The organism is Methylobacterium isbiliense (assembly GCF_022179325.1).
Taxonomy (GTDB): Bacteria; Pseudomonadota; Alphaproteobacteria; order Rhizobiales; family Beijerinckiaceae; genus Methylobacterium; species Methylobacterium isbiliense.
Genome location: NZ_BPQQ01000018.1, coordinates 112177 through 224063 on the forward strand (window position 1 = coordinate 112177; position 111887 = coordinate 224063).

A 111887-nucleotide genomic window follows, 5' to 3' on the forward strand; every position below is an offset into this window, starting at 1 on the left:
GCGGCCGCGAGCTGGACGTAGATGCCGCACAATTCGGCCGGCTGGCCCGGCCGCCCGAGCGGGGTCTGGCCGCCGAAGCGCTCCAGCTTCTCCGGTGCGGCGCCGCCCGTCACCTGCAGCGGGGTCCAGATCGGCCCCGGCGCCACGCCGTTCACCCGGATGCCTTTCGGCCCCAGCTGCTTGGCGAGCGAGCGCACGAAGTTGGTCGTCGCCGCCTTGGTCTGGGCGTAGTCGTACAGGTCCGGCGTCGGGTCGGTGGCCTGCTCGGAGGTCGTGGCGATGATGGTCGCGCCGGGCTTCAGGTGGGGCAGGGCCGCCTTGATGAGCCAGAACGGCGCGTAGATGTTCGTCTTCATCGTCCAGTCGAACTGCTCGCTGGAGATGTCGAGGATCGACGCGTGCGCCTGCTGGCGCGCCGCGTTGCTCACCAGGATGTCGAGCCCGGAAAGGCCCTGCACCGCGCGGGCGACGAGATCCGTGCAGAAGCGCTCCTCGCGCAGGTCGCCCGGGATCGCGAGGCCCATCCGGCCCGCCTCCCTGATCAGCGCCATCACCTCGCGCGCATCCTCCTCCTCGTCCGGCAGGTAGGTGATGGCGACGTCGGCGCCTTCCCGCGCGAACGCGATGGCGGCGGCCCGCCCCATGCCGGAATCACCCCCGGTGATCAGCGCCTTGCGGCCCGCGAGCCGTCCGGAACCGCGATAGCTCTGCTCGCCGTGGTCCGGCCGGGGCTCCATCCGGCCCGCGAGGCCGGGCCAGGGCTGCGATTGCCGCCGGAACGGCGGCTTGGGGTACTTGGTCGTCGGGTCGGTGAGGGGCTGCGCCGTCGGGCCGGCGGCCGCGGCCGGGCCGGCCGCGGCCGCCGCCAGCCCGCCGCCCACGCCGGCGACGATCTGGCGGCGGGAGAGGGCGCTCTGCTCGTGCGAGTCCATGCGATGGTCTTTCCTGCGTCGTGGTCGCGTGCCGCGGGCGGCGTCCTCAGGCCGTCTCGGCGCCGCCCCGGGGCCGTGCCGGAGCAGCCTCCGTCCGGTCCCCGGCCTGCGGGTCGGCCGCGACGCCGCTGCCGTGGCGGCTGCGGGCGATCGGCTCGGCCGAGGGGTCGGTGCCGTCGGCGATGCCGCTCCGCTCCTGGCGTTCGAGCGGGTTGATGGGTTTCTTGTCCTCGGCCGAATCTGGCTTCTGGGCCATGGGCGTCTCCTGCGGGTCGGTCGCCCAGGCGACGCCCCGGCGCCCGGAATGTTTCAGGCTGCGGTCATTCGGACGCAGGCGGCGCCCGCCGGGCGGCATCCCGCTGCAGCTCCTCCGGCAGGAACGTCGCGGCCTTCTGGCGCGCCACGATGTCGGGAAGGCCGACCGGCCTGTCGTCCCAGGCGTCCACGCCGACGTCGCAGGAGCGGCGCGTGTCCGGCAGCGTGCCGTGGGTGTGCCCGTAGAGGTGGCGCGTGCCCCGCCACAGGCCGGGCCACGCGCGGTGGGCGTAGTGGGCGAGGAAGAGGCGGCATTCCCCGCCCGCCCCGTCCGCCACCCGGATCCCGGCGCTCTCGACGGGCGGATCGGCCCAGGGCAGGCCGAGCACGCGGTTGGTGTCGTGGTTGCCGCGCACCAGCCGCTTGATGCCGTTGAGCCGCGAGAAGATCTCTCGGCAGCGCCCCCGGCTCGCCCCGGCGGCGAAGTCGCCGAGATGCCAGACCTCGTCGGCCCCCGACACCGTCTCGTTCCAGAGCCGGATCAGCGTCTCGTCGTGCTCCTCCAGGCTGCCGAAGCGCGCGGCCCGCTGGCGCAGGACGTGGGCATCGCCGAAATGGGTGTCGGCGGTGAAGAAGGTCGCCATGCCGATCGCGACGGGGTGGGGCGCGAACGGCTAGCGGCCGGCTCCACCCTCGTCGAGGAAGGCCTGCACGGCCCGGAACAGGTCGAGGCGGTTGCGCTCCATGACGATGGTGTGGGTGCCCTCGCCGAGTTCCACCATGCGCTTCGTCGGCGCGTTGACGAGGAGCGGGAACAGGGTCTGGCGCATGGAGGCGGGCGTGTCGCGGTCCCATTCCGCCGCGACGAGCAGCACCGGCACGGTGATCCTGGCCGGATCGTAGACGGGCTTGCCCGCGTTCCAGAACTCGGCCGTGTCGGCCACGGTGCCGTTCGGCGCGCGCAGGAGCGGCGGATCGGACTTGGCGCTCTCCGGATCGCTCGCCCAGGTGGCGTCGGCCCATTGCTCGAACCAGCCGGCCGGAATCAGGCCCGCCTTCTTGTCCTCCGGCACGCCGTTGAGCCAGCGCTCGCGCGCCTGGTCCTTGCGCACCGTGCGGTAGGCCGGGATCGGCCCCGGACCGGTCTGGACGAGGCTCGGCGTGGTGCGGAGCCATTGCGGCGCGTAGAGGACGAGGCGCTCCACCTTGCCCGGGTTCTGCGTCGTGTAGGTCGCCATGATGGTCGTGCCCCACGACCATCCGATCAGGCTCAGCCGCTCGATGTTGCGGCGTTTGAGGATCGCCTCGACCGCGCTGCCGACATCCTTCGCGGCGGTTTCCGTGCGGGCGATCGGCGGGTTCGCCTCCGGCCGCTCGGCCATCGCGGGCGGCCGGGTCGAGCGCCCGTAGCCGCGCACGTCCACGAGGTAGACGTCGTAGCCGCGCGCCGCGATGTACTCCATCCACGACTGGCCGCCGAGCGGCAGGTCGAAGGCGGTCTCGGCCGGGTAGGTCGAGCCGTGCACGAACAGCACCGTGCGCTCGGGCCGGAAGCTCGTCATGTCGGCCGGGCGCTTGTTGCGCACGTAGAGCGAGAGGCCCGGCTCGCCGGCCGGCACCATCATCTCCTCAGTCACGAGCCGCGGCCCGGCCTCCTGCGCCGCGGCGGCCCCTGCGAGGAGAGCCGCGCCGAATGCGGCGCCGAATGCGGCGCCGAGTGTGGCGCCGAGTGCGCGTGGCCGCGTCCGGCCCGATCGTGTCCAGCCCATGCGTTCCTCCCTGTCGTCGTTGCGGGAGAATGTCGGGCTGCGGCGCGCCCCGGCAAGCGGCCGGGGCCGCCATTCGTGTTGGACAGCCGCGGCCCGCGCCACCATGATCCGCCCCGCGCCGCCGAGGACCCGTGCCCGAGGACCTTCCTCCCATGACCCCCTTCACGTTCCAGACCTGCCCCAACATCCTGTTCGAGGCCGGGGCCTCGGCGAAGCTGCCGGAGATCGTCGCGGCGCTCGGAGCCCGGCGGGTGCTGCTCGTGACCGACCGCGGCGTGCGCGGGGCGGGGCTGACCGAGCGGGCGGAGGCGGCCCTGGCCCAGGCGGGCCTCCATCTCGGCGTGTTCGACGAGGTGGAGGCCGACCCGCCCGCCGCGGTGATCGAGGCCGCCACCGCGCAGGCGCGGGCCGGGGAATGCGACCTCGTCCTGTCGATCGGCGGCGGCTCGGCCCTCGATACGGCGAAGCTCGTCGCCTACCTCGCGCGCAGCCACGACCGGCTCGACGACATCTACGGCGTCGGCCTCGCCAGGGGGCAGCGCCTGCCCCTCGTCCTCGTGCCGACCACCGCCGGCACCGGCTCCGAGGTGACGCCGATCTCGATCGTGACGACGCCCACGAGCGAAAAGAGGGGCGTGGTGTCGCCCCGCCTCCTGCCCGACTGGGCGGTGCTCGACCCCGACCTGACCCTCGGCCTGCCGCCCGCCGTCACGGCGGCGACGGGCATCGACGCGATGGTGCACGCCATCGAGGCCTATACCAGCCGCCACCGCAAGAACCCGATCTCGGACCAGCTCGCCCGGCAGGCGCTGGCGCTGCTCGCCGGCCACATCCGCACCGCCTGCCGGGACGGAGGCAACGGCGAGGCCCGCGCCGGGATGCTGCTCGGCGCGATGCTCGCCGGCATGGCCTTCGCCAACGCCCCCGTGGCGGCGGTGCACGCGCTCGCCTATCCGATCGGCGCGCTCTTCCACGTGCCCCACGGGCTCTCCAACGCCCTCGTGCTGATGGGCGTGATGCGCTTCAACCTGCCGGAGGCCGCGGGCCTCTACGCCGAGCTGGCGCCGATCCTCGATCCCGCGGCGGCCGGGCTGCCGCCGGCGGAGGCCGCCGGCCGCTTCGTGGCGGCGCTCGACGCGCTCTGCCGCGACTGCGCGGTGCCTGCCTCCCTGGCCGCGGTCGGGATCGGCGAGGCGGACCTGCCGCGGCTCGCCGCCGACGCGATGAAGCAGACGCGCCTCCTCGTGAACAACCCGCGCGAGGTCACCTTCGCGGACGCCTTCGCGATCTACTCTGAGGCCCTCGACGGCCGCGCCCGGCCGGTGCCCGCCGCCGGGTGAGGCGGCGGCCGCTCTGCCGGCGGCCTCTCGGCCGGCGTGCGCATAACCCGCGCTTAGGGCTTTGCGGCTAGGCCTGTCCGCAGTGCCGCGGCGAGCGCCTCCGAGTGACCATCGTCCTCACCTTCATCTGCAATGCGGGCCTCAACCTGCTGCTCGGCCTGATGGTGGCGGGCCTGCTCGGGCCGGCGGAGTACGGGCGCTTCGCGGTCGCCTCGATGGCCGCCATCCTGGTGAGCACGGCCCTGTTCGACTGGCTGCGCCTGTCCACCACCCGCTTCGCGGGGGGCGGTGCGGCGCCGGGGGCCTCGCTCAAGGCGAGCCTGGAGGCCGGGTACGGCGGCCTCGCGCTCCTCGTCGTCGGCCTGAGCCTGCTGGCGCACGCCGTCGGCCTCGGGGTCGCGGGCGTGCCGGTGGTGGTGGTCGCCATCATGGCGGTCGCGAACGCGCGGTTCGAGTTCCGGGCCGCGGAGGCGCGGGCGCTGTTCCGCAACCGGACCTATCTCGGGCTCGTCGTGTCGAAGAACGTGCTCGCGCTGGTGCTCGCGGTGGCGGCGGCCCACCTGCTCGCCAGCGCGGCCTGGGTCATCGCCGTCCTGGCGCTGAGCGCCGTCGCGGCGGCCCTGACCGCCCGTGCCTCCCTCGACCGCGAGCCGGCCCCGCTTTCGGCGGCGCGGCGCTCCGCCATCGCGGCCTTCGCCCGCTACGGCCTGCCCATCGTCGGGGCGAACCTCGTCTATCAGGTGATCATCCTGGTCAATCGCGGCGTCGGGGCGGAGGCCCTGGGGCTGGCCGCCGCGGGGCAGCTCTCGCTCGCCACCGATCTGACGGTCCGGCTGCTCCTCTCGGTGGGGGCGGCGCTCGACGCGTTCCTGTTCCAGCTCGCGGTCCGGCGCCGCGCCGAGGACGGGGAGGCGGCGGGCCACCGGCAGGTCGCCAGCAACATGCTGATCGTCGGCGCCGTGCTGTGCTTCCTCGGCACCGCCTACGTGGTCGCCCTGCCGGCCCTGCAGGCGCTCTTCATCCCGGCGGCCTATCGCGGCGCCTTCGGCGAGCTCAGCACCATCCTGGTGCCCGGCATGGTCGCGTTCTGCTTCGGGCAGTTCGGCCTCAACCCGATCTTCCAGCTCTCGGGCCGCACCGGGATCCTGATGGGCAGCGCCCTCGCGGCGCTGGCGGCGGACCTCGCCCTCGTCTGGCTCCTGTCCCCCTGGGCGGGGGCGGCGGGGCTCGCCCTCGCGCATACCGGCGGGCTGCTCGCCGGGGCGCTCGCCGCCGCATGGCCGGCCGCGCGGGCCCGGGCCTGCTGGCCCTCCGGGCGCGACATGCTCGCGGTGGGGCTCGCCGCCGGCGCGATGGCGGGTGTGGCGTGGCCGCTGAGGAGCCTCGACGCGCCCTGGCTGGCGCTGGCCGGCGCCGGCCTCCTCGGCACCCTGGCGTATGGCGGCGTCCTCATCGGGCTCGACGCGGGCGGGCTGCGCGGCTGGCTCGGGCGGCGGCTGACCGGGACCGGAGCCGTCCTGCGGGCGGGCGACGCCGAGATGGAGGCGCGGTGAGCATGGACAGGTTGGCGGTCATCATCGCGACGCGGGGCCGCCCGGCCCTGGTGCGCGCAATCGTGGACTGGCTCGGGGCCCAGACGCGTCCGGCCGAGCGGATCATCGTGGTCGGCACGCAGCCCGCCGACATCGCGGCGCTGCCCGAGGACCGGCCCGGCCTCACCGTGCGGATCGGCCCCGCGGGCCTGCCGCGCCAGCGCAACGACGGGCTGCGGCTCGCCGGGGACGCCTACGACGGCATCGTCTTCTTCGACGACGATTTCGTGCCCTCGCGCTTCTGGCTGGAGAAGGCCGTCGACACCTTCCGCGCCCACCCGGACCTCGCCGCCCTCACCGGAACGCTGATCGCCGACGGGATCAAGTCCCCCGGCATCGCCCTCGACGACGCGCTGGCGCGGGTGGCCGCGCACGATGCGGCCCTGCCCCGGCCCGGTGCCGGCCTCGACGGCCGCTTCGGCCCCTACGGCTGCAACATGGCGTTCCGCACCGCGGCGATCCGGGGCCTGAGCTTCGACGAACGGCTTCCGCTCTACGCGTGGCTGGAGGATTCGGATTTCGGCGGGCAGATCCTGCGCCGCGGCGGGCGCACGGCCCGCGCCGAGGCGCTCCGGGGCATCCATCTCGGCCACAAGGCGGGCCGGGAGCAGGGCCTGCGGCTCGGCTATTCGCAGATCGCCAACCCCCTCTACCTCGCCGGCAAGGGCACGCTGCCGCTTCCGGTCGCGGCCAACCTGATGCTCCGGAACGTGACGGCGAACATGGTGCGCGCGCTCGCCTCCGAGCCCTACGTCGACCGGCCGGGCCGCCTGAAGGGCAACGTCGTCGCGCTCCGCGACATCCTGCGCGGCCGGCTCGCGCCGGAACGCGTGACGCAGCTCTGAGCGCCGCCGTCAGCCGGCCTCCGGCGGGTGCAGGCGCGGCGCCGGCCGGGTGAAGGTGCGCCGTCCCCGCTTCAGGCCGAACAGGACCGGACTGACGGCGCAGACCGCCTCGGCGGCGTCGGCGGCGTCGAGCACCACGAGATCGGCCGGCCGGCCCGGCGCGATGCCGTAATCGGCCAGGCGCATCAGCCGCGCGGAGGATTCCGTCACGAGGTCGAGGCAGCGGGCGAGGTCTTCGGGCGCCGCCACCTGCGCCACGTTGGCGTAGAGGTTCGCCATCCGCACGAGCGAGCAGTCGCCGTAGGGCGTGAACGGGTTGAGCACGTTGTTCGTCGAGATCGAGCAGGTGACGCCGAGCGCCGCGAGGCGGTGGGCCGGCGTCACCCCGCGCGGCACGGAATGGTCGTGCTCGCGCCCGAGCAGGAACAGGTCGGTGGCGGGCAGCACCGTGACGGCGACGCCCGCATCCGCGAGGCGCCGGGCCGCCGCCGCGAACGCCTCCGGCGGCAGCGCCGAGAGCTTGGTGACGTGGCCGATCGCCACCCGCCCGCCATAGCCGTGCGCCACCGTCTGGCGGCAGACCTCGTCGAGGCGCATCCACGACGGGTCGAGGTCGAAATCGAGGTGGAAGTCGATGTCGACGCCGTAGGCCTGCGCCAGCGCGAAGATGCGCGCCACGTGCCCGTCGGCGTCGCGGTCGGTGTAGGGCACGCCGCCGATCAGGTCGGCCCCCTCGTCGAGGGCGGCCACCAGCACCTCCTCGCAGCCGGGATCGTCGAGCAGCCCCTCCTGCGGGAAGGCGCAGAGTTCGAGGTCCACCGCCCAGGCGTAGTCGGCCTTGAGGCGCTTGAGCGCCCGGAGGCTGGTGAGCCCGATGCGGGGATCGACCTCCACGTGGGTGCGGATGCGCGTGGTGCCGTGGGTGATCGCCCGCTCCAGCGCCGTGCGGGCGCGGGCATAGACGTCCTCCTCGGTGAAGTCGCGCTTGGCCCGCGCCACCGCGGCGAGCGCCTCCTTCAGCGTGCCGCCGCCGCAATCGCAGCGGCCGAGCAGGCAGGCCTTGTCGAGGTGGAGATGCGTCTCGACGAAGCCCGGCACGACGAGGCGCCCGCCGAGATCCTCGGCCGGCACGTCCGCCCGCAGGCCCGGCTCCACGGCGACGAAGCGCCCGGCGCGCACCGCGATGTCCACGCGCTCGTGCGGCCGCCCGGGCAGGCGGGCATTGGTGAACAGGTGGTCCAGGCTCATCGGCGTCAGGCGCCGGAGGCGGCGCGCGAGAGGATGCGCTCGGCGCTGTCGTTCCAGACCTCCTGCGATACGATCAGGCCGTCGCGGATCACGAAGCGGTCGACGTAGCGGTTGCCTTCGAAGGGCGTGCCGTCCGGCCATTCGCCGTAGAGCGTGCCCAGATTGTAGACGACCGTTTCCTCGGGGCCCGGCACGACGTCGTTGCGCAGGATGCGCTTCTTGACCCAGCGGTAGCGCGCGGCGTTGAAGGCCGTGGCCTCGCCCGGATGCCCGAACAGCCGGCCGCCCGTGAACACGATGCGCACGTCCGGCGCCATGAAGGCCGCGGCGGCGACCGGATCGGGGCGCATCGAGGCCTCCAGGAAGGCATCGACGATCCGGGCCGCGTCGGCGGAGGCCTGCGCGGGATCGGTGGGTGTCGGGCTGGCGAGCGGCTGGGTCATCGGCGCCTCCTGGCGCGAGGATACCGCGGGCCGTCCGCAGATTGTATACCGTTTTGTGTGCAGATCGTGCCCGAAGCTTGGGCAGCCGCCGGGCGGGTGGACGCGGGTTGGCGACGCGGGGCCGGGTGGGCGGAACCTGCCGTGCCGGACCGGCTGGCGGACAGGCCGATCGCCACGGGCGCCGCCCGCGAAGGTGAAGCGCGGAACTGCTCTCTCCCGCACGGGAGAAGGGGTCTGCCCGCCTCTCGCGGCGCGCCCCGCGCGCCCATCGCACACCCGAATCGTATATGCTTGGCACGAAACCTGCTGCGCGGCCCGCATGACCGCGATCGCCTCGCTCCCCCGTGCCCCCGACGCGCCGGCCGACCGCCTCGGCGCCAAGGCGATCGAGCTGGAGGACGCCGCCGTCACCTTCGGGCGCGGGCCCGCGGCGGTGGCGGCGCTGGCGCCGACGACGCTCGACATCCGCGCGGGCGAGTTCCTGGCCCTCGTCGGCCCCTCCGGCTGCGGCAAATCCACGATCCTGAAGCTCGCCGCCGGGCTGATCCAGCCCAGCCGCGGGGCGGTGATCGTCGGCGGGCGCGAGGCGGGCGCCAAGGCGCTGCGCATCGGCATGGCGTTCCAGAACCCGACCATGCTCCCGTGGCTCACCATCGAGCGCAACGTGATGCTGCCGCTGCGGATCGTCGAGCCGTTCCGCTCGCAGTTCCGGGCCAAGCGGCGCACGGCCTTCCGCGACCGCGCCCACGCGCTGCTCGATCAGGTCGGGCTCAGGGCCTTCGCCGGCCACTATCCCTGGCAATTGTCCGGCGGCATGCTCCAGCGCGCCAACCTGTGCCGGGCGCTGATCCACGAGCCGCAATTGCTGCTGCTCGACGAGCCGTTCGGGGCGCTCGACCAGTTCACCCGCGAGGAATTGTGGGGGGTACTGCAGGACCTCTGGATCGACCGGCGGCCCACCGTGCTGCTCGTGACGCACGACCTGCGCGAGGCGGGCTACCTCGCCGGCCGCATCTGCGTGATGAGCGCGCGGCCCGGCCGCATCCTCGACGATTCGCCCGTCGCCTTCGCGCGTCCGCGCACCGTGGCGATGACCTACGAGCCGGATTTCGTCTCCCTCAACCACCGCCTGCGCGACCTCATCGTGAGCGCGCGCGCCGGGAGCGCCTGACATGGAGCGCGTGCGCCAGCGCCTGTTCGCGGTCCTGCTGATCGTCGGCTTCTTCGCCGCCTGGGAGGTGCTGTGCGTCGCGCTCGGCGTCTCGGACCTGATCCTGCCGCGCCCGAGCCAGATCCTCGCCACGCTGATCGCCCGCGCGCCCGTGCTGTGGCCGCACATGCTCCAGACGCTCGGGACCACGATGCTCGGCTTCGCGCTCGGCGTCCTGACCGGGCTGGTGATCGGGGCGGTCATCGGCGTGTCGCGGCTCGCCTACGACACCGCCTACCCGCTGCTGATCGGCTTCTCGTCGATCCCGAAGGTGGCGGTGGTGCCGATCTTCGTCCTGTGGTTCGGCTCCGGCACGGTGCCGGCGGTGCTCACCTCGCTCGTCATCTGCTTCTTCCCGATCGTCGTGAACATCGCCACCGGGCTCGCCACCACCGAGCCGGAGCTGGAGGACGTGCTCAAGGCGCTCGGCGCCTCGAAGCTCGACATCCTCTGGAATGTCGGCCTGCCGCGCACAATGCCGTTCTTCTTCGCCTCGCTGAAGGTCGCGGTGACCTACGCCTTCGTCGGCACCGTCCTGGCCGAGACCGTGGCGTCGAACCGCGGCATCGGCAACGTGATGATGGCCGCCTCCTCCAATTTCGACGTGCCCCTCGCCTTCGCGGGGCTGTTCATCCTCGCGGGGCTCGGCATCGCGCTCTACGCCGCCTTCTCGCTCGTCGAGGCACGGGTGACCGGCTGGGCCACGCGCAAGCGCGAGATCGCTGTCTAATGCCGGCGGTCATTGAAAATGACCGCCGGTTCGATTCTCGATCATTCGTCAAATCTCTGATTTGGCGACGAAACATCGAGACGTCTCAACGGCCCTGTCGATCCCGGTCTTGCCCGGGATCGAGATCGATGCGTCAGCATCTTGGGCCGTTGGTATAACCACGGGAAAGCGCCCGCGGGCGCGGATCACGGGAGTTCCGACGATGTTCCTCCGCCTCGCCGCCACGCTGGCGCTGTGCCTTGCCGCGGGCACGGCCTTCGCGCAGACGAACGTCAAGTTCACGCTGGGCTGGAAGACCCAGGGGAGCGACGCCGCCTTCTTCCTCGCCCGCGACAAGGGCTACTTCAAGGAGGAGGGCCTGAACGTCGTGATCGACCAGGGCGAGGGCTCGGGCGCGACCGTGACCCGGATCATGGGCGGGGCCTACGACGCGGGCTTCGGCGACATCAACGCCATCATCCAGAACGCCGCGACGCGCCCCGCCGACGCGCCGGTGATGGTCTACATGCTCTGGAACCAGCCGCCCTTCGCGATCGTCTCCAAGGCGGCCAGCGGCATCAGGACCCCGAAGGATCTCGAGGGCCGGACCGTGGGCGGCGCGCAGGGCACCCCCACCACCCGCATGCTGCCGGTCTTCGCCAAGACCAACACTCTCGACCTCGCCAAGATCAAGGTCAGCAACATGGCCCCGAACCTGCAGGAGCCGATGCTCCTTCAGGGCCAGATCGACGCCGCGCTGGTCTTCAACATCACCAGCTACTTCAACCTCGTGCTGAACCGGCAGGATCCCGACAAGGACTTTTCCTGGATCAAGTTCGGCGATTACGGCCTCGATCTGTACTCGAACGGCGTGATGGTGTCGCAGAAGCTCATCAAGGAGAACCCGAAGGCCGTGGCCGGCCTCGTGCGGGCGATCAACCGGGCGGTGATCGAGATCGGCCGCGACCAGGATCTCGGCATGGAGGCCGTCGTCAAGTTCGACAACCTCGTCAACGCCGGCGTGGAGAAGCGCCGGCTGCAATATTCCTACGACACGCTGATCGTCTCGCCCGAGATGAAGGAGATCGGCGTCGGCGACCTGAAGGACGACCGCCTCAAGCGGGCTATCGGCCTCGTCGCGGCGGGCTACGATCTGCCGCGCCAGCCGGAGCCGGGCGAGGTCTTCTCCCGCCAGTTCCTGCCGCCGAAGGCCGAGCGGGAGCTAGTCTACGTGAAGAAGTAGGACGGGGGAGGGAGCCATGATCGTCGCCGGCGAGGCGCTCCTCGGCCCCGACCTCGCCCACGCGCCCGGCGCCGCCCTGCGGCTCGACGGCGACGCGATCGCGGCGATCGCTTCGATCGCGGCCATCGACACCGGCGCGTCAGGTACGGCGGGACCGCGCCGCCTCGTGATGCCGGCGCTGGCCAACGCGCACGACCACGCCCGCCCGCTCTCGCTGACCTCGTTCGGGGCAGCGTTCCTGCCGCTGGAGACGTGGCTGCCGCGCTCGATCCTGGCGACGCCGCCCGAGCCCTACCTCGCCGCGGCGGCGCCGCTGGCGCGGGCGGCGCGGGCGGGCTGCGCCGCCGTGATGGTGCACTACACCCGACCGAGCGGCGCGATGCCGCTCCTCGACGAGGCGGGCGAGGTGGCCCGGGCCGCCCGCGACGTCGGGGTGCGGCTCGCCTTCGCGCTCGCCGTGCGGGACATCCACCCGCTGGTCTACGGCCCGGAGGAGGAGGTGCTCGCTGGCCTGCCGGCCGCGCTGCGCCGCGAGATCGAGGCCGCCTTCCTGCGCCCGGGGATGCCGCCCCACGCGTACATCGCCCTCACGGAGGCCATCGCCGCGGCGATCGAGGGACCGACCGTGTCGGTCCAGTTCGGGCCGGCGGGCGTGCAATGGTGCAGCCGCCCGCTCCTGGAGGCCATCGCCGAGCGCTCGGCCGCGACGGGCCGGCGCGTGCACATGCACCTCCTGGAGACGCGCTACCAGCGCGACTGGGCGCGGCGGGAATTCCCGCAGGGGATCGTGACCTACCTGCGCGAGATCGGCCTGCTCTCGCCGCGGCTGACGCTGGCGCACGCCACCTACGCGGACGAGGCCGAGCGGGCGATGATCGCGGAGGCCGGCGCGACGATCGTCACCAATTTCAGCTCGAACCTGCACCTGCGCTCCGGCCTCGGCCCCATTCGGGAGGCCCGCGCGCAAGGGTGCCGGGTCTGCGTCGGCCTCGACGGCCTCGCCTTCGACGAGGACGACGACATGCTGCGGGAGATGCGGCTGGTCCAGGCGGTGCACGGCCCCTGGGGCTTCGACGGCCCGGACGACCGCCGCCGCTTCCTCGTGGAGATAGTGGCCGCGGGCCGCGCCGCGCTCGGCGCGCCGGGCGACGGCGCGCTGGCGCCCGGCGCCCCCGCCGACCTCCTCGTCCTCGACCTCGACGCCCTCGACCGCGACGCGATCCTGCCCGTCGCGCCCCTCGACCTCGTCTTCGCGCGCGCCACGGCGGCGCATGTGCGCGAGGTGGTGGTGGCAGGCCGGCGCATCGTCGCGGAGGGCCGCGTCACCGGCCTGGATCTGCCCGCCGCCGAGGCCGAGCTGCGGGCGCGCTACCGCGCCAGCGTCCCGCACCACCCGCTCCTGCGCGCGTGGCCGCGCTACGAGGCCGCTTTGCGGGACTGGTACGCGCGGCGGATCGGCTGCGGGTGAGGCTCACGCCTGCGTCATCGTTCGTGCCGGACCGATCACGATTGAGGTCTGAACGCAACGAGCTTGCCCGGACATCGTGGGCGATCCTCAAGCGCCGGATCATCGGCATCCGCCACTGGGCTTCGCCGAAGCATCTGAGCCGCTACGCTGCCGAGAGCACCATGATGACGATCCCGGCCGATCACGCTGGCTCCTACTCCTCCGTATAGCGCCGCAGAATATCGGACAGGTCCGTGGTCTTGGGCGAAGGCGCGATCAGCGCGCGGGCGACGACGCCCGAGAGGTGGGCGTCCATCACCGCCACCGCGCGGGCGGCGTCGCCCGCCTCCAGGGCCGCGATGATCTCCCGGTGCTCGTTCACGCCGCATTCCGAGGAATGGGGGCGGCTGTAGAGGGTGAGCGTCAGGCCGCAGCGCCACACCACCTCGCCGACGTAGCGCGCCAGCACCTCGCTGCCGGTCATCTCGGCGAGCAGCACGTGGAACTCGGTGGCGAGGCGCACGGATTGCGGCTCGTTCACCCCTCGCGCCCCGTCCTCGCGCGCGGCGTGCTCCTTGAGGCGCGCGACTTGGTCGGGGCCGAGGCGCCCGGCGAGGCGCTCGACGACGAGGCGTTCGAGGGCGAGGCGGATGGCGAAGATGTCGCCCGCCTCCTCCCAGCTCGGGCGCGCGACGCTCGCGCCCCGGTTGCGCCGGATCTCGACCAGCCCCTCCGCCGCGAGCTGCCGCAGGGCGGTGCGCACGATGGTGCGGCTGACGCCGAAATTCGCCCCGATCGCGTCCTCGGGCAGCTTCGCGCCGGGCTTGAGCGCCTGCTCGATGATCGCCCGGCGCAGGGCCGCGTAGATGGCCGTGCCCCGGTCGGCGGGAGCCGGGACGCGCGGCCCCGTCAGGCGGACGATCTTGGCCGACGGTGTCGTCTTGGCCGTGGGTGTGGTCTTGGCGGAGCGCGGGGCGCGGGTCATGCGGAGGGCCGGGGAGGGGCGGGGTGCGTCCCTCCAGGCTCGGGCATTCCGGGCCGTCTGTACAGCCCGGCCCCTAGTCCTGGCCCTACTCCTTGACGGCGCCCGTCATGGCCGAGACGTAGTGCTCGACGAAGAACGAGTAGAGGATCACCAGCGGCAGCGAGCCCACCAGCGCGCCCGCCATCAGCGAGCCCCAGCGGTAGATGTCGCCGTCCACGAACTCGCTCACCACCGCCACCGGCACGGTCTTGTTCGGGGTCGAGGACAGGAAGGTGAGCGCGTAGATGAACTCGTTCCAGCACAGCGTCAGCGAGAAGATGCCGGCCGAGATCAGGCCCGGGACCGCCAGCGGCAGGATGATCTTGGTCAGGATCTGCCAGCGCCCGGCCCCGTCGATGAGCGCACACTCCTCCAGCTCGTACGGGATGGTCTTGAAGTAGCCCATCAGCAGCCAGGTGGAGAACGGGATCAGGATGGTCGGGTAGACGAGGATCAGCGCGAGCGGCGAGTCGAACAGCCCGTAGGCCTGGATGATGGTGGCGAGCGGGATGAACAGGATCGAGGGCGGCACGAGGTAGGCGAGGAAGATCGCGCCGCCGACCAGCGCCGCGCCCTTGTAGCGGATGCGCACGATGGCGTAGGCGGCCAGCACGCTGGCGAACAGCGACAGGATGGTCGCCGCCACCGAGACGAACATCGTGTTCCAGAGCCAGACCGGGTACTGCGTCTCGAACAGCAGCTTCGAGATGTGCTTGAGCGTGGGCGACACCACCCAGAACGGGTTGTAGGTGTCCATGTCGATGAGCTGTTCGTCCGGTTTGATGGCGGTCAGTGCCATCCAGTAGAACGGGAAGAGCAGCACCACCAGGATGATGATGAGGGGTATGTAGACCGTCACGATGCGCCGCGGCAGCGTGTCGAGATAGGCCATGCCCTCGGAATGGTCGGCGGTCGTCTCGGCCATCTGCGCGCTCCTCAGCCCGATTGCCACTTGCGGTTCTGCAGGCCGAACCACGAGATCATGATCGCCAGCATCAGGAAGGGCACCATGGCGGTGGCGATCGCCGCGCCCTCGCCGAGGCTGCCCGAGAGGATGCCGCGCTGGTAGGACAGCGTCGCCATCAGGTGCGTCGCGTTCACCGGCCCGCCGCGGGTCATGGCCCAGATCAGCTGGAAGTCCGTGAAGGTGAACAGCACCGAGAAGGTCATCACCACCGCGATGATGGGGGTGAGCAGCGGGAAGGTGATGTGGCGGAAGTTCTGCCAGGGTGTGGCGCCGTCGATGGTCGCGGCCTCGTAGAGCGAGGGCGAGACGGTCTGCAGCCCGGCCAGCAGCGTGATCGCGATGAAGGGCACCCCGCGCCAGATGTTGGCGAAGATCACGCAGGTGCGCGCCCAGGTGGGATCGCCCAGGAAGTCGATGTTGTGGTCGAGCAGGCCGAGATGGCGCAGCGACCACGAGATGATCGAGAACTGGCTGTCGAAGATCCACCAGAAGGCGAGCGCCGAGAGCACGGTCGGGACGACGAAGGGGATCAGCACGATCGAGCGGATCAGCGCCTTGAACGGCAGCCGCTTGTTGAGCAGCAGCGCGAGGTAGAGGCCGATGCCGAACTTCGCCACCGAGGCGATGGCGGTGTAGAGCAGCGTGTTGAACACCGAGAGCCAGAAGACGCTGTCGTCCCACAGCCACTCGTAGTTCTCCAGGCCCACGAAGGCGCCGCCCCGGCCGATGCGGGTGTCCGTGAAGGACAGCCAGATGCCCTTCACCAGCGGGAAGGCCAGGAAGAGGAGCAGGATCAGGGCCGCCGGCGCCATGAACCACAGGCCGAGCCAGCCGCGGCTGGTGCGCAGGCGGCTCCAGGCGGAGGCGCCCTCGCGGCTGGCAGCCGCCGGGCGGTCGAGGGCGATGTCGGCCATGAGGGCCTCCTTCAGCGGGCAGGACGGCGCGATGCATCCGGCGCAAGGCCCCTCTCCCGGGCGGGAGAGGGGCCTTGCGCGGCGGCGTGGCTTACGACGAGCGGAAGATGCGCTGGGCCTGCCGCTCCGCGGTGCGGATGGCGCCCTTCGCGTCGTCGCGCCCGGTGCAGTAGGCCGCGAACATGTCGATGACGACGAAGTCGGCCAGGACCGCCGCCACCTTCTCGCTCACCGGCGCGAGGCCGCCCGCCGCCAGCGTGCGGGTCGAGGCCTCGCGGAAGACCTTGTTCTTGGGATCGGCCGTCCAGATCGGGTTGTTGGCGTAGGCGTTGAGCGGGTGGCAGAGGTAGCCCTGCGAGGCCTCCAGCCACGCGTTGTAGTTCTGCGCCTCCAGCGCGAAGGCCATGAAGGCTTTGCAGGCGTTCGGGGCCTTCGTGTAGGTGTAGGCCAGGATCGGGAAGGCGAGCTGGAACTCGGTCGGCTTGCCGGACTTGCCGACCGGATAGACCGCGTGGTCCATGTCCTCGGCGATGTCCTTCCGCTCGGTCTTCGCCGTGGCGTAGATCGAGATGCCGTTGTTGGTCAGGTGCAGGTCGCCGGACAGGAACGCCTTGTTGTTCGACGAGTCGTTCCACGAGACCGTGCCGGGAATGAACGTCTGGTAGAGGTTCTTGACGTATTCCAGCGCCTTGGCGGTCTCGGGCGAGTTGATGACGATCTTCTCGTTGGCGTCGACGAGGTAGGCGTCGTGGGCCCACAGCGCCCAGTGCGCCCAGGAATTGCCGTCGCCGGTGGCGTGGCCGAGCGCGAAGCCGCACGGCGTGTTGTTCTTCTTCATCGCCCGGCACAGTTCGAGGAAGCCATCGAGGTCCTCCGGCACCTTGTCGAACCCGGCCTTCTTCACCGAGGAGATGCGGTAGTTGATGTAGCCGCCGTTGAAGGCCATCGGGATCGCGATCCACTTGCCCTTCACCTTGCCGTAGGCCTCCGCCGCCGGCACCCAGCCGCCGTACTTCTTGCCGAGGTAGTCGGCCACGTCGCCCACTTCGAGGCACTTCGAGGGGAAGAGCGCCGGGAAGGAGTAGAGGCCCCAGACCATGTCCGGCCCCTGGCCGGTATTGGCGGCCACCGACGCCTTGGGCTGGATGTCGTCGAAGGATTCGCTGGTGACGCTCACCGGCACGCCGGTCGCCTTGGTGAAGGCGTCCACGAGGCGCATGAAGGCCTCGTCCTCGGAGGGGATGAAGCGCTTCCAGCGCAGCAGCTTGAGCGAGGCGCCGGCCTCCGGCTTCCACTGGTTCTCCTGCGCCCAGGCGCGGGCGAAGCCGTCGAGGCCGGCGGCGGAGGCGAGGCCGAGCGCGGCGCCCCCCTTCAGGATCGAACGGCGGTCGAACGAGGTCATCTGGCGTGTCTCCCGGATCGTGGGTCGGTGTCGGCGGGGGCTTCTCTCGCCCCTCTGCGCGTCTCGGCAGGGGCGGCTCGCCCCTGCATGGGAACGGGTGGACGGGCCGGGTCGTCCGGCCCGGCGCTCAACTCAGGCGGCGGCCGCTCTCGGGATCGAAGAGATGCACGAGGTTCGGGTCCGCGGTGATCGCGATGCGCTCGCCGGGCCTTGCCGCGATGCGCTCGCGGAAGACGCAGGCCATGTCGCGCCCGAGATCCTTGACGAGGTCGGTCCCGGCGGCCTCGCCGGGCGGGCGCACCAGCACCAGCGTCTCGGAGCCGGTGGGCTCCACCACCGCCACCTCCACCGGCACGCCGCCCTCCGCGAGGCGCACGTGCTCGGGCCGCAGGCCGTAGACGGCGCGCTGCCCCTCCGCCGGGCGCGCCCCGCGGGTCGGCAGCGGCAGGGTGAGGCCGCCGTCGGTGCGGAAGCTGTTCCCCGTCACCTGGCCCTTCAGGAAGTTCATGGCCGGCGAGCCGATGAAGCCCGCCACGAACATGTTGTCGGGCCGGTCGTAGAGCTCGAGCGGCGCGCCGATCTGCTCGACGTTGCCGTCGTGCATCACCACGATCTTGTCGGCCATGGTCATGGCCTCGATCTGGTCGTGGGTGACGTAGACGGTGGTGGTGCGCAGGCGCTGGTGCAGTTCCTTGATCTCGGCCCGCATGGCCACGCGCAGCTTGGCGTCGAGGTTGGAGAGCGGCTCGTCGAACAGGAAGACCTGCGGGTCGCGCACGATGGCCCGCCCCATGGCGACGCGCTGGCGCTGGCCGCCCGAGAGCTGGCGCGGGTAGCGGTCGAGGAGCTTTTCCAGACCGAGGATCGCGGCGGCGCGGTTCACCCGGGTGGCCGTCTCGTCCTTCGGCGCCTTCCTGAGCTTGAGCGAGAAGGCCATGTTGTCCCGCACCGTCATGTGCGGGTAGAGCGCGTAGTTCTGGAACACCATCGCGATGTCGCGCTCCTTGGGCGGCACCGCGTTGACGACGCGCGATCCGATCCGGATCTCGCCCGCCGTGATGTTCTCCAGCCCGGCGATCATGCGCAGCAGCGTCGACTTTCCGCAGCCCGACGGGCCGACGAGGATGACGAACTCCCCGTCCTGGATGTCGATCGAGACGCCGTGCAGGATCGGCGTCGTGCCGAAGGATTTCTGGACGTTCCTGATCTCGAGTCCGGCCATCGCCTCACCCCGCTGCCGTCGCGGCCGCACCGGGGCGGCGGGACGCCCGGACGAGGTCGCAGGGGGATTGTGGCAGCGCTGCCATCGGCAGGCGGCCGTGAATGCGGCGTCGGCTGCTGTCGCCGGGCGTCATCGCGTTTCCTTCCCTCGGGCCGGGCGGCTTGCCGCCTCTCCTCGTTCGGGGCCATCATCGGTTGACGCGGGCGCGAGATCAAGCGCCCCTGGCGTGCGCACATCGTCGGATGCGCACGGACGGATTGTCGGGAGAGGCGCTTGAAATCCACAGACGTCATCATGCTGCGGCCGATGATGCCGCTCGTCACCGAGGCGCTCGACCGGCACTTCACCCTGCACCGGGCCGATCCGGCCGGCGATGCGGACCGCTTCCTCGCCGAGCACGGGCCGCGGGCGCGGGGCATGGCGGTGAGCGGCGTGCGGGTGGACGGGGCGCTCCTCGACCGGCTGCCGAAGCTGGAGATCATCGCGAATTTCGGCGTGGGCTACGACACGATCGACGCGGCCGAGGCCGGCCGCCGGGGCATCGTCGTCACCAACACCCCGGACGTGCTCACCGACGAGGTGGCTGATCTGGCGGTGGGGCTGCTGCTGGCCACGCTGCGGCAGATCCCGCAGGTCGACCGCTACCTGCGGGCGGGCAAGTGGCTGGAAAAACCCTATCCGCTCACCGGTACCCTGCGGGGCCGGCGCATCGGCATCCTGGGGCTCGGGCGGATCGGGCGGGCCATCGCCCACCGGCTGGAGGCGTTCGGGGTCGAGATCGCCTATCACGGCCGCTCGCGGCAGGCGGACGTTCCCTACGCCTACCACGCCTCGCTCCTCGATCTCGCTCGCGCAGTCGACGTGCTGATGGTGGTGGCCCCGGGCGGTCCCGAGACGAGGGGCATCGTCAACCGCGAGGTGCTGCAGGCGCTCGGCCCCGAGGGCGTGCTCATCAACGTGGCGCGCGGCACCCTGGTGGACGAGGAGGCGCTGATCGCGGCGCTCTCGGACGGCACGATCCAGAGCGCCGGCCTCGACGTCTTCGCCGACGAGCCGCGGGTGCCGGCGGGGCTGATTGCGCAGGAGCACGCCGTGCTGCTGCCCCATGTCGGCTCGGCCTCGGTCCATACCCGCACCGCCATGGGGCAGCTCGTCGTGGACAACCTCGTGTCGTGGTTCTCCGGCAAGGGACCCGTCACGCCGGTCGTGGAGACGCCCTGGCCGCGGACGGCTCCGTGACCCGGGGGCTGCGGGCCCTGGGACTCGCCGCGTGCCTCGCGCTTTGGCTCGCGGCGCCCGGCGCCGCGGCGCCTGCCGCGGCGGCGCCCGATCCCGCCCGGCCGCGCAACGCGGCCGAGGCCGCGGGCGCCTGGAGCCTCTCCCTCGACGGGACGCCCCGGCGCTGCGTCGTCACGCTGGCGGGCGACGCCGCGGCCGGCCAGACCGTGCGCTTCCCGGCGGGCTGCCGCCGGGCGCTGCCGATCGTCGGCCGGCTCGCCCGGTGGCGGCTGGAGGACGGCGCCCTGCGCCTCCTCGACGAGGCGAACGCGCCGGTGCTGGACTTCGCCCTGCCGGAGACGCCCGGCCCGCTGAGCGCGGCGGCGGCCTCCGGCGAGCGGTACGGGATCGCCCCGGAGGGTCCGCGCGCCGCACCTCCCGAGCCGCCGCCGGTCATCCGGGCGGCCCTGCCGAAGCCCGATCCCCGCCCGCCCGCGACGCCGCCGGAGGGGGTGTCGGGCACCTACGCCCTCGACCGCTTCAGCGAGAAGGACACCTGCCGCCTCGCCCTCGACGTCGGCGCCCTGCGGGTGCTCGACGGCTGCCGCGACCTCGGCCTCACGGTGTTCGACCCGGTGTCGTGGCGCTACGACGAGGGCCGCATCACGCTGTTCGCCCGGCGCGGCCACAGTGTCGGGCTGGTGCCGTTCGGGGACGGGCGCTGGCGGCGCGACCCGGAAACGGGCACCACCTTCGTGCTGCGCCGGGTCGCGCCCTGAGGCTCAGAGCGCGACAGGGTCCCCGCGGTCGAGCCGGTCGTCGTCCGCCTCGTCGCGCGGGCGGCGGGCGCGGCGGCTGCCGCGCTCGACGAGCGAGCGGCCGAGCGCCCGGAACGGCGCAGTGAGGCGGCGCAGGTCCTCGGCCCGCTCCATGAGGCGCTCGCCGTTGCGGATCTCGCGGTCGAGCCGAGCCATGGTGCGGGCGAGGGACGGGTCGTCGTCCTCGAACCACGTCTCCAGGGTGCGCGCGAAGGCGATCACCACGCCCTGCAGCTTCAGCCGCCCGAGCGGTCCCTCGGTGCTGATGCCCGCCGCCGCCAGCATGAAGCGCTGGGAGTTGAGGGCGACACCGTTCAGCGCCGCGAGCGAGAGCGGATCGGTGCGCAGCGCGAAGGCGATCCGGCGCAGGGCCGCCTTGTAGGGCGTCATGGCGTCGAGGCGGCGCATCAGCACGTCGAACAGCCGCTCGCGCGGCGGCTCGTCGGCCAGATCATCGGTGGTGCCGGCGAGCACCGCCTTGTCCATCATGCGCGAGAAGCCGCCGAGCACCGCCCCCTTCGACGGGAAGTGGTCGCGGAACTCCGACAGGCTCACCCTCGCCTCGCGGGCGATGTCGGTGATCTCGATGTCGTGCCAGGGCTGCTCGGCGGCGAGCCGCATCAGCGCCTCGACGATCGCCTCCCGCGGCGGGCGGGCGCCCGGGCTCTGCCGATCCTCGGTCCCGGGATCCTCGGTTCTGGGCTTGCGGGCCATGGGGTGCTCCGGTGCGGGCTCGTCCTGCGGTTCCATGCCCCCGATGTAGGCACTCCGCCCCGTTCCGGCAGGGCGGTGCGGCGGGCTGTCCGAGGCCGGCCGCGTCAGCCCGACAGTTCCGCCGACCGGCGCCGGGCCGCCTCCACCGCCTCGCGCAGGAGGTCCGGCAGGCCGCCCTCGGCCATCAGCACGCCGAGCGCCGCCGCGGTGGTGCCGCCCGGCGAGGTCACGTTGCGCCGCAGGGTCTCGGCGTCGAGCGGGCTCTCGGCCAGGAGCGCGCCGGCCCCCGCCACGGTCTGCCGGGCCAGGCGCGCGGCGACCTCTGGCGGCAGCCCGGCGGCGGCGCCCGCGGCGGCCAGCGCCTCGGCGAGCAGGAAGACGTAGGCCGGCCCCGAGCCCGAGACCGCCGTCACGGCGTCGATCAGCCCCTCGTCGTCGATCCATTCCACGAGGCCGATGCCGGAGAGGAGCGCGTCGGCCATGCGGCGCTGGCGCGCGTCGGTCTCGGGGCTCGCCGCCGCCCCGGTGGCGCCCCGGCCGATGCTGGCGGGAAGGTTGGGCATCGCCCGCACCACGGCGCGGGCCCGCGGCAGGCGCGCCTTGAGGTTCTGGATGGTCTTGCCGGCCAGAACCGAGACCAGGAGGGTGTCGGGGCCGGCGAGCGCCGCCGCCGTCTCAGCCGCGGCGTCGAGCCCCTGCGGCTTGATGGCGAGGACGAGCGCCTCGGGCGGATCGACCCGGCTCGGGTTGAGGGCGATGCCGCGCGCCGCGCAGACAGCGGCGAGGTCGGGCGAGGCTCCGGGATCGACGACCGCGATGCGCGCGCCCTCGAGCCCGCTGGCGAGCCAGCCCTCCAGCATGGCGCCGCCCATCTTGCCGGCGCCGACGAGAACCAGGGAGGCGGGAAGCTCTGTGGCGGTCATCGGAGCACCGGATCGTCCTTACGCCTCACCCTCGGTCTCGAACAGCACGGCGTCGAGCGCCTCGCGGGCGGACTTGCCGGCCCAGATCACGAATTGGAAGGCCTGGAAGTAGCGCTCGCAGGCGTCGATGGCCGATTTCAGCATCATCTCGCACTGCCGGTGCGTCGGCTCGGCGCCGCCGGTGAGCAGCAGGGAGTGGCGGAACATCACCACGTCCTCGCCGCTCCACAGGTCGAAATGCCCGACCCAGAGCTGCTCGTTCACGAGCGAGACGAGCTGCAGCACCTCGGTGCGGCGGCGGGCCGGGACCTTCAGGTCGAAGGCCGAGGCGACGTGCAGGGCCTCGACGTCCTCGATCCACGTGTAGGCGACGTGGTACTCGGTCCACTTGCCCGCGACCGCCACGGACATCTCGTCGGTCTCCGCCCGGTCGAAGATCCAGTCGCGCAGGGAGGCGAGACGTTCGACGACATCGAGCGGATGCTCGGCGCGCTCAAGGTCGTCGATGTGCAGTTGGGTCATGTCGATCCGGTTCTTGGCTCGTCCGAGCGGGGGAGGATGCGTCACGGGACGCGGGAACGGCGTCGTGGTCAAAGCAGATCGCAACACCGGGACGTATTGGCCCGCAGGCGATGAGCTTAGGCGTTCGACTTGTCTCCCCAATGCGGCAGCGAATCAGTGCTCGGGTCACTATAGCCCGGGCGACTCGCGGGACTCAAAGCGAAAACCCCGGGAGAGGCGGGGCGCCGGGGCGCCATCCACCGAAGCTTCCTGTGAATAAGCCGCGCCGGCCCCAGGGTCAGGCCGTGGACGCCGCGCCGCGGCCGCGCGTGCCGCCGGATTTGGGCTCGGCGAGCTTGGCTTCCAGCGCGTCGACCCGCGCGACGAGCGCGTCGTTCTGGCTGCGCAGAGCGGTCACGAGGTCGCGCAGCACCTCGACCTCCTCGCGCGAGGCGAGGTCCATGTCGCGCAGGAAGCGCTCGGCCTGTGCGCGCATCAGGGTCTCGGCTTCGCGGCGCACGCCCTGGGCGGCCCCGGCCGCGTCGGTCATCAGGCGGGCGAAGTCGTCGAGCAAGCGGTTCTGGGTCTGCACGGTCGTCTCCTCGTCTCGAAGGATCGCCCGCACATGGGAGGCGCGCGCGATGCCTGCAATCCGGCCGTCCCGAATCGCCCGGACCGCACCCGAACATTGCGGTTCTTTTTCGGCCGCGGCCTGCGGAAACACTCGGACGCAAATCCCCGGCTTCAAGGCGGGCGGCACCTCGGGCATAAGGTCAGCCGTGACCGGCACGCCCCACATCCTGCTCGTCGAGGACGACCGCGAGATCAGCCAGCTCGTCGCCCGCTATCTGCGCGGCAACGACTTGCGCGTCTCGCTCGCGGGCGACGGCCGCGAGATGGACCGGCTGCTGGCCGATTCCCGCATCGACCTGATCATCCTCGACCTGATGTTGCCCGGCGAGGACGGCCTGAGCATCTGCCGGCGGCTGCGCGCGCAATCGGGCGTGCCGATCCTGATGCTCACCGCCAAGGGCGAGGAGATCGACCGCATCGTCGGCCTGGAGATCGGGGCGGACGACTATCTCGCCAAGCCCTTCAACCCGCGCGAGCTGCTGGCGCGGATCCGGGCCGTGCTGCGCCGCGGCGCCGGGACGGAGCGGGAGGAGGACGGGGCGCGCCGCCTCGCCTTCGCGGGCTTCGTGCTCGACCCCGACCTGCGCCAGCTCGTCAACCCGGACGGCGCCCAGGTGGCGCTGACGGCCGCCGAGTTCGACCTCCTGCACGCGATGGGCCTGCGCCCGGGCCGGGTGCTGTCGCGCGACCAGCTCCTCGACCTGACGCAGGGACGCGCGCCGGGGCCCTTCGAGCGCAGCATCGACGTCCTGATCAGCCGCATCCGGCAGAAGATCGAGCGCGACCCGCGCAATCCGGAGATGATCAAGACCATCCGCTCGGGCGGCTACGTCTTCACGCCCGCCGTCACCCGGGCGTGAGGAGCCGCGCATGATCCGGCGCGGCCCCATCCGCCTGCCCCGGCGCATCGCCGGCCAGATCGCCGTCCTGGTGGTCGCCGCGATCGCAGCCACCCACGTCGCGCTCACCCTCGCCTTCCTGCTGCTGCGCCCCGACATCCGGCGGGTGGAGGACCGGCCCGGCGCGCTCGCCAACCGCCTCGCCACGGTGATCCGGATGGTGGCGGCCGCGAGCCCGGGCGAGCGCCCGGCCCTGGTGGCGGCGGCCGGGCAGGGGGCCTCCGGTCCACGCTTCGCCCTGCTCGCGGCCGCGCCGGCCCAAGCGGCCCCGCCGCAGGCCGGGCAGGAGGTGGAGGAGCTGCGCCGGGTGCTGGGGCCGGACTGGACGGTCGAGGCGTCCGGGCGCGCGGGCGAGGGCGACGACCGGCCGGCGCGCCTCGTGGTCCGGGGCGGGAGCCTCGTGCTGGCCGCCGACCTGCCGCCCCGGCCGGACCGGCCGCCGCCGCTGACCGGCCCCATCCTCGGCACGCTGTTCTTCCTCGCCGTGTCGCTCACCCTGCTGTCGGTCTGGGCCGCCCGGGCGCTGACGGCGCCGCTCGCGCGCATGGCCGGCGCCGCGGAAGCCTTCGGCACCGGCATGGACCTCGCGCCGCTGCCCGAGCGGGGGCCCGAGGAGGTGCTGGCGGTAAGCCGCGCCCTCGACCGGATGCGCCAGCGGGTCAAGGGCCTGATCGACGACCGCACCCACATGCTGGCGGCGATCAGCCACGACCTGCGCACGCCGATCACCCGCCTGCGCCTGCGCGCCGAGTTCCTGGAGGAGGAGGGGCTCCGGGCGCAGTTCCTGCGCGACCTCGACCAGATGAACGCCCTGGTGGAGGCCGCCCTGTCCTTCGTGCGCGACGGGCGCACCCGCGAGGGGATGGGGCTCATCGACCTCGCCTCCCTGGTCCAGACCGTCTGCGACGGCTTCTCGGATGTCGGCGAGGAGGTGCGGGCCGCGGATCTGCGCCCGGCCCTGGTGCGGGGCGCGCCCGAGGAGCTGCAGCGCGCCCTCACCAACCTGATCGAGAACGCCGTCAAGTATGGCGGCGGCGCCACGGTGCGGCTCCTCCCGCTCGGTCCCGGGGAGGTCGCCGTCGAGGTGCTGGACGAGGGGCCGGGCATCCCGGAGGCCGAGCAGGCCGCGATGCTGGAGCCCTTCGTGCGCGGCGACCGCGCCCGCACGGAGGCCGGCGGCTTCGGCCTCGGCCTGTCGATCGCGAGCGCGATCGCGCAGGGCCATGGCGGGCGCCTCACCCTGGCCAACCGCCGCCCGCACGGGCTGGCGGCCCGCCTCGCGCTGCCCCGCGCCGCCGCCCCGCCGGTGCAGGCGGCGTGATCGGGCGCACGCGCCGCACAAAGCGGTTCGTCCCCGGGCCGCAGGTGCGCTAGAGAGGGCCGATGCTGGCCGAGAGACGTGCCGAGACCCCCCCGTTGAGCGCGGCGCCCGCCGAGCGGCCCGCGCGCTCCCGCCGTGCGTCGCCCCTGCGGCGGGTCCGGGCGGTCGTCCCGTGGCGCGCGGGCAACGTCCTGCTCGTGCTCTACGCGCTCGCCCTCGGCGCCGGGCTCGGGCTCGCCAGCGCCAACTGGGCCACGCTCGGCCGCTCGCCGTTCGGCGGCGTGACGCTCAGCGCCTGGACCGCGTGGCCGCGGCTCGGATCGCGCGAGGCCGACCCCTACGCCAGGGCGATCCATGCCCGCACCGGCGAGATTCCGATCGCCCTCGGCGAGGGGCTGCTGCTCACCGCCGCCACGGACGATGCTGGCCGGCCGCTCTCGCTCGCCTGCGCCTACCGGATCGCAGGGGCGACCCCGCCCGCCCGCGCCTGGACGCTCACCGCCGAGCGCCGCCGCCCGGCGCCGGCCGCCGCGGAAGCCGCGGGACCGCCGCCGCGCCTCGGCTTCACCTCCACGGAGGTGCTGCGCGACGCCAACGGCCGCTTCGCCATCACCCTGGCGCCGCGCGTGCAGCCGGGCAACTGGCTGCCGATGCCGGACGGGGAGGGAGCCCTGCGGCTGGCGCTGCGCCTCTACGACACTCCGGTCGCGGCGAGCACCGGCGCCCTCGAACGCGAGGGCGTGCCCTCGATCACCCGCCTGGACTGCGAATCGTGACGAGCACGGGCCGTTTCCTCCTCGCCACCCTGTGCGGCTTCGTGCTGGCCGGAATCGTGCACATCACGGTCGTGCTGGCGATCCCCTACCTGTCGGACCACGACGCCCTCGCCCGGGCGCGCGCCACCCTGAGCAACGACACCTCGGTGCTGATCCACTCCGCCCGCACCGGCGCCCCGCCGGAGGCGGCCGAGAGCTGGCTGCCGCCGCAGGACCCGGCCACCGCGATCGGCATCTGCGCCTACGACCTCGACGACGGGCCGGTGCGGATCTCGGCCGAGACCGGGCCGCTGTTCCAGTCCCTCTCGGTGCACGGGCGCGGCGGCGCCTTCTACGCCATCACCGATCAGGCGGCGGTGCGCGGCAACATCGAACTCGTGATCATGACACGGCGCCAGTTCGACGAGGCCCTGGCCAACGCGGACGAGGACGAGCGCAACCGCGACGTGCGGATCGTGGCGCCGGGCCGCGAGGGCTACGTCGTGGTGCGCGTCCTCTCCGCCCTGCCGAGCCAGCAGGCGATGGCCAACCAGGCTGCCCGCTCGGTGTCCTGCACCATCGAGAGCGAGGAGGAGTGAGACCGGGACCGTCCGAACCCGGCCTCACCCCTTGGTGACGAGACCCGCCTGCGGCCCCTCCTCGGGCGCGGGCGCCAGCCCGCAGCGGCTCTCCGCGTCGGCGGGCAGGAGCGGGTCGAGCAGCCGGCGGCGGGACTCCAGGAAGGCGAGCGCCCGCTCGGCCCCCACCGCCTCCTCGCTCGGCACCGCCACCAGCAGGTGCTCCAGCGCGGTGCGGTAGGAATCGGAGCGCGCGGCGGTCTCGCGGCGCACCCAGGCGATCAGGCACCGGTTCTCGGCCACCCGCATCGCCGCGCTGCGCACGTCGCGGTCGTCGAGGGTGCGGATGAAGGGCAGGCTGCGCAGCCGCGTCAGGTCCGCCCGCACCACCCGGGCGGCGGTCTCGGCGAAGGCCGGGATCAGCCGCCCGTCCGCCGTGAGATCGTCCGACAGGCGCCGGTAGCGCGAGACGGGCGAGCGGAACGGCTCGGCCAGGATCGCGTCGAGATAGGCCCGCGGGTCGGAGAGCCGCCACTCGGCGGGCAGCACCCGGGCGCGGGTGAGGTTGTCGAGGGCGTTGTCGAACAGGCTGCGGTCGCGCGCCGGCATCAGGTAGCGCCACGACCGGTCGCGCAGGATCCGCTCGTCGTCCGTGTAGGGGAAGAACGAGGACGGCTCGCCGCGCTCGCGCGCTGCCAGCGTGCCGGCCGCGTCGATGAGGCTGTTCCAGGCGGTGGGCGCCGGGCGGCCGAGATCGCCCTGCTGCACGCAGGAGGCGACGACCGGCAGGGCCAGCAGGAGCGCGGGGCGGCGCAGCAGCCCGCGGGCGCGCGCCTCAGCCGCGCTGGCGACGGGCACCGGTCCGGCCGGGGGGCGGCGCGACGGGGGCCGGAGCCGGATCGGGACACCTCTCATAGCGCACTCCCGTGAACAGCAGGATGGTGCCGCGGGGCTCCGTCTCCGCGTCGTCCCGGCGCGGGCGGCGGACCGCCGCCGAGAGCGGAACGATGTCTGCCGTGGTGCGATGCTGTGGGCCGATCATCTCCCGCCTCCAAGCTCCAATGACCCTCCGGGATCCGCGCCCGCCGCGGCGGCGCGTGCGTGACCAGAAACCACGACGTGGTTAACGAGCCCTTTCCAGGCCGGCGCGTCCGGCGCCCGGCCGTCAACCATCCGTCACCGGGCCGCGCGGTCATCCCCGCTCTCCCCAGGAGACGGGCGGGACCCTGGCAACAGGCTTAAGCGTCGCTTTACGCGGTCGCTCCTAGTCTCGCGGTCCGTGCAGTGTTGCGTACCCGACCCACATGGCCCGCTCCGCCGATGCCGCTCCGCCGGACCTGTCCGGCCTCCTCGAACTCGCCCGCGACCGCCGGCTGGACATCAAGCCGGTGCTGCTGCGGGTCCAGAGCGACCTGTTCTGCGCCGCGCCGGCGCGGGATCCCGCGACCGTGCGGGCGTTCGAATCGCTCGCCTGCGGGCTGATCCCCACGGTGGATGCCGACACCGCCGCGATCGTGGCCGAGAAGCTCGCGCCGCTGGCCGACACGCCGCAGAGCGTGCTCGCCCTCCTGGCGGCCCATGGCGGCCGGGCGCGGGACGCGGTGGTGCGGCTCAGCCCCGCCCTCTCGACGGGCGTGCTGGACGCGGCCGGCAACGGCCCGGGGCTCGACGCGGTGATCGCCCAGCGCGACGACCTCGGCCGGGCGCTGGTGGATGACCTGACCCGCCGCGACGATCCGGAGATCGACCTCGCCCTGGCCGGGAACCCGCATATCCGCCTCGACGGCCCGGCCCTGGAGCGGCTGGTGGCGCGGGCGCGGGAGCGGCGGGACCTCGCCGCGCGGCTCGTCGCCCGCGAGGACGCCCCGGCGGTCGACCTCGCGCCGCTCTACCTCGACGCCGACCCGGAGCGGCGGGCGGCCATCCGGGCCGGGATCGCCGCCCGCGCCGCCCTGCGCCCGCTGGCGCGGCCGGCCGCCCGCGGCGCCGGCGCGGCGCTCACCGCCCTGGCGCAAAGCCGCGACACCGCGCGCTTCGGCGAGGCCCTGTGCGAGGCGCTCGGCCTCGGGCCGGTGGAATGGGACGTCGCCGATCCCGCCCGGCACGACCTCCTCGCCCTGGGCTTGCGCGCCGCCGGCCTCACCGACGAGGAGGCGATCTACGTCTTCCTGCGGCTCGATCCGGAGATCGGCCGCTCGGTCGAGGCGGTGTTCCGGCTCGCCCGGCTGTTTCGCGAGACCGAGGCCGCCACGGCCCGCGACCTGCTCGCGGCGATCCTCGGCAGCACCCCGGCCGAGCGGGTGGCCACGCCCGACCAGCACCGGCCGGCCCACGGCCCCGCCTCGCCGAAGCTGCGCCCTCAGGCCGCTCCCCTGCGTCCGGCCCTGCCGGAGCGCACCCGCCGGACGCAGGCCTCAACCTGATCCCCGCCTGTCACCGCGCGGCCACGCCGGACGCCGGCCGTCGCGGCGGCGGCTGGCGGGGACGGCGCGCCCGGAGTATCGCCGCTCCACCGCCCGTTGCCGGGGCGGGCCGGTCCACGGCATGATCGGCGCGACGCGTGAAAGGACCCGACAGGCGATGACCCATCCGGTCCGCATCCTCGGCATCGATCCGGGCCTCCGCCGCACGGGCTGGGGCTTGATCACCGTCACGGGCACCCGTCTCGCCTATGTCGGGTCCGGGACCATCGTGTCGGGGAACGACGATGCCCTGGCCACGCGCCTGCGCGCCCTGCACGACGGCCTCCAGCGGGTCGTGGCCGCGATGGAGCCGGACGAGGTCGCGGTGGAGGAGACCTTCGTCAACAAGGACGGGCAGGCGACGCTCAAGCTCGGCCACGCCCGCGGGGTGGCACTGCTGGTTCCGGCGCTCGCCGGCCTGCCGGTGGCCGAGTACGCCGCCAACCTCGTCAAGAAGACCGTGGTCGGCACCGGTCACGCCGAGAAGGATCAGGTCGGCGCGATGGTGCGCTTCCTGCTGCCCAAGGCCGATCCGGGCACGGCCGACGCCGCCGACGCGCTGGCGATCGCCATCACGCATGCCCAGCACCGGGCCGCCCGCGCCCGCCTCGCGGCGCTCGCGCCCCAGGCGGGGCGCAAGGCCGGGGCGCTCGCCGGAGGAATCTGACCGCCTCGCGGTCCGTCGCGGCGTCACACGGCCGGGACGGTCATGCCCTTCTGCACCGCGGGCCGGGCGCCCACCGCGCCGAGCCAGCGGTCGAGGGACGGCTTGCCGGCGAGACTGTCGGCGAGCGGCTCCTTGAGGAAGCTCGTGGCCGCCACCGCCCACGGATAGCAGGCGATGTCGGCGATCGAGTAGGCCTCGCCTGCGAGATAGGGCGTCTGGGCGAGGCGCCGCTCCATCACCCCGAGCAGCCGGTCGGCCTCCGCGGTGAAGCGTGCGATGGCGAGCGGGGCCTTCTCGGGAGAGCGCACCGCGAAGAAGCCGAGTTGCCCGAGCATCGGACCGAGGCCCCCGACCTGCCAGTGCAGCCATTCGAGCGCCTTGAACCGCGCCGGGCCGGACGGGGCGAGGAAGCGTCCCGAGGTCTCGGCCAGATAGGTGAGGATCGCCCCGCTCTCGAACACCGCGAGCGGCCCCTCGGGCGCGGCGTCATCGACGAGTGCCGGGATCTTGTTGTTGGGGGAGATCGCCAGGAAGTCGGGCGCGAACTGCTCGTCCTTGCCGATGTTCACGGGATGCACGGTGTAGGGCAGCCCGAGTTCCTCCAGCATGATCGCCGGCTTGCGGCCGTTCGGCGTGGTCCAGGTGTAGAGATGGAGCATCGTGACCTCCGGCATGTCCCGCCGGTTGTAGGGCGGAGCGGCCGGCCGGCGACGGTTCGGGCCGCGGGGCGTGCCGGATCGCCGTCTCAGCAGAGATCGTCGCTGCCCGCGCCGCCCCGGCCGAGTTCCAGGAACACAGCCCAGCCCGCCTCGATCAGCGCGCGCACGGCGGGCCGCTGTGCCATCTCGGGCCCGACCAGCCGCGGCAGGTCGACGGCCGCGGCGGCGACGCGCAGGATGCGCAGCTCCGCCTTCGCCTCGTCGGAGAGATCAGGTTCGTCGGTACCACGCTCGACCATGTCACCATCATTCCAGCGATCTGACCGGCGTCGGCCAGCAGGGTCCTTCAGACGTTCCGGCCGCTGACCCGTCGGGCCGGCCCGATCGACAGGGCGCGCATGGCCGTGGTCCCCGGGCGTGAGACGGGAGCCCGTCGTCGACGGGAGCCCCGACGCCCGAGGCGGGGGCGATGCGCGGGGGATCAGGCGGAATCCCGGTCGAGCGTGATCGGGCGCTGGCCCGGCGCTCCGGCGAGGCGCGCGGTGAGATCCGGATGCGGGGCATGCCGGGGCCGCGCCGCCCGCTCCGCCTGCGGCCGATGCAGGCTGCTCCCCTCCACGCCGTAGACGGCCCGGGTGGTGGACAGGGCCGCCTGCGTCATCTCCACCGTGAAGGCGCAGATCGACAGGCCGTCATGCGCGAGCGGCAGACCGAGCGGCCGCGGGCGCCAGCCGAGTTCCGACACCTTCGGCACCCAATAGGTCTCGCCGACCGCGTTGAGGCGCGGGATGCCGCGGGCGAGGCAATGCTCGATCATTCCCGTGGCCACGATGCCGGCCAGGCGGGAGAGGCGCCCATCCTCGCGGAAGCGGGGCGCCACGAAGAAGCGCGTCCATTCCCAGATCTCCGGGGCGCGGGTGAAGCCGCGCGCGTCGGCGAGATGCGGGAAGACGTCGCTCAGCAGCGTCGGTCCCTGCGAGGGCAGCAGGCGCGTCCCGCCCGCCACCTGCCCGTGCGGGTCGAGGGCCAGCAGATACACGCTGTCCTCCGTGTCGAACTGGTCGCGCTCGCGGCCGTCGACCGCCCGCAGCGCCCGCCAGCCCTGCTCGTCCATGTAGATCTGCTTGCGCAGCACGAAATGCTGATCGAGCGCGTCCGTATAGGCGCCGCGATTGCCGCGGTCGATGACGTGGAGCCGGATCATCGTCTGTCCCTGAGACTGGCAAAGCCATTGGGACAGCACGGACGGGCAGCCGGTATCCCCGAAAACAGGGAGCCGCGTCGTCTTTCCGATGCTGTTGTCGCGTCGTCTTTGCGCTGTTCCCCCGCACGGTCAACGCGAAACCGAAGGAGATCCGGACCACGAGGCTGACATCCGCGAGGCGTCGATGCGCCTGCAGCGCCGCAGAAGCGGAACGCCTTCGCGGCAGATCTTCGCGCGGGTCCTGGTTCCCCTCCCGCGGAGGCTCAGGTCGTCCCGAAAAAGGGTTGAGAAGCGTTGAGTGCTGATGATCTGCTGCGTCGATCGCACGATGCTGGCTGGCGCATCATCTGGTCCGGCTGGACCGGAACCTGTGCGGATTCTCGATTGTGCTGAGTCTTCTCAGATGAGCCGGGCGTCACGTCGCCTGACGATGCATCGGCCTGCGGACGCGACGACCGGGTGCCGCGGCACCCGCGGTCGTCGCGGTCAGAGCGTGATCTCGCGGCGGCGCAGCGCCTCGACCACCGTCTGGGTGGTGTTGCGCGTGCCGATCTTCAGGCGGGCGCTCTTGAGATGGGTCGCCACGGTCTCGTGCGAGACGCCGAGGATCGCGGCGATCTCCTGGCGGGTGCGGCCCATCGCGGCCCAGCACAGCACGTCGCGCTCGCGCGGGCTGAGCAGGCGTCCGGGCTGGGGGCTGCGGTGCTTGGTCGTGCGCGCCGCCGCGCCCCAGGCGTAGAGCCCGAGCATGTGCACCCCGCGGCGGACCTTCGGCGGCAGGTCGGCCCGCTCCCCCGCGAAGGACGCCACGGCCTGGAAGCCGTAGGCGTCGTGGATCGGGACGCAGAAGCCGGACGCCATGCCGAACTCCGCGGCCTCATCCATCACCCGGTGCGCCCGCGGCGCGCAGTCCGGATCGTAGTCGATCTCGGACCACGCGAAGGGTTCGAGGGTGCGGTGGCAGTAGCGGGCCACGGGATCGAAGCGGTAATGGCCGATCCGGTCGTAATGGGCGAGCCAGCCCTTGGGCCAGACGCTGAGCAGCATGCTCGGCCCCAGACGCTCGCTCGGCTGCGGCAGCCGCGTGATCGCGAAGTAGCGGAAGCCGCATTGCTGGATGACGTCGAAGATCCGGGTCTGCGCTTCGAGCGGATGCTCGACTTGGTCGAGCGCATCGATCAGCTCGAAGGTGTTGCGGAGAAAACCCTCCTCCGTGTCCGCCATGCCGACCTCTGGAGCCCAGCTGCGCCCGGGGGACGGATCGGGCGCCGGCCCCACGCGGCACTGCCGCCAGAGTGCACGAAACCGGTGCGGCTTCCTAGCGGACTTTGCGTCCGGGCGGTCGGCGCCCCCGGGCGGACCGGCGCGGGCGGCGTCACCCGCGCCAGAACGGCTTGTCTGCCTCGCGCACCGCGTCGGCGCGCGAGAGGCCGAGGTCCTTCAGGACCATATCCGGGGCCTGCATCAGGGCGCGGCGCTCGCGGCGGCGCTGCGCCCACAGCTCCACCCGCTCGACGAGCGACAGCGCGCGCCGGGCGCGGGGCGGGCGCAGGGCGATAGACGGAACGAGGCGCAGGTTTCCTTGGCCGCTGACGAGGGTCGCCATGGCTCTCTCCGGGGTCGGTGAAGGTCGGTTCGCAGAGTGATCTTGCCGTCGCGGATCCTTATGGGCAAACCAGAAGCTCTCGGGCTTCGACTCAGAAAAACTTCGGAATGGATCCGCGCCGCCTGCCCCCGCTCAACGCCGTCCGGGCCTTCGAGGCGGCGGCCCGCCACCCCACCTTCCAGGCCGCCGGCGACGAACTGGGGGTCAGCGCTGGCGCGGTGGCCCAGCAGGTCAAGGCGCTCGAAGCGTGGTTCGGTCTGCGCCTCTTCCGCCGGCTGCCGAGCCGCGGCGTCGTCCTGACGCCGGCGGGGGAGCGCTACGCGCGGGCGGCCGGGCAGATGCTCGACGGCTTGGCGGCGGCCACCGCGGGCCTGAAGCGGCAGAGCGAGGACGACGCGCTCACCGTCAGCACCACGCATTCCTTCGCGGCGCTCTGGCTCATCCCGCGCATCGGCGACTTCCGGGCGCGCCACCCCGACATCGACGTGCGCATCGTCGCCAACAACGCCCTCGCCGACTTCTCCCGCGACGCGGTGGACCTCGCGATCCGGCACGGGAAGGGCGGCTATCCGGGCCTGCGGGCCGACCTGCTGCTGCGCGACGCCGTGTTTCCGGTCTGCAGCCCGGCCTTGCGGGACGGGGAGCCGCCCCTGCGCCGGCCGCAGGATCTCGCCGGCCACACGCTCCTGCACGACGGCGACCCGCTCGACGCCGACATGGTCGGCTGGGCGGAGTGGCTGGCGGCGGCGGGGGTGCCGGGCGTCGCGGGGCGGCGCGGCCCGACCTTCACCCACACCTTCATGGTGCTGCAGGCGGCCACCGCCGGGCAGGGGGTGGCCCTGGCCACGCGGGTGCTCGGCGGCGACCTGCTGGCCCATGGCGGGCTGGTGCGGCCCTTTCCCGAGGAGGTCGCGAGCCCCTACTCGTTCTTCGTCGTGACCCCGGACGAACCGGACCCGCCCAAGGTCGCGCGCTTCCGCGCGTGGCTCGCGGCACAGGCCGGCGCCCCGGTTTCGCCGCTTTGAGGCGGGAGCAATCGCGGCGGGGCGCCGTCGCGCAGTGGCACCTTCGCGGATGGCGCGAGGCGCTCTAGTCTGGCGCCCGTGAGCCTTCACGATCGGTTAACCACGAGAGGCGAGCGTGCCGCGCACGGCCATGATCCATCACCGCTCCCCCCGCCCCGCGGCGCGCCCGCGGCCCGCGGCCCTCCTCGGGGCCGCCCTGATCCTCGGATGCGCCGGGGCCCTGCCGGCGCGCGCCCACCCGCATGTCTGGATCACCACCCGGGCGGAGATCCACTATGCGCCGGACGGCCGCGTCACCGCGGTGCGCCATGCCTGGACCTTCGATCCCTCCTATTCGGCCTTCGCGGTGCAGGGCCTCGGCGAGGGCGCCCCGGCCCCCGAGGCGCTGGCCGCGCTCGCCCGCGACAACACCGAGAACCTCGCCGACCAGGGCTATTTCACCCGCCTGAAGCTCGACGGCCGCAAGCAGGATTTCGGCCCGCCCGCCTCTCCCGCCATGACCTACGCGGACGGGCGGCTCACCCTGCACTTCACCCTGCCCCTGAAGGAGCCGGGCCGCGGCGCGGCCGTGCTCGAAGTGTTCGACCCGACCGTCTTCGTCGACTTCACGCTCGCGGAGGGCCAAGCCGCCACCCTGGTGGGGGCACCGGCCACCTGCAAGCCGGAGGTGCAGCGCAGCAAGGCCGCCCCGGCCCAGGCCATGTCCGAATCCTTCTTCGCGGCGCTGACCGCCGCCTCGTCCTACGGCGCGCAGTTCGCCAACCGGATCGTGGTCTCGTGCTCGTGAGGCTGCGCGCGAGCGCCCTCCCGCCCGCCTCGTCGCCCGGCCTGCAGCCGGGCGGCGCCCTGCTGCGGCTCGCCCTCGCGCTCGCGGCGCTCGCCTGCGCGGCCGGCCTCATCGCCGGGCTCGCGCTCCTCGTGGCGCCCGTGGCCGCGGCTCCGCCCCGCTCGCCCTTCGGCATGGGGCTGCGCGAGGCGGCGCCCTCGGGCGCGGGCGGGTTCGGGGCGTGGCTCCTCGCGCTCCAGGCCGGCTTCTCGCGCAGCCTGCAATCCGCCGTCTCGGCGCTGCGGGCGGGGGAGGGGGGCTACGGGATCCTCGCCGGGCTCGGCTTCGCCTACGGGGTGATCCACGCCGCCGGGCCGGGGCACGGCAAGGCGGTGATCGCCGGCTACATCGTGGCGGGCGAGAAGGCGCTGGCGCGGGGCTTCTCCTTGAGCGTCGCGGCGGCGCTGCTGCAGGCGGGCGTGGCGCTCGCGCTCGTGGGTGTCGGGGCGGCCGTCCTTCGCCTCACCGCCTCGGGGCTGACGGAGGCCGGCCGCTGGATCGAGAGCGCGGGCTTCGCCTGCGTGGCCCTGCTCGGCCTCGCGGTGACGTGGCGCAAGGCCGGCGCCCTGGCAGGCCTCCTCACCGGCGGCGCGCAGGCCGCCTGCGGCCCGGATTGCGGCCACGCCGCCCTCACCGATGCGGAGCGGGTCGCCCGGCTCTCCACGTGGCGCGAGCGGGCGGGCGTGGTGCTCGCCGCCGGCATCCGCCCCTGCGCGGGCGCGGTGCTGGTGCTGGTGTTCGCGCTCTCGCAGGGCGTCGTCTGGGCCGGCGTGCTCGCGACGCTGGCGATGGCGCTCGGCACCGCGCTCACCACCGGCGCGCTCGCCTCCCTGGCGGTGTTCGCCAAGGCGCTGGCGCTGCGGCTGGCCGGCGGGCGGGGCGTCGCCGGCGCGGTCGCGGTGGCCGGCCTCGAACTCGTCGCCGCGGCGTTCGTGCTGGCGCTCGGGCTGGCGCTGCTCGCCGGCTACGCCGCCGGCATCGCCTGAGGCCTGCGCCGGGCGCGCGCCGGATCAGGCCGGTTCGGGAACGCGCGCCCTGGCGGGGAGCACCACCTCCTGCCGCTCGCGGGCCAGGAAGGCGGTCGGCATCGCGGCCTGGAGCTGCTGTTCGAGATCGCGCAGCAGCGCGTCGCTGTGCTGGGGATAGTGGTGGACGATGCCGAGCTGGCGCACATCGGCGGCGCGGCAGAGGTCCACGCCCTTCTGCCACGTCGAGTGGCCCCAGCCGCGGCAGGCCGGATACTCGCCCTCCGTGAACATCCCGTCGAACATCACGAGGTCGGCGCCGCGCACGAAGTGCAGCAGGTCGGGTTCGGGCCAGACCTCCCCGTGCTCGATGTCGCTGATGTAGCAGGCGGTTCGGCCTGCATGGCGGAAGCGGTAGCCGGTGGCGCCCTGCGGGTGGCGCAGCGGCAGCGTGTCCACCGCGACCCCGTCCGAGAAGTGCAGGGTCTCGCCCGAGCGGAAGCCGTGATGAACGAAGCGCGCCGGGATCATGTCGAGGGTGATGGGGAAGAGCGGCGGCGCGAACAGGCGATCCAGCGCCTCCGCGGCGCTCGCCCCGTCGAGGTTGCCGCAATAGGTGTGGATCTCGCGCTCGCGGTCCAGCACCGCCGGCTTGCAGAAAGCGAGTCCGGTAACGTGGTCGAGGTGGAGGTGACTGAAGAGGAGGTCGATCCGCTTGGGCAGGTTCTGGCCGTGATGCGCGCCGAAGGCGTGGATGCCGGTGCCGGCATCGATCACGAACAGTCGCTCGCCGCAGCGCACTTCCACGCACGGCGTATGACCCCCGAACTCCACGAAGTTCGGACCCGAGGTGCAGGTGGACCCGCGGACGCCCCAGAACCTGATCGTCAGGTCGTTTGGCGCAGAGAGACCCTTCATTGTCATGCCGGCACGGTGATCCGGTTTGGCGCGAAAGAATGTGCGGCGGCGCACAGGACGCCCCTGGTTCCGGTCCCGTCTCTGATTTCGGGATTTGCGGGGGGCAAATATGCCACACCCGGGACAGACTGGCGACCCCGCGCGGGGCGCAGCATTCCGGACGCGACTCCTGTCGCAACCGCGATCACGTCCACGCGCTTGCTTCCTCACGAACGACGGGCTCCCCGGCGCGGTTCCCTGCCTCGGCGGGGGGCACCACCTCCACGGTGTTGCGCACCGCCCGCAGCACGGTGTCGAACGGCAGGTCGGGCGGCAGGCTGACCGCGTCGGGCAGGCAGACGACGAGGCCGCGCCCGGCCCTGGCCGCGCGCAGGCGGGCGAGGCCGGCCCGGATCTCGACGGGGCTGCGCTCGTCGAGGGCGAGGCCCGCCACCAGGATGTCGGGCTGGCGCACGAGGCAGCGCGCGACGTCGATGGCGCTGCGCTCGGCCGGCGTGAGCGCCCCCTCCCGCGCGCCGAGCCCGCTCTCGGCCGCCCGGGGATCGACCCGGGCGGCGAGGCCGAAGCGGAAGACCGTGCGCTCCAGGCCCCGCTCCGTGAGCACGCGCTGCATCACCGCCCGTACCCGCGTGCCCGCCCCGGCCTCCGCGCCGGCGATGCGGCCGAACAGCAGGTTCTCCTCCAGGCTCGCCGCCACCGTGACCCGGGACGGGTCGTAGAACTCGACGGCCGCGCGCAGGGAGGCCGGCAGCAGGGCCGCGAAGGTGCGCCGGGCGCCCACGAGGCGGGCCTCGAAGGCCGCGTCGATGAGGCCGAAGCGGTGGCGCGTCTCGCTGTAGCGCAGGGCGAGCCCGATCAGCCGGGCACGGTCGCGCTGGCCGGCCGCGCCCCGGCGCCAGCCCGTCGCCTCGGGCTGGCGGGCGACGAGATCCTCGAAGAAGCCCCGCTCCGCCGCCGGAAACAGCGAGAAGGCGTCGAAGAGCGGGTGATCGTCGGGCAGGTCGGCGAAGATCTCGACGGTGGCGCGCGCGATGGACAGGCCCATCTCGATCATCGGCCGCGTCAGGCCCTCAGCCTCCAGCACCGCGCGGGTGAAGGGATGGCTGGCGAGCCGCGCCTGCGCGAAGGCGCTCCCGACCGGCTCGCCGAACAGGATGTTCTCGCCGACCGTGGCCTGCGCGTTGTAGCGGTGGGGATCGAAGGGCTCGATCAGGTGCGCGGCGCCTTCGGCCGCCAGCGCCGCCCGCAAGGCCTCCCGCGTCGCCACGATCGCCGCCGCGGTGTCGGGGTCGATGGTCGGGGCGACGAGGCTCGCGAGGCCCCGCGCCACCACGAGGCGGTCGAGCCCCGTGACGGTGAGCGCCTCCAGGAGCCGCTCTTCGAGATGGAGCCCCGGGGGTGGGGCGGCGTCCGGATCGGGGCTCGACCCGTCCGCGAAGGCGAGGTCGCCGTAGAGCAGGTTCTGCAAAAGGCTGCCGGCCATCAGCACCGGCTCGTCCCCCGCGAAGGCGATGCGGCGGGCCCGCTCGGAGGGATCGAAGGCGCGCAGGTCGGTGCCGTCGTAGGTCACCCGCCCGGCGGTCGGTTCGAGCTGGCCGGCGAGGAGCGCGGCGAGCACCCGCCCGCCGCTGCCGCGCCCGCCCAGGATCGCCACGTGGCCCGGCATCGTCAGCGCGAGATCGACCCCGGTCAGGCGCTCGCCGGAGGCCGGATCGTAGGCGGCCACGCCCGCGAGCACGATCGGTCCCTGCGCGGGCAGGCGGGCCGTGGCCGCGCCGCGCCCGACCCCGCGGGCCCGCGCGGCCAGGGCCGCGGCGGTGCGGCCGATCTCCCGGAAGGCCGGCAGGGCTGCCTTGCGCCGCTCGTTCTGACGCAGCCAGAGCGCGAGCAGGCTCGCGGCGAGCGCGAGGCTGCCGAAGGCCGAGGCGAGTTCGCCCGCCGTGACCGGCATGCTCCGGTCGTCGTGCCAGAGGGCGGTGGCGAGCACGGTCGCCGGCAGGAGGACGACGAGGGCGAGCGCCGGCGCGCGGGCGCGGGCGAGGGCGGCCTCCGCGGCGGCGAGGCGCCGCCCGGCTGCCGCGGCCGCATGCCCGAGGCGGGCGCGCTCGAACGCGGCCGTGCCGTGCGCCCGCACGGCCGAAAGCCGGCGCACGAGATCGCCGAGCGCCTTCTCGATCGCGGCGCTCTCCTGGCGGCGCTGATCGGTCTGGCGGTTCACCCGGGCGATCAGCAGGGCGCGGGCGAGGGCGGCCGCCACGATGCTCACCGCCACCGCCGGCACGAGCCGCGGGGCCGCGGCGGCGGCCACGAGGAGTGCCAGCATCACCGCTCCGCCGGCCAGCGCCGGCACGAGGAGCCCGGCCGCGAACAGCCCGTCGACCGCCCGCAGGCCCTCGCCCACCTGGGTGGCCATCGCGCGCGCCTCCTCGCGGCCGGCCGGCCCCGAACGCAGGATCGCCTCCGCCGCCACCTGCCGCAGGCGCTCGACGGCGCGCCCCTGCGCGGCGAAGCACAGGCGCGCCACCGCGAAGCCGAGGCCGGCCAGCAGGAGCGCGACGACCGCCAAGCCCCCCACCGCCCACAACGTCATCCCCTCCTCGCTGACGTGCCAGCCCGGCAGCAGCGTCGCGGTCCCGCCGAGCCGCTCGGGCAGCGGCAGGGCGATGTGCAGCAGGCGCAGGCTCGCCCGGCCCGGATCCGCGACGGCCAGGAGTTCGTCCACGAGGTCGCGCACCAGCGCCAGCCCGAGCCCGACCAGGGGGCCGCCGAGGACGAGGGCGGCCGCGATGGCCGCGGCGTGCTGGCGCGGGGCGCTGCGCCACGCGAAGACGATGGGATCGCGCTCCATCCTCGATCCTGTCCTGCCTCGATCCTGTCCTGCCTCTATCCTGTTCCGCCGCCCGGCGTGGTCCACGGCTCGGGGATCGCGCGATGGGGGCGGTCGAGGCGCAGGAACCGCTCTCCCGGCTGGGCGAGGGACCGGGCTGAGGGACAGGTGTGCAGGACGACGCGCGACGTCACGGCAACCGGCACCGCCGTTCGTGCGCGATCGGACGCGTGCCCGCTCTCCGCACGCTGCTCTGCGTCCCAAAGCGGCAGCGTTCCATCCTCACCCCTGCCCCGCTCCCACCCGGGAGAGGGGGGTCTACGTGCCACGCCCCGAGACGCCGGCCTGATCCCGGCCGCAGGCTTAACGGATCGGCGCGCCAGGGAAAAGCCGGGCCGCCTCGGGCTCCCGCGGCGCGCTCAGGCGATGAAGGCGTCGTAATCCTCCCGCACGCGGCGGGCAGCGTCCCGGGCGGCGTCGCGCAGCCACGGGTCGGGCAGCGCCTCGAGGTAGGCGCGCAGCGGCCCCGGGCCCTTGGCCGTGCCGAGATGCACGTTGGCGAGTTCGCGCCCCATCGCGTGCAGGATCTGGCGCTGGCCGGCGAGGTTCTCGATCTCGTCGATCTCGACCTTGCGGGCCTCGGGCGAAAGGCGCCGCACCACCCAGCCCTCGGCGAGGCGGAAGGCCGGGTCCGGCGCCCGGCAGGCCGCGGCGAGAAGCGCCCGCGCCTCGGCGATCGGGTCGAGGCGCCCGGACGCGCCGGCATGCACCGCCGAGGGCAGGGCGGCCTTCGCCTCGCGCGCGACGAGGCCGCCCTGCCACTCGGCCACCGCCGCGAAGCGCGGACGCCCGAGGCTGCCGACTCCCGCCTGGCGGCGGAAGAAGCGGATCTCGCGGGCGCCCTTCGGCAGGCTCTCGCGCAGGAGCGTGAGCGCCGGCTCCGGCACCCGGTCGGGCTCCACCGCCTTCTGCTGCAGCAGCTTGCGCCAGTGCTCGCGCGCCTCGGCGCCGTTGGCCGTCGCGAGGTCGCGCAGCCACGCGTGCCGGTCCTCCAGGATGAACGGCTCGGGGCCGAAGCGCAGATGCGCGGCGTAACCCTCCAGGATCGCGTCCACCGCCTCGTCGGCGCCGAGATGGAATCCCGCGCTCTCGGCTTCGAGCGTGGCGCTCGCGGCGAGCCGCACGAGGTCGCTCGTGAAGGGCAGGACCGCCGCCTCGTCGACGTCGTTGACGCCCCAGACGAGGCGCCCCTCGGCGTCGCGCCAGGTTCCGAAATTCTCCAGGTGGGTGTCGCCGACCACCAGCAGCCCGGGGGCGAAGCGGATTTGGTCGGCCACGGCCGCGAAGTGGTGATGCCAGCGGTAGAACGTGCCGCGCAGGAACGCGAAGGGGCTCTCGCGCATCTTCTCCTGCTTGCGCGCGAGGTCCCGGTCCCGGAGCTTGCAGTAGGTCTGCGCCCAGTCGAGGTAGGCGCTCGTCTCCTCCTCGAAGCTCGCCGCCTCGCCGTGGCGTCCCGCCCCGTGCCGACCCATGCCGTCCTCCTGGCCATCGCCCCTTGCCATCGCCCCGTGCGGGCGCGCCGCCATGAGACACGGGCAGGACGGGATGACGCAAGGGGCGGCGAGTCTCCTCCCACCGCCCGCAGCTGGGGATCAGCCGCCGGCCGGCGCCTGCACGATCACCCCGGACCAGCCGAGGCCCGCATAGGTCTCGTAGCCCGGCGTGCGGTGGAAGGCCGTGACCGTGCCGGTGCGCGGGTCGGTGTCGTAGCCGCCGCTGCGCTGGCGCGGATCGAGGGCCAGCGTCTCGGCGAGCGTGCCGCGCCCGTCCGAGGCGGCGAGCACCCGGCCGGCCGCATCGACGATCAGCACCCGGGTGCGCTCGCGGTCCTCCGGCGCGACCCGCACGCCCGACACGATGGCGCGGGCCTGCGGCTCCCAGTCGAAATGGATCGCCAGCACGCCGAGCGGTCGTCCGTCCGCCCGGCCCCCCTCCCGCACCCCGGCGCAGTAGGTTGCCGCCTGGGCGCCGCCGAGGAGAGGGCGCGCCGCCACCTCGGCGGCCACGTAGGCATCGCCGTTCGGCAGCGCCGCGGCGCGCCGGAACCAGTCCTCGCCCGCGACGCTCGCCCCCACGACCCCCGGGAACCGGTCCGGGCGGCCGTTGGCCACCACCACGCCCGCGGCGTCGCAGAGCCAGAGATCGAGATAGACCGTGTAGGCGGACAGGATCACGCCGAGCCGCTCGCTCGCATAGGCGGCCCGGTCCGCATCCGGCGCCGCCGCGCAGGCGACGATGGCCGGGTCGGTGGCCCACCAGCGCACGTCGCAGGTCCGCTCGTAGAGATTGCGGTCGATGAGTTCGACGGCGTTGAGGGCGAGGTCCACCATCCGCTCGCCCTGGGCCGTCTCGGCGAGGCGGCGCATCATGCCCTGGAGGCCGGTGATGCGTCCGGCGAGTTCGGCTTCGAGGGAGGCGGCGATGCTCTCGACCTGTGCGCCGACCGCCCGGACCTCCTGCGCCACGACCGAGAAGCCGCGGCCCTGCTCCCCGGCCCGCGCCGCCTCGATGAGCGCGTTCAGGGCCAGCATCTTCACCTGCGCGGTGACCGCATGGATCGACCGGGTCTTGTCCGAGACGATCCGGCGCACCGTCTCGGTCTCGCCCGCGACGACGCTCAGGGACGGCCGCTCGCCGCCATCATGGTCAACCTTGTGAGCCCGCACGAGCATCGCCGCCCTCGTTCCGTCAATCGAGGCCGTTAGATTTTGCCCTTTGTTCTTACAAAATCCTGAATTTTCTGACGAGTTGCCGGTAGATATATTCCGTGATGCCGACCGGCTTAGTTCATCCGCGATCTTGCGGATGACCGATAGAAAGCCGATGCGAGCGAGCGTTAGGTTGCCTAATCGCTGCAGGGGTTCGGATCGTTGATGGGTTGTGCCGGACGGTTCTTGGGTACTGGTCGAAAATACATCGAGTATTGTGTACCTGGCGATCTTGGACGTGCGCGCCGATGGCCGTCGTCATCGGTTCCGGCGCGTGGATGCGGCCCCGAACCTCAGGGCGCAGCGCAGGTATAGCTCGCGGCCACCGCCGGATCGCCGCTGCCGTCGTGGCGGGCGACCTGCGGATAGGGGCAGACGGGGCGCGACCACAGCGCGGGTCCGCCGGGGGCGGCGGTCTTGGTGGCGACGAGGCTGTCGGGCGCCTCGCCGCCCTCCACCCAGCGCTCCAGCGCGGTGAGCGGATCGATGCCGGTGTCGCTGATGCCGGGTCCCTCCGTGCCGATGCCGCAATGGTCCATGCCCGGCACCATGAACAGCCTCGCGGTCTCGCGGAGGCGGTCGTAGCCGCCCTCGCGCTCGGCCAGCGCCTCGTAGAAGGCGACGGTGAGGCCCGGGACGACCAGGGGATCGGCCCAGCCGTGATAGAGCAGGAGCTTGCCCCCCGCCTGCCGGAAGGCCGAGAGGTCCCCCGCCAGGGTCAGCTTGCCGGTGCCGGGGTTGAAGGTCGCGGCGTTGTAGACCGGCGCCATCACGGCGGTGCGGGCCGGGTCGGTCTCGAAGTCGAAATCGGCCACCTGGAAGGCGGGGCCGGCCGCGGGCTGGAAGGCCATGTAGCGCAGGAAGTCCCGGGCGAAGAGCGGCAGCAGCGGCGGGGCGTTGCCCGCACCCGTGAGCCAGCGCGGCCAGTGCACCTCCGAGCCCTTGGGAACCCCGCCCGGATAGAGCCGGCGGCCGGCCGCGTCGCTCGGGCCGGCATACCATTTCTCGATCACCCCGATCTCGGCCTCGCTCAGGCACTCGGGCGTCTCGGGCCCCTGGCAGCGCAGGGCGGCGGGCGAGAAGCCGCAGGCGCGCGGATCGGCGACGAGGCCGATGCGGGCGTCCTGCCCGGACGCGCAGGCGGCGGTGACCGCCTCGGCCACCCGCTTGAGCTTGGCCGAGGACAGGATCGGCTGCCCGTTCGGCCCCATATTGGCCTTGGCGACCCAGGCGAAGCTGGTGGCGACGAGGCCCGTATAGTCGAGGGCTGGCGCCCCCGCGACGATGCCGTCGAAATCCTTGGGGAAGCGCAACGCCTCCATGGCGGCCATGCGCCCGCCGGTGGAGCAGCCCGCGAAATAGGCCTTGCGCTGGGGCTCGCCGTAGAACGCCTTCACCAGGACCTTCGCGACCCGCGCGGTCTCGGTGACCGAGCGCGTGCCCCAATCGGCCTGGGCCACCGGGTTGTTCATCGCCCAGCGCCCGTCCACGACGCTCGTGCCCCAGTGGCCGCCATCCATCGTCGCGGCCGCGTAGCCGCGCCGCAGGCCGAAATTCGCCGCGTTGGTGAAGCCCGCCGCGTCGGAGTTGAGCAGTCCGCAGAAGCCGCCGCAGCCGACTTGGTAGAGCTTGCCGTTCCAGCCCCGCAGCGGCAGCCGCACCTCGATGCTGGTGGCCGGGCGCAGCGTCGCCAGCACCCGGCAATAGCCCGGGAGGTCGCCGGCGGCCGGCACCTCGGCGGCGGAGTGGAGGTTGACGGACTCGATCCTGAGGTCCGCGAGGCCCTTGCAGGGGCCGTCCGCCAGGGCGGGACCTGAGGCGAGGGCGAGCGCGACGGCGGCCAGCCAGGGCTTCGAGATCACGCGGCATCCTCCCGGTCTCATGCTTGAGCGTGAGCATAGGAAGGGAAGCCCGCCGAGTCGATGCGCTCCCTCGGGCGCGCGTGTCGCTCTCCTGCGCATCCACGAACGCCACCCTCAAAGGATTCGAAGCGCGATCCGACCGGGCGATGATTCTCGGTCATGAGGGCGTCTCGGCGCGGCACGGCTGTCCTGCCGCCGGGTTTGCGCTACACACCCTCACCAATGAAGGATGCCACGGGAGGAAGCATGGCCGGAGCAGGGATGGCCGGAGCGGGTCACGCGGGCGCGGCGCCCGAGGCGTTCGGGTCCTACGACTACATCGTGGTGGGGGCGGGCTCGGCGGGCTGCGTGCTCGCCAACCGCCTCTCGGCCGATCCGCGCCACAAGGTCCTGGTGCTGGAGGCGGGCGGGCGCGACAACTGGATCTGGTTCCACATCCCGGCCGGCTACCTGTTCGCCATCGGCAACAAGCGCGCGGACTGGCTCTTCACCACGCAACCCGAGGCGGGCCTCAACGGGCGGGCGCTCGCCTATCCGCGCGGCAAGGTCATCGGCGGCTCCTCGGCCATCAACGCCATGATCTACATGCGGGGTCAGGCCGCCGACTACGACGGCTGGCGGCAACTCGGCCTGGAGGGCTGGGGCTGGGACGACGTGCTGCCCTATTTCCTCAAGCACGAGGACCACATTGCGCCCCCGAACGAGTTCCACCGCTCGGGCGGCGAGTGGCGGGTCGAGCCGCCGCGCATCCGCTGGGCGATCCTCGACGCGATCCGCGACGCCGCGGAAGCCGCCGGCATCCGCAAGATCCCGGACTTCAACACCGGCGACAACGAGGGCTCGTCCTACTTCCAGGTCAACCAGCGCCGGGGCCGGCGCTGGAGCGCGGCGCGCGGCTTCCTCAAGCCGGCGCTGACGCGCCAGAACCTGCGGCTCGAGACCGGCGTCCACGTCGAGCGGGTGCTGATCGAGGAGGGCCGCGCGGCGGGCGTGGTATTCGAGCGCGGCGGCCGGCGCTACCTCGCGCGGGCGAACGGCGAGGTGCTGCTCTCGGCCGGCGCCGTCGCCTCGCCGAAGCTCCTCGAACTCTCGGGCATCGGCGACGGGGAGCGCCTGCGGGAACTGGGCCTCGCCGTGGCGCATCACGCGCCCGGGGTCGGCGAGAACCTGCAGGACCATCTGCAGATCCGTCCGGTCTACAAGGTGACCGGGGTGCCGACCCTCAACCTGACCTACGCCAACCTGCTCAAGCGCGGCTGGATGGGGATCGAGTACGCGCTGTTCCGCACCGGGCCGCTCACCATGGCGCCGAGCCAGGTCGGCGTCTTCGCCAAGTCCTCGCCGGACTACGCCACCGCCAACCTCGAATACCACTTCCAGCCCCTCTCGCTGGACAAGTGGGGGGAGGGCCTGCACCCGTTCGGGGCCTTCACGGCGAGCGTCTGCAACCTGCGCCCGTCGAGCCGCGGCAGCATCCACGCGGCGAGCCCCGACCCCGCCGCCCCGCCCGCCATCCGCCCCAACTACCTCGCGACCGAGGAGGACCGCCGGGTGGCGGTGGACGCCCTGAAGCTCACGCGCCGCATCGTCGCCCAGGCCCCGCTCGCCCGCTACCGGCCGGAAGAGTATCTGCCGGGACCCGGCATCGTCAGCGACGCGGACCTGCTCAAGGCGGCGGGCGACCTCGGCACCACCATCTTCCACCCGGTCGGCACCGCCCGCATGGGGCCGGACCACGAGGCCGGCGCGGTGCTCGATGCGCGGCTGCGCGTGCGCGGCGTGCGGGGCCTGCGCGTGGTCGACGCCTCGGCGATGCCGCGCATCACCTCGGGCAACACCAACTCGCCGACGATCATGCTGGCCGAGAAGGGGGCGGCGATGATCCTGGAGGATGCCCGCGCCGGCTGACGCGCCCTCAGCCCTCCCGCCGCGCGATCACCGCGACGGGTCCGCCGCCATCCGGCCCCTGGTGCTCGGCGCCGCCGGACACGAACAGGTCCGTCATCCCGGTGAGCCCGGCGAGCGCGCCCGCCACGAAGCCGCGGGCGTGGCGGGTGGAGCTGATGTCGGAATCGGTGAGCATGGTGTGGCGCCGGCCGCGGATCAGCCCGTCCGAGGAGGCTTCGGCCTTGGCGAGCACGGCGGCGAGCCGGGCGCGGCCGGCCTCGTCCACGAAGCCGCCCGGCCCGGCGAGCCCCAGCCGCGCGAGGCAGGCGGCGACGGGGGGCACGTCGATGGCGTCGGCCATCACCGCGTGGTCGATGACGAGCGGCCCGGTCCAGTCCGGGGACATGCCCATCACCACGATCTCGTGGTCGAGGAGTTCGACCCCCGCCGAGGCGCCGCAGCGCCGCGCGAACAGGCCGGAAGGGGCCTCCGCCACCGCGTCCGGGATGGCCTCCTCCCCCACCTCGCCCAGCGCCAGGGCGGCGCCGAGCGCCGAGGCGCCGCGCGACAGGCCCATCGACTTCAGCGTGTCGCGGGTGGCCGGCACCGCGCCGCGGGCGAGCGCCGCACCGATCCGCTCGGAGGTGAGGAGCGGGCACTTCACCTGCACGTAATGGACCTCGTCGGGCGCGAGACCGGCCTCCGTCATCGCGGCGCGCACGCCCGCCGCCACCATCCGCACCTGCGCGCGCCGCCCGAGATCCTCCGCCGCCAGCACCGGCGTGCGCGCCTGCCCCACCGCGAGCGCCGGGCCGGGGCCGGCGGCCTCGGCTACGCTGACCACGAGCCAATGCGGCGACAGCCCGCCCTCGGTGCCCCCCGACATCACCAGGGCGATCCGCGCGAGCGCCGCCTCGGAGAGGTGCGGTGCGAACAGGGCACGCAGCGCGTGCACGGCGAACGGGCGGGTGAAGTCGTTGACGCAGCCGTTGCCCTCGGTCTTGGCGAAGACCGCCACCACCGCCTCCGGCGCGAGGCGGCCCGCCTCCAGGGCCGCGGCGAGGGCCGAGACGTCGTCGGGCGCCGCCATCGGCAGGCGCAGGATCTCGGTGCGGCGGGGCATGGGCTGTCCTCCCGGGTGTGGCTGCGCCGCGGCGGGCAACCGGCGTGCCAGGATCGCCGGACCGGCTTGTCCCGCCAAGCCGCCGTACCGGCTCAGATCAAGCGTCGACGAGGCCGGGGGCCGCCCGGCGCGTCCGGACCCTGCACCGGGCCTGCGCGGCTTGCATGGCCGTCCGGCCCGAGCTTTGCTGGTGGGCCTGCCACCCTGACCCCACGGAGCCGGACCTTGCCCGAGACCCAGCCCTCCGCCGACGCGATCGGCGCCTACGTGGATGCCGCCGCGCCGCTGCTCGGCCTCACCGTCGATCCGGCGTGGCGCGACGGGGTCGTCGGGCATCTCGGCGCGATCCTGGCCGCCGCCGGGCGGGCGCTCTCCGAGCCGCTGCCGGACGAGCTCGAGGCCGCCCCGGTCTTCGAGGCCGCGCCGTGAGCCCGGCCCTCACCGCCGCCGAGATCGCGGCGGGCGTCGCCGCACGCACCCTCCGGGCCCGCGACGCCGTGGCGGCCGCCCTGGCGCGCATCGCCGCCCTCGATGCCCGGGTCGGCGCCTTCACGGACGTGACGGCGGAGCGGGCGCTGGCGCGGGCGGACGCCCTCGACGCGGCGCTCGACCGGGGCGAGCCGGCCGGCCCCCTCGCGGGCGTGCCCTTCGCGGTCAAGAACCTGTTCGACGTCGAGGGGCTGCCGACCCGCGCGGGCTCCAAGATCAACCGCGAGCGCCCCCCGGCCCGCCGCGACGCGATCCTGGTGCGCCGCCTGGAGGCGGCCGGCGCGGTCCTCGTCGGCGCCCTCAACATGGGCGAGTACGCCTACGACTTCACCGGCGAGAACATCCACGACGGGCCGAGCCGCAACCCGCACGACCTGCGCCACATGAGCGGCGGGTCCTCGGGCGGGTCGGGGGCGGCGCTCGCCGCCGGCTTCGTGCCGCTGACCCTCGGCTCGGACACCAACGGGTCGATCCGGGTGCCGAGCGCCTTCTGCGGCGTGTTCGGCCTCAAGCCCACCTATGGCCGCCTCTCGCGCGCCGGCAGCTTCCCGTTCGTCGGCAGCTTCGACCATCTCGGGCCGCTCGCCCGCAGCACCCGCGACCTCGCGCTCGCCTACGACGCGATGCAGGGACCCGACCCCGACGACCCGGTGGCGACGAAGCGCCCGGCCGAGCCCGTGGCGGCGGTGCTGGAGGCCGGCGCGGCGGGCCTGCGCATCGCGGTGGCCGGCGGCTACTTCGCGCGCGGCGGCGACCCGGAGGCGTTCGCGGCCGTGGCCCGCGCGGCGGCCGCCCTCGGCGTCACGGCCACGGTGGAGATCCCGGAGGCGGCCCGGGCGCGGGCGGCGGCCTACGTCATCTCGGCCGCCGAGGGCGCCGCCCTCCACCTCGAGCGCCTGCGGGCGCGGCCCGCCGACTTCGACCCGGCGGTGCGCGACCGGCTGATCGCGGGCGCGCTGATCCCCGCCGCCCTGGTCGAGCGGGCGCAGCGGTTCCGGCGCTGGTACGCGCGGGCTGTGGCCGAGGTCTTCGCCTCCGTCGACGTGATCCTCGCCCCCGCCACGCCCTGCCGGGCGCCGCGCGGCGGCGAGACCACGCTCGTCCTCGACGGGGTGGCGATGCCGCTGCGGCCCAACATCGGCGTGTTCACCCAGCCGATCTCCTTCATCGGCCTGCCGGTGGCGGCGGTGCCGGTCCGGCCGGACGAGGGCCTGCCGCTCGGCGTGCAGGTGATCGCCGCGCCCTGGCGGGAGGACCGGGCGCTGCGCGTGGCGCGGGCGCTGGAGGCGGCAGGCGTGGCCGCGGCCCCGGTAGCGCGGCTCGATTGAGGGAGGATGTGATGGAGACCGACGATCCCGCGGTGCGGGCCGAGGTCGAGGCGGCCTTCGCGGCCTACGAGGCGGCCCTGGTCGGCAACGACGTGCCGACCCTGGAGGCCCTGTTCTGGGACGATCCCCGCACCATCCGGTACGGCGGGGGCGAGAACCTCTACGGCATGGACGCGATCCGGGCCTTCCGGCGGGCGCGCTCGCCGGTCGGCCTCGCGCGCACCCTGTCGCACACGGTCATCACCACGCACGGGCGCGACATGGCCACCGCCATGACGCTCTTCCACCGCGAAGGCCAGCCGGGCCGCGTCGGGCGCCAGAGCCAGACCTGGCGCCGCTTCCCGGACGGCTGGAAGGTCGTGGCGGCCCATGTCAGCGTCATCCCGGAGCCGCCCGACGGCCCGTGACCGGGGGCGCCATGCCCGGACCGGAGGCCGGCGATGCGGCGCGGCCTCCGCTCCGGGCACCAGGCGATCAGCCCGCCTCCTCCGGCTCCGGGCCGCGGGTGACGTCGAGGGGCCCCTTCTGGACCGTGCGCTCCGGCGGCTTCAGGGCGACGGTGGCGCCGGTGCGGGCCGCCTCGTAGATCGCCTCCATCAGGATCTGGTCCTGCAGCCCCTCCTCGCCCGGCGTGCGGGGCGTGCGGTTCTCCAGGATGCAGGAGGCCATGTGATCGATCTCGAGGGCGAACTGGTCGTGCGCCGCCAGGGCGCGCTCCTCGCGCGCCTCCGCGCGGCCCTCGCGATGGTGCAGGATCAGCCGCTGGCCCTCGTACGCGAAGGCGTTCTGGAGGTCGATTCCGCCGCCCTCCGCCTGCACCTTGAGGGAGCGGGTCTCGTGGGTGCCGTAGCTCGTGGCGCATTGCGCGATCAGGCCGGAGGGGAAGCGCAGCGTGAAGGCCACGGTCTCCTCCACCTCGCGGTAGAGCGGATCGTCCGCCGACTGGATCTGCGCCTGGACCGAGACCGGCTCCTCGCCGGTGAGCGCCCGCACGCCGTTGAGGCAGTAGAGGCCGATATCCGGCAGCGCGCCGCCGCCCGCCAGCGCCTGACGCATCCGCCACTGCTCGGGCAGGCTCATGGTCTGGGTGTTGACGGCCTCGACCAGCTTGGCGCGCCCGTACCGTCCCGAGCGGACGAGCTTCACCACCTCGCGGTTGTAGGGCTCGTACTGGCAGCGATAGGCGATCATCAGCTTCACGCCGGCCGTGGCGCAGGCGTCGATCATCGCGCGGGCTTCGGCGGCCGAATTCGCCATCGGCTTCTCGCACAGCACGTGCTTGCCGGCGCCCGCCGCCGCGAGCACGTGGTCGCGGTGCAGCCCGTTCGGCGTGACGATGTAGACCGCCTGCACGTCGGGGTTCTTCGCCAGCGCATCCCAGCCGTCGTAGCCGTACACCGCCTCCGGCCGCACGCCGTACTGGGCCGCCACGAGCCGCGCCTTGTCGGGCGTGCCCGACATCAGGGCCGCGAGCCGCGCCTTGCGGGTCTGACCGAAGGCCGGGAGGAGCTCTTCCAGGGAGAGGCGCCCGAGGCCCACCACCGCGAAGCCGACGCGCTTGTCCGGCGGCAGGGGAGCCGGAGGCGGGGCCGACGGGCGGTCGGAGGGGCCGCGCCAGTTGGGAAAGGTCACCCGCCCGTTCTCGACCCGGCCGGTGTCGACCTGCGCGCCGGACGATCCGGACGGGCCTGCGGCCTCGGCCGTTCCCATCGCCGCCAGGGTGGCGCCGCCTGCGAGCATCAGGGTCCTGCGTGAGAGAAGGGTCAGGTCGTCCGGCATGCGCCTCGCCCGGTGTCGTGAAGGGAGATCGCTTCCGAACGTGCCCCGGCAACCGGGGTTCCGCCGCGGCGGGCGCGCAAGGGGCGCGCAAGGGGGGCGCAAGGGCGCGCGGCGGGTCCCGGGACCCGCCGCGCCGAGTCTCACTCGCCGGCCATCATCTCGGGCGAGTAGTGACCGCACCAATCCGAGGCGGACACCACCGGCCACAGGCCGTGACCCTGGGGCTCCGGCTGGCTCACCGGCGGGTTGAACCGGCAAAGCCCCTCGTCGCCCTGCGGGCTGCCGGCGTTGAGCTTGTGGGTGTCGTAGTAGCGGCAGGTGCGGCAGGCCGCCCCGGTGTCCTGGCTCGCCATCGAGTCCTCCGTCCGAGTTCGGGCGGGACGCGAACGCCCGCGCGGGTGAGAGATTGGAATTCTTCCAAGCAACACCACAACGGCCGGGCCGGGAGCATGTTCCGCCCGGGCAGGGGCCGGTCCAGGCGTCTTGCCGCATTGAACAAAACAGGAACATTTGCCATCCTGCCGGGCATGGACGATCGATTGGCGAAGAAGCTCACCATCCTGGCCGATGCCGCGAAGTACGACGCCTCCTGCGCCTCCTCCGGGGGGCCGCGGCGCAAGGCGCCGCCGGGCGGGCTCGGCTCGACCACGGGCGCGGGCATCTGCCACGCCTACACGCCGGACGGGCGTTGCGTGTCGCTGCTCAAGATCCTGCTCACCAACTACTGCCTGTTCGACTGCGCCTATTGCGTGAACCGGCGCTCGTCGAACGTCAGGCGGGCGACGTTCAGCGTGGAGGAGGTCATCACCCTCACAGTGGAGTTCTACAAGCGCAACACCATCGAGGGGCTGTTTCTCTCCTCCGGCATCATCCGCTCGCCCGACCACACGATGGAGCAGATGATCCGGGTGGCGAAGGGCCTGCGCCGGCAGCACGGCTTTCGCGGCTACATCCACCTGAAGACGATCCCCGAGGCGAGCCCCTGGCTGATCGAGCAGGCGGGCCTGTTCGCCGACCGGCTGTCGATCAACCTCGAACTGCCCACCGAGGCGAGCCTGGAGCGGCTGGCGCCGGAGAAGGACGGTGCGGCGATTCAGGCGGCGATGGGGCAGATGCGCGAGCGCATCGCGCAGGCGAAGGACGAGCGCCGCCGCTTCGCGCCCGCGGGCCAGTCGACGCAGGTGATCGTGGGGGCGGATGCGAGCACGGACGTGTCGCTGATCCGCACCAGCGCCAGCCTCTACCACACCCACGCGCTCAAGCGGATCTACTACTCCGCCTTCAGCCCGATCCCGGATGCCGCCGCGATCCTGCCCGCGAAGCCGCCGCCGCTGCAGCGCGAGCACCGGCTCTACCAAGCCGACTGGCTGCTGCGGTACTACGAGTTCTCCGCCGACGACGTGGCCGAGGCGGCCGAGGCCGGCATGCTCGCCCTCGACGTCGACCCGAAGCTCGCCTGGGCGCTCAAGCACCGCGGGCGCTTCCCCGTCGACGTGAACCGGGCCGACCGGGAGATGCTGCTGCGGGTGCCGGGGCTGGGCGTGCGGGCGGTGGACCGGATCGTGGCGGCGCGCCGCCACACCCGGCTGGGACTCGCCGATCTCTCCCGCCTCACCTCTGGGCTGAAGCGGGCGCGGCCGTTCCTGGTCGCCGCCGACCACGCGCCCACCCGGCTCACCGACCGCCTCGACCTGCGCGCGCGCCTCGCCGAACCGCCGCGGCTCGGCGAGGCGCCGCGGCCCATCGAGCCGCCGCGGCAGCTCGCCCTGTTCGGCTGAGCGGATGCGGCGCGCCGTGCATCTCGCCCCGGGGGCGGATCTCGCGGGCTTCCGCGCCGCTGCGCGGCGGCTCGCCGCGGACGACATTCCGCCCGAGGCGGTGACGTGGACGCAAGGGGACGCGCCCGCCCTGTTCGCGGACCGGGAGGACGCGGCCGGCGCCGCCCCGCTCCCCCTGCCGCGTCCGGTGGCGGAGCTGATCGCGGGCGTGGTGCAGCACCGCGATCCCGAGCGCTTCGCCCTGCTCTACGGCCTGATCTGGCGGGTGCTGCGGGGCGAGCGGCACCTCCTGGAGGTCGCGAGCGACCCGCTCGTCCATCGCCTGGCGCGGATGCGCAAGGCGGTGGCGCGCGACCTGCACAAGATGCACGCCTTCCTGCGCTTCCGCCGGGCCGGCGCGGCCGGAGCCCGCGAGCGCTTCGTCGCGTGGTTCGAGCCCGACCACCACATCCTGGCCGCTGCCGCGCCCTTCTTCGTCGAGCGCTTCCCCTCCTTCGACTGGGCGATCCTGACGCCCGACGGCTCGGCCCACTGGGACGGGAGCCGGCTCGATTTCGGGCCGCCCGGGCGGCGCGAGGACGCGCCCGCCTCCGACCCGTTCGAGGCCGGCTGGTGCGCCTACTACGCCAGCACCTTCAACCCGGCCCGCACCAACCCGGCCGCGATGCGCGCCGAGATGCCGAAGAAGTACTGGCGCAACCTGCCGGAGGCGGCGGCGATCCCCCTCCTGGTGCGGGGCGCGAGCGCGCGCGTGGCGGAGATGATCGAGCGGGAGGCCCAGGCGCCGCTCAAGCGGGTGCCGGCCCGGGCGCTCGCCGCCATGAGCGCGCAGGAGCCCGCGAGCCTTTCCGACCTCAACGCCCTGATCCGGCGCTCCGAGCCGCTGGTGCCGGGGGCGACGCAGGCTGTGCCGGGCGAGGGACCGATCGGCGCCCCGATCGCCTTCGTGGGCGAGCAGCCGGGCGACCAGGAGGACCGGCAGGGGCGCCCCTTCGTGGGGCCCGCGGGCCAGCTTCTCTCGCGCGCCCTGGCGGAGGCCGGGCTCGACCGCGCACAGGCCTACCTGACGAATGCGGTCAAGCACTTCAAGTTCGAGGAGCGGGGCAAGCGGCGCATCCACCAGAAGCCCAGCGCGGGCGAGGTGGCGCATTACCGCTGGTGGCTCGACCGCGAACTCGGCTTCGTCGGGCCCCGGCTCGTGGTGGCGCTCGGCGCCACCGCGGTGCTGGCGCTCACGGGCCGCAGCGTGCCGATCACCCGCGCGCGCGGTCCGGCCCGGTTCGACGGGAAGCCGTACCAAGGCTTCATCACCGTCCACCCCTCCTACCTGCTGCGCCTGCCGGAGGCGGCCCAGACGGACGCCTACGGGCAGTTCGTGGACGACCTGCGCCGCGTGCGGGCGCTGGCGGAGGAGGTGCGGGGGTGAGGCTCAGGACGGGCGGACGAGCGTCTTCGACGTGACGCGGGCCGTGTCCGGCATCCGTCTCCCGCACGGGGAAGGGGAGGCCGCGTCCGACCATGCGATCAGGGGCGCGTGCCTCCGCGTCCGCGATGCCGCACGGGCTTTCCGCGGGGCCGTGTCCTGCCCTATCTGCTGGCGCCGGTGACGGGCCGCAGAGCCCGCAGCCGCAACAACCCCGGAGGATCCCCCATGCCGTCCCGCCTCGCGCCGGCCCTCGCCGGCCTCGTCCTGCTCGCGTCCGGCGCCCTGGCCCAGCCGATCCGCAACGCCCCGCCGCCGCGGGCCCTCGAGACCGCCGCCTACATCTTCGCCGCCGCCAACGTCTGCGGCTACCGGATCGGGGTGTCGTCCTTCGAGGCGCTGCTCGGGCGCTACAACGTGACGATCGAGGACGTGCGCCCGCCGCGCGGCCCCTTCGGCGTGCGGGTCCAGACGATGTTCACGCTGATGTCGAACCAGATGATGGCGAACCGCGACGAATCCTGCCGGATCGTGGCGGGCGAGTACGGACCGGAGGGCAGCGTCGAGAAGGGCATCCTGCTGCCGGCCGCCGTCGAGGCCCCCGGGCCGGCGCCGCAGGGCGCGCCGGGTGCCGCACCGAAGATCGTGCAGTAGAGGATCACTCCCCGCCGAGGAGCCGGGTCAGGGCGGGCGAGAGCCCGGCGCTGCGGCTCGGCGGGGGCGGCGGGCCGGCCGGGGCCGCGAGCGCGGCCAGCACCATCCGGGCGCCCGCCTCCACGGAGCAGATCACCGGCACCGGCACGTCGGGCTGGATGCGGGCCGCGAGCCCGGCGAGTGCGGCTCCGCCGAGCACCACCACGTCGGCGCCGTCCTCCTGCGCGCAGGTGCGGCAGGCGGCGGCGAGCCGGCTCAGGGCCGCGTCGGGATCGCGGGCGATCTCGCCCCCGGTCGGCGCGATGGTGCGGATGCCGGCGAGCCGCCCCGCCAGCCCCTGCGCGGCGGCGAATTCCTCCAGCATCGGCTTCCAGAGCGCGCCGCCCGTGACCACGCCGACCCGGCGTCCGCGCAGGCAGGCGAGGTGGAGCGCCCCCTCGGCCATGCCGACCACCGGAACGGGGGAGACCTCCTTGAGGGCGAGGAGACCGGGATCGCCGAAACAGGCGAGGTAGACCGCGTCGCAGCCCGCGACGTGCTCGGCCAGGGCGTCGAGCGCCGCATGGGCCGCAATGGCGCTGGCGGCGCGGCTGGCGATGTAGGCGGCGCCGAAGCGGCCGGTGACCGCCACCACCTCGGCCGGGAGGAGCCGGCGCACATGCGCGGCGGCCTGCTCGGTCACCGCCGCGGTGGTGTTGGGGTTGATGAGCAGGATGCGCATGCTCCCTCCCCCGGGGCGGGGCCGCTGCCGCTCGGCCGCTACTTCTCGACGAAGGCCTTCTCGATCACGTAGTGACCGGCCTCGCCGTGGTTGCCCTCGACGTAGCCGAGGCCCGAGAGCAGGTCGCGCGTGTCGCGGATCATGTCGGGGCTGCCGCAGAGCATGAAGCGGTCGGTCTCGATCGCCATCGGCGGCAGGCCGATATCCTCGAACAGCTTGCCGGAGGTCATCAGGTCGGTGATGCGGCCGCGGTTGCGGAACGGCTCGCGGGTCACGGTCGGGTAGTAGACCAGCTGGTCGCGGACCATCTCGCCGATCAGCTCGTGGTTCGGCAGGTCCTGCGTGATCGTCTCGCCGTAGGCGAGTTCCGAGATCTGGCGGCAGCCGTGGACGAGGACGACCTTCTCGAAGCGCTCGTAGGTCTCCGGGTCCTTGATGATGGCCAGGAAGGGCGCGAGCCCGGTGCCGGTGCCGAGCAGGTAGAGGTGGCGGCCCGGCATCAGGTTGTCGAGGACGAGGGTCCCGGTCGCCTTGCGGCTGACGATGATCGGGTCGCCGACCTTGAGGTGCTGCAGCTTGGAGGTGAGCGGGCCGTTCGGCACCTTGATGGAGAAGAACTCCAGTTCGTCCTCGTAGTTGGCCGAGACCACGCTGTAGGCGCGCAGCAGCGGCTTGCCGTCCGTCTTCAGCCCGATCATCGTGAACTCGCCGTTGCGGAAGCGGAACGACGGATCGCGGGTCGTGCGGAAGCTGAAGAGCGTGTCGGTCCAATGGTGGACGGAGAGCACACGCTCCTCGTTGAAGTTGCTCATCGGGCGGGTTCCTGCCTCAGCGGAGTCCTGGATGATGACGATTCCGAGCGGTCATCTCGCACCTGCGGCATCGTCGTCAAGGTGGGGCGGCACCGACCCGCCCCGAGCCTGCCGCATGGCCGATCCGGGAAGTGCGCGGCCTCACGCCGGCGCCGGAGGCGGTGACGCGCGGGCCGCGAGCGCCACCCAGGCCTCGCCCTCCAGCACCACCCGGTCCCCGACCGCGCATTCGCAGAACAGCCGGGCGCGGCGGCGGGCGCGGACGAGTTCCACCACCTCGACGCGGGCCACCAGCGCGTCGCCGGGCGCCACCGGACCGAGGAACTGCAGGTTCTGCGACAGATAGACCGCGCCCGGCCCCGGCAGCCGCGTGCCCAGCAGCGTGGCGACGAGGCTCGCGGCCACGAGTCCGTGGGCCACGCTCGGCCCGAAACCCTCCGCGACCGGGCCGGCCGCCGCGCTCATGGCGCCCATCGCGCCGCTGCCGATGGCGGTGCCGCCGATGGCGGTGCCGCCGATGGCGGCCACGAGGCCGGCGACGTCGCGGTCCACCACGCGCGTCAGGCACGCATCCTGCCCGACCGCAAGATCCTCGAAGGCGAGGGCGGCCGCGGCGGGGATGCCATCCGTCGATCCCGGCATGGGCGGCGCTCCCTCTCTGACCTGCGGTCGAGACGGAAAGGTAGTGCGCGCCCTCCGCCCGCAGCCATTCGACTTTCGATGCGGGGCGCCTCTGCGCCGGACGTAGGGGAGGCGGCGCGCGCCTTCGCGATTAACGGCTTTGCAACGGGGCGCGTCTAACACTTGCGATCAGAAGCACCGACCGGTGTTTCCACTCATCATCTCTGCGGGCCATGGCGCGCGCCGAATGCGTCGCGCCCGCGAACGGAGCCGGAAAGATGGCCCTTGACCTCGGCATGCCGATCCTCGTGGTGGACGACTACCAGACGATGGTCCGCATCATCCGCAACCTCCTCAAGCAGCTCGGCTTCGAGGATGTCGACGACGCCTCCGACGGCACCGGTGCCCTCGCGAAGCTGAAGCAGAAGAAGTACGGCCTCGTGATCTCCGACTGGAACATGGAGCCGATGACGGGCTACGAGCTGCTGCGCCACGTGCGGGCGGACGATGCGCTGCGCACCACGCCGTTCATCATGGTGACGGCCGAGTCGAAGACCGAGAACGTGATCGCCGCCAAGAAGGCCGGCGTGAACAACTACACCGTCAAGCCCTTCAACGCCCAGACCCTGAAGACCAAGATCGAAGCGGTCTGCGGCGCCTGAGGATGCCCCGCCCCGGCGGTTCGCGGCCCGGTCCTCCGGGATCGGCCGCGCCGCGACCGGGTCCGGACGCTGCCCTTCTGCCCCGTCACCCCTCAGCGCGGCTGTTCCAGATGTTCACGCGACAGAGAGCCGGCGTGAGCCCGGCTGCGGCCGCCGCCGCACCCGCCCCCCGCGGCGGAGCCTCCACGGCGAGCCTGGTCAGCGACCTCGTGGAGATCGCCGAGTACATCAAGCGCCTCAAGGCGGCGATCGCCCACCTGCGGGCGAACGAGCTGCGCAACGACCGCCTGCCGATGGCGCATGACGAGCTCGGCAGCGTCGTCACCGCCACCGCGAGCGCCACCAACCGGATCATGGAGGTCGCCGAGGGCATCCTGGCGATCGAGGACGACACGCTGGCGGGCTACCGCGCGAAGGTCGAGGCGGAGGTCTTCCAGATCTTCGAGGCCTGCGCCTTCCAGGACATCACCGGCCAGCGCATCGCCAAGGTGGTGGACGCCCTGGGGCAGGTCGAGACCCGGCTGTCGCACTTCGCCACCGTGGTGAACGTGCGCGACGGCGAGATGGACCAGGAGGAGGCCCGCACGCGGGCGCGGCGCGAGACGCTCCTGCTGAACGGCCCCCAGCTCAAGGGGCCGGAAACCCCGCAGGACGCCATCGACGCCCTGTTCTCCTGATCACCAGCGCAGCACCTCGACCACCGCGTCCGGGTGCACGGGCTGGGCCTCCAGCCAGTGCGCGATCTCGCCGAGCGGCTCGCCGGCGTGGCAGCCCAGCTCCTCGGCGTGGATGCCCCGCGCCACCAGCACTGAGGCGACGCCGAAGCCGTGCGCCCCCGCGACGTCGGTGCGGATCGCGTCGCCGATGGCGAGCACCCGGTCGGGTGCGGCGGGGGACAGCCCGTCGAGCGCCGCCGCGGCCTCGACCGCCGCCTCGTAGACCGGCCGGTGCGGCTTGCCCGCGTAGATCACCGTGCCGCCCATCGCCTCGTAGAGGCTGGCGATCGCCCCCGCGCAGGGGATCAGCCGCGCCCCGCGCTCCACCACGAGATCGGGATTGGCGCAGATCATCGGCAGGCCGCGCTCGCGCAGCGGCGCGAGCCGCGACCGGTAATCCTCCGCCGTCTCCACCTCGTCGTCGAACAGGCCCGTGCAGACGATCTGCGCGGCCTCCTCGGGCGGCACGCGGCGCGCGGGCAATCCCTCGAAGATCGGCAGGTCGCGCTCGGGGCCGAGATGGTAGAGCGGCGCATCCGCCTTGGCGGCGATGAGCGCGCGGGTGAGGTCGCCCGAGGTCACGATGGCGTCGTAGGCCGAGCGCGGCAGGCCGAACCCGTCGAGCTGGACCTGCACCGAGGCGCCGGGGCGCGGCGCGTTCGAGACCAGCACCACCCGGCGCGGGCGCTCGCCCGGCAGGGCACGGAAGCGCGTGAGGGCGTCGCCCGCCGCGGCGTGGGCGCGCTCGCCGTCGTGCAGCACGCCCCAGACGTCGCACAGGATGACGTCGAAGCGGGACGCCATCTCGGCGATCCCGCCGAGAACCGGCACCTCGCCCGGCTTCGGCTTCACCCGCGTCTGTGCCATGCCTCGCATCCCTTCGTTGCTGCGCCGCAACATGCCCGGCCGAACCTCGAGTTAGGGGCCGGGCGGGCGAAACGCAACGGGCGGACGATGCTTCTCCTCTGGGCCGGCGCGTGGTTCCGATCCGACGCCGGCCCCCGCCCGCGCGGTCCATAACGGGTGGAACGCGAACCTCTCCGGGCTATTCTGAAGGACCCTGGGGAGATCTGCGGTATGGCGAAGCTCGTCTTCGGAATGAACCAATCGCTGGACGGCTACGTCGACCATATGGCGTTCGGGCCGAGCCCCAGGCTCTTCCGCCACTTCATCGAGGAGGCCCGGGGGCAGGCGGGCAGCGTGTACGGCCGCCGCATGTACGAGATCATGCGTTACTGGGACGACGATCATCCTGAATGGGGTGCGGAGGAATGCGCCTTCGCGGCGGCGTGGCGAAACCAACCGAAATGGGTCGTCTCGCGTTCATTGCGATCGGTCGGCCCGAACGCCGGATTCATCGATGGTAATCTTGAGGGCGCCATCCGCGCACTGAAGACTGAGCGCGCCGGAGAGATCGAGATCGCCGGCCCGACCTTGGCCCGAAGCCTGACCGAGCTTGGCCTCATCGACGAGTACCGCATTTACCTCCACCCCGTCGTGCTGGGTCGCGGCACACCCTATTTCGCCGGGCCTCGCCCGCCGCTCCGCCTCATGGCTCACGACCGCATCGACGAGGACGTGATCAGGCTGACCTACGTTCCTGCGTGATGCTGCGGCACGCGCTCGGAGCCGAAGCGATGAGGCAAGATCCGTTCGGGATGGGTCTCTGCCCTTCGCGGAGATGGGTCTACAGGGCAGGGATGCGCCACCTGCGGGCCTTCCGCCGCCAGCAACCGACCTGTACCGCTTCGCGTCAGCGCCAGGACGACATCGATCGTGACGCGCGATTCAGGGCTCAGGACCATCTGAACGGGTCAGAAGCGCGCGGTGAGGAACAGCCTCACGTTGCGGCCCGGCAGCAGGATCTCGTCCTTCTTGAACGAGGCCGAGTTGCGGATCTCGTCGTCCAGCAGGTTGCGCCCCTGCAGGCCGAACGTGATCTCGCTCGCGCCATAAACCGCCGGATCGACGAGCTTCGTGTAGCTGATCTCGGCGCGCAGGTCCGTCCAGCCGGGCGTGATCGTCTCAAGGGGCGCTGTCTCGGTTTGCGCAAAGGCATGCAGGACGTTCACCCGCGCGAACCAGCCATCCGCCCGCAGGAACAGGCCACCGCCGACACGGTGAGGAGGGATCCTCGGGACGTAGCTGCCGTCGTCGAACTGCGCGCGCACGAAATCGTACTGCGCATCCAGGCCGATGAAGCCGTTGCCGATCGGGATCAGATCAAGCTGCGCCGCGATCTCCGCACCGTAGAACGTGGCGTTCCGTTGGGTGTAGACGATCTGGCGAAGCTCGTCCTCGCTCCCACAGGTGCTGAACGTGTCGCCGCAGAAGATGCCGGTCTCGCGCTTGTAGATGAAGCCGGTGTAGCGGGTGTAGTAGCCGGTGGCATCGAACCGGAACGGCCCCACGGCCCGGCGGAGGCTCGCCTCGACCGTACGGGCACGCTCCAGTTTCAGGTTCGGATCGCCGATCTCGAACGTCGCCGTGGCCTCATGGGGACCGCGGGAGAACAGCTCCAGCGCGAAGGGTGCCCGCTCGACGTACTGCCCGTTCAGGCTCGCGACGAAGTCGTACGGCAGATCCTGGAGCGCGCCGACGCTGACGCTCTTCGGAGTGAACTCGCGACGCCGGGAATATTCCAGTGGATCTTCCGCTCCGGGCAGGAAGTCGCCCGGAAACTGCGTCGCCGTGCCGGCCACGCGCGCGCTCTCCAGCCGTCCGGCGGCCTGGAGCCGCAGGCCGTTGCCCACGGCCAGTTCCTCGAACAGGTAGACGGCCCGGCTCTGCGTGTTGCTCGGGGCGATCAGGCCCTCGCCCTCGCCGGTTGCACTGAGCGCGCGCGCGTCCGCCTGGAAGCCGAGAGCGCCCGTGAGGGTGCCGAGCGTCGTGAAGACGGGAACGTGCTGCAACTCGACCCGTCCCTCGACCTGCCTGTTCCGGAAGGTCGAGCCGATGCTGGCCAGGCCCTGCTCGTCGTTGCCGATCTCGTTGTGCCGGTAGGTCGAGCCGCCGAGCCAGAACCGGACGACCTCGACGGGTCCTTCGAGCGGCCGGAACTCGCCGCGCGCCTGCAGCCTGTCCTGGGTCGGATCCAGCCGCACGCGCCGCTCGGCCGACTCGCCGCCCGGGACTTGGTAGAGCGCGTCGTAGTGGCTGAACGCGAGGCCGACGAAGCCACGGTCGCCGATGATCGACATGCCCACCGCACCGCCCTGTGACTCGTTGGCGGAGTTGGCCTGAATGCCCAAGGGAGTGTTGTAGCTGTCGGCCGCCGTCCTGAAGCCGTCGGCATGGAAGGCGACGTTGCCGGCGCCGGCATCGACCGAGGCTGCGCCGAAGCGGCCGTTGTCGACCGAGGAGTAGCCCGTGGTGACCTGGCCGCCATAGCCGCTGACCGGGATGAAGGTCGGGATCCGGTTGTTCTCGGCCGAGACCACGCCACCGATGGCCTGGGAGCCGTAGCGCAGCGCAGCCGGCCCGCGGATCACCTCAACCCGATCGTAGACGAGGGGGTTGATGGGGACGGCGTGGTCCTCGCTGAGATCCGAGACGTCCTGCACGCCGACGCCGTTCTCCTGGATGCGCACGCGCGCGTTGTCCAGGCCGCGGATGATCGGGCGCGATGCGGCACCCGGAGCGAAGGTCGAGGCCGAGAGACCCGGCTTGTCGAACAGCAGGTCGCCCAGCTGGCGTGGCTGCTCGCGGACGATCTCGCCGCGGTCGATCACGGTGACAGGGGAGAAGGTGCTGGTGACGACCGGCAGCACGCCGTAGGCGGTGCCGGAGCCCGGGGCGGCCGCCGGGCGAGCCGGCTGGATCGGGCTCGGGGAGGAGACGGTGATCTCGTCGAGCCTGATATCCTGAGCCTTCACCGCAGCCGGGGCGAGGAGGACCGGAGGCAGCGCGGTGCTGAGCGCCAGCATGCCCAAGCGGGTGGGGTACGGCATCGGGATCCCACAGGAACGTTATAATGTTGCATACCGTGCATGCCGGGAGCGCGGTGGCAAGCGGCTGAACCGCCCATGGTTGTGAAGCTTGGGCGCTGTAACGCTGTTACAACAGGCGCGCCGCGGACCATGCGTAGTGGCGTGCCGATCAAGCCGACGAGGCTGGCGCGGCGAATGTCACGCCCAAGGTCGTCGCGATGTGCGGTCCCGGGCCGCTACCGGCGCGAGCCCGACGTACACTCGCCTTCCAGCTCGATCGCGGGTTTGCGCGCCGCGAAGTCGACCGGGGCTGCGGCGTTGTCCAACGCGCGATCGAGGCCCTCGCAGACGACCTCGTCGATTAGGCTGCAGCCTTGGCAGATCGGCGGGACGACGGTTTCGCTGGCCGGTCCCTGCTCGCACGCCACGTAGGCGCTCCTCCCCGGGACGCCCTCTCGGTCACCGAGGTCGCCTGCGCGCTCGACGCGCTCGACGACGAGGCCATCCGGGCGACCTGCGAGGGGGAGGGGCTGCGGCGCGGACGCCGAGGTCCGGTCATCGGGAAACGGCGGTGGCCTCACGACGCATCCTGGTGGTGCATGTGCCGGACGGCGGCGATCCTTCTTCGCCAAGGCGCGGTCACCTGAAGGGCAAGCCGTGAGACGACGACGTGACGGCGGGTGTCAGGGCATCCGGAGTCCGGAAGTCCCTTGCCACCGGACGGTCCTGACACGAACGGCAAAGGACTGCTCGGGGGCAGGCGAGCGCGGCGTAGAGGTCGGGATGGGGCGGGAGCGGACCCTCGCGACGCTGACGACATGGCGGACCCGGATCACCAGCCGGACAGGATCGCCATGCGGTCCACGTCGACCAGGCCCCGGTCGGTGATCTTGAGGTGCGGGATCACCGGCAGCGGCAGGAACGCGACCTGCAGGAAGGGCTCCGGCAGGGTGCAGCCGAGGGCGCGCGCCGCCTCGCGCAGCGGGTGGAGCGCGTCGCGCACCGCCTCGAACGGCAGGTCGCTCATCAGCCCGGCGATGGGCAGCGCCAGCTCCGCCAGAATCCGGCCGTCCGCCGCCACCACGAACCCGCCCTGGAGGGCGATGAGCCGGTTGACCGCGAGCGCCATGTCGGTGTCGTCCGCCCCCACGATGCAGAGGTTGTGGCTGTCGTGGCCCACCGAGGAGGCGATGGCGCCGCGCGTCAGGCCGAAGCCCTGGACGAAGCCGCGGCCGATCCCCGGCGCGCCGTGGCGGGCCACCACCGCGACCTTGACCACGTCCTGCGCGAGGTCGCAGTCCGATCGACCGTCCCGGGCCGGCAGGACGAGGCGGCGGTGCTCGGTGATGATCCGCCCCGGCACGACGCCGATCACCGGGGTCTCGGCGCCCGTGCCGGCCGGCACGGCGAAATCTGCGGCCGTGACGGGCGCGGCCTTGACGCTGCCGCGCCCTGGCGCCGGGGTGCGGGGCCTCTCGGCGAACAGCGCGTCCTCGACCGGGCGCCCGCCCGCGATCACCCGGGCCACCGCGCAGGCGGCGAGGTCGTCGAGGAGCACGATGTCGGCCCGGCGCCCGGGGGCGATCATGCCGCGGTCGGTGAGGCCGAAGGCCGAGGCCGCCGAGAGCGAGGCGGCGCGGTAGGCCGCGAGCGGCGGCACGCCGAGGCGGATCGCCGTGCGGATGAGGTGGTCGAGGTGGCCCTCCTCGGCGATGTCGAGCGGGTTGCGGTCGTCGGTGCAGAAGGCGAGGAAGGGCGAGGTCGCCAGCGTCAGGAGCGGGGCGAGGGCGTGCAGGTCCTTCGAGACCGAGCCCTCGCGGATCAGCACCGTCATGCCCTTGCGGATCTTCTCCAGGGCCTCGGCGGCGGAGGTCGCCTCGTGGTCGGTGCGGATGCCCGCCGCCGCGTAGGCGTTGAGGCCCGCGCCCGACAGAAGCGGGGCGTGGCCGTCGACGTGGCGGCCCGCGAAGGCGGCGAGCTTGGCGAGGCAGCCCGGATCGGCCTGGACGACGCCCGGGAAGTTCATGAACTCGGCCAGCCCCAGGGAGCGGGGGTGGTCGCGGTAGGCCAGGAGGTCGGCCGCCTCGATGCGGGCGCCCGCGGTCTCCAGGTCGGTCGCCGGGACGCAGGAGGAGAGCTGCACCCGGATGTCCATGACCGTCTCGGCCGCGCAGGCGAGCGCGTAGTCGAAGGCTGCGGGTCCGAGCACGTTGGCGAGTTCGTGCGGGTCCCAGATCGCGGTCGTCACCCCGTGCGGCAGCACGCAGCGGTCGAACTCGTGCGGCGTGATGAGCGAGGATTCGATGTGCAGGTGGGTGTCGATGAAGCCCGGCACCGCCACGCGCCCCTCGGCCTCGATCACCCGCGCGCCCGCATAGGTGCCGTAGGTGCCCACGATGGTGTCGCCGCAGACCGCGATGTCGGTGGGCACGAGGTCGCCCGTGACGAGGTCGAGGAGCCGCGCCCCGCGGATCACCAGATCGGCCGGCGCGCGCCCGGCCCCTTGCGCGATCCGGCGGGCGATCTCGTCGGCGACGGGCGATGCGGGCATCCGGGACTCGGGCATGGGCGGGGCTCCTCGGCCGTTCGCGCCAGCTTGGCAGAGCGGCGGGAGCGGGGCCAGCCGGCGAAACGTGCCGCGGGCCGGCGGAATTCCGCGCGCCGCCTCACGCCTGCCGTTGTCTTGACTTTCAGGTGGCCGCAGGCCCCGCCACGCGCGGCGGGCGCCATGCGAGAGAGAGCATGTCCTGGGCCGTCACCTTCTCCTGGGTCGAGATCATCGGGTATCTGGGCACGGCGCTCACCATCACGGCGACGGCGATGAGCACGATGATCCCGCTGCGCATCGTGGCGCTGCTCGCCAGCATCGCGTCGATCAGCTACGGCATCCTGATCGGCAGCATGCCGGTGGTGCTCACCGAGGCGATCCAGATCCCGCTCAACGCGCTGCGCCTCTACCAGATGGTGCGGCTCGTGCGGGACGTGGAGAAGGCGGCCTCGGGCGACCTCTCGCTCGACTGGCTCAAGCCCTTCGGCACGTCGCGGCGCTTCACCGCCGGCGAGGTGCTGTTTCGCCAGGGCGATCCGGCCAACGAGATGTTCTACGTCGAGAGCGGGCGCTTCCGCATCGAGGAGCGCGGCATCGACATCAAGCCGGGCGACATCGTGGGCGAACTCGGGATGCTCTCGCCGGGGAACGTGCGCACCGCCTCCCTGGTCTGCGCGGAGGCCGGCGTCGCGCTCTGCGTGCCCTATGCCGAGGTCAAGCAGCTCTACTACCAGAACCCGGAATTCGGTTTCTACTTCCTGAAGCTGACGAGCGAACGCCTGTTCCAGAGCGCCGCCCACGCGCCCCGCGGCCAAGCCCCGCTGCCGGCCGGCACCGAGGTGGCGTGAGGAGGCGCGCGGGCCTGCTAGATCCTTGATTCTGCCGCATTTTCCGCGACGAACGGTCTCCCCTTCGTCGACCGATGCTCTAGATCACGCCGCGACGAGGTGGCGATGACGTCCGACTTCTCCCTGGATCCGCGGCTCTCCGGCGACACGATCGCGGTGGGCGACCTGCCGCTCTGCGCGGTGCTGCTGCTCGACGATTCCCGCTTTCCCTGGCTGGTGCTGGTGCCGCGCCGGCCCGCCCTGCGCGAGCTCACCGACCTTGCGCCGGACGAGGCCGGCCTGCTGATGCAGGAGATCCGCCTCGCGGTCGGCGTGATGCAGGACCTCGCGCGCGGCCCTGACAAGGTGAATGTCGGGGCGCTCGGCAACGTGGTCGAGCAGCTTCACGTCCACGTCGTCGGCCGCTTCCGCTCGGACCCGGCCTGGCCCGGCCCGGTCTGGGGCCACGGCACCCGCACGCCCTACCCGCCCCACGCCGCGGCCCAGATCGTCGAGCGCGCCCGGGCGCTGTTCGCCGCCGCCTGAGGAGATCCCGTGACTGCCGCCATCGACCGCCTCGGCTTTTCCCGCAGCCTGCTCGTCCGCCATTCCGCCGAGCGCACCGGCCCGACTCCGCAGCCCGGCGACGACCCGGCCTCGATCCTGCTGCTGTTCGCGGGCGAGATCCCGGTGCTGCGCCGCCTCCCCGAGGGGGCGAGCGCGCTGCTCGCCGCCGCCGACGCCGCGCGCGCGCCGGCGCCCGATCCGCTGCTGTTTCTCGGCCGCGTGGCGGAGCGCCCGGTCTTCGCCGCCGGACTGCCGCCCGAGGCTGGCGACCTCTATCGCGACGATCCCGCCTACCGGGTGATCGACCTGCGCAGCGTCGCGGTCGAGGGAGCGGTGCCGCCCGTGGAGATGGGCCTGCTGGCTACCGCGAAGTCACTGCTCTTCTGGCACGCCCGCCACGGCTTCTGCGCGAATTGCGGCGCGAAGACCGCGCTCTCCTGCGGCGGTTTCCGGCGCGACTGCGGCAGTTGCGGGGCGCAGCATTTCCCGCGCACGGATCCGGTGGTGATCATGCTCGTCACCCGCGGCGACCATTGCCTGCTCGGCCGCCAGTCGCGCTTCCCGCCGGGCGTCTATTCCTGCCTTGCGGGCTTCCTCGAACCCGGCGAGACCATCGAGGACGCGGTGCGCCGCGAGACGCTCGAGGAGGCGGGCGTGCGGACCGGCGCGGTGCGCTACCGGGCCTCCCAGCCCTGGCCGTTCCCGTCCTCGCTGATGATCGGCTGCGAGGCCGAGGCCCTCGACGCGGACCTCGTCCTCGACCGCGAGGAGCTGGAGGATGCGCGCTGGTTCCACCGCGACGAGGTGCGGCTGATGCTGGAGCGCACCCATCCGGATGGCCTCGCCACGCCGCCGCCGATGGCGATCGCCCACCTGCTGGTGCGCGGCTTCGTGGACGGGGCGGGGTCGGCCTAGACATCGAGCGGGCGACCGCCGGGGCGCTGCGGGCGGATCTCCGGCGGGCCGGCGACGTGGCGGCCGGCATCGGGCGGGTGGCGGGTGACGACGGGACGGAGATCCGCTGCTTCAACGCCGCCGGTCCGGATCGGTGCGAACGGCCCGCCCATCACGCGAACGCGATCGGCGGCGCCTCGCAACCGTCACGGAGTCCCGCTATCTGGAACCATGAAGGTTCCGATGCGCCTCGCCTCCTGCCTTGTCGCCCTGGCGGCCCTCGCCGCCATGCCCGCCGCCGCGCAGGCGCCGCGAGTCAACCCTAAGTATGCCGACCTCGTGAAGGCCGAGCTGGTGGCCGAGCCGGGGGCGGTGGCGCCGGGGCAGCCCTTCGCGGTCGGGGTGCGGCTCGTGATGAAGCCGCACTGGCACGTCTACTGGCGCAATCCCGGCGATTCCGGCCTCGCGCCGGAGATCGCCTGGAGCCTGCCCGCGGGGTTCTCGGCCGGGCCGGTCGCGTGGCCGGTTCCCGCCCGCATCCCGGTCTCCGGCCTCGTCAATTTCGGCTACGAGGGCGAGACGCTGCTCACCGCCACGGTGACGCCGCCCGAGGGGCTGGAGCCGGGCCGGCCCGTCACCCTGCGGGCCAAGGTGTCCTACCTCGTCTGCGAGCGCGAATGCGTGCCGGGCGAGGCCAGCGTGTCGGCGACCCTGCCCGTCGCGCCACCGGGCACGAGCGTGCGGCCCGATCCCCGCCACGCCGGCCTGTTCGCGGCGGCGCGGGCGCAGCTCCCGACACCTGCGCCTTGGCCCCACCGGGTCACGGAGGAGGGCGACACCCTCACGCTCCACCTCGACGCGCCGGGCCTGACGCGCGAGGCGGTCGCCGACCTCGCCTTCTTCCCCTATTCCGAGACGGCGATCGAGCACGCGGCGCCCCAGGAGGTCACCGTCGACGGGCGCGGGCTGCACGTCGCGCTCAAGCGCAGCAGCCTGACGCCGGCCGGCACGATCACGCGCCTCGACGGCGTGCTGGCGCTGACCGAGCGGACGGGGGATGCCGCCGTGCGGCGCGCCTTCGCGCTCGGCGAGGCGCCGTCTGTGCCGGGCACCGCCCCGCCGAGCCCCGCCGCGGCCGCGCCGCCGGCCGCCGTGGCACCGCCGGAGGACGCCCCCGCGGGCGTGTGGGCGGCCGCCCTTCTGGCCTTCCTCGGCGGCCTCCTCCTCAACCTGATGCCCTGCGTCTTCCCGGTCCTGTCGATCAAGGTGCTGGGGCTGGTGCGCCAGTCGGGCGAATCCCTCGGCCGGGTGCGGCTGCACGGCCTCGCCTACACGGCGGGCGTGATGGCGTCGTTCCTGGCCCTCGCCGGCCTCCTGGCGGCGCTGCGGGCCGGAGGGGCGGAGATCGGCTGGGGCTTCCAGCTGCAATCCCCCCTGGTGGTGGCGAGCCTCGCCTACGTGCTGTTCGCGATGGGCCTCAGCCTGTCGGGCGCGCTGCATCTCGGCGGGCGCCTCGCCGGGATCGGCGACGGGCTCACCCGGCGGGCGGGCCTGGAGGGCTCGTTCTTCACCGGCGTGCTCGCCACCGTGGTGGCCACGCCCTGCACGGCGCCGTTCATGGGCGCGGCGGTGGGCTTCGCGCTGACGCAGGGTGCGGCGGTGAGCCTCGCGGTCTTCGCCGCCCTCGGCTTCGGCCTCGCACTGCCCTTCCTGCTCCTCGCCTTCTGGCCGGCGGCCGTGCGCCGGCTGCCGCGGCCCGGCGCCTGGATGGAGACCCTGAAGGGGTTCCTCGCCTTCCCGCTCTACGCCACCGTCGCGTGGCTGGTCTGGATCCTGAGCCAGCAGGTCGGGCCGGGCGGCCTGTTCCTGGCGCTGCTCGGCCTCGTGCTGGTGGCGTTCTGCGCCTTCGTGCTGGAGCGCGCCCGCACGGCCGGGCCGTGGGGCGCCCGGGCGGGGATGGCGGCCGTGCTGCTGGCGGTGCTCGGCCTCGGCCTCCTCGTCGCGGCCCTCGACCGCGACCGGGCCGGGGCGCCGGCCATCGCGGCGGCGGGCGGCCCCGAGCCCTTCACCCAGGCGCGCCTCGACGGGCTGCTCGCGCAGGGGCGGCCGGTCTTCGTCAACATGACGGCGGCGTGGTGCATCACCTGCCAGGTCAACGAGCGCACCGCGCTGGCGACGCAGGCCGTGACGGCGGCGTTCCGGGCGCACGACATCGCCTACCTGAAGGGCGACTGGACGAACCAGAACCCGGAGATCACCCGGGTGCTGGAGGCGCATGGCCGCTCCGGCGTGCCGCTCTACGTGCTCTACCGCGGCCCCGGCGACGCGCAGGTGCTGCCGCAGATCCTCACCGAATCCGCCGTCCTCGCCGCCCTCGACCGGGCCGCCCCGGCGCGCCGGGCCGCCCTCTCGTCCCCGCAGGAGTGATGCCTTGATGCCGACCCGCCGCACCGCGCTCGCCCTCACCGCCCTTCTGGCCCTCGCCCCCCCCGCGGCCGCGGGGCCGCAGGTGGACCGGCCCGCCCCCGCCTTCACGGCCAGGGACGCGGACGGCCGCACCGTCTCGCTCGCCGACTACAAGGGCCGGACGGTGGTGCTGGAATGGACCAACCACGACTGCCCCTTCGTGCAGAAGCACTACGGCGGTCAGGCCATGCAGGCGCTGCAGAAGAAGTGGACCGAGCAGGGCGTGGTCTGGCTCTCGGTGATCTCCTCGGCGCCGGGCGAGCAGGGGGCGGTCTCCGGCCCGGAGGCCAACCGGCTCACGCAGGAGCGCGGCGCCGCCCCGACCGCCGTCGTGCTCGACACCGACGGGGCGGTGGGTCGCGCCTACGGCGCCCAGACGACGCCGCACATGTTCGTGGTGAAGGGGGACGGCACCCTCGCCTATATGGGCGGCATCGACGACAAGCCCTCGGCCGCGCTCACCGACCTCAAGACCGCCCGCAACCACGTGGACGCGGCGCTGAGCGAGATCGCCGCCGGCAAGGCGGTGAGCGTGAAGACCGCGCGGCCCTACGGCTGCTCGGTCAAGTACGCCTCCTGACGCTTGCCGCGTGACGCGCTGGGTCGCGGGCGTCGACGGCTGCCCGGGCGGCTGGATCGCGGCCCTTCGGCGCCTCGGCGAGGCGGGTCCCGTAGTGGTACGGGTCGTGCCCGACCTCGCCGCCCTGTGCGACGGGCCGGAGGCGCCGGCCGTGGCGGCGGTGGACATCCCGATCGGCCTGCCTGAGCGGGTCGGCGCGGGCGGGCGCACGGCCGAGCAGCTGGTGCGCCCGCTCCTCGGGCCGCGCCGCGCCTCGGTCTTCCCCACCTCGGCCCGGGCGGTGGTCTACGCACCGGACTACACGGCGGCGATCGCGCTCGCGCGCACGGGCGGTCTGCAGCCCTTCGCGCCGTCGCCTCCCGCCAACGCGATCTTTCCGCGCATCCGGGCGGTTGACGCGCTGCTGCGCAGGCAGTCCGACCTGCGCGAGCGCGTCTACGAGGTGCATCCCGAACTCGCCTTCGCGAGCCTCAACGGCGGCGTGCCGCTCGCCGCCCCCAAGCGCGCGCCTGCGGGAGCGGCCCAGCGCCGGGCGGCCCTGCGGCGGGCCGGGCTGCCCGAAGAGGTGGTGGAGGCTGCGCCTCCCCGGGGGGCGGCGCGCGACGACCTCCTCGACGCGCTCGTCGCCCTCGTGGTGGCGCAGGGCCTCGCTGCGGGGCGCGGCCTGTCCTATCCCGACCCGCCGGAGCGGGACGCGCACGGCCTTCCCGTGGCAATCTGGACCCTCCCGCCGACCGAGGCCCGCTCATGACGGCATTGCCCACCCGCGAGATCGCCCGCGCCCTGGTGTTCGACCCGCAGGACCGCCTGCTCCTCATCGCCTACGAGGCGGTGCGGGATGTCGATCCGGCGCGGCCGGGCGAGCGCTGTTTCTGGTTCATGCCCGGGGGCGGCATCGAGCCCGGCGAGAGCCCGGAGGAGGCCTGCCTGCGCGAGCTGGAGGAGGAGATCGGCGTCACCGGCGTGCCGCTCGGGCCCCTGGTCGCGCGCTGCGACGGCCCCTTCACGCTCTTCAACAAGCCCCGCATCGCGCACGAGCGCTATTTCGTGGTGCGCCTGCCCGACGACCGCATCGACACGGCACGGCTTGCCGAGACGGAGGACAACCCGGTGCTCGGCACGCGCTGGTGGACCCTCGACGAGCTGGCGGCGACGTGCGAGCGGGTGGAGCCCGCCGGGCTCGCGGCGCTGGCCCGCCGCCTCGCCGCGGGCGAGAGCGTGACGGAAGTCCGACTCGCCTGGGGCGAGGGCGCAGGCTAAGGGGAGGTCCGGACGAACGCCGTTTCTCGGCCGGGGTCCCGGGGCGGCGCCCCGGGCTGGCACGCATCGTGCCGGGACCCGGCCGCATCAGACGAGACGCCACCATGCTTCCGCAGACGCTCACCGACGGCTACCGCGCCTTCCTCGACGACCGCTTCGCCCGCGAGCGCGGGCGCTACGAGACCCTGGCCGACGGGCAGAGCCCCGAGATCATGGTGATCTCCTGCTGCGACAGCCGGGTCTCGCCGGAGGTGATCTTCGACGCGCGCCCGGGCGAGCTGTTCGTGGTGCGCAACGTCGCCAACCTCGTGCCGCCCTTCGAGACCGCCGGCGAGTATCACGGCACCTCGGCGGCGCTCGAATTCGCCGTCCAGGCGCTCAAGGTGCAGCACATCGTGGTGCTGGGCCACGCCCGCTGCGGCGGCGTGCGCGCTTTCGCGGACGATGCCGCGCCGCTCTCGCCGGGCGACTTCATCGGCCGCTGGGTGTCGCTGATCGCGCCGGCCGCCGAGCGGATCGGCCCCGGCCGCGGCGACGACTACCTGGAGCGGCTCGAATACGCCACGGTGGAGAACAGCCTCACGAACCTGATGACCTTCCCGTGCGTGCGCATCCTGGTCGAGCGCGGCCGTCTGCATCTGCACGGGGCGCATTTCGGCATCGCCACCGGCGAGCTGCGGGTGCGCGACCCCGAGACCGGCGCCTTCCGGCTCGCCGTGCCGGAGGCCGGGACGAGCCCGACGCGGCTGATCCGCTGCCAGGACACCGGGTCGAGCGGGGGCTGATGGCCCGGCTGCGCTCCGACTTCTGGGTTGCCGCGCATCTGCGGCGCTGCGGCGTCGAGGGCGTGAGCGCGGTGCAGCGCCGCCGCGGCGCGCCGGAGGCGGGAGCGATCTTCGTCAAGGTCGACCGCCTCGACGGGCGGGCCGACCTCTACGGCCCCGCCCCCCAGGCGCTGTTCCAGGCCGACGACGATGGCACGCGCCGCTTCGAGACGCTGATGAGCGAGGCGCTGCCGCCGGACGTGGAGGCGCGGCTCGCCCGCGAGATCCGCTTCGACCCCGACCTGTGGATCGTCGAGATCGACGACCCGCAGGGCCGCCATTTCCTCGATCTGGCCGGCGGCTAGGGGCCGACCTCGATCCGCTCGACCGCCGGAAGGGCTGCCGAGGGTGGCTCTCTGCCCTTCCCGGAGAAGGTCCCGAAGAAGCAGCAGCGCGCCACGTCCGGTCCCTCGTTCGCTGCCAACGGAATGGCGGCCGTTGACCCACGACCTGCTCTGTTGCTGGCGAGGCAAAGCGCCCGGCGTCAGAACTTCGAGACGAGCGGCCTGGCGTCGGCCACCTGCTTCGGCGGTGCGACCCAGAGCGGCGCCGAGATCGTCAGGTAGGCGGCCGTCCCGGCGAAGCGGTTCTTGACATCCATCTCGCGGAAGAACCGGACATTGGTGGAGACCGGGATCTCACCCAGCTTGAAGGTGTAGCCGATCTGGCCGCCAAGGGACGTCACCCGTCCCTTGAACGGACCGATCCGGTTGCCGGAGCCGCTGTCGCCGGTGAGCTGGTTGTAATAGTAGCCGACGAGGCCGATCGACAAGTCCTTGCTCAGATACTTGGAGGCCGACCACTCCAGGTGGAACTCCGTGCCGGTGAGGTACTGGGTCGCCGGGTTGATCCAGTTGAAGGTGACGCCTGGCACCACCGAGAGCTCATAGCCCAGAACGGGGTCGAGATAGGTGAGCGCGCCGCTGAGATCGAGCGCCGGGCGGTTGAGCGCGATGTTGGACAGCTGGCCGCTCTCGTAGGAGCCGGACGGCACGACGCCGAGGAGCGTGCCGGTCCAGTGGAAGTTGCCGGAGTGCCAGCCCACGAACGAGGCGAGATAGATGTCGCCGACATTGACGATGGCGTCGCGCTCGCGCCCGGCGACGATGCGATCGATGCGCGGGGAGGACAGGACCGCGCCGGCGCTGACGTTGGGCGTGCCGAACGGGATGGTGACCGAGAAGCCGAGGTTTCCGCCCAGGATCTCGACCGGCGTGACCCAGATGGGCGTCACGAAGTTCGCGCTCGTGTCGAGCTTGACGTTCGCGGCGACGACGCCGCCGCTCTGGAAGGCGCGATTGCCGCCGAGATTGCCTGAGTAGTAGTAGGTCTCGCTCTCGAAGTAGAAGCCGGGCGGCGGCGTCACGCCGGCGAGCGGGCCGCGGTTGCCCAGCACGTACACGCCCTGGGCCGACTCGGCGGCCCAAGCGCCCGTCCAGGCGCCGGTCGTGGCCAGGAGCCCTGCCGTGCAGGAAGCCACGAAGCCAAGCCTCCGCCAAGGTCCCGACATGGCCGTGCCCCCACGATCTCTGCTGTGGCTACAGACTCCCACAAAACGAGTCGAGTCGCAACGGCCAAGCTGATTGTGCTGAACGCTTCTTGCTTAACATTTATCAATATTCTTCACAATGACAGTCGTCCCCTTCTTCATTGGCCTGCGAACCTCTGCGAATTATTCGGATCGTGTGTCACCTCGGATCAAGCATGGTCCGGCGGCGCCGATACCTTGGCGTTCGCCGAGTCACAGGATCGTCGAGCGAGATCGATCGCAAGGCTGTGGACCGGTGTGACGGACTCGTCCTGTCCATCGCCGTGGGATCTCGGTCCGGCGGAACACGGCCGGCGCGACCGGCCGCCCGTCTCGGCCCATCGACACATCCATGAGCCACGTGGGCTTCCCGAACACCATCAGGGAGAGGACGCAGCCATGAGTGACGACACACACGCGGCGAACCAAGCAGGCGCCGGCGAGGGACACGCTCTCAGCCGCCGCAACATCCTGCTCACCGGGACATCGGCCCTCGCGGCGGCCGCGATGGTATCGGCGGCCCCGAGCACGTCCGCGCAGGCCCAGTCACAATCCCAGCAGCCTCCGGCGGCCGGGCAGAAGCCGAACATCCTCGTCATCATGGGCGACGACATCGGCATCTGGAACATCGGCGCCTACCATCGCGGCATGATGGCCGGACGGACGCCCCATCTCGACCGGATCGCCGCCGAGGGCATGCTGTTCACCGATTACTACGCGGAGGCGAGTTGCACGGCGGGACGCGCGGCCTTCATCACCGGCGAGCTGCCGATCCGCACCGGCATGACCACCGTCGGCCAAGCCGGCGCCCCGATCGGCCTTCCGGCAGAGGCGGTGACCATCGCCACCGCCCTGAAGGGCATGGGCTACGCCACGGGCCAGTTCGGCAAGAACCACCTGGGCGACAAGAACGAGTTCCTGCCGACGGTGCACGGCTTCGACGAGTTCTTCGGCTATCTCTACCACCTCGACGCGATGGAGGACCCGGCCCATCCCACCTATCCGCAGGAGCTGCTCAACAGGGTCGGCCCGCGCAACATGGTCCATTCCTGGGCGACCAACGTCGACGATCCCACCGAAGACCCGCGCTGGGGCCGGATCGGCAAGCAGCGGATCGAGGATGCCGGCACGCTCTACCCGAAGCGGATGGAGACCGTGGACGAGGAAATCCGTGATCTGGCGCTCCAGTTCATCGACAAGGCCAAGGCCGACGGCAAGCCGTTCTTCGTCTGGCTCAACCCGACTCGCATGCACGTCACGACACACCTGTCGCCCAAGTACCAGGGCATGCGCAACGCGCAGAATGGCTGGAGCATCCATGAAGCCGGCATGGCGCAGCTCGACGATGTCGTCGGCGCGGTGATGAAGAAGCTGACGGATCTGGGCATCGACAACAACACCATCGTGGTCTTCACCACGGACAACGGTACGGAGGTGTTCACGTGGCCGGACGGCGGTCAGACACCGTTCGCGCAGTCCAAGGGCACGGTCATGGAGGGCGGCTTCCGCGCGCCGGCGATGATCCGCTGGCCCGGCAGGGTGCCGGCCGGCAAGGTCGAGAATGGCGTCATCTCCGGCCTCGACTGGTTCGCGACGCTCGTGGCGGCCGCGGGCAATCCGAACATCACCGAGGAGCTGAAGAAGGGTAAGCAGATCGGCGACCGGACCTACAAGGTGCATTTGGACGGCTACAACCAGCTGGAGATGATCACCGGAAAGGGTCCGTCGAAGCGCAACGAAGTCTGGTATTTCGGTGAGAGTGAACTGGGCGCTGTTCGGATCGGTGACTACAAGTACCGCTTCATCGATCAGCCCCACGGGTGGCTGGGCGACAAGACGAAGCCCGACGTGCCCTACATCACGAATCTGCGGCTCGATCCCTTCGAGCGGACCGGCTGGCCCGACAACGGGACCAAGACCGGAGCGCAGAACTACATGAGCTGGTTCCTGTACGAATTCTGGCGCTTCGTCTTCGTCCAGCAGGAGGTGGAGAAGCTCGCCATGACCGCCGTCGAGTTCCCACCGATGCAGAAGGGCGCGAGCTTCAACCTCGATGCGGTCAAGGCGAAGATCCAGGCCGCCAGAGCTGCGATCGGGAAGTGAGCGTCGGACGCGGCCGCATGCCCCGCCTCGTTCACGACGTGATGTCCTCCCGGGCAACGAGGAGTGACCGATGACGGGTGCGACACCTCGCGACCCATCCACCCTGGCCGCTACGACCCGGGACATGGCGCTTGTCCCCGCAGGCATGTTCCGGATGGGCTCCGACCGGCATTACCCCGAGGAGGCGCCCGCGCACCGAGTCGGCGTCGACGGCTTCTGGATCGATCGCACGCCGGTCACCAACGCGCAGTTTCGCGCCTTCGTGCGGGCCACCGGCCACGTGACGGTGGCGGAGCGCAAGCCCTGTGCGGCGGATTATCCTGGCGCGCTGCCGCACCTGCTGGAAGCCGGGTCCCTGGTGTTCAAGTCGCCCAAGGAACCCGTCGACCTGCGCGACTTCGGCGCGTGGTGGCGCTTCCGGCTCGGCGCCAGCTGGCGTCGCCCGCTCGGCCCCGGCTCCTCCATCGCCGGGCTCGACGAGCACCCGGTGGTGCATGTCGCCTACGCGGACGCCGAGGCCTACGCGGCCTGGGCCGGCAAGGCGCTGCCGACCGAGGCCGAATGGGAGTTCGCGGCCCGTGGCGGCCTCGATGGGGCGGAGTTCGCCTGGGGTGACGAACTCACGCCGGGTGGGCGGCACATGGCCAACACCTGGCAGGGCGCCTTCCCGCACCAGAACCTCGCCGCGGACGGCTACGAGCGCACCTCCCCGGTCACGGCCTTCCCGCCGAACGGCTACGGCCTGCACGACATGATCGGCAACGTCTGGGAGTGGACGAGCGACTTCTTCGCTCCGCGGCATCCTGCCGACGCGCCCAAGGCCTGCTGCATCCCGCGGAACCCGCGTGGCGGCCGGGAGGACGGCAGCTACGACCCGGCCCAGCCGGCGATCCGCATCCCCCGCCGGGTGATCAAGGGCGGCTCGCACCTGTGCGCGCCGAACTACTGCCGCCGCTACCGGCCGGCCGCGCGCCATCCGCACCCGGTCGACACCTCCACCAGCCATCTCGGCTTCAGGTGCGTGGTCCGCCCTTCGGCTGCGACCGGGGGCGGGATAACCGTCTCCGCCTGATCAAGGCGGAGACGGATCAGCAAGCCCGCGCGGTGGAGCCCAAGGCTCCCCACGCCTGAGCGAAGCCCACATCCGCCATCCCGAAGGGATCAAGCGGATGCGGCATGACAGGGCGAGCCGGACGAAGGTCCCGAGGTGGGTCGCCAGCAGCCTTTGGAATGGTCAAGCTGATTGGGTTCAGAACCCGGAGCATTGTTCGGCGAAGAGGCACTGGTTCGTCGAAGATAAGGCGGAGCAATCGAAGACCTGAAGCGGGATCCGAGGGCAGCGTGATCGGATCCTGTGCTGGACTCGCTCGAGTGTGATCCGGATCACGGTTCGGGCGCGCCGGATCGGCGAGCCTGTGAGGCGACGGGACGCCCGGTCCCGCCGGTTCCACGGGAGAAAGCCCCCATGACCAGCACCGACCCGGTCGCCGCCCGCGACCTCGATCCGCAGCCGACCGACACCCCCGACGTCCTGTCGGACGACGCGCTCGACGATGTGGCGGGTGGCGTCTACCGCCACGTCCGCTCCGTCGCGATCTCGGCGGAGGGCAAGAACACGCAGCTCTGGGTGACCACCGCCACCTGATCCGGAGCGCCTCAGGCCGGGGGGCGATATCCGGGAAGGGGCGGGCGCCCCTGCGGCGAGGCGGTCAGGATCATCATCATCTCGCCGACGTTCTCGGGCGTGATCAGGCCGACGAGCCGGCCGAAGCCGTCGGTGACGCCCACCGCCGGCAGGCGGCTCTCCTGCATCAGGCGCAGCGCATCCTCCAGGGGCTGGCGGTCGCGCAGGGTCGGGATGTCGGCCCGCATCACCTCCAGCACCGGCGCGTCGGGGCCGCGCTCGCGCAGTGCCCGGATCATGTCATCGCGGGTGAGCACCCCGCGCAGGCGGCCGGCGCCGTCCACCACCGGGAATTCGTGCTGCGTCGTGGCGATCAGACCCTGCACCGCATCCTCGACCCGGCTGTTCGGTCCTAGGCTGTCGAAGCGGGTGATCATCGCGTCGCCCGCGAGCAGCCCGCGGGAGACCTGCCGCATCTGCACGGCATGCGCCTCGGAGGCCGCGCCGAGATAGACGAAGAAGGCGATGAAGATCAGGAGCGGGTTGCCGCCCACGAGTCCGAGCAGGCCGAGCCCGAAGGCGACCGCCTGCCCGACGCCCGCGGCGATCTGGGTGCCGCGGGCATAGCCGAGCCGGTGGGCCAGAACGGCGCGCAGCACCCGTCCCCCGTCCATCGGGAAGGCCGGGATCAGGTTGAACACGACGAGGAAGAGGTTGACCCAGAGCAGGCGCTCGAACAGGCCGATGCCGGGATTGTCGACCTCCATGCCGGGCTTCAGCCCGCCCAGCAGCAGAAACAGCCCAGCCGCGATGGCCACGTTCACGGCCGGCCCGGCGAGCGCGATGACGAGTTCCTGGCGCGGATCCTCGGGGATGCGCTCCAGCCGGGCGACGCCGCCGATCGGCAGGAGGGTGATGTCGGGCGTCCGCACCCCGTAGCGCCGCGCCGCGAAGACGTGGCCGAACTCGTGCAGGAGCACGCAGAGGAACAGGAGCACGATGTAGAGGACGCTCTGGAGCGCGCTCTCCTGCCCGCCCCTGGCGTAGGCGGCCGCCCCGATCCAGGCCAGGAACAGCAGGAAGGTGATGTGGACCCGGATCACCGTGCCCTTCACGGTGCCGAGCGGCAGCGACCAGCCCATGTCTCACCCTCACGCCATTCCGGGACCCCGCGTCCCTGAAAGTCCCGCGCCGGCGCCTGTGTTCCCCCGCGTCACGCCGCGGGCGGTGTGCCTCGCATCGCGGCCTCCGTGGCCTCGGCCTTGAGGCGGCGGCGGTACTGGTTGGCGCCGAACGGGATCGCGCACAGGTAGGCGATGCTGATCACCGCCAGCGTCTCGAACGGGAAGCTGATGATCAGCCCGAAGCCCGCCACCGTGACGACGAAGATCGGCAGCACGTATTCCCGCGGCACCCGCTTGCCAATGGTCTTGCCCGCATAGGTCGGCACCGTCGAGATGACGAGGATCGCCAGCACCAGGAGGTAGGCCAAGGCCGCGGGTGCGAGCGCCGGGCCGAAGCCGATCCCGAGGAAGTGCAGGTAGAGCGGCAGGAGCGCGGTGAGCGCGCCGGCCGGCGCCGGCATGCCGACGAAATAGTCCTTCTTCCATTCCGGCCGGTCGGGATCGTCCAGCATCACGTTGAAGCGCGCGAGGCGCAGCGCCATCGCGATGGCGAAGATCAGCGCCACGATCCAGCCGAGCGACTTCAGGTGGTGGAGCGTGAAGGCGTACAGGATCAGGGCCGGGGCGCAGCCGAAATTCACGAAATCGGCCAGCGAATCGAGCTCCGCCCCGAAGCGCGAGGTGCCCTTGAGCAGGCGCGCCACCCGCCCGTCGATACCGTCGAGCACCGCCGCCACCACGATGGCGATGACCGCGGGCTCGAACCGGCCCTCGAAGGCGAGGCGCACGGCGGTGAGCCCGAGGCAGACCGCCATCAGGGTGATCATGTTGGGGATGATCATCCGCACCGGGATCGGCTTGAAGCGCCGCGTGCGGGGTTCGTTGGCGCGGGGCTCACTGGGCTCGGGCGCGAAGGGCGGAAAGAGATCGTCCATGGGGCGGGCTCCCGCGGAGTCAGATCCGACGGAACTGGCGCACGGGGCCGCCGGCGCGCAGGTCCGCCAGCACGGTCTCGCCCGCCACCGCCTTCTGGCCGAGCCCGACCAGCACCCGGGCATCCGCCGGCAGGTAGACGTCCACGCGCGAGCCGAAGCGGATCAGGCCGAAGCGGTCGCCGACCGTGAGGCTCTCGCCCGCCTTGACCCAGTCGACGATGCGCCGGGCCACGAGGCCGGCGATCTGCACCACGCCGATGCGCAGGGTCTCTCCCCCGCGCGTCGTCGTGATGACGAGGCCGTTGCGCTCGTTGTCCTCGCTCGCCTTGTCGAGTTCGGCGTTGAGAAAGAGGCCGGGCGTGTAGTGGATCTGCTCGATGCGGCCCGTCACCGGCACGCGGTTCACGTGGCAGTCGAACACGTTCATGAACACCGAGATGCGCAGCATCGGCTCGGCCGGCAGGTCGAGTTCCAGCGGCGGCAGCACGGTGCTGATGAGGTTGACGCGCCCGTCCGCGGGCGAGATCACGAGGCCGTCGCCCACCGGCACGACCCGCTCGGGATCGCGGAAGAAGTAGCAGACCCACAGCGTGAGCAGGAAGAAGATCCAGCCGAGCGCCTGCACGAAGCTGCCGGCCAGCACGGTCAGCACGATGCCGATCGCGATGAAGGGATAGCCCTCCTTGTGGATCGGCACGAGGACGCGGCGCATCGTCTCGAAGAGGTCGGTCATGGGGCCTCAAGCACTCCGGCAGGCGCGGTCTGGCGCCCGCCGATGGCAGGCGCGGGCGCCGACGTCAATCGGCGGGTCCGCTCACGGCCGTCCGCAGGGGCATCGGGCCGCGGCCGGACCCGGCCCGCGGCGGGCGCATCGCGCGATCCCGCCCTTGGTTGGGGCAGCGCCTCGGGCCCGGCGCCGGGGGCGGTGATCGCGGCCCGTCCCCGTGCCGGTCACCCCACCGAGGCGGGCTCCGGCGCCTTGGCGGGCGGGGGCGGGATCTCGCCCGGGTCGAGGCGCACGCGCAGGCTCTCGCCCTCGCTCGATTCCGCGCGCTGCAGCGCCTCGCGCGCCGCATCCGCCTCGCGCTGGCGGTTCCACATCGCCGCGTAGACGCCGCCGCGGGCGAGCAGCATGGCGTGGTCGCCGCGCTCCACGATCACGCCCTTGTCGAGCACGATGATCTCGTCGGCGCCCACCACCGTCGAGAGCCGGTGGGCGATGACGAGGGTGGTGCGGCCCCGGCTCACCCGGTCGAGGGCGTCCTGGATCTCGCGCTCGGTGAAGGAATCGAGGGCCGAGGTCGCCTCGTCGAGGACGAGGATCGGCGGCCCCTTCAGGATGGTGCGGGCGATGGCCACGCGCTGCTTCTCGCCGCCCGAGAGCTTGAGCCCGCGCTCGCCCACCGGGGTGTCGTAGCCCTCCGGCAGGCCGGCGATGAAGCGGTCGATCTGGGCGAGGGTTGCCGCCTCGCGCAGCTCCGCCTCGCTCGCCTCCCAGCGGCCGTAGCGGATATTGTAGCCGATCGTGTCGTTGAACAGCACCGTGTCCTGCGGGACCATGCCGATGGCGGCGCGCAGCGATTCCTGCGTGACCGCGGCGATGTCCTGGCCGTCGATGAGAATGCGCCCGCCCTGCGGCTCGTAGAAGCGGAAGAGCAGGCGCGAGATGGTGGATTTGCCCGCCCCCGAGGGACCCACCACCGCGACCGTGCGGCCGGCCGGCACCTCGAAGCTCACGCCCTTCAGGATCGGCCGCTCCGGCACGTAGGCGAAGCGCACGTCCTCGAAGCGCACCACCCCCGCACCCACCGCGAGCGGGGCGGCGCCGGGCCGGTCCGCGATCTCCGGGTTGCGGTGGAGGATGCGGAACATGTCGTCGATGTCGATCAGCGCCTGCTTGATCTCCCGGTAGATCATGCCCATGAAGTTGAGCGGCATCGAGAGCTGCACCAGCATCGTGTTGACGAGCACGAAGCCGCCGATCGTGGTCCGTCCGGCCATAATGTCGCGCGCCGCGAGCCACATCACGACGGTCATGCCGGCCGTGAAGATCACCGCCTGCCCCGCGTTCAGCACCGCGAGCGAGACGTAGGTCTGCGTCGAGGATTTTTCGTACTTTGCCATCGACTGGTCGTAGCGGCTGGTCTCGCGGGCTTCCGCGCCGAAGTACTTGACCGTCTCGTAGTTCAGGAGCGAGTCGACCGCCTTGGTGTTGGCGTCGGTGTCCGAGTCGTTCATCCGCTTGCGGATGGCGATCCGCCACTCGGTCGCCTTGTAGGTGAAGCCGAGATAGGCCGCGACCATGACCAGCACGACCACGGAGTAGATGAGGTCGAACTCGTAGGCGAGCACGCCCAGCACCAGCAGGAACTCGACGATGGTCGGCACCAGCGTCAGCACCATCAGGCGCGACAGTTCCTCGATGCCGTTGCGCCCGCGCTCCAGCACGCGGGTGAGCCCGCCGGTCTTGCGCTCCAGGTGGAAGCGCAGGGAGAGGCGGTGCATGTGCGTGAAGGTCTGGAGCGCGAGGCGGCGCACCGCGTGCATCGCCACCTTGGCGAACAGCCCGTCCCGCACCTGCGTCAGCAGCGCCATCGCCACGCGCGAGAGCCCGTAGAGGCCGATGAGCAGCGTCGGCGCCGCCCACAGGCCGGTGGGCAGCCCGCCCTCCTTGGCGCCGCCCGTCACCGCCACCAGGGCGTCGGTGGCCCACTTGAAGGTGAAGGGCGTCACCATCGTGACGAGCTTGGCCACGAGCAGCAGGCCGAAGGCCGCGAAGACCCGCCGCTGCAGGTCGGGCCGGCCGTGCGGCCAGAGGTAGGGCCAGAGCCGCTGGTAGGTGCCGACGAGGCCGGGCCGCTCGGAGGGCTCGGCCTCCGGAGAGGTGCTGTGCGTCACGATCGGGCCTTTGAGGAGACGAAGAGCCCCGCATATAGGCCCGATCGGAGACGGCTGCACCCGCCTGGGCCGCAGGTCTCCCGGCCGCGTTGCGGGGGCCTGGAACACGCGCGGGCGGCGGGCTGTTTCCGCCTCCCGGAGGTGACCCGTGGACGACGAGACCGCGAGAGCGGCGGCCCTGCCGCTGGAGGAGCGCCCGCTGCGCGTGCTGGTCGTGGCGGGCTCGGCCCGCCGGGTCGACGGCTGTCCGGGGCTCGACGGCAAGGCCCGGGCCTTGATGCACCGGATGCTCGGGCGGCTGCCCGCCGGCTGGCAGGTGGACCACGCCGACATCGGCAACGAGCACGGCAAGCCCAAGATCCAGGGCTGCAACGGCTGCGTCGGCTCCTCGATGGCGCTCTGCGTCTGGCCCTGCAACTGCTACGGGCCGAACAGCGACCACCAGCCGGACCTGATGTGGGACCTGAAGCTCTACCCGCGGCTCGCCCGCGCGGATGCCTGGGCGTTCATCGGGCCGGTGTGGTGGTACGGGCCGAGCACGAACCTGAAGGCGCTGTTCGACCGCCTCGTCTGCATGAGCGGCGGCAACCCGCGCCCGGACCTGATCGACAAGAAGAGCACCCTGAAGGCGCAGGCCCTGGAGAAGTCGCCGCTCTGGCGCGACCTGACGCGCAACCACCTGGAGGGCCGCACCGCCGCCTTCTTCTGCTACGGCAACGCGGGCGGGAACGAACTCGACGCGGACGGCCGCCCGCGCATCCTGGCGCACAAGGCGTGGTTCGACCCCGGGCAGGAGCCCTACGGCGGAGACGAGCGCCTCGCCTACCAGGGGCTGGTCTGGCAGTGCCGCTACAGCGGCATCGAGGTGCCGGACACCCTCTGGCGCCACGTCCCCCTCGGCCTCGGCCGCGCCTACGCGGACGATCAGGCCGACGACATGGTGCGCGAGACCGATGCCATGGCGCGGTTCGACGCCTGGGTGGACGCCTTCGCGGCCCACGTGGCGCAGAAGGGCGCCGTGCCGGGCACGACGGAAGCGGAGCGGGGGGCGCAGGCGACGGCCTGAGCCGTCACGCCGCGCTCGACGTCGCGCGGTCGGCCCGGATCAGCTTGCGCAGCTGCGCCATCGCGCTCTGGAGGCGGTCCCGCTCCACCAGCTGCAGGACGGGCTTGAGCGCCTCGCGCTGGTCCGCGGCGAGGCCCGCCTCCAGGCCCTGGCGCAGGGCGTCGTGCCAGTAGCTGCGCCGCTCGGGTTCGATCAGCATCTGCTGGATGCAGTAATAGAGCTGTTCGAGCGGCGTGCGCACGGCCTCCGGCTCGATCAGGTGGCTCGGCATCAGCAGCACGTCGGCCGCGTGGATCTCGACGGTGACGGAGTCGCTCGCGCGCATCAGCGCACCGTTGAGGAAGAAGCGTGCGCCGCGCTTGATGAAGGCCCGCATCGGCGAGGGTCCCGGCCTCTTCATGGGTGTCGCGTGCTCCGTCGGGCGTGCGGCGGTCTCGCACGCCTGCCTTGCCTCAGCCTGACCTGCTCTGCCGTCGCCTGTCGACCGCTTATCGCTCAGCGCGGGGCGGGGAAGAACACCGCGAAGGATTCGTCGCAGACCCGGTCGAGATGCCGCCGGCCCTCCGCATAGGCCGCCATGTCCGGGGTGAGGCGGCCGAAGACGGGGCTTGCGCCCTCGGGCACGAGGGCGAGCGGGCAGGCGGCGGGGGTGAGCTGCGCGCCGCGGCCGGCATGCAGGGTGGTGAGCAGGCCGTAGAGCTCGCCCCGGATCGTCGGGCGGCCCAGCATGGCGAGGCGCACCTGCCCCTGCCAGTTGGTGACGAGGTAGATCGTCCCCGAGAGATGCGGCACCGAGACGTCGCCGGTCTGCGAGAAGGGGGCGTCGATCCGCTCGGCCTCGCGGAAGACCAGCCGGTCGCGCCCCGCATCCCACAGGATCTCGGTGCGGTAGGCGAAGATCGCCGCCGGGTCGCCGAAGGAGGGGCGCAGCGTGAGATAGCGTCCTTCCAGCCACGCCACCCCCTCGCGCGAGTAGGAGCCAAGATGCTCCGGCGCGGGGCGCGGGCCGTCCGGCGCGGCGCGGGGGGCGGTCCCGCGCAGGCTCACGCCGAGGGCCTCCTCCAGGCGCACCAGCGTGGCGAGCGTGAAAGGCCGGCGGCCGGCGAGCGCCTTCTCCAGGGTCGAGAGGCTGATCCGCGCCGCGTCGGCGAGCCCCTGCCGGGACAGGCGCTGGCGCGCCAGCGCCTCGCGCACCGCGCGGGCGACCTCGCGGCTCTCGCCCTCCGACAATTCGGCGTCGCTCGCGCCCATCCCGCCCGCCCGGTCGATCCGGACAGATCCGCACGAAACCGCACAGCTTGGCAAGCGGCCGGGCGCGGTTGCGCTGTTGACGCGGTCAGGCCGCCCGTCCGAGCGTTGCGCCGTCGTCCCGGCGCAGCGCGGCCAGGCGGCGCTCCACCTCCGGGCGGATGCGGCGCACCGCCTCCTCCTTCACCGGGCCGAAGCCCCGCATCCCCTGCGGCGCCCGGGCGATCCACAGCAGCTCCTCCGCGGGCGCCGCGCCGAGGCGCGCGGCCAGCTCGTCCACGATCCCCTCGAACCAGCGCACGAGGTCGCGTTCCATCCGCCGCTCAGCGGTGTAGCCGAACGGGTCGAGGACGGTGCCGCGCAGCCGCCGCATCCGGGCGAGCAGCCGGAACGGCGTGCGGATCCAGGGGCCGAAGGCGCGCTTGCGCGGGCGCCCGCGCGCATCGGTGCCCGTGGGCCAGACCGGCGGCGCGAGGTGGTGGACGACGCGGTACTCGCCCTCGAACTGCTCGGCGACCCGGTTGAGGAAGCCTGTCTCGACGTGCAGGCGGGCGACCTCGTACTCGTCCTTGTAGGCCATGAGCCGGAAGAGCGAGCGCGCCACCGCGTCGGTCAGGCTCTCGGTGCCGCGTGCGGCCTCCGCCGTGCGCAGGCGCGCCACCCGGGCGGCGTAGCGCTCCGCGTAGGCGGCGTCCTGATACTGCGTCAGGAAGGCGACGCGCCGGGTGATCACCGCGTCGAGGGTCTCCGGGGCCTCGTCGCTCGTCCCCCCGAGGGCTTGCCGGAACCCGGCCGGATCGGCGCCGGCGATCCGGCCCCAGGCGAGGGCGCGCCGGTTCTGCTCCACCGCGACGCCGTTGAGCGCGATGGCGCGCTCCAGCGCCTCCAGCGAGACCGGCACCAGCCCCCGCTGCCACGCGGCGCCGAGCATCAGCACGTTGGCGAAGACGGTGTCGCCGAGCAGCGCCTCCGCGGCGGCGTTCGCGTCGAGGGCGGCGAGGTTCGCCTCGCCGGTGATCGCCCGGATCTCCCGCAGGCGCCGCGCGGAGGCGAGGTCGGCATCGGGACGGCGGACGAGGTCGCCGGTGGGCATCTCGGCGGTGTTGAGGACGGCGCGCAGGCCGCGCCGGTAGGTGCCCGACGCCTTCGGGGACGAGGACACGACGAGGTCGCAGCCGATCAGCGCGTCCGCCGCCCCCTGGTCGATGCGCACCTGATGCAGGGCGTCCGGCCGCGCGGCGAGCCGCACGTAGCTCAGCACCGGCCCGAACTTCTGCGCGAAGCCCGTGAAATCGAGCACCGAAGCGCCCTTGCCCTCGAGATGGGCCGCCATGGTGACGAGCGCCCCGATGGTGATGACGCCGGTGCCGCCGACCCCGGTGATGAGCAGGTTGTAGGGCTCCGCGAGCGCCGGCGGCGGCGGCGCCGGCAGGCGCGCGGCGCGCTCGGACGGATCGGCGGCAGCCGCGGCCTTGCGCCGTGACCCGCCCTCCACCGTGACGAAGCTCGGGCAGAAGCCGTCGAGGCAGGAAAAATCCTTGTTGCAGGTCGAGAGGTTGATCCGCCGCTTGCGGCCGAAGGGCGTCTCCACGGGTTCGACCGACAGGCAGTTCGAGGCGACCGAGCAGTCGCCGCAGCCCTCGCAGACGAGGTCGTTGATGAGGGCGAAGCGGGCCGGGTCCTGCAGCGCGCCGCGCTTGCGCCGCCGCCGCTTCTCGGTGGCGCAGGCCTGCACGTAGATCAGGACGGACACGCCCTCGACCTCGCGCAGCTCGCGCTGGACCGCGTCGAGCGCGTCGCGGTGGTGGAAGCTGGTGCCGGGCGGAAACCGGCTTCGCGCGAAGTCGGTGTCCCCGTCCGAGACCACCGCGATGCGCGCCACGCCCTCGGCCCGCACCGCCTGGGCGATGCCCTCGACGCTGACCGGGCCGTCGACCGGCTGGCCGCCGGTCATCGCCACCGCGTCGTTGAACAGGATCTTGTAGGTGATGGTGGCGCGCGCCGCGATCGCCTGACGGATCGCCATCGAGCCCGAGTGGTAGTAGGTGCCCTCGCCGAGGTTCTGGAAGATGTGGCCGCCCCCGGTGAACAGCGAGGAGGCGGCCCAGTTCACGCCCTCGCCGCCCATCTGGATCAGCGAACCCGTCTCCCGGTCCATCCACGAGGCCATGAAGTGGCAGCCGATGCCGGCGAGCGCCTTCGAGCCCTCCGGCACCCGGGTCGAGGTGTTGTGCGGGCAGCCCGAGCAGAAATAGGGCGTGCGCGCCGCGCCCGGCACCGCGATCAGCCGGTCCGGCTCGGGCGCCAGCCGGGCGGCGCGCGCCGTGAGGCTGAGCCCCGGGAAGATCGCGTCGAGCCGGGACGCCACGATGCCGGCGAGCAGGCGCGGCGAGAGTTCGCCGGTCCAGGGGATCAGCCGCGCTCCGGTCTCGTCGTGCTTGCCGACCATGCGCTCGGGCTTGGCGCCCGGATAATCGTAGAAGTATTCCTTGAACTGGCTCTCGATGATGCCGCGCTTCTCCTCCACGACCAGGATCTCGCGCTTGCCGCGCACGAAGTCGAGCGCGTCGTGCAGCGGCAGCGGCCACACCATCCCGACCTTGTAGATGTCGAGGCCGATGCGCCGGCAGGCCGCCTCGTCGAGCCCGAGGAGCCGCAGCGCCTCCATCAGGTCGAGGTGCCCCTTGCCGGTGGTGACGATGCCGTAGGAGGCGTCCGGGATGTCGTAGAGCCGCCGGTCGATCGGGTTGGCACGGGCGAAGGCGTAGACCGCGTGCTTCTTGGCCTCCATCCGCTCCTCGATCTGGGGGCCCGGCAGGTCGGGCCAGCGGTAGTGAAGGCCGCCGGGCGGCGGCGTGAAGTCGGGTGTCAGGAAACGGCGCGGGGGGGCAAGGTCGACCGAGACCGCGGATTCCACCGTCTCGGACACCGCCTTGAACCCGACCCACATGCCGGAGAACCGCGAGAGCGCGTAGCCGTATTCGCCGAAGCTCAGGTACTCGGCCACCGAGGCCGGGTTCAGCGTCGGCATGAACCACGACATGAAGGCCACGTCGGACTGGTGCGGCATCGAGGAGGAGACGCAGCCGTGGTCGTCGCCCGCCACCACGAGCACGCCGCCATGGGCCGAGGACCCGTAGGCGTTGCCGTGCTTGAGCGCGTCGCCCGCCCGGTCGACCCCCGGCCCCTTGCCGTACCAGAGCGCGAAGACGCCCTCCACCGTGCGTCCGGGCTGGCTCTCGACCTGCTGCGAGCCCAGCACGGCGGTGGCCGCGAGGTCCTCGTTCACCGCCGGCAGGAAGGTGATGCGCTCGGCCGCCAGCCGCTCCTTGGCGCGCCAGAGTTCGAGGTCGACGGCGCCGAGCGGCGAGCCGCGGTAGCCCGAGACGAAGCCCGCGGTGTCGAGCCCGGCCGCGCGGTCGCGGGCGGCCTGATCGAGCAGGATGCGCACCAGCGCCTGCGTGCCCGTGAGATGGACGCGGCCCGAATCCAGCCGGTAGCGGTCCGCGAGATCGTAGGGGAGGAGGGACTTGGTGGGACCGAGGGACATGGGGGCGGCACTCCGGAGCCTCTCCAGTCTGGCCCCGGCGTGTCGGAAGATGCTACCGTTCTTGCCGGCGGCCCGGTCCCGTCTGGACGATCCTGCCGGAACCAAGGGGCTTCACGGCAGGATCTCGCGATGCTCGACAAGGCGGACCGGCGCGTGCTCCAGCGCCTGCAGGCGGAGGGGCGGATCACCAATCAGGATCTCGCCGAGGCGACCGGCCTCTCGGCCTCGGCCTGCTGGCGGCGGGTGAAGGCGCTGGAGGAGAGCGGCGTCGTGCGGGGCTACGCGGCCCTGGTCGATCGCGAGAAGGCGGGTTTCGCCACGGCGGCGATCCTGCACGTGTCGCTCGAACGCCACGATTCCCGCTTCGTCGAGGAGTTCGAGCGCCGGGTGCGCGAGCGCCCCGAGATCCTCGACTGCTTCGCCACCACCGGCGACGCGGACTACCACCTGCGCGTCGTCGTGGCCGACGTGGCCGCCTACAACGCCCTGCTGGACGGCTTCCTGTTCCGCCTGCCGGGCATCCGGCAGGTGCGCACGAACGTGGTGCTCAAGGAGATCAAGTCGGGGGTGGCGCTGCCGCTGTGACGCTGCGGCCGCGCGATCCGCCCCGGCGGACCCGGGCCCTCAGGCTACCGGGCGGACCGCGTCGAGGAGCTGCGCCTGATGGTAGGGCTTGGGGACGAACAGCCCCGCCTCCGGCACGTCGTCGCGCCCCGGCGTGAAGCGGCCGGAGGTGATGACGACGCGGATGGCGGGCCAGCGCTCGGCGACGCGCCGGGCGAGCGCGAAGCCGTTCATCGATCCGGGCATGTCCACATCGGTGAACAGGGCGGCGATGTCGGACCGGCTCTCGAGGATCCCCAGGGCCTCATCCGCCGTGGCGGCCTCGGCCACCACGAAGCCGGCCTCTTCGAGCATGTCCACCGCCAGCATCCGGACGAGACCCTCATCCTCCACCACGAGAACGACCGGCGGGGGGAGGGCAGGGGAGAGCGTCATACGGGTCAGAACGATGTTCGCCTTTGTTAGTTTCGCAGGCCGCCTCCGACCATTGGCGACTTGCGCGTCGCGACTCATGCCAACGGCCCAGGATGCTGACGCATCGCTCTCGATCCCGGGCAAGCCCGGGACCGACGGGGCCGTCGAGCCAACTCGAATGTTCGGCATCAAGCCGAGGGCTTGGCGACACTGCGAGAGCGGCACCAAAGGTCGCCTTCAACGGCTGTTGACGTCAGCCCTCCGCCTCGGCCTCGACCAGCAGGCGCCAGGGCCCTGGCGTCACCGCGTCGAGGGGCCAGCAGGTGGCCAGCACCAGCCTCCGGCCCGGCGCCGCGGGATCGAGGCCCGAGGCGTCGAAGCGCACCACGCGGCGGCCGGTGACGCGGAACCGCACGCTGCGCCCGTCGCGCCGCGTCACCGCGATCGGGTCGCCGGGCGCCAGCGCGTCGAGGCCGCGGAAGTGCAGGTCGCGGTGCGCGGCGTAGATTGCGGTGCCGGGCTCGCCCGGCTCCGGCGTCCCCGCAACGTGGCCGGGGCCGAAGGCCAGCGCCTGCCCGCTCGCGCCCGCGAGCGCGACGAGGCTGCGGCCCTGGAGCGAGAGGCGGGCCACCGGCACCGTGTCGGCGGAGGGCCAGGGGCGCACGTCGCGCCCGCCCGCGGCGAGGCTCGCCGCGAAGGCGCGCTCCAGCAGCACCTGCGCGAGGGCGGCCTTGGCCCGCAGCCACAGCGCGTCGCCGACGAGCGCCAGCCCGCCGGCGAGGAGAAGGGCGGCGAGGACCGCCCTCCCGCGGCTGAGCCGCCTCATCGGGTGAGCCTGCGGCCGCGCAGGGCCAGCAGTCCCAGCGCGAGGAGCGACAGGCCGAGCCAGAGGTGGAGCGGGGCCGGGCTCGCGGTCTGCGGCAGGTCGATGCCGCGGGAGGCCGCGGGCGCCGCCGTGGGGACCGGCGCGGCCGCGCGCCGCTCGCGCGGGGCCGGGGCGGAGCCGCGCTCCCCGAACACGGCCGCGAAATCCCAGCCCGCCGGCAGGTTCAGGGGCAGGTCGGCGGCGGTCAGGGCCACGCCGGCCGGGCGCCGGGGCGTGGCGTCCACCGCGACGAGGCTGGTGAGGCGGGTCATCAGCCCGTGCTCCAGGGCCAGCGACAGGATCGCCGCATCGGCTGTCGCGGCGGGCAGGCGCCCGGTGAGGCGGGCGGTCTCGGCCGCCCCGATCCTGGCGCGGGCCCAGACCTTGCCGATGCCCGCGCCCGGCACCGCCGCGGCGAGGTCCACCGCCTGCTCCCACGGCTGCCCGCCGACGTGGCCCCGCAGGGTGAGCGTCCCGGCCACCCGCCCGAGCTTGGCGGCGATCACCACCGGCTCGCCACGGTAGAGGTCCGGCAGCAGGTCGGGCGTGGCGTCGATGCCGGGCTCCGAGAAGCGGGCGGAGAGGTCGGTGACGACCGGGCTCTCCAGCTTGGCGAACAGCGCGCGGGTGCGCTCGGCCACTTGGTCGATCGCGCCGATCACCGTGTCGCTGCCGCGCCCGAGCTCGGCGGCGTGGCGCAGCAGGTGCCCGTTGGGCGCCGAGCCGATGCCGACCATGAACAGCCGCGAGCGGCCCCGCCCGGCGGCGATCGCGGAAAAGATCTGCTCCTCGTTGCCGATCGCGCCATCGGTCAGGAAGATCACTTGGCGCACCCGGCCGGTCTCCTCCGGGTGCGGGTCGGCGAGCGCGGCCTTCAGCGGCGCCAGCATCTCGGTGCCGCCCCGCGCCTCCAGGCCCGCCACGAAGCGCCGGGCCTCGTCGAGGTGGGCGGCATCCGCCGGCACCGGCTCGGGGAAGAGCTGCTCCATCGTGTTGTCGAAGCGGATGACGGTGAAGCGGTCGGCGGGCGTCAGGCGGTCGAGGGCGAGGAGCAGGCTCGCCTTGGCCTGCCGCATCGAGGCGCCGGCCATCGAGCCCGAATTGTCGATCACGAACACCACGTCCCGCGGCAGGCGCTGCGCGGCCGGAGCGCCGGGCGGCAGCACGGCGCCGTCAGGCGGCGGCACGGCGCCGTCAGGCGGCGGCACGGCGCCGTCAGGCGGCGTCAGGACCGCCAGCATGTACTCGTCGGCGCCGACCCGCTCGCGGAACAGCCCGATCGTCGGCGCGTGGCGCGGGGCCGCCGTCCAGGTGAGTTCGAAGTCGCGGTCGGCCGGGACCGGCCCCGCGTCGAGGGTGATGCGGCGGCTCTCCGGCCCGGTCTCCTCGGTCCGCACCGCATGGGTGCCGCTCCTCACCGTGCCGAGGGGAAAGCCCGCCCGCAGGCTCACGCCGAGCGAAACGGGGTTCACTGGCGCGTGCGCGGCCGGATCGAGCACCGGCGGGGTGATCCGCGCGCGGTCCGGGACCGGATCGGCGCCGGCCTCGGAGCCCGCCGCCTCGGCGGCCGGGGCGACCAGGGGCGGGGCCGGATTGTAGCGCGGCGCGACCACCAGGGGCACGCGCAGGGCGTGGGTGCCGCCCGAGAGGCGGACCGGCTGCTGGTAGGTGATCTGCACCAGCACCGTCTCGCCCGGGGCGACGTTGGCGACGCTGTTGGTGAAGACATTCGGGCGCTCCTGCTCGGTGAGCGCGGCGGCGCGGCCCGACCGGCGGGCGGCCTCGTAGTCCCGGCGTGCCGCGGCGCGCTCGCGGATGTCGGCCACGATCACCCGCTCGCCGACCACGAGCTTCATCGAATCCACCGCCGCGTCCTCCGGCAGCGGATACACGTAGGTGCCCTCCACCCACTCACCGGTGGTGTTGCGGAAGGCTTGCGTCACCACCGCCCGGGCGGTCGGGCCGCTGACCTCGACCGCGACATCGGTCGCGAGCTGGGGCGCCTCGACGGGTGCGGCATCGGGGGGGCGCAGCAGCAGGGCGCCGCTGCCGGGGGCCGCCTTGACCCCATGGGCGGAGAGCCAGGCGGCGAGGCCGAGGACGAGCGGCGTCAGGGCGCGCCGCAGGATCGAGGCGGACGGACGGGCGCCCGCGGGCGCCCGCGCCGCCCGCAGGGCAGGCATGGGGATCATCGTCGAACTCCGGATCGGCCGGTCCAATACCGGTTGATCCGAAGGCTCGCGCGGCGGGCCGGGCGCGGCCACGGGCAGCTTCGCCCTTCTTCGGCCAAGCCCCGGACGGCGGGTGCGGAACCGGGCGCGGCGCGGCGGATGCGTCCGGGTCCGGTGCGCAGGCGTGCGCGCCGGTCAGGGTGCGGGCGCCGTCGGGTTCCGCGCGAGGCGGCGCCGCGCCCGCCCGGCCCCGCTCACGCCGCGGCCGCCTCCCACTCCGCTCCCCAGACCTGCACGAGGTGCCCGGGCGAGACCTCGCGGTAGCAGCGCTCCGGCGGCACGTAGTCCGGCGGGCGGATCGGGCTCCTGATCTCGTCGGCGCGCACCCCGTGGCGGGTGCCGCGGCGGGCCGGGTCCGGCACCGGCACGGCGGCGAGCAGGGTCTTGGTGTAGGGGTGCTGGGGCGCCCCGAACACCGCCGCGCGCGGGCCGATCTCGACGATCTCGCCCAGATGCATCACGGCCACCCGGTGGCTCACCCGCTCCACCACCGCCATGTCGTGGGAGATGAACAGGTAGGCGAGGTGCAGGCTCGCCTGCAGGTCGAGCATCAGGTTGATCACTTGCGCCTTCACCGAGACGTCGAGGGCCGAGACCGACTCGTCGGCGACGATCAGCTTCGGTTCGAGCGCGAGCGCCCGGGCGATGCAGATGCGCTGGCGCTGCCCGCCGGAGAACTCGTGCGGGTAGCGGTCGGCCATCTCGGGCTTGAGGCCGACGCGGCCGAGGAGATCGGCCGCCCGGGCGTGGGCCTCCCGGCGCGAGGCGAGGCGGTTGATCAGCAGCGGCTCGGCGATGGCCGCCCCCACGCTCATGCGCGGGTCGAGGCTCGCGAAGGGATCCTGGAAGATCATCTGCATGCGCCGCCGCCGCTCGCGCAGCGCGCGCGGCGGAAGTCCCAGTATGTCCTCGCCGTCGAGCCGCACCGAGCCCGCGAGGGGCTCGATCAGGCGCAGCACCGAGCGGCCCGTGGTGGACTTGCCGCAGCCGGATTCGCCCACCAGCGCCAGGGTCTCCCCGGCCTTGAGGTCGAAGGAGACGTTCTCGACCGCGTGCACGCGCCCGCGCAGACGCCCGAACAGGCCGCCGCGCAGCTCGAACCGCGTCGTCAGGTTGCGCACCTCCAGCAGGTTGGCGGGCTGCACCGTGTCGGGCGCCTCGCCCGGCTCGGCGGACTCGCCGGTGACGCGGTCGACGACGGGAAAGCGGGTCGGGCGGGCGCGGCCCTGCATAGCGCCGAGCGCCGGCACGGCGGCGAGCAGCGCGCGGCTGTAGGGATGGGTCGGACGGCGGAAGATCTCGTGCGTCGGCCCGCTCTCCACGGCGCGCCCGTCCAGCATCACCACGGTGCGGTCGGCGATCTCCGCCACCACGCCCATGTCGTGGGTGATGAACAGGACCGACATGCCCTCCTCGTCCTGCAGCAGCTTGATGAGGTCGAGGATCTGGGCCTGGATGGTGACGTCGAGGGCCGTGGTCGGCTCGTCGGCGATCAGCAGCTTGGGCCGGCAGGCGAGCGCCATCGCGATCATCACGCGCTGGCGCATGCCGCCCGAGAAGCGGTGCGGGTGGTCGTGGACGCGCGAGGCCGCCGCCGGGATGCGCACCTTGTCGAACAGCCGCACCGTCTCGGCCTCCGCCGCGCTGCGCGAGAGGCCGCGATGCGCCACCAGCGCCTCGGCGATCTGGAAGCCGACCGTGAGCACCGGATTGAGGCTCGTCATCGGCTCCTGGAAGACCATCGCCACGTCGCCGCCGCGCACGCGCCGCATCTCGGCGTCGGACAGGGTGAGGAGGTCGCGGTCCTGGAGCCGCACCGCGCCGGTGATCCGGCTGGCGTCGCGCGGGGTGAGCCGCATGATCGAGAGCGCCGTGACGCTCTTGCCCGATCCGGATTCGCCCACCAGCGCGACCGTCTCGCGCGGGCCGATGTCGAAGGACACGCCGCGCACCACCGGGCGCCAGCGCCCGTCGACCCGGAAGGCGGTGGCGAGGTCCCGGACGGAGAGGATGGGGGGCATGGGGGCTCCGGGAGAGGCTTCAGAGTCCAGATCGTGGATCGGGCATGAGGAACCCCTCTCCCATGCGGGAGAGGGGGGCCCGCGTTTCGCGCGCGGAGCGTTGCGCATGAGGGGAGCTCACAGCACCCGCCGCGGGTCGAGCGCGTCCCGCAGGCCGTCGCCGATGAAGTTGATGGACAGGACGGTCAGGAAGATCGCCGCGCCCGGAAACAGCGCCCAGTGGGGCGCGACGTCGAGATGGTCCTTGGCGTCGAACAGGAGCCGGCCCCAGGTCGGGATGTCGGGCGGGAAGCCGAGGCCGAGGAAGGAGAGCGTGGATTCGGCGATGATCGCCGCCGAGACCTCGATGGTCGCCGCCACGATCACCGGGCCGATGGCGTTGGGCAGGATGTGGCGCGTCACCTGATGCAGCGGCCCGGCCCCCTGCGCGCGCGCCGCCTCCACGAACTCCTTCTCGCGCAGGGAGAGGAACTGCGCCCGCACGAGGCGGGCGACGGGCATCCAGCGCAGGCCGCCGATGACCGCGACGATCATCACGAACACCCCGCCCTCGACCCCGAACACCTCCTTCAGCCGGTCGCGGAAGAGGTAGATGACGAGGAGCAGCAGCGGCAGCTGCGGCAGCGACAGGAACAGGTCGGTGAGCCACATCAGGGCGGAATCGAGGAACCCGCGCGACATGCCGGCGAGCGCCCCCACGGCGACGCCGACGAGGGTCGAGATCAGCATCGCGGCGAAGCCGACGGCGAGCGAGATGCGCCCGCCGTAGATCATGCGGGCGAGAAGGTCCTGGCCGAGATCGTCGGTGCCGAACGGGTGCTGGGGGGAGGGGCCCTGCAGCATGGCCGAGAAGTCGATCTCGTCGATGGCGACCGGCCAGACGAGGCCGCCGACGAGCACGCCGAGCACCATCACGCCGAGCAGCACGCTCGACGCCACCGCGAGCCGATGGCGGCGGAAGCGCCGCCACGTGTCGCGGCCCGTGGCGGCGGGCGCGGCCGCGGGCGCCCCCGCCTCAGCGGAAGGAGATGCGAGGGTCGAGCCAGCCATACAGGAGGTCCGCGACGAGGTTGAACAGCACGACGAGGCAGGCGAACACGAAGGTGACCGCCATCACCACCGGCGTGTCGTTGGCGAGCATCGCGTTGATGAGGAGCGAGCCGATCCCGGGGACGCGGAAGATCTGCTCGGTGACGATGGCCCCGCCGAACACCGCGGGGATCTGCAGGGCGACGAGCGTCACCACCGGGATCATGGCGTTGCGGGCGATGTGGCGCAGCGTCACCGCGCCCTCGCCGAGGCCCTTGGCGCGGGCCGTGGTGACGTAGTCGAGGCGGGCCACGTCGAGCACCGCGGCGCGCACGTAGCGGGTGTAGGAGGCGGCCTGGAACAGGCCGAGCACCGCGATCGGCATGATCGCCTGCCGCAGGTGCTCCCAGTACCAGCGCCAGCCCGTCGCCGCGACGTCGGCGTTGTAGACGAAGGGCAGCCAGTCGAGCTTGAGGCTGAAGACCAGGATGAACAGGAGCCCGGTGAAGAAGGTCGGCAGCGAGAAGCCCACGAAGGCGAGCGTGTTCGCCACCTGGTCGAGGAGCGAGTAGGGCCGCAGGGCCGCCAGGATGCCGACCGGCACCGCGACGAGCAGCGCCAGCACCTGCGAGGAGCCGACCACGAACAGGGTGGTGGGCAGGCGCTGCAGGATCAGGTCGTCGACGTCGATGCGGCTGGCGAAGGAGAAGCCCCAGTCGCCCTGCAGCATCGCCGTGAGCCAGTGCAGGTAGCGCATCAGCAGCGGGTCATCGAGCCCGTACTTGGCCCGGAGCGCCGCCCGCACCTCCGGCGGCACGTTGGGATTGGTGGCGAGTTCCCCGAACGGGTCGCCGGGCGCGAGCGCCAGCACCGTGAACAGGATCAGGCTGATCCCCAGCAGGCTCGGGATCGCGATCAGCAGCCGCCGGAGCAGGTAGGCGCCCATGCCGCCTCAGGTCTCCCTGTACCATTCGGCCAGGAAGGCGAGCGAGTTGTCCCAGCCGCCCTGGACCGTCCGGAGCTTGCCGGCCACGGCCGAGACCTGGGCGCGGTGGAGCAGCGGCAGCACGTTCTCGGCGACCACGATGTCGTTCATCCGGATGAACTGGGCGGCGCGCTTGACGAGGTCGAGCTCGCCCTGCGCCGCGCGGTAGCAGGCATCCGCCTCGGCGTTGCGGATGCGGGAGACGTTGCGGCCCTGCCACTTGTTCTCCTTGGTCGCCACCTCCCAGGAGACGTACTGGAGCATGAACACGCCCGGGTCGGCCTGGGTCATGTTCCAGGTGTACATCTGCATGTCGGCGTAGAAATGCGGGTAGGTGTCCGGGTTCGCCACGTCCGAGGAGAAGAACACCGAGCCCGGAATCGATTTCAGCTCCATCTCGATGCCGGCCTTCTGAGCGGCCTGCTTGATGATGGCCTGGGTCTTCTGGCGCGGCGCGTTGATCGAGGTCTGGTAGACGAATTTGAGCCGCTTGCCGTCCTTGGCGCGGATGCCGTCGCCGCCCTTCTTCCAGCCGGCCTCCTCCAGGATCTGCGCCGCCGCGTCGGCATCGAAGGAGAAGCGGGTGTTGGGCGAGCGGAACCGGTCGGGGCCGTTGAGGATGTTGGCGGTCGCCCGGCCGGTGCGGCCGTAGATGAACTGCTGCACCGCCGCCCGGTTGACGAGCAGGTTCATCGCCTTGCGCACCGCCGGGTCCGAGAAGGCGGGGTGCTGCGTCTTGATCGAGGCGCGCTCGCCGTCGACCTCCGTCCAGGGATCGGTGGCGTTGAGCTGGATGAACTCGACGTTGCCGCCGTAGTACATCTCGATCCGGCCCTTGCCCTCGGCCTCCAGCCGCTTGAGGATCTCGTCCTCGACCTGCATGTTCCAGGCGTAGTCGTACTCGCCGGTCTGCAGCACGGCGCGGGCGGCCGAGACCGCGTCGCCCCCGCCCTTCATCTCGATCGTGTCGAAATACGGCCGGTTGGGCACGTGGTAGTCGGGGTTGCGCACGCCGCGGATGATGTCGCCCGGGCGGAACTCCGCGAACCTGTAGGCGCCGGTGCCGACCGGCGCGAGGTTCGCGGGCGCGTCGCGGGATTTCTCGCCGACGTAGTCCTTGAACAGGTGCCTGGGGATGATCATGCCGACGGTCGACACGTAGGCGTCGGCCCAGAACGGCGTCGGCTCCCGAAAGACCACCCGGACCGTGAGGTCGTCGATCTTCTCGACCTTGATGTCCTTGTAGCTGCCCGCCGTGGTCGCCGCGGTGGCGGGGTTGGCGGCGTACTCCCAGTTGAACACCACGTCGTCGGCGCCGAAGGGCTGGCCGTCGTGCCACTTCACCCCGGGCTTGAGCCGCCACGTGACGGAGCGCCCGTCCGCCGCGACGCCGCCGTTCTCCCGGCTCGGGATCGCGGCGGCGAGGATCGGCACGAGGTTGCCCTCGCCGTCCCAGGCCGCCAGCGGCTCGTAGAAGATGCGCGAGCCCTCCTGGTCCTTGGTGCCCACCGCGAAATGCGGGTTGATCAGGGTCGGCGCCTGCCAGAACAGCAGCTTCAGCGGCCCGCCGCCGCCGGCCTTCGCCGGCTTGTAGGCGGCGCGCAGGTCGGCGGTCTGGGCGATGCCCTCCTGGGCGAGCATCATCCCGGCCATCGGGGCGGTGAGGCCGAGCGCCAGCATCCGCTGCACGAAGGCCCGGCGGGAGACCCGCCCGTCCCTCACCCCGGCGATCAGATGCTGCAGGTCCCGCTCTCTCATCGCCTTCGCCTTTCCCACGGGCCGGGCCAGCCGCCGGTGCATGGCCCCGATATCCGGCCCCGATATCCGGAAGGTGCGCCCGGAAGCGCTCCGGTTGCAAGTTGTGCACCAATCATCCTCGGTGCGCGGCGACGAAAAATTCAGCGCGGCGGTGTCGGATCGCGGCGCCCCCGGCCGTCCTTGCGACGAGCCCCGCCACAAGGGGCCGCCACGAGAGGACCGGGACCATGAGCACGCAGACCGAGTGCCGCACCGCCGCCCCCGCCGTGAAGGGCGGGGTCGTGCCCTACCTGCAGGTCGACGGCGCGATGAAGGCCGCCGACTTCTACACCCGCGCCTTCGGGGCGGTGGTGGTCGCCTCCCAGCCGCCGGACGCGCAGGGGCGCACCATGCACGTCCATCTCCACGTCAACGGCGGCTCGGTGATGCTGAGCGATCCCTTTCCCGACCACGGCTATCCGCCCGAGCCGGCGAAGGGCTACAGCCTGCTGCTCCCGGTCGAGGACATCGACGCGGCCTTCGCCCGCGCGGTGGAGGCGGGCGCCACGGTGGTCACGCCGGTGGCCGAGATGTTCTGGGGCGACCGCTACGGGCAGCTGCGCGATCCGTTCGGCGTGCTCTGGGCCATGAACGCGCCGAAGCGCTGACGGCCGGGGAGAGCGGCGATGACCCAGGACACTCCGACGACCGGTGCGACCTCGTCCTTACCCGCCTGATCCCGGCCCCGCGCCGCGCCCTCTACCGGTGCTGGACCGACCCGGCGCTGCTGCGGCAATGGTTCGCGCCGCTGCCCTACACGGTCCCGCACGCGGAGCTCGACGTGCGCCCGGGCGGGACCTGCCTGGTGGTGATGCGCGCCCCCGACGGCAGCGAATTCCCCAACCCGGGCGTCTACCTGGAGGTGGTGGAGGACGAGCGCCTCGTGCTCACCGACGCCTACACGGCGGCCTGGGAGCCCTCGGGCAAGGCGTTCATGACCGCGATCATCACCTTCGCGGACGAGGCGGGCGGCACCCGCTACACGGCCCGCATCCGCCACTGGAGCGCCGCCGACCGGGAGGCCCACGAGGCGATGGGCTTCCACCAGGGCTGGGGCCAATGCGCCGACCAGCTCGCCGCGCTGGCCGCGCGGCTCTGATCCGGCGCGGTCCCGGCCGGCAGCCCCGGCCGGGACCGCGGGACCGGCGGCGGCCCCGGCCGCGAGGCGGCACGGATCCGGGATCGATCGCTCTGGGCTGGATCAGACACTCTTGAGGCGCTGCTACCATGCGGATCTGCCGCAGGGTTGAAATAGTGATTTATTGAGATCCGAAAGAGCAATTCTTGTGCATCAACGCAAGGCGCCTTTGGCGATCGTGAAGATCTGCCTTCGACAGACTAATTCCTGAGACCTAATCCGCGTGGCCAGTAGGAAGGTCCGCGCGCAATGCTATCATGCCCGGCACCGTGCCGGGCGGCCGGCGGCGTGCCGACCCGCCTTCGCAGGCACGGGTCCGGCGCGCTCGTGCGCGAGACCCTGCCCCGACCGTCCCGGCCCCACGGGGAAGCGTGATGTCCAGCCTTTCGTCGCGGCTTCGGATCGAGGCCTCGGATCGGCCCCGAAGCGCCGCCCGCGTCGCCTATTTCGCGGCGCTGCTGATCCTCGCCCTGGGGCTGTGGCAGGTCTGGCGGGGGCGGGAGGCGGCGCTGGTCGACGTTCGGGGCGAGGTGCGCAGCCTCGCCAGCTCGCTCGCCCAGCACGTGGCGCGCACGGTGGAAAGCGTCGACCTCACCCTGAGCGGCGTGGTCGACCGGCTGGAGAACGGCATGCCGGTCGATGCGGCGTTCAAGCGCTTCCTCGAACGCGGGGTCATGCACATCGCCCAGGTGCGCCATCTCGCGGTGATCGACGCGCAGGGCGACCGGATCGGCGACGCGGTCCGCGCGCCCCCTGCGCCGGTCGACAGCCGCGACCCGGCCTCCGTCGCGTGGCACCGCGACCATCCGGATCGGACCCTGCATCTCGGCGAGCCGATCGTCGACCAGGTGACCGGCACGGTCTCCATCCCGCTCTCGCGGCGCTGGAACAAGCCGGACGGCAGCTTCGGCGGCGTGGTCGCCGCCGCCCTGGCGCCCGAGTTCCTGCAGGCGTTCTACGCCAAGCTGGCCGTCGGCGAGAGAGGCTCGATCGCGCTCATCAGCACGCCCGGCCGCGTGCTGGTCCGCCATCCGTTCAGGCCGGGGGCGGTCGGCCGTGACGTCTCCGGCGAGCCGCTCTTGCGCGATCTGCTGCCCCGGTCGCCGACCGGCATCAGCATCCAGGCCTCGCCGATCGACGGCGAACCGCGCATCGCCGCCTACGAGGTGGTGACTCCCTATCCGCTCGTGGCCTTCGTGGCCCACAGCATCCCCGAGTCGCTGGTGGCCTGGCGCTCCCGCGCGATCGCCGACGGCCTGGTCTGCGGGCTGGCGGTCCTGACCCTGGTCGCGCTGGGCCTGCGGCTGTCGCGGCACGAGCGCCTCACCGTCGAGGCGGAGCGCGCGGTGCGCGAGAACGAGGCGCGCTATCGGCTGCTGGCGGAAACCACCAGCGACGTGATCACCCGCCTCGATCTCGAGTTCTCGCGCGACTACGTCTCGCCCTCCTGCCGGACCCTGTTCGGCTACGAGCCCGAGGTCCTGCTCGGTCGCCGGCCCTCCGCGGACATGCATCCGGCGGACGCTCCGGCGGTGCGCGAGCAGGCCCGCCGGCTGGCGGCCGGGGAGGTGGCGGGCGACCGGATCACGGCCGTCTACCGCACCCGGCACAAGCGGGGGCACTGGATCTGGATCGAGGCCGGCATGAGCCTCGCGCGGCGCGAGGACGGCGCGCCCGCCGCCATCGTCTGCTCGCTGCGCGACGTCACGGCGCGCCAGGAGGCCGAGGAGGCCCTGGCGGAGAGCGAGGCCCGCTACCGCCTGCTGGCCGACCATGCCTCCGACCTGATCGTGCTCGGCCACGCGGACGGACGCCGCTCCTACATCTCGCCGGCCGTCACGCGCCTGCTCGGCTACACCGTCGAGGAGGCGCACCGGCTGACGATGCGCGAGTGGCTGCATCCGGACGACCGCGCCCAGGTGTTCGCCACCACCGCCGGGCTGTCGCCGGACCGGCCCCTGGCCTCCGTGGTCTACCGCCTGCGCCACCGGGCCGGGCACTACATCTGGGCCGAGGCGGCGTTCCAGCGGGTCGAGGACGGGGCCGACATCCGCATCATCACGGCCATTCGCGACGTCACCGAGCGCCAGCGCCAAGCGGCCCGCCTGGAGCGCGCCAAGGCCGAGGCGGAGGCCGGTGCGCGGATCAAGGCCGAGTTCCTGGCCAATATGAGCCACGAGCTGCGCACGCCGCTCACCGGCATGCTCGGCGTGCACGACCTGCTGCAGAGCGACCCGACCCTCGGCGCGGCGCAGCGCCGCTACGTCCGCCTCGCCCAGGAGGCCGGACGGTCGCTTCTGACCATCGTCAACGACATCCTCGATCTCTCGAAGATCGAGGCCGGGGAGATGGCGATCGAGCATGTGCCCTTCGTGCTGCGTGACCTCCTGGAGAACTGCCGCCAGATCGCCGCCGAGGCGGCCCCGGCAGGCGTGACCCTGGCGCTGCAGACGGACGAGGACGTGCCGCACGCGGTCCACGGCGATCCCACCCGGGTGCGGCAGGTGCTGCTCAACCTCGTCACCAACGCCGTCAAGTTCACCCCCCAGGGCCGCGTGACCGTGCAGGTGAGCTGGCCGGCGCAGAACCTGCGCGTGGCGGTGACCGACACCGGCATCGGGATCGCGCCCGAGGAGATCACGATGCTGCGGGCCGCGGCGCGCCGGGCGATCACCGCTGCGGCGGCCTCGCATTTCGCGAAGGCCGCCTGAGCCGCGGCCCCCGGCGGGGAAGCGCGGGACTCCGCCCTCCGGCCGGGCACCGCGCCGCCCGCGCGGCCGGCTCTTCAGGACGAGCGGTCGGCGCGCAGGCCCATCAGCTCCTCCAGGGACGCCTCGGCCGTGAAGAGGATTCCCCGCGGCCGGTACTCGATCTCGGCCGTGCCGCCGATCTCGCTGGCCAGCGCCCGCTCGATCATCCGCGAGCCGAACCCCGTCCGGGTCGGCGGCGTGACCGCAGGGCCGCCGATCTCCTCCCAGCGCAGCCTCAGCCGCTCCGGAGCCGTCCCGTCCACGATGTCCCAGTTGACGATCACCCGGCCGGCCTCGACCGACAGCGCGCCGTACTTCACCGCGTTGGTCGCGAGTTCGTGCAGCGCCATCACGAAGGCCAGGGCCGCCCGCGGCGTCATGCGGATGTCGGGGCCGCCGACGCTGAACCGGCCGCGACCGGAGCGAAACGGGCGCAGCGTCTCGGCGACGACCTCGGCCAGCGTGGCGCCTTCCCAGTTCTCGCGCGTCAGCACGTCATGCGCGGCCGACAGGGATTGCAGGCGCGCATCCAGGCTCCGGCGCGCCTCGTCCAGATCGGTCGCGTTGCGCAGCGTCTGATGGGCGATGGACTGCATCGTCGCCATCGAGTTCTTGACCCGGTGCGTCAGCTCGGCCGCCAGCAGCTCGCGGTGCTCCTCGCCTCGCTTGCGGTCGGTGACGTCGATCGTCACGCCGGCCATGCTCAAGGGCGTCCCGTCGGCCCGGTAGGACGGCTGCCCCCGCACCTGGATCCAGCGCACCTCGCCCGACGGGGTCGTGGCCCGGTATTCGATGTCGTAATCGGTGCGGTGCGCGATCGAGGCCGCGACGGCCGCCTGCATCCGCTCGCGGTCCGCCGGGAGGACGGACGCGATCAGGTCCTCGTAGGTGAAGGGGTCGCCGGCCGGGCGGCCGAAGTTCCGCTTGCACTCGTCCGACGCGATCAGCCGCCGGTCCGCCAAGTTCAGCGACCACGTTCCGAGCCGGCCGGCCTTGATCATGAAGCGCAGCCGCGCCTCGCTCTGCCGCAGCTCCTCGTTCCGGCGCACCACCTCGCTCTCCAGCGCGTCGCGGTCGCGCTGCAGCCGCACCATGCGGTCACGCTCCAGCGTGACGTCGAACTGCGACGCGAAGAAGTACGTCAGCCCCCCATCCTTGTCAAACACGGGCGAGATGAGCAGCCGGTTCCAAAAGACCTCGCCGTTCTTCTTATGGTTCAGAAGTTCGATCTCGATCGGAACAAGCCGGTCGATGGCGTCCCGGATCCTAGCGACATCGTCCGGATTGGTCTCGGGGCCTTGAAGAAAACGGCAGTTCCTGCCGATGATCTCGTCGCGCGTGTATCCGGTCAGTCGGGTGAAGGCGTCGTTGACGAACACGATCGGGTTGTCGGGCCGGGTTGGATCCGTGATCAGCATGGGCATGCGGGTTGCCTTGACGGCGGCCGCGAACGGGTCGGAGCTCCTTCCGGTGCGTGACAACTCCTCGACCAGCCGGTCGTGTTCGCGCTGATCGTTCAAGTCCGGTCGGCTCCCCCAGGGCAGGATGGGCGGGGCTGCTCCTGCCTCGTCCCGTCCGCGTGCGTATACCACGGCCGGGCTGTCGGGACGCAACCGACCGGACCATCCCGGTCAGGGCGCGTCCGGCCTGGACGCGGAGGCCTTGCGCAGGTCCTGCACCAATCCGGCCAGCCGGAGCACCTCGCTGGCGAAGGCGAGACCGAGGGTGATCCGCATCTCCCGCAGCGAGGCCTCGTCGTCCTCGGCCGCCGACCCGTCCCGGGTGCGATGATCAGTCGCCGAGAGTTGTCTCACGATCTGATGCCATGCTGCTTCGGTCTCGCCGGGTGCGGTCGTTTGAACGGGCGTGTTCGCCTCGGCCATAAACGCTCCTTCGAGACGGCGGTGCTCGCCGATTACCTTAGCGGGTATAAGGCCGTGGGCCTTTCGGGGGAATACATCTTACGGTGATGAGTATTGGCTGCGGCCCGTCCGGATCTCGGCCGGAACCCCATGGCGCGACGAGCGGTTGTCGGACGCTACCCCGGCCTGCCTTTCGCCTTGCTCGGCCGGTGGTCGTCGCGGGTCTGGCGGTGCCGGGGCGTCCCTCGTCACCTGTCGGACCCGCGTGCTGCGGACGCGCCGATCGTGCGGTGGCCTGGACCAGTGCGGGCTGCCGCACGGGCGGCGTCCGCACGGCGCTTCGCTTAAGCCGGCGGCAGGGCGTGCGAGAGACGCACGGCCATGATGGGCCGCACCCCGTCGGTCCGGGCGGCGGCCCTGACGGCGGTGGCGCGGGTGGAGAACGTCGGGGGACGGCGCCGGCCGCCCGGTCAGGCGCTGCTTCGGGCGAGGCACCCGGCGATCACGATCACCACCACCGCGACGCCGCCCAACGCGAACTCCACCATACCAGCCGGCCCATGCCTCTTCTCAGGAGAGCCGCCGGCGGCAAGACGGGATGCCAGCCCGGGCGGCGCGAGGCCGTCTAGGCATATCGTGCGACGGTTCGATGAACCCGCAGGCCCCGGAGTCGCCCGCCCGGCAGAGCGCGAAGACGGGGTTCGTCGAGACGGCACGGCAGGCCTGCCCTGCCGAGAGCCTCCGCACGCTTCAGGAGCCGCTGGCGGCGTGACGGCAGACGAACCGAGGTGATGGGCGGACGGCGGGCATGCGGCGCAGGCCGGCCGTCGGACCAGGTCGAGCCTCCGCCGAAGCGGAGGCTCGCTGAGACCATTGTCCGATGACGTGGATGCCGATTCGTCGAAAACAATGCAGAACAATCACAGACCTGGAGCCGGATCCGATGGCCGCTAGCTCAGAAGAAGCCGGGCGGTTCTGATGGCCGCCCAGCCAAGGCACGCCGTCCAGAGCGCATCGACACCTTCAAGGAAAAGATCATATTCACGTCGAAACTGCGAGGTCGCCTTGGCAAGACGACGGTTCAGCCTGCGCATGCTCGGTCCGGTCATGTGGGTGCACCTGCAGCGGTCACGTTGATGCAAGCAAATTAACGCGAATTTACGCGGATTAATAGCGGTTAAGTTGAATCAATAAGGGTTAATACTAACGAATGCTTAAAATTCGATGGCCGGGCTGGGCCCGTGGTGGCACGACGGTCCGGAGCCCACGGGCGGGCTTTCGGGGCGGCAGGCGCTTCACCGCACGGGCCCTTGCCGTGCGGGCTCTCGCTCGCCTTCGGCTCGGCCCCGTCGCGATCCGCGTCCTGCGGGCGAGGCCCGCGCCCCGCCATCGCGGAGCGCCGGGCGGTCGTTCTCCTTGGCTCTGCCCCAGCGGCGTCCCGCGTGACGCGCGCCCCCGGAGCAGCGTCGCGGTGGCGAATTCAACAAACGTTGGTGCCGATACCGCCACGCTTGGTACGGTTCAGCTCCGGCCTCCCGTGAGCAGCTCTGCAGGAGTGACCATGGCGGAAACGGTCAAGGCATCTCGACCCCTGAGCATCTGGCCCTCCTCAAGCCTCTGGCCCTCCTCAAGCCTCTGGCCCTCCTCAAGCCTCTGGCCCTCCTGGCGCGCCATCATCCCGGCTTCCGAGGCGGGGCGCGTCGACGGATACGGAGCGGGCAAGCCGCCCGAAGCGGCGGAGCCGCAGGATCGCGGCCTGACGGCCCCCGAGCTGATCCGCTTGGCCCGATCCGCCCGGTCAGCGCGGTCCGGCTGAGCGCCGCGTGGCCATTTACGCCATCCTCCTCCCGGCCGCCGCTCTCGCCGGCGCCCTCGCCGGTCAGGCGCTCGCACAACCGGGCGCGACCGTTGGCCTGCCGATCGGAGCCGGGCTGGCCCCGAGGTCAGCCCCGGCTCCCGCCGCGGCGCCGGCGGGCGCGGCGCGTCCGACGGCCATCGCCCCGAGAGCCGTCAAGGAGCCGGCCGGCACAGCCTGCCGGCCGACATGCCGCGCTCCCGCCGCCGCCGCCAAGGCCGCGGGCGGTGGCGGCCGTGGCAGCCTGCGTCGGATTCGGGACGGCGGCTCCGACGCGACCTGCCGACGCCGCCTCAAGGGCTGATCAAGCCTCGGTGCGGCGGTACGAGGCCTGGGCCCCTGTCCCGCTCGCACCCCGGCCCCATGCGGTTCGTCCCTTGAGTGCTCCCACCTATTGCGTCAGCCTGAACTTGGCGATCGAACTGCCGATGCTCTGAAACGCCGGCTTCAGATCCGCTGCGGTCAAGACGTTGTAGAAGAAGCCGTTCTCGCTGGCGCACGACCGCAACATGGTCTCGTTGCCCTCGATGACGCGCACCGTGTAGATGGTGATCTTGGCTGCTTTCGCAGCCGTGCAGGCTTCAAGGGTGCGCGCATCAATCGCCGCACTGGCACCATTGCAGACGTAGCGCAGTCTCCAGTTGATGAGCTTGTAGCTGCAGATCTCCTGCTCCCAGCGGTTCTGCGTGTTGTCGCCGTCGGTGAGCACGATCATGATCTTGCGCACCCGGGCGTCCGCCATGGCCGTAGCCGTGGCGAGCGGGCCATCGGGCGTCAGCGCCTCCATGCCCCAGGCGACGCCGATGCCGACGTTGGTGTTCCCATCCGCCTCTATGGCGTCGATCGCCGTCCGCAGCACCGCATAGTCCGTACCGAGCGGCTGGATCCGCGACAGCTTCGGCTGGTGCGTCTGGGTCGAGACGGAGGTGCATTTCGCCGCCGGGTAGGCGTTGGCGCTCGTGAACGCGGTGACGGGCATCTGCGCATCGTAGGGTTGATCCCGGTCCGAGAGGCAGCCCTGCCAGCTCTGCGCGTTCACTTCGTTGAGCTTCGTATAGGAAAGCCACGCCGCCGAGGTCGTGATCGGCCCGAGATTGACCTGCGTCGTGAAGGGGACGAGCGCCACTTTCGCGTCGCTGCGGCTGAGCACGGTCTTGTCGAGGTAGGTCAGGAAATCCTTGGCGGCCTGCTTGAGCGCGGGGAGCTTGCCGTCCTGGTTCATCGAGCCCGTGGTGTCGAGCACCAGGGCGACCTCGATGGCCTGTCCTCCCGCCGCGCTCTCCGAACTGACGGCAACCGAGATGGGCTCCGGATGCATCAGCCGCGCGAAGGAGGTCGGCATGCTGGCGACGGCCTCGATCTTGATCTGCGTGCCGCTGCGCGTCGGCGTGAAGCGCGAGAGCGTGATGCCGGGGATGCCCGCATAGGCGGCATCGAAGAACGAGCGCGCTCTCTTCTCGAAGTCGGCCTGCGACAGGACGGGCGCCTCGCGGATCACCCCCAGGGCCGCCACGTCGGCAGCCTGTTGCAGCCTCGCCCTGACATCCGTGGCGCGCGCATGGTCGACTACGACGCCGACCAGCATGACCAATGGAATGAAAGCCACCGCGAACGCGATGGCGACGTTGCCGTCGCACCGCTTCATGAGGAGGCGGAGCCGCCGTGCCATTTCAGCCTCGAAGGTGCGGAGATACTGGTATTGAGACTGTGGACCGGAAGCGTGATGGAATTTTTAATTCGGTCGCCGAATGTCCCGACGTAGACATCAGCCGCTCGTTATTTTTACCCTAGGTCAATGCAATCGTTCCGACTGCTGACGCTGCTGATTGGGACGGCGATCATTTCGGGGCGTGCTAAGTACATGCAGCCAATCTCAGGGATTTCCGGGTCGCAGCAAGGCTATCCGCTTTGCCGTCGTCTTTTGCTGCCTACTGACAAATGTTATGGATCCAGAATAGATGATCCGCGAATACATATGATTGTCGAACAAGCGGCCAGCCTAATGGCCGCATTCGTCAGGGAGAGAGACATTGCGGATCGACAATCTCGACGGGCCGGCAGAACTGACGGTCTGGTGCGCAGGCTCGATCAAGGCGGTGGAGCCGCTTCCGTTCGCGACCTTGCGGGCTGCCCTTCACGAGGCAGGCAGGGTCCTGGCGATGCCTGGCTTGCAGCCCTGGATCGTCACCGCGGACGGCCTGATCCTCACGCCCGCGTGGCTGGAGGCCAACCACGAGCGGTTCCATTCGCCGCCGAACCGATCAGGCGGGCGGGGTGCTCCACTGGCCGGTTCGCGGACGACCGGTTCCCGCTCCTCGTCGCGACACCGCGCCCGCTCGGCCCCACGGCGCCCCCTGTCGCGCCACTGAGGAGTGGCGATTCTGCCTCGTTCTTCCGCCGAGCCTGCCGCTCCTTGCCGGGGGTCCCCATGCTGTGACAGGTGAGGGTCTGCTTGTTCGATGCCGGGCCCGCCGATGTCCCGGCCCGGGCGATCGGCGGATCGCCCTCGGACCGCACGCCGCCCGCGGTCTCCTCCGGCATGCTCGCTCGGCAAACCTGCCGCAAGGCGGATCTCGTCGAGCGGGTTGCCGTATTCAAGACAGTCTTCAACTAAGGAATGTCATCGCCATCCTTCAAGACCTGATCGCGGATCCACGCCACCGCTTCATCCCGCGTTGCAAAAATCTGTCCCTTGTTCCATGCTTGACAAGGACCGAATCCGGCTTCGAGGAACCATTGTCCTCGGAGCGTCGTGTCCGGAGCATTCTTGTCTTCGAGCAAAACGAGTACCGCTACGAGCTGCTTGGCGAAAAAGACGAGCAGGCCGTCCTGGCCGCCGCTCCCAGTGTTGACGACCACAGGTTTCAAGCAGACGCTCGCTTCCATCGGGTTCACCATGCGTTCCTCTGGACGGGCGCACGCATGCCGCGCCACGGCCTTGCGGCATGCGTCTTCGTGTGAGACGCAGCCGCTTAGCTCCTCTAGGAAATCTGAAACGACAAATCTGCCGACGAGTTCCGTCCCGTCTTCGAGTGTATGCAGGCTGATCGGGCAAGCACTGAGTCGTTCTATTGTGCTGATGACTTGATCAATAGGGCGGCGGATCGAAGTCGGCGAAATTTCTCAACTGCTCGAGATCAGTTGCCATAATCTGATTGCCATCATATGATAATAGGCCGATCTGCCGAAGTTGCTTGAAAGCTCTGCAGGCGTGTACGCTGCTGATTCCCAGCATATCAGCAAGATCCTGGTGTGTGAGTGGAATCTCGATGCTGCCGGTCTTGCCCAGGCCGACGGTCTGCAGGCGAGAGAGAAGCTCGCAGATCAGGTACGCCAATCGCTGCGGCACCGGGCGTTGGCCGATATTGGTCAAAGACGCACAAAGGAAGCTTTTTTCTCTGAGAAGGGACCACCAGAGGGCTCGCGCGATGCCGGGGCTGCGCGCGAGAAGGTGATCGATGGCGCCATTTGAGATGAAAGCGGCATGACACGATGTGATCGCGACGACCGTATAATCTGCGCACTCGGTGTGGATGCCATAGAGACCATCGGCATCGCCAGGCACGCGACAGGCTACGATCTGGCGGTCTCCGTTCGTCAGAAGCTTGAAGCAGTAGGCAAAGCCGCTGAGCAGGACGTAGCCGCCATCGTGCAGATCTCCCTCCCGCATCAGAAGCGTGCCTGAAGCGATGGCCTCAGTCCGCGAGGTCGCTTCGATCAGACATTGCTGGTCGTCTGCACTCAGTTCCGGGCCTCGAAGGAGCTTCCGAACGAAGGCGTTCGTCATCAGGCACCCCATACAGCACGGCATGAGTCGTCCGACCCGGATGTCACGGATGAATAGCCAATGCCAGTCCAAACTCAAGGGCCGGATCTCGTATTCGATTGGTTGCATTGGCAACTTTTCAGATCATGATCGCGGCACGAAGCGACTACGGGTTCGCCCAATGCTGCATTCGACGCCAAGCGTCCGGCCTCTCGGCCGATCTGAGCCGTCCTGCACCGCCTGTCGGTGCTGCATCGGCTTGCCGCTCTGCATCGCGGCATCGCTGCCTGGAACAGGATCGTGACGTCTGGGGTGCGACGGTGCCACCCGGGCGGTGATGTGCATGGCCTGCGCGAGCCCACGGCTGACGGGCTCCCGGAACCGGACGCGCTCCCCAGGAGGTCATGGCGGTGACGGGCCGCCGGACCAACCGAAGACGTGCAGCGCTACGCGCGCGCGGCGCGCCGGATCCCACCGAAGGCGGGGGCAGATCCCGCCGACGCTGAGATGATGCCGGCGCTCTTCATGCACCAGCCGCGCACGCGCCAGATGAAGATGGCGGCGGAGTTGGGAGCAAGCCAGCGGGAGAGTTCGAGGGCGCCCTCGATGAAGTCCCTCGGCCGGCAAGGGGAAGTCGGCGCAGAGGGTCGTGCGCATGAAGGGGATGCGCACCAGCTCGCTCCGATCTATCGCTTCCTCGCCGACCCGGTAGAGGCTCACCCGTTGTCCTCCGTTCTGCTGGAACATAAACAGAACGCAGACCCTGGGAGTTCCCGGTCAGGCCCACGCTTGCGCCCTGTGCGGAGCGGGAACGGCAGGTTCAGGAGAGCGTGATGGCGATGCGGACGACGTTCGTGGTGCAGACCTTCGAGGTGCACCGCAAGAAGCTGCGGCCGGGCCAGCGGGACGTGGCACCGACCGAGAGCGGCGCGCTCAAGCGGGCGGAGGCGGTCGCCGCCCGGATGCCGGGTGCTGTGGCGCTGCGGATCGTGGCGGACGACGAGACGGGCGAACTGGAGAGCGTCGCGATCCTGGGTCAGTTCGGCGAGGTGCCGGACGACTTCGCCGAAAGCCTTCAGGGCGGCTAGAGCCGGATCCGATCGCGACGCGATCGGATCCGGCTCTATGTCTCTGACTTCACGCCTTGTCTGCGACGAACCGGTATCCATTTCATCGGATGATGCTTTAGGCGCTTCAACCCAGCGAGGAGATCAGCTGGGTGACGGCGGAGTTCTATGCGTGCACCTGTGTTCGGCGATGCCTTGACCTGTCATCCGTTCAAGGAGCTTTCGTCGTAAGTCGATCGTTGAATGCAGCCCTTCAGCCAATCGGAATAAATTGTCAGCAAGGCCGTTTGCAACGCGACAAGTGGCCGTTGGGAGGTCATTATCATGGCGAACATCGTTCGCCCTGCGGACGCGTGGGAGCGATATGCGACGCCCGCGGCCACGCTCCTTCGGCACGAGGAGCCGGAGTGGGAGTTCCGCGAGTTGGAATACGGTCCGGGCGGAACTTGGGATGTGGTCACGACGCGCCTGCACGTCGCCTCCCACCTGGATCCGCTCCGCCAACGCCTTGGGTCACGGAAAGCCTCGTTCTGCTCCGTCGCGCCCAGTGCCGCGATCAGCGCATCCGGCGACCATCTGGCAGGTGCCTGGGAAGGCATAGGGCGTGGCCAGCATCTCATCGTTTCTCCGGGCTTTGTTGCAGCCGCGTTCGAGCGCGATATGGGTGCGGAGACTGTCCTTAAACGGCATTTTGCCTATCAACGAGACACAGACCAGACGGATACGATCATTCAGAACCTCCTCGGCTGCATTGCTGCCAATCTGCGTGGGGGAAATCCCAACGGCTCCATTTTCATGCAGACGATCGTGCTCGCTGTCGTCCACCACGTGCTGCGCTTGCCTCAGCCGACCACCGACACGCATCTCT

The 111887-nt window shown here is 72.2% G+C and carries 105 protein-coding genes (2 of these 105 only partly in view); 49 read left to right on the top strand and 56 right to left on the bottom strand.

Features of this window, described 5'->3' with window-relative positions:
- The 4 genes from MFF61_RS08535 to MFF61_RS08550 form a co-directional block, all read right to left on the bottom strand.
- On the bottom strand, positions 1-932 hold the 5' portion of the coding sequence (locus tag MFF61_RS08535) for an SDR family oxidoreductase (protein WP_238234663.1). It extends 61 nt beyond the left edge of the window; 932 of the gene's 993 nt are visible here — the first part of the coding sequence; the start codon lies at positions 930-932; its stop codon lies off the left edge, out of view.
- A gap of 46 nt (positions 933-978) precedes the next feature.
- The gene (locus tag MFF61_RS08540) at positions 979-1188 is read right to left on the bottom strand and encodes a hypothetical protein (protein WP_238234664.1); all 210 of its coding nucleotides are present in this window, start codon (positions 1186-1188) and stop codon (positions 979-981) included.
- 64 nt (positions 1189-1252) lie between these two features.
- The gene (locus tag MFF61_RS08545; protein WP_238234665.1) at positions 1253-1831 is read right to left on the bottom strand and encodes a metallophosphoesterase; all 579 of its coding nucleotides are present in this window, start codon (positions 1829-1831) and stop codon (positions 1253-1255) included.
- A 30-nt stretch (positions 1832-1861) separates the two neighbouring features.
- Complete coding sequence (locus MFF61_RS08550; RefSeq protein ID WP_238234666.1) at positions 1862-2956, bottom strand: alpha/beta hydrolase; 1095 nt, start codon at positions 2954-2956, stop codon at positions 1862-1864.
- 152 nt (positions 2957-3108) lie between these two features.
- Here MFF61_RS08550 and MFF61_RS08555 point away from each other — a divergent pair, with 152 nt between their 5' ends.
- The 3 genes from MFF61_RS08555 to MFF61_RS08565 all read left to right on the top strand — a co-directional run bounded on the left by MFF61_RS08555 (position 3109) and on the right by MFF61_RS08565 (position 6733).
- The gene (locus MFF61_RS08555) at positions 3109-4296 is read left to right on the top strand and encodes an iron-containing alcohol dehydrogenase (RefSeq protein WP_238234667.1); all 1188 of its coding nucleotides are present in this window, start codon (positions 3109-3111) and stop codon (positions 4294-4296) included.
- A gap of 104 nt (positions 4297-4400) precedes the next feature.
- Positions 4401-5849 carry a polysaccharide biosynthesis C-terminal domain-containing protein gene (locus MFF61_RS08560; protein ID WP_238234668.1) on the top strand — a complete coding sequence of 483 codons (1449 nt, stop codon included), beginning with the start codon at positions 4401-4403 and terminating at the stop codon, positions 5847-5849.
- A gap of 2 nt (positions 5850-5851) precedes the next feature.
- A complete protein-coding gene (locus tag MFF61_RS08565; RefSeq protein ID WP_238234669.1) occupies positions 5852-6733 on the top strand; it encodes a glycosyltransferase family 2 protein in 882 nt (293 codons plus the stop codon).
- Between the two features lie 9 nt (positions 6734-6742).
- On the opposite strand, the gene MFF61_RS08570 is transcribed toward MFF61_RS08565, so the two are convergent.
- Complete coding sequence (locus tag MFF61_RS08570) at positions 6743-7981, bottom strand: amidohydrolase family protein (protein WP_238234670.1); 1239 nt, start codon at positions 7979-7981, stop codon at positions 6743-6745.
- 5 nt (positions 7982-7986) lie between these two features.
- Positions 7987-8424 (bottom strand): nuclear transport factor 2 family protein, encoded by a 438-nt coding sequence (locus MFF61_RS08575; RefSeq protein WP_238234671.1) that lies wholly within the window; start codon positions 8422-8424, stop codon positions 7987-7989.
- A 319-nt stretch (positions 8425-8743) separates the two neighbouring features.
- Between MFF61_RS08575 and MFF61_RS08580 the strand changes: the two genes are divergently transcribed.
- The 4 genes from MFF61_RS08580 to MFF61_RS08595 all read left to right on the top strand — a co-directional run bounded on the left by MFF61_RS08580 (position 8744) and on the right by MFF61_RS08595 (position 13054).
- Positions 8744-9595, top strand: a complete 852-nt coding sequence (locus tag MFF61_RS08580; protein WP_238234672.1) for an ABC transporter ATP-binding protein — start codon at positions 8744-8746, stop codon at positions 9593-9595.
- A 1-nt stretch (position 9596) separates the two neighbouring features.
- On the top strand, positions 9597-10364 hold the full coding sequence (locus MFF61_RS08585; RefSeq protein ID WP_238234673.1) for an ABC transporter permease: 768 nt from the start codon (positions 9597-9599) through the stop codon (positions 10362-10364).
- 202 nt (positions 10365-10566) lie between these two features.
- Complete coding sequence (locus tag MFF61_RS08590) at positions 10567-11586, top strand: ABC transporter substrate-binding protein (protein ID WP_238234674.1); 1020 nt, start codon at positions 10567-10569, stop codon at positions 11584-11586.
- Positions 11587-11602: 16 nt separating this feature from the next.
- Positions 11603-13054 carry an amidohydrolase family protein gene (locus tag MFF61_RS08595; RefSeq protein ID WP_238234675.1) on the top strand — a complete coding sequence of 484 codons (1452 nt, stop codon included), beginning with the start codon at positions 11603-11605 and terminating at the stop codon, positions 13052-13054.
- A 193-nt stretch (positions 13055-13247) separates the two neighbouring features.
- Here the strand turns inward: MFF61_RS08595 and MFF61_RS08600 are convergent, their stop codons facing one another.
- The 5 genes from MFF61_RS08600 to MFF61_RS08620 form a co-directional block, all read right to left on the bottom strand.
- A complete protein-coding gene (locus tag MFF61_RS08600) occupies positions 13248-14018 on the bottom strand; it encodes a GntR family transcriptional regulator (RefSeq protein ID WP_238234676.1) in 771 nt (256 codons plus the stop codon).
- Between the two features lie 85 nt (positions 14019-14103).
- The gene (locus MFF61_RS08605) at positions 14104-14982 is read right to left on the bottom strand and encodes a carbohydrate ABC transporter permease (RefSeq protein WP_238234677.1); all 879 of its coding nucleotides are present in this window, start codon (positions 14980-14982) and stop codon (positions 14104-14106) included.
- A gap of 11 nt (positions 14983-14993) precedes the next feature.
- A complete protein-coding gene (locus MFF61_RS08610) occupies positions 14994-15938 on the bottom strand; it encodes a carbohydrate ABC transporter permease (protein ID WP_238234678.1) in 945 nt (314 codons plus the stop codon).
- 91 nt (positions 15939-16029) lie between these two features.
- On the bottom strand, positions 16030-17340 hold the full coding sequence (locus tag MFF61_RS08615; RefSeq protein WP_238234679.1) for an ABC transporter substrate-binding protein: 1311 nt from the start codon (positions 17338-17340) through the stop codon (positions 16030-16032).
- 127 nt (positions 17341-17467) lie between these two features.
- On the bottom strand, positions 17468-18562 hold the full coding sequence (locus MFF61_RS08620; protein WP_238234680.1) for an ABC transporter ATP-binding protein: 1095 nt from the start codon (positions 18560-18562) through the stop codon (positions 17468-17470).
- 294 nt (positions 18563-18856) lie between these two features.
- On the opposite strand from MFF61_RS08620, the gene MFF61_RS08625 reads away from it, so the two are divergent.
- The gene (locus MFF61_RS08625; RefSeq protein WP_373324664.1) at positions 18857-19801 is read left to right on the top strand and encodes a 2-hydroxyacid dehydrogenase; all 945 of its coding nucleotides are present in this window, start codon (positions 18857-18859) and stop codon (positions 19799-19801) included.
- Positions 19798-20559 (top strand): AprI/Inh family metalloprotease inhibitor, encoded by a 762-nt coding sequence (locus tag MFF61_RS08630; RefSeq protein WP_238234682.1) that lies wholly within the window; start codon positions 19798-19800, stop codon positions 20557-20559. The genes MFF61_RS08625 and MFF61_RS08630 overlap by 4 nt, the downstream gene beginning before the upstream one ends.
- A 3-nt stretch (positions 20560-20562) precedes the next feature.
- On the opposite strand, the gene MFF61_RS08635 is transcribed toward MFF61_RS08630, so the two are convergent.
- The 4 genes from MFF61_RS08635 to MFF61_RS08650 all read right to left on the bottom strand — a co-directional run bounded on the left by MFF61_RS08635 (position 20563) and on the right by MFF61_RS08650 (position 23328).
- Entirely contained in the window at positions 20563-21312 is a 750-nt protein-coding gene (locus tag MFF61_RS08635) for a TetR family transcriptional regulator (RefSeq protein ID WP_238234683.1), read from the bottom strand.
- Positions 21313-21416: 104 nt separating this feature from the next.
- The gene (gene proC, locus MFF61_RS08640; protein WP_238234684.1) at positions 21417-22235 is read right to left on the bottom strand and encodes a pyrroline-5-carboxylate reductase; all 819 of its coding nucleotides are present in this window, start codon (positions 22233-22235) and stop codon (positions 21417-21419) included.
- 18 nt (positions 22236-22253) lie between these two features.
- Positions 22254-22757, bottom strand: coding sequence for a type III secretion system chaperone family protein (locus tag MFF61_RS08645; protein WP_238234685.1), 504 nt, complete (start codon positions 22755-22757; stop codon positions 22254-22256).
- Between the two features lie 277 nt (positions 22758-23034).
- Entirely contained in the window at positions 23035-23328 is a 294-nt protein-coding gene (locus tag MFF61_RS08650) for an accessory factor UbiK family protein (RefSeq protein WP_238234686.1), read from the bottom strand.
- 187 nt (positions 23329-23515) lie between these two features.
- Here MFF61_RS08650 and MFF61_RS08655 point away from each other — a divergent pair, with 187 nt between their 5' ends.
- From MFF61_RS08655 to MFF61_RS08670, 4 genes are all read left to right on the top strand, one after another.
- Positions 23516-24229: a response regulator gene (locus MFF61_RS08655; RefSeq protein ID WP_238234687.1), complete on the top strand. Its 714-nt coding sequence runs from the start codon at positions 23516-23518 to the stop codon at positions 24227-24229.
- A 10-nt stretch (positions 24230-24239) separates the two neighbouring features.
- The gene (locus MFF61_RS08660; RefSeq protein ID WP_238234688.1) at positions 24240-25589 is read left to right on the top strand and encodes an ATP-binding protein; all 1350 of its coding nucleotides are present in this window, start codon (positions 24240-24242) and stop codon (positions 25587-25589) included.
- A 62-nt stretch (positions 25590-25651) separates the two neighbouring features.
- Positions 25652-26365, top strand: coding sequence for a DUF1214 domain-containing protein (locus MFF61_RS08665; RefSeq protein WP_238234689.1), 714 nt, complete (start codon positions 25652-25654; stop codon positions 26363-26365).
- Entirely contained in the window at positions 26362-26943 is a 582-nt protein-coding gene (locus MFF61_RS08670; RefSeq protein WP_238234690.1) for a DUF1254 domain-containing protein, read from the top strand. Before MFF61_RS08665 ends, MFF61_RS08670 begins: the two co-directional genes overlap by 4 nt.
- Positions 26944-26967: 24 nt before the next feature.
- Here MFF61_RS08670 and MFF61_RS08675 read toward each other — a convergent pair whose 3' ends face one another.
- A complete protein-coding gene (locus MFF61_RS08675) occupies positions 26968-27837 on the bottom strand; it encodes a hypothetical protein (protein ID WP_238234691.1) in 870 nt (289 codons plus the stop codon).
- Between the two features lie 389 nt (positions 27838-28226).
- Between MFF61_RS08675 and MFF61_RS08680 the strand changes: the two genes are divergently transcribed.
- Positions 28227-29345, top strand: a complete 1119-nt coding sequence (locus MFF61_RS08680; RefSeq protein ID WP_238234692.1) for a DUF2336 domain-containing protein — start codon at positions 28227-28229, stop codon at positions 29343-29345.
- Positions 29346-29502: 157 nt separating this feature from the next.
- Positions 29503-30051: a crossover junction endodeoxyribonuclease RuvC gene (gene ruvC / locus MFF61_RS08685; RefSeq protein WP_238234693.1), complete on the top strand. Its 549-nt coding sequence runs from the start codon at positions 29503-29505 to the stop codon at positions 30049-30051.
- A 23-nt stretch (positions 30052-30074) separates the two neighbouring features.
- Here the strand turns inward: ruvC and MFF61_RS08690 are convergent, their stop codons facing one another.
- The 5 genes from MFF61_RS08690 to MFF61_RS08710 form a co-directional block, all read right to left on the bottom strand.
- Positions 30075-30710: a glutathione S-transferase N-terminal domain-containing protein gene (locus tag MFF61_RS08690; RefSeq protein ID WP_238234694.1), complete on the bottom strand. Its 636-nt coding sequence runs from the start codon at positions 30708-30710 to the stop codon at positions 30075-30077.
- Between the two features lie 86 nt (positions 30711-30796).
- Positions 30797-31009, bottom strand: a complete 213-nt coding sequence (locus MFF61_RS08695) for a hypothetical protein (protein WP_238234695.1) — start codon at positions 31007-31009, stop codon at positions 30797-30799.
- A gap of 182 nt (positions 31010-31191) precedes the next feature.
- On the bottom strand, positions 31192-31914 hold the full coding sequence (locus MFF61_RS08700) for an acyl-homoserine-lactone synthase (RefSeq protein WP_238234696.1): 723 nt from the start codon (positions 31912-31914) through the stop codon (positions 31192-31194).
- Positions 31915-32400: 486 nt separating this feature from the next.
- Positions 32401-33138, bottom strand: coding sequence for a helix-turn-helix transcriptional regulator (locus MFF61_RS08705; RefSeq protein ID WP_238234697.1), 738 nt, complete (start codon positions 33136-33138; stop codon positions 32401-32403).
- Between the two features lie 151 nt (positions 33139-33289).
- Positions 33290-33520: a DUF1127 domain-containing protein gene (locus MFF61_RS08710; protein ID WP_238234698.1), complete on the bottom strand. Its 231-nt coding sequence runs from the start codon at positions 33518-33520 to the stop codon at positions 33290-33292.
- Positions 33521-33627: 107 nt separating this feature from the next.
- On the opposite strand from MFF61_RS08710, the gene gcvA reads away from it, so the two are divergent.
- The 3 genes from gcvA to MFF61_RS08725 all read left to right on the top strand — a co-directional run bounded on the left by gcvA (position 33628) and on the right by MFF61_RS08725 (position 36357).
- Entirely contained in the window at positions 33628-34545 is a 918-nt protein-coding gene (gene gcvA / locus MFF61_RS08715; RefSeq protein WP_238234699.1) for a transcriptional regulator GcvA, read from the top strand.
- Positions 34546-34660: 115 nt separating this feature from the next.
- Positions 34661-35332, top strand: a complete 672-nt coding sequence (locus MFF61_RS08720; protein WP_444543592.1) for a DUF1007 family protein — start codon at positions 34661-34663, stop codon at positions 35330-35332.
- Entirely contained in the window at positions 35323-36357 is a 1035-nt protein-coding gene (locus MFF61_RS08725; protein WP_373324658.1) for a nickel/cobalt transporter, read from the top strand. Before MFF61_RS08720 ends, MFF61_RS08725 begins: the two co-directional genes overlap by 10 nt.
- Positions 36358-36381: 24 nt before the next feature.
- On the opposite strand, the gene MFF61_RS08730 is transcribed toward MFF61_RS08725, so the two are convergent.
- The 5 genes from MFF61_RS08730 to MFF61_RS08750 form a co-directional block, all read right to left on the bottom strand.
- Positions 36382-37260 (bottom strand): MBL fold metallo-hydrolase, encoded by an 879-nt coding sequence (locus MFF61_RS08730; RefSeq protein WP_238234700.1) that lies wholly within the window; start codon positions 37258-37260, stop codon positions 36382-36384.
- Positions 37261-37438: 178 nt separating this feature from the next.
- Positions 37439-40102, bottom strand: a complete 2664-nt coding sequence (locus MFF61_RS08735; protein ID WP_238234701.1) for an ATP-binding cassette domain-containing protein — start codon at positions 40100-40102, stop codon at positions 37439-37441.
- A gap of 398 nt (positions 40103-40500) precedes the next feature.
- A complete protein-coding gene (locus tag MFF61_RS08740; RefSeq protein WP_238234702.1) occupies positions 40501-41613 on the bottom strand; it encodes a DUF2252 family protein in 1113 nt (370 codons plus the stop codon).
- A 120-nt stretch (positions 41614-41733) separates the two neighbouring features.
- Positions 41734-42813 carry a methyl-accepting chemotaxis protein gene (locus MFF61_RS08745; protein WP_238234703.1) on the bottom strand — a complete coding sequence of 360 codons (1080 nt, stop codon included), beginning with the start codon at positions 42811-42813 and terminating at the stop codon, positions 41734-41736.
- A gap of 329 nt (positions 42814-43142) precedes the next feature.
- A complete protein-coding gene (locus MFF61_RS08750) occupies positions 43143-44711 on the bottom strand; it encodes a tannase/feruloyl esterase family alpha/beta hydrolase (RefSeq protein WP_238234704.1) in 1569 nt (522 codons plus the stop codon).
- A gap of 261 nt (positions 44712-44972) precedes the next feature.
- Here MFF61_RS08750 and MFF61_RS08755 point away from each other — a divergent pair, with 261 nt between their 5' ends.
- On the top strand, positions 44973-46619 hold the full coding sequence (locus MFF61_RS08755; protein ID WP_238234705.1) for a GMC family oxidoreductase: 1647 nt from the start codon (positions 44973-44975) through the stop codon (positions 46617-46619).
- Positions 46620-46626: 7 nt separating this feature from the next.
- On the opposite strand, the gene atzD is transcribed toward MFF61_RS08755, so the two are convergent.
- A complete protein-coding gene (gene atzD / locus MFF61_RS08760) occupies positions 46627-47721 on the bottom strand; it encodes a cyanuric acid amidohydrolase (RefSeq protein WP_238234706.1) in 1095 nt (364 codons plus the stop codon).
- Between the two features lie 225 nt (positions 47722-47946).
- On the opposite strand from atzD, the gene MFF61_RS08765 reads away from it, so the two are divergent.
- The 3 genes from MFF61_RS08765 to hpxZ are packed head-to-tail and all read left to right on the top strand — an operon-like array spanning position 47947 to position 49945.
- Positions 47947-48150: a DUF4089 domain-containing protein gene (locus tag MFF61_RS08765; protein ID WP_238234707.1), complete on the top strand. Its 204-nt coding sequence runs from the start codon at positions 47947-47949 to the stop codon at positions 48148-48150.
- Complete coding sequence (locus tag MFF61_RS08770) at positions 48147-49538, top strand: AtzE family amidohydrolase (RefSeq protein ID WP_238234708.1); 1392 nt, start codon at positions 48147-48149, stop codon at positions 49536-49538. The genes MFF61_RS08765 and MFF61_RS08770 overlap by 4 nt, the downstream gene beginning before the upstream one ends.
- 11 nt (positions 49539-49549) lie before the next feature.
- Entirely contained in the window at positions 49550-49945 is a 396-nt protein-coding gene (hpxZ, locus tag MFF61_RS08775) for an oxalurate catabolism protein HpxZ (RefSeq protein WP_238234709.1), read from the top strand.
- 67 nt (positions 49946-50012) lie between these two features.
- On the opposite strand, the gene MFF61_RS08780 is transcribed toward hpxZ, so the two are convergent.
- Both MFF61_RS08780 and MFF61_RS08785 read right to left on the bottom strand, forming a co-directional pair.
- Positions 50013-51317 carry a Gfo/Idh/MocA family protein gene (locus MFF61_RS08780; RefSeq protein ID WP_238234710.1) on the bottom strand — a complete coding sequence of 435 codons (1305 nt, stop codon included), beginning with the start codon at positions 51315-51317 and terminating at the stop codon, positions 50013-50015.
- Positions 51318-51457: 140 nt separating this feature from the next.
- On the bottom strand, positions 51458-51670 hold the full coding sequence (locus MFF61_RS08785; protein ID WP_238234711.1) for a hypothetical protein: 213 nt from the start codon (positions 51668-51670) through the stop codon (positions 51458-51460).
- A 174-nt stretch (positions 51671-51844) separates the two neighbouring features.
- On the opposite strand from MFF61_RS08785, the gene MFF61_RS08790 reads away from it, so the two are divergent.
- From MFF61_RS08790 to MFF61_RS08800, 3 genes are all read left to right on the top strand, one after another.
- Positions 51845-53095, top strand: coding sequence for a putative DNA modification/repair radical SAM protein (locus tag MFF61_RS08790; protein WP_238234712.1), 1251 nt, complete (start codon positions 51845-51847; stop codon positions 53093-53095).
- Between the two features lie 4 nt (positions 53096-53099).
- Complete coding sequence (locus tag MFF61_RS08795) at positions 53100-54521, top strand: UdgX family uracil-DNA binding protein (protein ID WP_238234713.1); 1422 nt, start codon at positions 53100-53102, stop codon at positions 54519-54521.
- A gap of 225 nt (positions 54522-54746) precedes the next feature.
- Positions 54747-55172 (top strand): hypothetical protein, encoded by a 426-nt coding sequence (locus MFF61_RS08800; RefSeq protein WP_238234714.1) that lies wholly within the window; start codon positions 54747-54749, stop codon positions 55170-55172.
- Between the two features lie 4 nt (positions 55173-55176).
- On the opposite strand, the gene MFF61_RS08805 is transcribed toward MFF61_RS08800, so the two are convergent.
- From MFF61_RS08805 to MFF61_RS08815, 3 genes are all read right to left on the bottom strand, one after another.
- Positions 55177-55893 (bottom strand): aspartate/glutamate racemase family protein, encoded by a 717-nt coding sequence (locus MFF61_RS08805; protein WP_238234715.1) that lies wholly within the window; start codon positions 55891-55893, stop codon positions 55177-55179.
- 38 nt (positions 55894-55931) lie between these two features.
- A complete protein-coding gene (locus MFF61_RS08810) occupies positions 55932-56705 on the bottom strand; it encodes a ferredoxin--NADP reductase (RefSeq protein ID WP_238234716.1) in 774 nt (257 codons plus the stop codon).
- A 141-nt stretch (positions 56706-56846) separates the two neighbouring features.
- A complete protein-coding gene (locus MFF61_RS08815; protein WP_238234717.1) occupies positions 56847-57347 on the bottom strand; it encodes a MaoC/PaaZ C-terminal domain-containing protein in 501 nt (166 codons plus the stop codon).
- Between the two features lie 257 nt (positions 57348-57604).
- On the opposite strand from MFF61_RS08815, the gene MFF61_RS08820 reads away from it, so the two are divergent.
- Both MFF61_RS08820 and MFF61_RS08825 read left to right on the top strand, forming a co-directional pair.
- Positions 57605-57988 carry a response regulator gene (locus MFF61_RS08820; RefSeq protein ID WP_238234718.1) on the top strand — a complete coding sequence of 128 codons (384 nt, stop codon included), beginning with the start codon at positions 57605-57607 and terminating at the stop codon, positions 57986-57988.
- Between the two features lie 134 nt (positions 57989-58122).
- The gene (locus MFF61_RS08825) at positions 58123-58665 is read left to right on the top strand and encodes a protein phosphatase CheZ (protein ID WP_238234719.1); all 543 of its coding nucleotides are present in this window, start codon (positions 58123-58125) and stop codon (positions 58663-58665) included.
- Here MFF61_RS08825 and MFF61_RS08830 read toward each other — a convergent pair whose 3' ends face one another.
- Entirely contained in the window at positions 58666-59571 is a 906-nt protein-coding gene (locus MFF61_RS08830; protein WP_238234720.1) for a TIGR01459 family HAD-type hydrolase, read from the bottom strand.
- 210 nt (positions 59572-59781) lie between these two features.
- On the opposite strand from MFF61_RS08830, the gene MFF61_RS08835 reads away from it, so the two are divergent.
- Positions 59782-60312 (top strand): dihydrofolate reductase family protein, encoded by a 531-nt coding sequence (locus tag MFF61_RS08835; protein WP_238234721.1) that lies wholly within the window; start codon positions 59782-59784, stop codon positions 60310-60312.
- 206 nt (positions 60313-60518) lie between these two features.
- Here the strand turns inward: MFF61_RS08835 and MFF61_RS08840 are convergent, their stop codons facing one another.
- The 3 genes from MFF61_RS08840 to ade all read right to left on the bottom strand — a co-directional run bounded on the left by MFF61_RS08840 (position 60519) and on the right by ade (position 65199).
- Positions 60519-62654: a TonB-dependent receptor gene (locus MFF61_RS08840; protein ID WP_238234722.1), complete on the bottom strand. Its 2136-nt coding sequence runs from the start codon at positions 62652-62654 to the stop codon at positions 60519-60521.
- Positions 62655-62869: 215 nt separating this feature from the next.
- Positions 62870-63061: a hypothetical protein gene (locus MFF61_RS08845; RefSeq protein WP_238234723.1), complete on the bottom strand. Its 192-nt coding sequence runs from the start codon at positions 63059-63061 to the stop codon at positions 62870-62872.
- Between the two features lie 404 nt (positions 63062-63465).
- Positions 63466-65199, bottom strand: coding sequence for an adenine deaminase (gene ade, locus MFF61_RS08850; RefSeq protein WP_373324659.1), 1734 nt, complete (start codon positions 65197-65199; stop codon positions 63466-63468).
- Between the two features lie 176 nt (positions 65200-65375).
- On the opposite strand from ade, the gene MFF61_RS08855 reads away from it, so the two are divergent.
- The 9 genes from MFF61_RS08855 (at position 65376) to MFF61_RS08895 (ending at position 72904) form a co-directional block, all read left to right on the top strand.
- Positions 65376-66029: a cyclic nucleotide-binding domain-containing protein gene (locus MFF61_RS08855; RefSeq protein ID WP_238234724.1), complete on the top strand. Its 654-nt coding sequence runs from the start codon at positions 65376-65378 to the stop codon at positions 66027-66029.
- 105 nt (positions 66030-66134) lie between these two features.
- Complete coding sequence (locus MFF61_RS08860) at positions 66135-66554, top strand: HIT domain-containing protein (protein WP_238234725.1); 420 nt, start codon at positions 66135-66137, stop codon at positions 66552-66554.
- 9 nt (positions 66555-66563) lie between these two features.
- Positions 66564-67490 carry an NAD(+) diphosphatase gene (gene nudC, locus MFF61_RS08865; protein ID WP_238234726.1) on the top strand — a complete coding sequence of 309 codons (927 nt, stop codon included), beginning with the start codon at positions 66564-66566 and terminating at the stop codon, positions 67488-67490.
- Positions 67491-67712: 222 nt separating this feature from the next.
- Positions 67713-69896 carry a protein-disulfide reductase DsbD family protein gene (locus tag MFF61_RS08870; protein ID WP_238234727.1) on the top strand — a complete coding sequence of 728 codons (2184 nt, stop codon included), beginning with the start codon at positions 67713-67715 and terminating at the stop codon, positions 69894-69896.
- 7 nt (positions 69897-69903) lie between these two features.
- Entirely contained in the window at positions 69904-70515 is a 612-nt protein-coding gene (locus tag MFF61_RS08875) for a thioredoxin family protein (protein ID WP_238234728.1), read from the top strand.
- A gap of 10 nt (positions 70516-70525) precedes the next feature.
- Entirely contained in the window at positions 70526-71266 is a 741-nt protein-coding gene (locus MFF61_RS08880) for a DUF429 domain-containing protein (RefSeq protein ID WP_238234729.1), read from the top strand.
- Positions 71263-71775, top strand: a complete 513-nt coding sequence (locus MFF61_RS08885; protein WP_238234730.1) for an NUDIX hydrolase — start codon at positions 71263-71265, stop codon at positions 71773-71775. Before MFF61_RS08880 ends, MFF61_RS08885 begins: the two co-directional genes overlap by 4 nt.
- A gap of 104 nt (positions 71776-71879) precedes the next feature.
- On the top strand, positions 71880-72560 hold the full coding sequence (locus MFF61_RS08890) for a carbonic anhydrase (RefSeq protein WP_238234731.1): 681 nt from the start codon (positions 71880-71882) through the stop codon (positions 72558-72560).
- Entirely contained in the window at positions 72560-72904 is a 345-nt protein-coding gene (locus MFF61_RS08895) for a DUF1491 family protein (protein WP_238234732.1), read from the top strand. The genes MFF61_RS08890 and MFF61_RS08895 overlap by 1 nt, the downstream gene beginning before the upstream one ends.
- A gap of 179 nt (positions 72905-73083) precedes the next feature.
- On the opposite strand, the gene MFF61_RS08900 is transcribed toward MFF61_RS08895, so the two are convergent.
- Positions 73084-74109, bottom strand: coding sequence for a SphA family protein (locus MFF61_RS08900; RefSeq protein ID WP_373324660.1), 1026 nt, complete (start codon positions 74107-74109; stop codon positions 73084-73086).
- A gap of 417 nt (positions 74110-74526) precedes the next feature.
- Between MFF61_RS08900 and MFF61_RS08905 the strand changes: the two genes are divergently transcribed.
- The 3 genes from MFF61_RS08905 to MFF61_RS08915 all read left to right on the top strand — a co-directional run bounded on the left by MFF61_RS08905 (position 74527) and on the right by MFF61_RS08915 (position 77875).
- The gene (locus MFF61_RS08905; protein WP_238234734.1) at positions 74527-76230 is read left to right on the top strand and encodes an arylsulfatase; all 1704 of its coding nucleotides are present in this window, start codon (positions 74527-74529) and stop codon (positions 76228-76230) included.
- Between the two features lie 70 nt (positions 76231-76300).
- Positions 76301-77302, top strand: coding sequence for a formylglycine-generating enzyme family protein (locus MFF61_RS08910; RefSeq protein WP_494337920.1), 1002 nt, complete (start codon positions 76301-76303; stop codon positions 77300-77302).
- Between the two features lie 393 nt (positions 77303-77695).
- Positions 77696-77875, top strand: a complete 180-nt coding sequence (locus tag MFF61_RS08915) for a hypothetical protein (protein WP_238234736.1) — start codon at positions 77696-77698, stop codon at positions 77873-77875.
- Positions 77876-77886: 11 nt separating this feature from the next.
- Here the strand turns inward: MFF61_RS08915 and MFF61_RS08920 are convergent, their stop codons facing one another.
- The 4 genes from MFF61_RS08920 to MFF61_RS08935 all read right to left on the bottom strand — a co-directional run bounded on the left by MFF61_RS08920 (position 77887) and on the right by MFF61_RS08935 (position 82811).
- Positions 77887-78996 (bottom strand): site-2 protease family protein, encoded by a 1110-nt coding sequence (locus tag MFF61_RS08920; protein WP_238234737.1) that lies wholly within the window; start codon positions 78994-78996, stop codon positions 77887-77889.
- A gap of 71 nt (positions 78997-79067) precedes the next feature.
- The gene (gene pssA, locus MFF61_RS08925) at positions 79068-79913 is read right to left on the bottom strand and encodes a CDP-diacylglycerol--serine O-phosphatidyltransferase (RefSeq protein WP_238234738.1); all 846 of its coding nucleotides are present in this window, start codon (positions 79911-79913) and stop codon (positions 79068-79070) included.
- Positions 79914-79932: 19 nt separating this feature from the next.
- Positions 79933-80646 (bottom strand): phosphatidylserine decarboxylase, encoded by a 714-nt coding sequence (locus tag MFF61_RS08930; RefSeq protein WP_238234739.1) that lies wholly within the window; start codon positions 80644-80646, stop codon positions 79933-79935.
- A gap of 218 nt (positions 80647-80864) precedes the next feature.
- Complete coding sequence (locus MFF61_RS08935; RefSeq protein WP_238234740.1) at positions 80865-82811, bottom strand: ABCB family ABC transporter ATP-binding protein/permease; 1947 nt, start codon at positions 82809-82811, stop codon at positions 80865-80867.
- Between the two features lie 148 nt (positions 82812-82959).
- Between MFF61_RS08935 and MFF61_RS08940 the strand changes: the two genes are divergently transcribed.
- Positions 82960-83877, top strand: coding sequence for an NAD(P)H-dependent oxidoreductase (locus MFF61_RS08940; protein ID WP_238234741.1), 918 nt, complete (start codon positions 82960-82962; stop codon positions 83875-83877).
- Between the two features lie 4 nt (positions 83878-83881).
- On the opposite strand, the gene MFF61_RS08945 is transcribed toward MFF61_RS08940, so the two are convergent.
- The 3 genes from MFF61_RS08945 to MFF61_RS08955 form a co-directional block, all read right to left on the bottom strand.
- Entirely contained in the window at positions 83882-84277 is a 396-nt protein-coding gene (locus MFF61_RS08945; RefSeq protein ID WP_238234742.1) for a flagellar biosynthesis repressor FlbT, read from the bottom strand.
- Positions 84278-84372: 95 nt separating this feature from the next.
- A complete protein-coding gene (locus MFF61_RS08950; RefSeq protein WP_238234743.1) occupies positions 84373-85128 on the bottom strand; it encodes a helix-turn-helix domain-containing protein in 756 nt (251 codons plus the stop codon).
- A gap of 85 nt (positions 85129-85213) precedes the next feature.
- Positions 85214-88675, bottom strand: coding sequence for an indolepyruvate ferredoxin oxidoreductase family protein (locus MFF61_RS08955; RefSeq protein WP_238234744.1), 3462 nt, complete (start codon positions 88673-88675; stop codon positions 85214-85216).
- A 129-nt stretch (positions 88676-88804) separates the two neighbouring features.
- Between MFF61_RS08955 and MFF61_RS08960 the strand changes: the two genes are divergently transcribed.
- A complete protein-coding gene (locus tag MFF61_RS08960) occupies positions 88805-89260 on the top strand; it encodes an Lrp/AsnC family transcriptional regulator (RefSeq protein WP_238234745.1) in 456 nt (151 codons plus the stop codon).
- Between the two features lie 39 nt (positions 89261-89299).
- Here the strand turns inward: MFF61_RS08960 and MFF61_RS08965 are convergent, their stop codons facing one another.
- From MFF61_RS08965 to MFF61_RS08995, 7 genes are all read right to left on the bottom strand, one after another.
- Positions 89300-89674, bottom strand: a complete 375-nt coding sequence (locus MFF61_RS08965; protein ID WP_238234746.1) for a response regulator — start codon at positions 89672-89674, stop codon at positions 89300-89302.
- 232 nt (positions 89675-89906) lie between these two features.
- Positions 89907-90479, bottom strand: coding sequence for a class GN sortase (locus MFF61_RS08970; RefSeq protein ID WP_238234747.1), 573 nt, complete (start codon positions 90477-90479; stop codon positions 89907-89909).
- The gene (locus MFF61_RS08975; RefSeq protein WP_238234748.1) at positions 90476-92710 is read right to left on the bottom strand and encodes a marine proteobacterial sortase target protein; all 2235 of its coding nucleotides are present in this window, start codon (positions 92708-92710) and stop codon (positions 90476-90478) included. The genes MFF61_RS08970 and MFF61_RS08975 overlap by 4 nt, the downstream gene beginning before the upstream one ends.
- A gap of 233 nt (positions 92711-92943) precedes the next feature.
- Positions 92944-94770 (bottom strand): ABC transporter ATP-binding protein, encoded by a 1827-nt coding sequence (locus MFF61_RS08980; RefSeq protein WP_238234749.1) that lies wholly within the window; start codon positions 94768-94770, stop codon positions 92944-92946.
- A gap of 117 nt (positions 94771-94887) precedes the next feature.
- A complete protein-coding gene (locus MFF61_RS08985) occupies positions 94888-95820 on the bottom strand; it encodes an ABC transporter permease (protein ID WP_238234750.1) in 933 nt (310 codons plus the stop codon).
- Positions 95786-96745: an ABC transporter permease gene (locus tag MFF61_RS08990; RefSeq protein WP_238234751.1), complete on the bottom strand. Its 960-nt coding sequence runs from the start codon at positions 96743-96745 to the stop codon at positions 95786-95788. Before MFF61_RS08990 ends, MFF61_RS08985 begins: the two co-directional genes overlap by 35 nt.
- 6 nt (positions 96746-96751) lie before the next feature.
- Positions 96752-98542 (bottom strand): peptide ABC transporter substrate-binding protein, encoded by a 1791-nt coding sequence (locus tag MFF61_RS08995; RefSeq protein WP_238234752.1) that lies wholly within the window; start codon positions 98540-98542, stop codon positions 96752-96754.
- Between the two features lie 227 nt (positions 98543-98769).
- Between MFF61_RS08995 and MFF61_RS09000 the strand changes: the two genes are divergently transcribed.
- The 3 genes from MFF61_RS09000 (at position 98770) to MFF61_RS09010 (ending at position 102430) form a co-directional block, all read left to right on the top strand.
- A complete protein-coding gene (locus tag MFF61_RS09000; RefSeq protein WP_238234753.1) occupies positions 98770-99189 on the top strand; it encodes a VOC family protein in 420 nt (139 codons plus the stop codon).
- A complete protein-coding gene (locus MFF61_RS09005; protein ID WP_238234784.1) occupies positions 99186-99680 on the top strand; it encodes an SRPBCC family protein in 495 nt (164 codons plus the stop codon). The genes MFF61_RS09000 and MFF61_RS09005 overlap by 4 nt, the downstream gene beginning before the upstream one ends.
- Before the next feature lie 413 nt (positions 99681-100093).
- Positions 100094-102430, top strand: a complete 2337-nt coding sequence (locus MFF61_RS09010; RefSeq protein WP_238234754.1) for a PAS domain S-box protein — start codon at positions 100094-100096, stop codon at positions 102428-102430.
- A gap of 74 nt (positions 102431-102504) precedes the next feature.
- On the opposite strand, the gene MFF61_RS09015 is transcribed toward MFF61_RS09010, so the two are convergent.
- From MFF61_RS09015 to MFF61_RS09025, 3 genes are all read right to left on the bottom strand, one after another.
- Entirely contained in the window at positions 102505-103989 is a 1485-nt protein-coding gene (locus MFF61_RS09015; protein ID WP_283205980.1) for an HWE histidine kinase domain-containing protein, read from the bottom strand.
- A gap of 111 nt (positions 103990-104100) precedes the next feature.
- Positions 104101-104283 (bottom strand): hypothetical protein, encoded by a 183-nt coding sequence (locus MFF61_RS09020; RefSeq protein ID WP_238234755.1) that lies wholly within the window; start codon positions 104281-104283, stop codon positions 104101-104103.
- Positions 104284-106577: 2294 nt separating this feature from the next.
- Positions 106578-107855: a vWA domain-containing protein gene (locus MFF61_RS09025; RefSeq protein ID WP_238234756.1), complete on the bottom strand. Its 1278-nt coding sequence runs from the start codon at positions 107853-107855 to the stop codon at positions 106578-106580.
- A 361-nt stretch (positions 107856-108216) separates the two neighbouring features.
- Between MFF61_RS09025 and MFF61_RS09030 the strand changes: the two genes are divergently transcribed.
- Complete coding sequence (locus tag MFF61_RS09030) at positions 108217-108555, top strand: hypothetical protein (protein ID WP_238234757.1); 339 nt, start codon at positions 108217-108219, stop codon at positions 108553-108555.
- 83 nt (positions 108556-108638) lie between these two features.
- Entirely contained in the window at positions 108639-108800 is a 162-nt protein-coding gene (locus MFF61_RS09035) for a hypothetical protein (RefSeq protein WP_238234758.1), read from the top strand.
- Here MFF61_RS09035 and MFF61_RS09040 read toward each other — a convergent pair.
- Together MFF61_RS09040 and MFF61_RS09045 are read right to left on the bottom strand one after the other, a co-directional pair.
- Positions 108797-109084 carry a hypothetical protein gene (locus tag MFF61_RS09040; protein ID WP_238234759.1) on the bottom strand — a complete coding sequence of 96 codons (288 nt, stop codon included), beginning with the start codon at positions 109082-109084 and terminating at the stop codon, positions 108797-108799. The two genes, MFF61_RS09035 and MFF61_RS09040, sit on opposite strands and share 4 nt — an antisense overlap.
- 190 nt (positions 109085-109274) lie before the next feature.
- Entirely contained in the window at positions 109275-109973 is a 699-nt protein-coding gene (locus MFF61_RS09045; RefSeq protein ID WP_238234760.1) for a Crp/Fnr family transcriptional regulator, read from the bottom strand.
- 812 nt (positions 109974-110785) lie between these two features.
- On the opposite strand from MFF61_RS09045, the gene MFF61_RS09050 reads away from it, so the two are divergent.
- A complete protein-coding gene (locus tag MFF61_RS09050) occupies positions 110786-111040 on the top strand; it encodes a hypothetical protein (protein WP_238234761.1) in 255 nt (84 codons plus the stop codon).
- A gap of 303 nt (positions 111041-111343) precedes the next feature.
- Positions 111344-111887: the 5' portion of a helix-turn-helix transcriptional regulator gene (locus MFF61_RS09055; protein WP_238234762.1), read on the top strand. It continues 344 nt past the right edge of the window; the window shows 544 of its 888 coding nt (coding positions 1-544); the start codon lies at positions 111344-111346; its stop codon lies off the right edge, out of view.

Coding starts and splice junctions, on each gene's coding strand:
- MFF61_RS08540 (WP_238234664.1), bottom strand. CDS start 1,188: ATGGCCCAGAAGCCAGATTCGGCCGAGGACAAGAAACCCATCAACCCG.
- MFF61_RS08545 (WP_238234665.1), bottom strand. CDS start 1,831: ATGGCGACCTTCTTCACCGCCGACACCCATTTCGGCGATGCCCACGTC.
- MFF61_RS08550 (WP_238234666.1), bottom strand. CDS start 2,956: ATGGGCTGGACACGATCGGGCCGGACGCGGCCACGCGCACTCGGCGCC.
- MFF61_RS08555 (WP_238234667.1), top strand. CDS start 3,109: ATGACCCCCTTCACGTTCCAGACCTGCCCCAACATCCTGTTCGAGGCC.
- MFF61_RS08565 (WP_238234669.1), top strand. CDS start 5,852: ATGGACAGGTTGGCGGTCATCATCGCGACGCGGGGCCGCCCGGCCCTG.
- MFF61_RS08570 (WP_238234670.1), bottom strand. CDS start 7,981: ATGAGCCTGGACCACCTGTTCACCAATGCCCGCCTGCCCGGGCGGCCG.
- MFF61_RS08575 (WP_238234671.1), bottom strand. CDS start 8,424: ATGACCCAGCCGCTCGCCAGCCCGACACCCACCGATCCCGCGCAGGCC.
- MFF61_RS08580 (WP_238234672.1), top strand. CDS start 8,744: ATGACCGCGATCGCCTCGCTCCCCCGTGCCCCCGACGCGCCGGCCGAC.
- MFF61_RS08585 (WP_238234673.1), top strand. CDS start 9,597: ATGGAGCGCGTGCGCCAGCGCCTGTTCGCGGTCCTGCTGATCGTCGGC.
- MFF61_RS08590 (WP_238234674.1), top strand. CDS start 10,567: ATGTTCCTCCGCCTCGCCGCCACGCTGGCGCTGTGCCTTGCCGCGGGC.
- MFF61_RS08595 (WP_238234675.1), top strand. CDS start 11,603: ATGATCGTCGCCGGCGAGGCGCTCCTCGGCCCCGACCTCGCCCACGCG.
- MFF61_RS08600 (WP_238234676.1), bottom strand. CDS start 14,018: ATGACCCGCGCCCCGCGCTCCGCCAAGACCACACCCACGGCCAAGACG.
- MFF61_RS08605 (WP_238234677.1), bottom strand. CDS start 14,982: ATGGCCGAGACGACCGCCGACCATTCCGAGGGCATGGCCTATCTCGAC.
- MFF61_RS08610 (WP_238234678.1), bottom strand. CDS start 15,938: ATGGCCGACATCGCCCTCGACCGCCCGGCGGCTGCCAGCCGCGAGGGC.
- MFF61_RS08615 (WP_238234679.1), bottom strand. CDS start 17,340: ATGACCTCGTTCGACCGCCGTTCGATCCTGAAGGGGGGCGCCGCGCTC.
- MFF61_RS08620 (WP_238234680.1), bottom strand. CDS start 18,562: ATGGCCGGACTCGAGATCAGGAACGTCCAGAAATCCTTCGGCACGACG.
- MFF61_RS08625 (WP_373324664.1), top strand. CDS start 18,857: ATGCTGCGGCCGATGATGCCGCTCGTCACCGAGGCGCTCGACCGGCAC.
- MFF61_RS08635 (WP_238234683.1), bottom strand. CDS start 21,312: ATGGCCCGCAAGCCCAGAACCGAGGATCCCGGGACCGAGGATCGGCAG.
- proC (WP_238234684.1), bottom strand. CDS start 22,235: ATGACCGCCACAGAGCTTCCCGCCTCCCTGGTTCTCGTCGGCGCCGGC.
- MFF61_RS08645 (WP_238234685.1), bottom strand. CDS start 22,757: ATGACCCAACTGCACATCGACGACCTTGAGCGCGCCGAGCATCCGCTC.
- MFF61_RS08660 (WP_238234688.1), top strand. CDS start 24,240: ATGATCCGGCGCGGCCCCATCCGCCTGCCCCGGCGCATCGCCGGCCAG.
- MFF61_RS08665 (WP_238234689.1), top strand. CDS start 25,652: ATGCTGGCCGAGAGACGTGCCGAGACCCCCCCGTTGAGCGCGGCGCCC.
- MFF61_RS08675 (WP_238234691.1), bottom strand. CDS start 27,837: ATGAGAGGTGTCCCGATCCGGCTCCGGCCCCCGTCGCGCCGCCCCCCG.
- MFF61_RS08680 (WP_238234692.1), top strand. CDS start 28,227: ATGGCCCGCTCCGCCGATGCCGCTCCGCCGGACCTGTCCGGCCTCCTC.
- ruvC (WP_238234693.1), top strand. CDS start 29,503: ATGACCCATCCGGTCCGCATCCTCGGCATCGATCCGGGCCTCCGCCGC.
- MFF61_RS08690 (WP_238234694.1), bottom strand. CDS start 30,710: ATGCTCCATCTCTACACCTGGACCACGCCGAACGGCCGCAAGCCGGCG.
- MFF61_RS08695 (WP_238234695.1), bottom strand. CDS start 31,009: ATGGTCGAGCGTGGTACCGACGAACCTGATCTCTCCGACGAGGCGAAG.
- MFF61_RS08700 (WP_238234696.1), bottom strand. CDS start 31,914: ATGATCCGGCTCCACGTCATCGACCGCGGCAATCGCGGCGCCTATACG.
- MFF61_RS08705 (WP_238234697.1), bottom strand. CDS start 33,138: ATGGCGGACACGGAGGAGGGTTTTCTCCGCAACACCTTCGAGCTGATC.
- MFF61_RS08710 (WP_238234698.1), bottom strand. CDS start 33,520: ATGGCGACCCTCGTCAGCGGCCAAGGAAACCTGCGCCTCGTTCCGTCT.
- gcvA (WP_238234699.1), top strand. CDS start 33,628: ATGGATCCGCGCCGCCTGCCCCCGCTCAACGCCGTCCGGGCCTTCGAG.
- MFF61_RS08730 (WP_238234700.1), bottom strand. CDS start 37,260: ATGACAATGAAGGGTCTCTCTGCGCCAAACGACCTGACGATCAGGTTC.
- MFF61_RS08735 (WP_238234701.1), bottom strand. CDS start 40,102: ATGGAGCGCGATCCCATCGTCTTCGCGTGGCGCAGCGCCCCGCGCCAG.
- MFF61_RS08740 (WP_238234702.1), bottom strand. CDS start 41,613: ATGGGTCGGCACGGGGCGGGACGCCACGGCGAGGCGGCGAGCTTCGAG.
- MFF61_RS08745 (WP_238234703.1), bottom strand. CDS start 42,813: ATGCTCGTGCGGGCTCACAAGGTTGACCATGATGGCGGCGAGCGGCCG.
- MFF61_RS08755 (WP_238234705.1), top strand. CDS start 44,973: ATGGCCGGAGCGGGTCACGCGGGCGCGGCGCCCGAGGCGTTCGGGTCC.
- atzD (WP_238234706.1), bottom strand. CDS start 47,721: ATGCCCCGCCGCACCGAGATCCTGCGCCTGCCGATGGCGGCGCCCGAC.
- hpxZ (WP_238234709.1), top strand. CDS start 49,550: ATGGAGACCGACGATCCCGCGGTGCGGGCCGAGGTCGAGGCGGCCTTC.
- MFF61_RS08780 (WP_238234710.1), bottom strand. CDS start 51,317: ATGCCGGACGACCTGACCCTTCTCTCACGCAGGACCCTGATGCTCGCA.
- MFF61_RS08785 (WP_238234711.1), bottom strand. CDS start 51,670: ATGGCGAGCCAGGACACCGGGGCGGCCTGCCGCACCTGCCGCTACTAC.
- MFF61_RS08790 (WP_238234712.1), top strand. CDS start 51,845: ATGGACGATCGATTGGCGAAGAAGCTCACCATCCTGGCCGATGCCGCG.
- MFF61_RS08795 (WP_238234713.1), top strand. CDS start 53,100: ATGCGGCGCGCCGTGCATCTCGCCCCGGGGGCGGATCTCGCGGGCTTC.
- MFF61_RS08800 (WP_238234714.1), top strand. CDS start 54,747: ATGCCGTCCCGCCTCGCGCCGGCCCTCGCCGGCCTCGTCCTGCTCGCG.
- MFF61_RS08805 (WP_238234715.1), bottom strand. CDS start 55,893: ATGCGCATCCTGCTCATCAACCCCAACACCACCGCGGCGGTGACCGAG.
- MFF61_RS08810 (WP_238234716.1), bottom strand. CDS start 56,705: ATGAGCAACTTCAACGAGGAGCGTGTGCTCTCCGTCCACCATTGGACC.
- MFF61_RS08815 (WP_238234717.1), bottom strand. CDS start 57,347: ATGCCGGGATCGACGGATGGCATCCCCGCCGCGGCCGCCCTCGCCTTC.
- MFF61_RS08820 (WP_238234718.1), top strand. CDS start 57,605: ATGGCCCTTGACCTCGGCATGCCGATCCTCGTGGTGGACGACTACCAG.
- MFF61_RS08830 (WP_238234720.1), bottom strand. CDS start 59,571: ATGGCACAGACGCGGGTGAAGCCGAAGCCGGGCGAGGTGCCGGTTCTC.
- MFF61_RS08835 (WP_238234721.1), top strand. CDS start 59,782: ATGGCGAAGCTCGTCTTCGGAATGAACCAATCGCTGGACGGCTACGTC.
- MFF61_RS08840 (WP_238234722.1), bottom strand. CDS start 62,654: ATGCCGTACCCCACCCGCTTGGGCATGCTGGCGCTCAGCACCGCGCTG.
- ade (WP_373324659.1), bottom strand. CDS start 65,199: ATGCCCGAGTCCCGGATGCCCGCATCGCCCGTCGCCGACGAGATCGCC.
- MFF61_RS08855 (WP_238234724.1), top strand. CDS start 65,376: ATGTCCTGGGCCGTCACCTTCTCCTGGGTCGAGATCATCGGGTATCTG.
- MFF61_RS08860 (WP_238234725.1), top strand. CDS start 66,135: ATGACGTCCGACTTCTCCCTGGATCCGCGGCTCTCCGGCGACACGATC.
- MFF61_RS08870 (WP_238234727.1), top strand. CDS start 67,713: ATGCGCCTCGCCTCCTGCCTTGTCGCCCTGGCGGCCCTCGCCGCCATG.
- MFF61_RS08875 (WP_238234728.1), top strand. CDS start 69,904: ATGCCGACCCGCCGCACCGCGCTCGCCCTCACCGCCCTTCTGGCCCTC.
- MFF61_RS08885 (WP_238234730.1), top strand. CDS start 71,263: ATGACGGCATTGCCCACCCGCGAGATCGCCCGCGCCCTGGTGTTCGAC.
- MFF61_RS08890 (WP_238234731.1), top strand. CDS start 71,880: ATGCTTCCGCAGACGCTCACCGACGGCTACCGCGCCTTCCTCGACGAC.
- MFF61_RS08895 (WP_238234732.1), top strand. CDS start 72,560: ATGGCCCGGCTGCGCTCCGACTTCTGGGTTGCCGCGCATCTGCGGCGC.
- MFF61_RS08900 (WP_373324660.1), bottom strand. CDS start 74,109: ATGTCGGGACCTTGGCGGAGGCTTGGCTTCGTGGCTTCCTGCACGGCA.
- MFF61_RS08905 (WP_238234734.1), top strand. CDS start 74,527: ATGAGTGACGACACACACGCGGCGAACCAAGCAGGCGCCGGCGAGGGA.
- MFF61_RS08910 (WP_494337920.1), top strand. CDS start 76,301: ATGACGGGTGCGACACCTCGCGACCCATCCACCCTGGCCGCTACGACC.
- MFF61_RS08915 (WP_238234736.1), top strand. CDS start 77,696: ATGACCAGCACCGACCCGGTCGCCGCCCGCGACCTCGATCCGCAGCCG.
- MFF61_RS08920 (WP_238234737.1), bottom strand. CDS start 78,996: ATGGGCTGGTCGCTGCCGCTCGGCACCGTGAAGGGCACGGTGATCCGG.
- pssA (WP_238234738.1), bottom strand. CDS start 79,913: ATGGACGATCTCTTTCCGCCCTTCGCGCCCGAGCCCAGTGAGCCCCGC.
- MFF61_RS08930 (WP_238234739.1), bottom strand. CDS start 80,646: ATGACCGACCTCTTCGAGACGATGCGCCGCGTCCTCGTGCCGATCCAC.
- MFF61_RS08945 (WP_238234742.1), bottom strand. CDS start 84,277: ATGAAGAGGCCGGGACCCTCGCCGATGCGGGCCTTCATCAAGCGCGGC.
- MFF61_RS08950 (WP_238234743.1), bottom strand. CDS start 85,128: ATGGGCGCGAGCGACGCCGAATTGTCGGAGGGCGAGAGCCGCGAGGTC.
- MFF61_RS08955 (WP_238234744.1), bottom strand. CDS start 88,675: ATGTCCCTCGGTCCCACCAAGTCCCTCCTCCCCTACGATCTCGCGGAC.
- MFF61_RS08960 (WP_238234745.1), top strand. CDS start 88,805: ATGCTCGACAAGGCGGACCGGCGCGTGCTCCAGCGCCTGCAGGCGGAG.
- MFF61_RS08965 (WP_238234746.1), bottom strand. CDS start 89,674: ATGACGCTCTCCCCTGCCCTCCCCCCGCCGGTCGTTCTCGTGGTGGAG.
- MFF61_RS08970 (WP_238234747.1), bottom strand. CDS start 90,479: ATGAGGCGGCTCAGCCGCGGGAGGGCGGTCCTCGCCGCCCTTCTCCTC.
- MFF61_RS08975 (WP_238234748.1), bottom strand. CDS start 92,710: ATGATCCCCATGCCTGCCCTGCGGGCGGCGCGGGCGCCCGCGGGCGCC.
- MFF61_RS08980 (WP_238234749.1), bottom strand. CDS start 94,770: ATGCCCCCCATCCTCTCCGTCCGGGACCTCGCCACCGCCTTCCGGGTC.
- MFF61_RS08985 (WP_238234750.1), bottom strand. CDS start 95,820: ATGGCTGGCTCGACCCTCGCATCTCCTTCCGCTGAGGCGGGGGCGCCC.
- MFF61_RS08990 (WP_238234751.1), bottom strand. CDS start 96,745: ATGGGCGCCTACCTGCTCCGGCGGCTGCTGATCGCGATCCCGAGCCTG.
- MFF61_RS08995 (WP_238234752.1), bottom strand. CDS start 98,542: ATGAGAGAGCGGGACCTGCAGCATCTGATCGCCGGGGTGAGGGACGGG.
- MFF61_RS09000 (WP_238234753.1), top strand. CDS start 98,770: ATGAGCACGCAGACCGAGTGCCGCACCGCCGCCCCCGCCGTGAAGGGC.
- MFF61_RS09010 (WP_238234754.1), top strand. CDS start 100,094: ATGTCCAGCCTTTCGTCGCGGCTTCGGATCGAGGCCTCGGATCGGCCC.
- MFF61_RS09025 (WP_238234756.1), bottom strand. CDS start 107,855: ATGGCACGGCGGCTCCGCCTCCTCATGAAGCGGTGCGACGGCAACGTC.
- MFF61_RS09040 (WP_238234759.1), bottom strand. CDS start 109,084: ATGGTGAACCCGATGGAAGCGAGCGTCTGCTTGAAACCTGTGGTCGTC.
- MFF61_RS09045 (WP_238234760.1), bottom strand. CDS start 109,973: ATGACGAACGCCTTCGTTCGGAAGCTCCTTCGAGGCCCGGAACTGAGT.
- MFF61_RS09050 (WP_238234761.1), top strand. CDS start 110,786: ATGGCGATGCGGACGACGTTCGTGGTGCAGACCTTCGAGGTGCACCGC.